This window comes from Pseudomonas japonica (genome assembly GCF_900188455.1).
Lineage (GTDB): Bacteria > Pseudomonadota > Gammaproteobacteria > Pseudomonadales > Pseudomonadaceae > Aquipseudomonas > Aquipseudomonas japonica.
In genome coordinates this window covers 1-114,948 of the sequence record NZ_FZOL01000004.1, presented here as the reverse complement: position 1 = coordinate 114,948, position 114,948 = coordinate 1, and the positions used below count along the sequence as shown (strand labels likewise).

Sequence of the window (114,948 nt, the reverse complement as noted above, 5' to 3'; positions counted from 1 at the left end):
CCGGCCAGCGGGTGGATGGTGTGCGCGGCGTCGCCGATCAGCGCCAGGCCCTCGGCCACGTAGCGTTTGGCGTGGCGCTGGCGCAGCGGCACGCAGAGCCGCGGATCGGCACCGAGCACTTCGCCCAGGCGGCCCTCGAAGGCACGTTCGAGCTCGGCGCAGAAAGCCTCGTCCGGCAATGCCATGAGCCGTTCGGCCTGCTCCGGGGTGGTCGACCAGACGATCGAGCACCAATCCTGCTGGCCATCGCGCAGCAGCGGCAGGAAGGCCAGCGGGCCGTCGTCGGTGAAGCGCTGCCAGGCCGTGGCCTGGTGCGGCCTGGCACAACGCACGCTGGTGACGATGGCGTGGTGCAGGTAATCCCATTCGCGGGTTTCGCAACCGGTCAGGCGGCGCACCGCCGAGTTGGCGCCGTCGGCGGCGACCACCAGCGGCGCGCGCAGGTTGCGGCCATCGGCGAGGGTCAGCAGCCATTCGTCACCGGAGCGGCGCATGCGCTCCAGACGGGCATTGGCCAGCAGGCCGATCTCGCTGTCGTGCAGACGCTCCAGCAGGCCGTCCTGGATCACACGGTTTTCGACGATATGGCCCAGCACCTCGGCATGCACGCTGGCCGCGGAGAAGTGGATCTGCCCGGTACCGCTGCCGTCCCAGACATGCATGTCCGAGTACGGGCTGGCCCGCCGCGCGCTGATGCCCTGCCAGGCACCGAGGCGGTCGAGAATGCGCTGACTGGCCGCCGACAGGGCACTGACCCGTGGCTCGAACGGCGCCTCGGCGTTGAAGCGCTGCACCGACAGCGGGCTGCCGTCGAGCAGGAGAATTTCCAGGCCGCTGTGCTGCAAGGCCAGGGCCAGGGCGCTGCCGACCATACCGGCACCGACAATCAACAGATCCGCGCGCATGTCCATGCTTCAAGCCTGTTCCACGTAGAAGAAAGAAGGGGTCATGCCTTGCCCTGGAGGTCGGGGCGAGTGCCCAGGCCCATGGCCTGGCGGGCGAACCAGCGCTTGGCCGGAGGCAGCAGGTCGAGGCCGAGCAGACCGAGATTGCGCCCGGTGGCGACGAACGGCTGGGCGGTGCCGAACAGGCGGGTGACCTTGTCGGAGAAGCCGACGGTGAGGTCCTGGTCCAGGCGCTGGCGCTCGCGATAGGCCCGCAGGGTGGCCAAGTCGCCTGGCGTGTCGGGACCTGCCAGCAGCCCGTCGGCCAGTGACTGCACATCGCGCAGCGACAGGTTGAAACCCTGCCCGGCGATCGGGTGCAGGCTGTGGGCGGCATTGCCCAGCACCGCCAGATGCGGGCGAATCTGCTCCTCGGCTTCCACCAGCGACAGCGGGTACAGGTGCCGCGCGCCGACCTGGCGCAACGCGCCGAGACGATAGCCGAACACGCCCTGCAACTCGTCGAGGAAGCTGCGCTCGTCCAGTTCGGCGAGGCGTCTGGCGTCCATCCCGGCGCGGGTCCAGACCAGCGCGCAGCGGTTTTCCGGCAGCGGCAGCAGGGCCATCGGGCCGTCGTCGGTGAAGCGCTCGAAGGCCTGGCCGCAATGGGCCTCGCCCGGGGTGATGTTGGCGATCAGCGCGCTCTGGTTGTAAGGGCGCTGGCGGACATGAATGCCCAGTTGCTCGCGCAGGCCGGAACGGCCGCCATCGGCGAGCACGGCCAGGTCGCAGTCGACCACGGTGTCATCGTTGAGCGACAGGCGGTAACCGTCCTCCAGCGGCTGCATCGCGGTGACTTCCGCCGGGCAGCGCCAGCTCACCACCTCGGCGTCGAGGCCTTGCCACAGGCACTGGCCGAGCCAGGCATTCTCCACCACGTACCCCAGCGCCGGCACACCTTCCTCCAGCGCGTCGAGACGGGTGGCGCCGAAGCGGCCACGGTCGGACACCTGGATCTGGCGGATCGGCTCGGCGCGGCGGCTGATGCTCTGCCACAGCCCCAGGCGCTCATAGATCTGCCGGGTGCCGAAGGACAGCGCGGAAGAACGCGCATCGTAGCTGGGCTGGAAGCTGTCGCCGGGCGCGAACGGCTCGATCAGCAGGATCTTCCAGCCGCGAGCGCGGGCACCGGCCTGCAGGGCCAGGGCGAGGCTGGCGCCGACCAGGCCGCCGCCGATGATTGCCAGATTGACCCGGTTCATGCGGCCTGGCTTCTCGCCGCCGCCATCAGCGCCTCGATCTCGGCGACCGTCTTCGGTACGCCGGAGGTGAGGATTTCACAGCCGTTTCGGGTTACCACTACGTCATCCTCGATTCGTACACCGATACCGCGCCATTTCCGCGCGACGCTCTGGTTGTCCGCGGCGATATAGATGCCCGGCTCGACCGTCAGGGCCATGCCCGGTTCGAGCACGCGCCACTGGCCGCCGACCTTGTACTCGCCGACATCATGTACATCCATGCCCAGCCAGTGTCCGGCGCGGTGCATGTAGAAGGCCCGATAGGCCTCGCTTTCGATCAGTTCGTCCACGGCCCCTTCGAGCAGGCCCAGCTCCACCAGGCCCGCGGTGATCACTCGCACCGTCGCCTCGTGGGCGTGATTCCAGTGCTTGCCCGGGGCAATCTCGGCGAACGCCGCTTCCTGGGCCTTGAGCACCAGCTCGTAGATCGCTTTCTGCTCGGCCGAGAACACGCCGCTGACCGGGAAGGTACGGGTGATGTCGCTGGCGTAGCAGTCGATCTCGCAACCGGCGTCGATCAACACCAGGTCGCCATCCTTCAGCACCGCGTCGTTCTGCTGGTAGTGGAGAATGCAGCTGTTGCGTCCGGCGGCGACGATCGAGCCATAGGCCGGCATCTTTGCCCCACCCTTGCGAAACTCGTAGTCCAGTTCGGCTTCCAGGCTGAACTCGTGCAGGCCGGCACGGCAGGCCTGCATGGCGCGGACATGAGCACGCGAGGAAATTGCCGCGGCCTCGCGCATCACCTTCACTTCCGCCGCCGATTTATACAGGCGCATGTCGTGCAGCAGATGATCCAGGGCAACGAATTCGTTCGGTGGCGAAGCGCCCATGCGCGCCTTGGAACGGATCACGTTGATCCAGTCCATCAGCCGCCGGTCGAACTCGGCATTGCTGCCCATCGCCGAGTAGACGCGGTCGCGCCCCTCGATCAGGCCGGGGAGGATGTCGTCGATATCGCCGATGGGGAACGCGTCGTCGGCGCCGAAGTCACGTATCGCGCCTTCCTGGCCGGCGCGCAGACCATCCCACTGTTCGCGTTCGGGATTGCGCTCGCGGCAGAACAGCACGTACTCGCCGTGCTCGCGCCCGGGGATCAGGGCGATCACCGCCTCGGGCTCGGCGAAGCCGCTGAGGTACTGGAAATCGCTGTCCTGGCGATAGACGTGCTCGACGTCGCGGTTGCGAATGACAACCGCGGCCGCCGGCAGGATGGCGATGCTGTTGGGTTCCATCTGCGCCATCAACGCCTTGCGGCGACGGGCGTATTCCGTTTTCGGGATATGGGTGACTGCCACGGGGAACCCCTGTTCGGCCTCAGTGCAAGGAAGGTTTGGCGGCGGGCGCGACCGGTTTGCCCAGCTCCGTGTAGAGCAGCAGCGGTGCGACACGCAGATACTCCATCACTTCCATATAGTCGCTTTCGCCGTCTTCGGATTCTTCCAGGGCATCCTGGACCTGGGAAATCGCGGTCAGGTCCTGCAGCACTTCGTTGACTTCGCTGCTCAGGTCCTTGCCGCCGGCGTTCAGGCCGAAACCGCTGAGGAAGCCCTGGCACCACTGGCCCAGCGCGGTGGCGCGCTCGCTCAGCGGCAGGTCGTCGCCCGGCAGGAGCAGGACGATGGTGATATCTTCGCCAGTCAGTTCGGCCTTGACCATTTCCTGCAGACCGATCAAAGCGCTGCGCACGTTGTCTACTGGTTCGGTCTCCAGCAACTGGGCGGCATCGGCCAGCCAGCCGTCGACATCGAAGCCGGCGCCCGCGCAGCTGCGACCGAGCAGCAGGCCATGCAGCTCGGCGGGGGAAACAGGATGGCCGTTGCTGTTGAGCAGGGTGGCGAAGGCGGTGTACGGAGAATTGGTAGTAGGCATGGGCAACTAGGCGCCAGACGGCGCAATGACTAGAATGAAGGCCTTGTATCCTAGCACCGGCAGGCGCGCCAAGACCATCGACGCGGGCAATTACGCGGGTGTCGGCCGCAGGATCCCGGGTCGGACCGAATCGAGTGGCGAGCAATGCAAGAAGACGAGCTGCAAATGCTGAAGAGCCGACTCGAACTGCTGATAGAGCGGGTCGAGCAACTAAAACGGCAAAACGCACTCCTATCCGTGCAGGAGAAGTCCTGGCGCGAGGAGCGCGCCCATCTCATCGAAAAAAACGAAATCGCGCGACAGAAAGTCGAATCGATGATTTCGCGGCTCAAGGCCCTGGAGCAAGACTCATGAGTTCACCGAACAACGTCACCGTGCAGATCCTCGACAAAGAGTATTCGATCATCTGCCCGCCGGAAGAGCGCAGCAACCTGATCAGCGCCGCCCGCTACCTGGACGGCAAGATGCGCGAGATCCGCAGCAGCGGCAAGGTGATCGGCGCCGACCGCATCGCGGTGATGGCGGCCCTCAACATCACCCACGACCTGCTGCACAACCAGGAGCGCCCGGACGCGCAAAGCGGCGGCGCCACCCGCGAACAGGTGCGCGATCTGCTGGACCGCGTGGACCAGGCCCTGGCCGACGACGCAGATACAAAAAGCAACTAAGTTTCTGTATACTCCGCCCCACTCCCTGGAGTGCTTGCCAGTCGGTCATGTCCCTGAGCCGATACGCACAACCACGGGGGTTGCACGTTGGGGCCGGTGTGCATGTCCGCTTGACGGAAAGCCTTAACGCCTCCTGCAATCTCCACCTTGAACTTTCGGGTTCAAGGGCTACACCGACAGCGGTTCGTCGGGGAGCCTGTTTCTCGTTGTTCGCGCCTTTTCCCTTCCCGCGCGAGCATCCGCGAGGTCATGCCATGACACTCGCCCCAAGGGACCGTCCGTGCCATGACCGACACCGCGTCGCTGACCCGCCCCCAACTCCGCCGCCTGCTTCGCGAGGCCCGCCGTGCCCTGACACCGGCCGAACAGCGCCGCGCCGCTCGCGGCCTGTACCGCCAGCTGGCGCAACATCCCCTGTTCCGCCGCGCCCGGCACATCGCCCTGTACCTGCCCAACGACAGCGAAATCGACCCGCGCCTGCTGCTGCGCGAGGCCCAGCGTCGCGGCAAGTTCACCTACCTGCCGGTGCTGCACGCCTGGCCGAGGACCAAGATGGCCTTCCAGCGCTTCGAGCACGGGGAAAAGCTGCGGCCCAACCGCTTCCGCATTCCCGAGCCGAGCGTCAGCCTGGCCCGGCAACGGCCGATCTGGGCGCTGGACCTGATCCTGCTGCCACTGGTGGGGTTCGATGAAATGGGTGGGCGCCTGGGAATGGGCGGTGGCTTCTACGATCGCAGCCTGGCCTATCAGGGCCGTCGCAAGGCGTGGAAAAAGCCGTTGTTGCTGGGGCTGGCACACGAATGCCAGAAGGTGGAGCGCCTGGCGCAAGCCAGTTGGGACGTGCCGCTACAGGGAACCGTATCCGATCGAAGCTGGTACCTGGCGCGCTGAAAGGCGCCGTCGGATCAACGCTGGGATTGCGCCTGAGCAGGGACTACCGGCAGTTGGTACGCCGTGTCGGCCTTGCGTTCCCACAGCGTCTGGGCATAACCGGTGGTGACCACGCCAAGACCGAACACAAAAACGAGTACCCAGAACAGATCCGGTTTGCGATTCATCGATTGCCCCCCTCAGGCAAACTCATCACGATGTCCGCAGCGGTTCTTGTTATAGGCCGTGCAGCAGCGTCAAGCTCAAAATTGGCGCATTTTCCGACAACACGCGCCCGCAAGCAAACGTTGACGTCAACCGGCTGTCGGTTTGATGCAACAGGTTGTTTCAAGCCTTCAAGGAACTGAATCCATGGCCTACTGGCTGATGAAATCCGAACCCGACGAGCTCTCCATCACCGACCTGGCAAGGCTTGGCGACGCCCGCTGGGACGGCGTGCGCAACTATCAGGCACGCAATTTCATGCGGGCCATGGCGGTCGGTGACGCGTTCTTCTTCTATCACTCCAGTTGCCCCGAGCCGGGCATCGCCGGCATTGCGCGGATCAGCCGCGCCGCCTACCCGGACCCGACCGCGCTGGATCCGCAAAGCCATTACCACGACCCCAAGGCCAACGCCGAGAAGAACCCATGGAGCGCCGTGGACGTCGCCCATGTGGAAACCTTCGGCAAAGTCCTCGGCCTCGGCTACCTGAAACAGCAGACCGCGCTCGCCGAACTGCCGCTGGTGCAGAAAGGCAGTCGTCTGTCTGTGATGCCGGTCACAGCCGAGCAGTGGGCGGCAATACTCAATCTTCGTTGAACGGCGTAGGATCGGGGCTCATTTGACGCGAATCAATCCGCCAGGAACGGCGGCACGTCACAATCAGACGTGTATGCAGCAGGACGCAGAATCATGTCGAAGAGCCAACGCACTCCCAAATTGTTCGCCGGCGCGCTGATCGCGCTGCTCCTGGCCGCCGGAGGCCTGGGCTACTGGAAATCCCTGCATGACCGCCTTCCCGAAGGTCTGGCCATGGGCAATGGGCGCCTCGAAGCGACCGAAGTGCAGATCGCCAGCAAGGTCCCCGGACGCCTCGCCGAGGTACTGGTCCAGGAAGGCGACAAGGTGAGCCGCGGGCAACTGCTTGCCCGTATCGATACCCGTACCCTCGAAGCCCAGCGCACCCAGGCCGAAGCCGAAGTGGCGCGGGCTCGCGAGAACTACGCGGCGGCCCAGGCCACCGTGCAACTGCGCCAGAGCGAGCAGTTGCTGGCCAGCCAGGAGCTGAAGCGGATCAAGGAACTGTTCCAGCGCAAATACGCCAGCCAGCAGTTGCTCGACCAACAGCAGGCGCGTTTCGACACCAGCAACTCGGCGGTGCTGGCGGCCCGCGCGCAACTGGCGGCGATCAAGGCGGCGATTGCCGCCGCCGAAGCCCAGGTTGCCCAGCTGACCAGCGAGATCGACGACAGCAGCCTGCGCGCGCCCCTCGACGGGGTGATCCAGCTGCGCCTGGCCGAACCGGGCGAAGTGCTCGGCGCCGGCGGCCGCGTCCTGCTGCTGATCGACCCCAGCGACCAGTACATGAACCTCTACCTGCCCGCCTCCACCACCGGCCGCTTGACCGTCGGCGACGAAGCACGGGTCGTCCTCGACGCCCTGCCCGGAAAGGCCCTGCCGGCGAAGATCGCCTTCGTCGCGGCCAAGGCGCAGTTCACCCCCAAGCAAGTGGAGACCCGTGACGAACGGCAGAAGCTGGTGTTCCGGGTCAAACTGCGCCTGACCGCACCCGACGCGGTACCCCAGGCCAAGCCCGGCATGCCCGGCGCCGGCTACGTGCGCAGCGCCCCCGTGGACTGGCCGGCCGACCTGCAATGAACGCCCCGGCCCTGCGCGCCAGCGCTATCGCGCATCGCTATGGCACGCTGCACGCCCTGCGGGACATTGCCTTCGAACTGCCCGCCGGCACCCGCTGCGGCCTGATCGGACCGGACGGCGCGGGCAAATCGACCCTGCTCGGCCTGATCGCCGGGGTGAAACAGCTGCAAACGGGTCAACTCGACGTGCTCGGCGGCCCGATCCAGCGCCGTTCGCATCGCGCCAGCCTGTATCCGCGCATCGCCTTCATGCCCCAGGGGCTGGGCGGCAACCTCTATCCGGATTTGTCGATCAGCGAGAACATCCGCTTTTTCGCCACCCTGTTCGGCCTGTCCCGCAGCGAGTGCGACGCGCGCATGCGCACCCTGCTGGAGGCCACCGACCTCGCCCGCTTCGCCGAGCGCCCGGCGGGCAAACTGTCCGGCGGCATGAAACAGAAACTCGGCCTGTGCTGCGCCCTGATCCACGAGCCGGACCTGCTGATCCTCGACGAGCCCACCACCGGTGTCGATCCGTTGTCGCGCCGGCGTTTCTGGGAGCTGGTGGACAGCGTGCGCCAGCAGCGCCCGCAACTGACCCTGTTGGTGGCCACGGCCTATATGGAGGAAGCCGAGCAGTTCGAGCACTGCCTGATGCTCGACCGTGGCCGACTGATCGCCGCCGGGCTCAGCGCGGAACTGGCCCGCGCCACCCCCGGTGGCAAGCTCGACGAAGCCTTCACCCATTTCCAGGGCGACCGCCACCACGCTGCCGAACCCCTGCATATCCCGGCACGGGACGCCGGCGACAGCAGCGTTGCCATCGAAGCCCACGAACTGACCCTGCGCTTCGGCGACTTCACCGCGGTGAACAAGGTCAGCTTCGCCATCGGTCGCGGCGAGATCTTCGGCTTCCTCGGTTCCAACGGCTGCGGCAAGACCACCACGATGAAAGTGCTCACCGGCCTGATGCCGGCCAGCGAAGGCAGCGCCACCCTGCTCGGGCGTTCGGTGGATGCCCGGGACCTGGCGACGCGCAAGCGGGTCGGTTTCATGTCGCAGAGTTTCTCGCTGTACGGCGAACTCAGCGTGCGCCAGAACCTGGAACTGCACGCGCGCCTGTTCGACCTGAGCAAGGCCGAGAGTGTCCCGCGCATCGCCGAACTGATCGAACGCTTCGACCTCGGCGACATTGCCGAACAGCAGTCCGGTGCCCTGCCCCTGGGCCTGCGCCAGCGCCTGTCACTGGCGGTCGCGGTGCTGCACCGCCCGGAGGTGCTGATCCTCGATGAACCCACCTCGGGCGTCGACCCGGCGGCGCGCGACGACTTCTGGCGACTGTTGATCGAGTTGTCGCGGGAACAGGGCGTGACCATCTTCCTGTCCACCCACTTCATGAACGAAGCCCAGCGCTGCGACCGCATCTCCCTGATGCACGCCGGCAGCGTGCTGGCCTGCGACACGCCCGCGGCACTGCAGACGCGGTACGCTGGCGAGACCCTGGAAGACGCCTTCGTCACCTGTCTGGAGCAGGCCCAGGGCGGTGCCCCGCAAACGCCGGAAGCCCGTCTCGATAGCCCCGATGCCCCCGCGAGCCCGCCGCCGCGCTGCGGCTTCAGCCTGACCCGCCTGCTCGCCGTGGCCAGCCGCGAAGGCAAGGAACTGCTGCGCGACAAGGTGCGCCTGGCCTTCGCCCTGGCCGGTGCGCTGTTCATGATGGTGATCTTCGGCTTCGGCATTTCCCTGGATGTGGAAAACCTCGCCTTCGCCGTCTACGACCAGGACCAGAGCCCGCAAAGCCGGGCCTATCTGGAAGCCTTCCGTGGCTCGCGCTACTTCGCCGAGCAGCCGCCGATCCGCAATCCGCAACAACTGCACCAGCGCCTGCAGCGTTCGGAGATCAAGCTGGCCCTGGAGATCCCGCCCGGCTTCGGCCGTGACCTGCTGGCCGGGCGCCAACCGGTGGTGGCCGCCTGGCTGGATGGCGGCATGCCGTTCCGCGCCGAAACCAGCCGCAACTACGTCGAGGCCGTGCACCAGGCCAACCTCGAACAGCTGGCCGCCCTGAGCAGCCCGGCACAGGCGCGCCAGGCACCGGCGAAGCTGGAAACCCGCTTCCGCTACAACCAGGACGTGATCAGCGTGAATGCGATCGGTCCCGGCGTGATGGCCCTGATCCTGGCCTTTATCCCGGCGATGCTCACTGCCCTGGGCATCGTCCGCGAGAAGGAGCTGGGCTCGATTACCAACTTCTACGCCACCCCGCTGACCCGCCTGGAATTCCTCCTCGGCAAACAGATGCCCTACCTGGCGGTGAGCCTGGTCAACCTGGCGCTGCTGGTGGCGATGAACCGCTGGCTGTTCGGGGTGCCGTTCAAGGGCAGCGCCCTGGCCCTGGCCTGCGGGGGCGTGCTGTACCTGCTGGCGACCACCAGCCTCGGCCTGCTGATTTCCGCCTTCACCCGCACACAGATCGCGGCGATCCTCGGCACCATGATCCTGACCAGCCTGCCGACCATCCAGTTTTCCGGACTGATCGTGCCGCGCTCGTCCCTCGACGGCTCGGCGGCACTGATGGGCCAGCTGTTCCCGGCGGGTCATTTCCTCGATATCGCCGTCGGCACCTTCACCAAGGCCCTGGACTTGCGCGAGCTGTGGCCGCAATGCCTGGCGCTGCTCGGGTTCTTCGTCACCTTCACCGGACTGAGCCTGGTCATGCTGAAGAAACAGGAGGCCTGATGCAGCGTCTTGCCCATATCCTGCGCCTTGGCCTGAAGGAACTGACCAGCCTGCGCCACGACAGCGTCCTCCTGCTGTTCCTGCTGTATGCCTTCAGCGTGGCCATCTACATGCCGGCGGCAGGCTCGGTGATCGGCGTGCACAACGCCAGCGTCGCGGTGGTCGACGAAGACCGCAGCCCGGTTTCGCGCAAACTCGCCGAAGCGCTGCAGCCACCGGAATTCCAGGCCGCCGTGCCGCTGGCCTACGAGCAGATGGACCGCAGCCTGGACAGCGGCCTGTTCACCTTCGTCATCGATATCCCGGTGAATTTCCACAGCGACCTGCTGGCCGGGCGCTCGCCGGAGATCCAGATCAATGTCGATGCCACGGCGATGAGCCAGGCCTTCATGGGCGCCGGCTATATCGGGCGGATCTTCGAACGCGAACTGCTCGACTACGCCAACCCCGGCAGCGTCAGCCGCACGCCGGTGCAACTGGAACCGCGGGCGCTGTTCAATCCCAACCTGGAGGGTGGCTGGTTCCTCGCGGTGATCCAGATCGTCAACAACATCACTATCCTCGCCATCATCCTCACCGGTACCGCGCTGCTGCGCGAGCGCGAGCACGGCACCCTCGACCACCTGCTGGTGCTGCCGCTGACCGCGCTGGAAATCATGCTGGCGAAGATCGCCAGCAACGCCCTGGTCGTGGTGCTGTGCACCTGGGTGTCGCTGGAAGTGATCGTGAAATGGGCGCTGGGGGTGCCGCTGGCGGGTTCGCTGGGGCTGTTCCTGGGGGTGACCGCGCTGTATCTGTTCGCCAGTACGGCGCTGGGCATCTTCCTCGCCACCCTGGCGCGTTCGACGCCGCAGTTCGGCCTGCTGGCGATCCCGGTGATCATCCCGATGCTGCTGCTCTCGGGTGGCAGCACGCCGCTGGACAGCATGCCGCAGTGGTTGCAGTGGGTGATGCAACTGTCGCCATCGACCCACTTCGTCAGCCTCGGCGCCGCGATCCTGTTCCGCGACGCCGGGCTCAACGTGGTCTGGCCGGACCTGCTGGCCCTGGCGGCGATCGGCCTGGCGTTCTTCGCGATCGCCCTGGCGCGCTTTCGCCGCAGCCTGGCTTCGTGATTACTGGACGATCAGGTTGTTGAACAGCAGGTCTTCGACGACCGGACGGCCTTCTTCGTTTTCCAGCACCTGCTGGACCTGCTTGAGGGCTTCCTGACGCAGCTTTTCCTTGGCCTCGACATTGCTCATGGCGTCCAGGGTCTGCTGGGTGAACAGCGCCACCAGTTGGTTGCGGATCAGCGGTTCGTGGTGCTTGACCGCGGCGGCATCGGCGTCGCCGGTGATCTTCAGCGCCACGTCGGCCTTGTACACGCGCAGGCGCGGGCTGCCGTCGAGGGCATAGTTGCCGACGAAGGGCGGGGTCAGGCTGATGTAGGACACCTTGGGCGCCGCACCTTCCTTCTCTTCTTCGGCCATCGCCGCTGCTGGCAGCATCAGTGCCAGTACCACCAGGATCCACGCTTTCACGAATTCACTCCTCGAAACAATTGGTCGCCAGCATACCCAGCGCATCCCGCAAACCCAAGCCCGGGCTTATACCGGCCTATTCAGGCCAGGCCTGCTCGTTGACCCGGAATCTCGCATACCTACACTTATCGGCCACCACTCGCAAAGGAATAGCCCTGATGAAAGCCGTGTTGTGCAAAGTCCATGGTCCGGCCCGCGACCTGGTGCTGGAAGACGTCGCCAGCCCGACGCCGAAGAAGAACGAGATCCTCCTGGACGTACATGCGGCCAGCGTCAACTTCCCTGACACCCTGATCATCGAAGGCAAGTACCAGTTCCAGCCGCCGTTGCCGTTTTCCCCTGGCTGCGAGGCGGCCGGGGTGGTGGCGGCGGTGGGCGAGAATGCCGGGGCCTTCAAGGCCGGCGACCGGGTCATGGCCCTGACCGGCTGGGGCAGCTTCGCCGAGCAGGTGGCAGTACCGGCCTACAACGTGTTGCCGATCCCCGACAGCATGGACTTCGTCACCGCCTCGGCGTTCGTCATGACCTATGGCACCTCGATGCACGCCCTGCGCCAGCGCGGCCAGTTGCAGGCGGGCGAAACCCTGCTGGTCCTCGGCGCCTCCGGCGGCGTGGGCCTGGCGGCGGTGGAAATCGGCAAGGCCATGGGTGCGCGGGTGATTGCCGCGGCCAGCAGCGCGGAGAAACTCGAAACGGCGAAAGCCGCGGGCGCCGACGAGGTGATCGACTACAGCCAGAACAGCCTCAAGGACGAAATCAAACGCCTGACCGGCGGCAAGGGCGTCGACGTGATCTACGACCCGGTGGGCGGCGACCTGTTCGAGCAGGCCGTGCGCGGCCTGGCCTGGAATGGCCGCTTGCTGGTGGTGGGTTTCGCCAGCGGACAGATTCCCCAGGTACCGGCAAACCTGGTGCTGCTCAAGGGGGCGGCGGTGATGGGCGTGTTCTGGGGCTCGTTCGCCCAGCGCCAGCCGGCGGACAATGCGGCGAATTTCCAGCAGTTGTTCGCCTGGTTCGCGGAGGGCAAGTTGAAGCCATTGGTGTCGCAGACCTATCCGCTGGCGGAGACGGGGAAAGCAATCGAGCACCTGGCTGCCAGGAAGGCGGTGGGCAAGTTGGTGGTGAAGGTCAGGTAAGACCGGGAGGGCCAATCGCTGGCAAGCGGAACGCCGCCAGCGATGAGGCCATCAAGCCTGGCCCTGAGAGTGGCAGCGCTTGTAGCGTTCCTCCAGACCCCGGTCCGGCATCGCATGGCTGCGCAACGCCGCCAGGGTCTGTTCCACATACTCCCGGGTCGTGCCATAGCGCCCCTTGGCGCTGGCGAAAATGTGGCTGAGCAGGCTGTCCGGCAGATTCCCCGCGTAGCACGGCAGATGCCGCTCCAGCACGAAGCCCAGGGCCTGCACCTTGCTGCCGTCGTCGAGCCGGCAGCTCAGCCAGTGCGGGCGATAGGCCGGGTAGGGCATCTCCCGCTGCCACAGGGCCAGCAGCGAATCCTGCAACGACTCTTCCGGCAGGCGATAGGCGAAGCCGCTGCACGAACCACCGCGGTCCAGGCCGAACACCAGACCGGGGCACTCCGGCGTGCCGCGATGCTCATGGGACCAGAGATACAACCCGCGGTGATAACCATGCACCCGCCCGCGACGGCGCTCGGCCGACTGGCACTCCGGGCGCCAGATCAGCGAACCGTAGGCGAACAGCCAGACCGGCCCGCCCTGATGCAAGGCCATGGTCTTGCGCACGGACTCAAGAAGTTGTTCCCGGGACAATTGCTGTCCGAAATCAAGTACCGGCGGATACGCCAGGGGAAAGGGTGCTGGTTCGAGTACCGACATGTTCGCCGCCAAAGATCCTCGTGAAATACCGAAGTACTTCACTATAAAGCCAAGCCGCTCGCTGAACACTTACCGTACGGCAGATAACACTGCTTTAACAAGCCCCGTCGCATCCAGAACCCCTGTCCGCCGGGCATTTCAGAAAGTTCGACTGTACTCTTGCAAGTGTAGCGACAGTTTTTCGCGGTGTGCGCAACAATTAAGGAGGGTGGCGTTCTTATAAGCTTTACTTGCGCGCTTGGTTATTTAAAACGGCGCGTCATTGCAACGCGCCTTATTACCAAAGTTAGCCACGCGGGGCATAAGCGAAAACATCGGCACGCATCTGATGCGCATCCATCCCCGCGTCGACCAGGGCGTCGAGCGTGGCATAGACCATGGCCGGCGAGCCGCTGGCATAGACATGGATGGACGACAGGTCGTCGATGTCTTCGCAGACCGCCTCGTGCAACAGACCGCAGCGCCCCTCCCAGCCACACAGGTCGCTGACGACCTTGTGCAGGAACAGGTTGGGCAGGCGCTGCCACTGCGCCCATTCCTCGATCTCGTAGAAATCCTCGGGCCGCCGCACGCCCCAGTACAGGTGTACCGGATGCTGGAAACCGCGGATCCGGCAATGCTCGATCAGACTGTGCATCTGCGCCATGCCGGTGCCGGCCGCGATCAGCACCAACGGGCCATCCGGCAACTCGGCCAGGTGGGTATCGCCGAACGGCAGTTCGATGCGCGCCATGCGATCACGCTGCAACTGGGCAATCAGACTCTGGGCACTCTGCTCCCGGGCCAGGACGTGCAGTTCCAGGTCGCGCCCGCGATGCGGGGCCGAGGCCAGGGAAAAAGCCGCCTTGTCACCGCCCTCACGCTCGATCATCAGGTACTGCCCAGCGTGATAGCGTGGCGCCTTGCCCGCCGGTGCGCGCAGGCGCACGCGCCAGACATCGCCACCGACCTCAGTGCAATCACTGACCTGGCAAGCCAGCGTGCGCACCGGCAGCTCACCCAGGGCGAGCACGCCGTCCCAAAGCAGGACGCAGTCTTCCAGCGGCTCGGCGATACAGGTGAACAGCTCACCGTGATCGCGCACTTCGCCGTTCTGGCGCACCCGGCCTTCCACCAGCAGCGCGGCGCAGATGTGGCAATTGCCGTTGCGGCAGCTCTGCGGGCAGTCATAGCCCAGGCGCTGCGCCGCTTCCAGAATCCTCTCGCCCGGGTTGAGGGTCATCACCGCCCCGGACGGCTGCAAGGTCACCTGCATCACTCTATTCCCAACTGGTTCCACAACTCATCGATCCGCTTGGTGACGGCTTCGTCCTTGACGATGACCCGGCCCCATTCGCGGGTAGTCTCGCCCGGCCACTTGTTGGTGGCGTCCAGGCCCATCTTCGAGCCGAGACCCGAGACCGGCGAGGCGAAGTCCAGGTAGTCGATCGGCGTGTTGTCGATCATCACCGTGTCGCGCTTGGGGTCCATGCGCGTGGTGATGGCCCAGATCACGTCGTTCCAGTCCCGCGCATTGACATCGTCGTCGGTGACGATAACGAACTTGGTGTACATGAACTGTCGCAGGAACGACCAGACGCCCAGCATTACGCGCTTGGCGTGGCCGGGGTACTGCTTCTTCATGGTCACCACCGCCATGCGGTACGAGCAACCTTCCGGCGGCAGGTAGAAATCGGTGATCTCGGGGAACTGCTTCTGCAGGATCGGCACGAACACTTCGTTCAGCGCCACGCCGAGAATCGCCGGCTCATCCGGCGGCCGGCCGGTGTAGGTGCTGTGGTAGATCGGCTTGGTGCGGTGGGTGATGCGCTCGATGGTGAACACCGGGAAGCTGTCGACTTCGTTGTAGTAGCCGGTGTGGTCGCCATACGGGCCTTCCGGCGCGGTCTCGCCCGGATGGATCACGCCTTCGAGGATGATTTCCGCGGTGGCCGGGACCTGCAGGTCACTGCCGCGGCACTTCACCAGTTCGGTGCGGTTGCCCCGCAGCAGACCGGCGAAGGCGTATTCGGACAGGGTGTCCGGTACCGGGGTGACCGCGCCGAGGATGGTCGCCGGGTCGGCGCCCAGGGCCACGGCCACCGGGAACGGCTTGCCGGGGTTCTTCTCGCACCATTCGCGATAATCGAGGGCACCGCCACGATGGCTCAGCCAGCGCATGATCACTTTGTTGCGGCCGATCACCTGCTGGCGGTAGATACCGAGGTTCTGCCGCTCCTTGTTAGGCCCGCGCGTGACGGTCAGGCCCCAGGTGATCAGCGGCGCGACGTCGCCCGGCCAGCAATGCTGGATCGGCAGCATGGCGAGGTCGACATCGTCGCCCTCGATGACCACCTCATGGCACGGCGCATCCTTGACCACCTTCGGCGCCATGGCCACGACCTTCTTGAAGATCGGCAGTTTCGACCAGGCGTCCTTCAGACCTTTCGGCGGCTCCGGCTCCTTGAGGAAGGCCAGCAGCTTGCCAATCTCGCGCAGTTCGCTGACCGACTCGGCACCCATCCCCATGGCCACCCGCTCCGGGGTGCCGAACAGGTTGCCGAGCACGGGAATGTCGTAACCGGTGGGACGCTCGAACAGCAGTGCCGGCCCCTTGGCCCGCAGTGTGCGGTCGCAGACTTCAGTCATTTCCAGGACCGGCGAAATGGGGACCTGGATGCGCTTGAGTTCTGAGCGCTGCTCCAGGCCACGGATAAAGTCGCGCAAATCGCGATACTGCATGCGTGAGCCTCGTGTTGGCCGTATCGGTCGGGGTGGGCAGTGTAGCGCCGAACCGGGCGAGTCAGAATAGTCTGAAGGACAGATAGCAAAAAGCCGGGTTTCCCCGGCTCTTGCACATGGCGAGTGCTTACTTGCGCTTCATCGACAGGAAGAACTCGTCGTTGGTCTTGGTCTGCTTGAGCTTGTCGACCAGGAACTCGATGGCGGCGATCTCGTCCATCGGGTGCAGCAGCTTGCGCAGGATCCACATGCGCTGCAGTTCGTCGTCGGCGGTCAGCAGCTCTTCGCGGCGGGTACCGGAACGGTTGATGTTGATGGCCGGGAACACACGCTTCTCGGCGATGCGACGGTCCAGAGGCAGTTCCATGTTGCCGGTGCCCTTGAACTCTTCGTAGATCACTTCGTCCATCTTCGAGCCGGTTTCGACCAGCGCGGTGGCGATGATGGTCAGCGAACCGCCTTCCTCGATGTTGCGCGCGGCGCCGAAGAAGCGCTTCGGTTTTTCCAGGGCGTGGGCGTCGACACCACCAGTGAGGACCTTGCCGGAGCTCGGGATCACGGTGTTGTAGGCACGGGCCAGACGGGTGATGGAGTCGAGCAGGATGACCACGTCCTTCTTGTGCTCGACCAGGCGCTTGGCCTTCTCGATGACCATTTCGGCCACTTGCACGTGACGGGTCGGCGGCTCGTCGAAGGTCGAGGCGACCACTTCACCGCGCACGGTGCGCTGCATCTCGGTCACTTCTTCCGGGCGCTCGTCGATCAGCAGGACGATCAGGTGGCACTCGGGGTTGTTGCGGGTGATGTTCGCCGCGATGTTCTGCAGCATGATGGTCTTGCCCGCTTTCGGCGGGGCGACGATCAGGCCACGCTGGCCCTTGCCGATCGGGGCGCAGAGGTCGATCACACGACCGGTGAGGTCTTCGGTGGAGCCGTTGCCGGCTTCCATCTTCAGCCGCTCGTTGGGGAACAGCGGCGTCAGGTTTTCGAACAGGATCTTGTTCTTCGCGTTTTCCGGACGGTCGAAGTTGATGGTATCGACCTTCAGTAGTGCGAAGTAACGCTCACCCTCTTTCGGTGGCCGGATCTTGCCGACGATGGTGTCGCCGGTGCGCAGGTTGAAACGACGGATCTGGCTTGGCGAGACGTAGATGTCGTCAGGGCCGGCCAGGTAGGAGGAGTCCGCCGAACGCAGGAAGCCGAAACCGTCCTGGAGAATCTCCAGCACGCCGTCACCGGAAATTTCCTCGCCGCTTTTAGCGTGCTTTTTCAGCAGGGAGAAAATCACATCCTGCTTGCGCGAACGGGCCATATTTTCTATGCCCATCTGTTCGGCCATTTCGAGCAGATCGGTAATCGGCTTTTGCTTGAGTTCAGTCAGGTTCATAAGGGGAATGGAGTAATCATGTATGAAGGGAGAGATTAAGCATCTGGCTTAATGAAGCCGCGCCGCGGGAGGCGAAAGATCGCGTACTGAATTCGAATTGGAATGCGGCGACGGGCGTGCAGGGGGCACTGGAGAAACAGTGCGAGGCCGAATGTAACACCTGCTTTTTCTGGCGTCTAGTCACCAGAAAGAGAAAAGCCCCGACAATTGCGGGGCTTTTCCGAGGCTCACAGATTAGCGTCGATGAAGGCTGCCAGCTGGGATTTGGACAGGGCGCCAACCTTGGTGGCCTGGATGTTGCCGTCCTTGAACAGCATCAGCGTCGGGATACCACGTACGCCATGTTTGCTAGGGGTTTCAGCGTTCTGGTCGATGTTCAGCTTGACGACGGTCAGGCGGCCTTCATAGCTGCTGGCAATCTCGTCCAGGACCGGAGCGATCATTTTGCACGGGCCGCACCACTCAGCCCAGTAGTCCACCAGTACAGGGCCTTCGGCCTTGAGAACGTCGGCTTCGAAGGAAGCGTCGGTGACGTGTTTGATAAGATCGCTGCTCATGGAAATCTCCAAGGTCGGAAGCAAAAAACGTCGCCCATCATAGCCGCCCTGCCTGTCGACAGGAAGTCGCAACCGATTGAGTCTAACTATGATAGTTGATGACCCAGCGTATCGACTGTCACACAGAAGTCATATTTCTTACGCAAAACTGCGCCATATCAAGCCCGGGATTACCGCGCGTTGGCGTAAGCCGACTATCGTGGCAGGATTGCCAGGTTAACGACCGAGAAGCCAACTACCATGCCCCATTCCACCGCCAAGAACCTCTCCCTGATCGCCGCCATCGACCTTGGCTCCAACAGTTTCCACATGGTTGTAGCCAAAGCCCATCACAGCGAGATCCGCATCCTCGAGCGCAATGGCGAAAAGGTTCAACTGGCGGCCGGTATCAATGAAGAGCGTCAGCTCAGCGAAGAATCCATGCAGCGCGGTCTCGACTGCCTGAAGCGCTTCTCCCAACTGATCAACGGCATGCCACCGGGCTCGGTGCGCATCGTCGGCACCAACGCCCTGCGCGAGGCGCGCAACCGCGGCGAATTCATCCGCCGCGCCGAAGAAATCCTCGGCCACCCGGTGGAAGTGATTTCCGGCCGCGAAGAAGCCCGCCTCATCTATCTGGGCGTGTCCCATACCCTCGCCGACACCCCGGGCAAGCGCCTGGTGGCCGACATCGGCGGCGGCAGTACCGAATTCATCATCGGCCAGCGCTTCGAACCGCTGCTGCGCGAGAGCCTGCAGATGGGCTGCGTCAGCTTCACCCAGCGCTATTTCCGCGACGGCAAGATCACCCCGGCGCGCTACGCCCAGGCCTACACCGCGGCGCGCCTGGAACTGATGAGCATCGAGACCGCCCTGCACCGCCTGGGCTGGGACGAAGCCATCGGCTCTTCCGGGACCATCCGCGCCATCGGCTCGGCGATCAAGGCGGGTGGCCTGGGCAGTGGCGAAGTCAACGCCGAGGGACTGGCCTGGCTCAAGCGCAAGCTGTTCAAGCTCGGCGAGATCGACAAGATCGACTTCGACGGGGTCAAGCCCGACCGCCGGGCGATCTTCCCGGCCGGCCTGGCCATCCTCGAAGCGATCTTCGATGCCCTCGAACTGCAGCGCATGGACCACTGCGACGGCGCCCTGCGCGAGGGGGTGCTGTACGACCTGCTCGGCCGCCATCACCACGAGGACGTGCGCGAGCGCACCCTGACCTCGCTGATGGAGCGCTACCACGTCGACCAGAGCCAGGCCGCGCGCGTCGAGCGCAAGGCATTGCATGCCTTCGACCAGGTGGCCGAGGCATGGGATCTGCAGGACGGTATCTGGCGTGAACTGCTGGGCTGGGCGGCCAAGGTGCATGAAGTGGGCCTGGACATCGCCCACTACCACTACCACAAGCACGGCGCCTACCTGATCGAACACTCCGACCTGGCCGGCTTCTCCCGCGAGGACCAGCAGATGCTGGCCCTGCTGGTACGCGGCCATCGCCGCAACATTCCCAAGGACAAGTTCGCCGAGTTCGGCGACGAAGGCGTGAAGCTGATTCGCCTGTGCGTGCTGCTGCGCTTCGCCATCCTGTTCCACCACATCCGCGGCACCCAGCAGATGCCGAAGGTGGAACTGCACGCCAGCGGCGACAGCCTGGCGGTCGCCTTCCCGGATGGCTGGCTGCTGGAAAACCAGCTGACCCAGGCCGACTTCGACCAGGAGGCCGAGTGGCTGACCCGGGTCGGCTTCATCCTCAGCGTACGATAAGCACCGGGTTGCTCAGGCGCTCCAGCAGGGTCGCCTGGGCACTGCGCGGGTTCTGGTTGCCGGTCGGCGAGCTGCGCACGTAGCGACCGTCCGCCTGCAGGATCCACGCATGGGTGTTGTCGGTCAGATAGCCTTCCAGCTCCTTCTTCACCCGCAACAGCAATTTCTTGCCTTCCACCGGGAAACAGGTCTCGACACGCTTGTCGAGGTTGCGCTCCATCCAGTCGGCACTGGACAGGAAGATCTGCTCATCGCCGCCATTGAGGAAGTAGAAGACCCGGGTGTGCTCGAGGAAGCGGCCGATGATCGAGCGCACATGAATGTTGTGCGACACGCCGGCAATACCCGGACGCAGGCAGCACATGCCACGCACCACCAGGTCGATGCGCACGCCGGACTGGCTGGCCTTGTACAGCGCGCGGATGATCTTCGGATCGGTCAGCGAGTTGAACTTGGCGATGATGTGCGCCGGTTTGCCTTCCAGGGCGAACTGGGTTTCCCGGGCGATCATGTCGAGCATGCCTTTCTTCAGGGTGAAAGGCGCGTGCAGCAGCTTCTTCATGCGCAGGGTCTTGCCCATGCCGATCAGCTGGCTGAACAACTTGCCGACGTCCTCGCACAGGGCGTCATCGGAGGTCAGCAGGCTGTAGTCGGTATACAGGCGGGCGTTGCCGGCGTGGTAGTTGCCGGTGCCCAGGTGCGCGTAGCGGACGATCTCGCCCGCTTCACGACGCAGGATCAGCATCATCTTGGCGTGGGTCTTGAAGCCGACCACGCCATAGATGACCACAGCACCGGCGGCCTGCAGACGGCTGGCCATCTGCAGGTTGGATTCTTCGTCGAAACGCGCGCGCAGCTCGATGACCGCGGTGACTTCCTTGCCGTTGCGCGCGGCATCCACCAGGGCATCGACGATTTCCGAGTTGGCGCCGCTGCGGTAGAGGGTCTGGCGCACCGCCAGGACGTGCGGGTCCTTGGCCGCCTGGCGCAGCATGTCCACCACCGGGGTGAAGGACTCGAACGGGTGCATCAGCAGGATGTCCTGCTTGCTCACCACGCTGAAAATGTTCTCGCTGTTCTGCAACAGCTTGGGGATCGCCGGAGTGAACGGCGTGTACTGCAGCTCCGGGTGACTCTCCAGGCCGGTGATGCTGAACAGGCGGGTCAGGTTGACCGGACCGTTGACCTGATAGAGCTCGTTCTCGCTCAGGCTGAATTGCTTGAGCAGGTAGTCGGACAGGTGTTTCGGGCAGGTATCGGCGACTTCCAGACGCACCGCGTCACCGTAGCGCCGCGAGAACAGCTCGCCGCGCAGGGCGCGCGCGAGGTCTTCGACGTCCTCCGAATCCAGCGCCAGGTCGGCGTTGCGGGTCAGGCGGAACTGGTAGCAGCCCTTGACCTTCATGCCCTGGAACAGGTCGTCGGCGTGGGCGTGGATCATCGACGAAAGGAACACGTAGTTGGCGCCGGGGCCACCGACGTCTTCCGGCACGCGGATGATCCGCGGCAGCAGGCGCGGGGCCGGGATGATCGCCAGGCCGGAGTCGCGACCGAAGGCGTCGATGCCTTCCAGTTCGACGATGAAGTTCAGGCTCTTGTTCACCAGCAACGGGAACGGGTGGGTCGGATCGAGGCCGATCGGGGTGATGATCGGCGCGATCTCGTCGCGGAAGAAGCGACGCACCCAGGTCTTGAGCTTGGTGGTCCAGTGACGGCGACGGATGAAGCGGATCTGGTGCTTTTCCAGCTCCGGCAACAGCACATCGTTGAGGATCGCGTACTGGCGATGCACTTCGCTGTGCACCAGGTCGCTGATGCGCGCCAGCGCCTGGTGCGGCTGCAGGCCGTCGGCACCGGCCTGCTCGCGGGCGAAGGTGATCTGCTTCTTCAAGCCCGCAACACGAATTTCGAAGAACTCGTCCAGGTTGCTGGAGAAGATCAGCAGAAACTTCAGCCGCTCCAGCAAGGGGTAGGACTCATCCAGCGCCTGTTCCAGCACGCGGATGTTGAACTGCAACTGCGACAGCTCGCGATGGATGTACAGGCTGCTGTCATCCAGGCCCGGCACGGCAACCGCCGGCACGGGCGCGACCGCCGGCGCTTCCGCCGCTGGCGCCGGCACCACTTCGGGCTCCGGCGGGGTTTCCAGCATCGGCTCGGGTGCGGCCGGTACTTCCTTGACGTCCTTCACAGCGGCTTCGATCAGTGCTTCGTTATTCATCTTGCGTTCCTGAAGGGCGTTACTGCCCTCTCATCAATTGTGCGGCGCGTACAGCGAAATACGTGAGGATGCCGTCGGCTCCCGCCCGCTTGAAGGCGGTGAGCGATTCGAGAATGACGCCCTCGGAGAGCCAGCCATTCTGGATCGCTGCCATGTGCATCGCGTATTCGCCGCTGACCTGGTAAACGAAGGTCGGCACCTTGAACTCGTCCTTGACCCGCTGAAGGATATCCAGATATGGCATGCCTGGCTTGACCATGACCATATCGGCGCCTTCGCTGAGGTCGGCGGCCACTTCATGCAGCGCCTCGTTGGTATTGGCCGGATCCATCTGGTAGGAGGCCTTGTTGGCCTTGCCCAGATTGAGCGCCGAACCGACCGCATCGCGGAACGGACCATAATAGGCGCTGGCGTACTTGGCCGAGTAGGCCATGATGCGGACATTCACATGGCCGGCCAGTTCCAGGGCTTCGCGGATGGCCTGGATGCGACCGTCCATCATGTCCGAGGGGGCCACCACCTGGGCACCCGCCTCGGCATGAGACAGAGCCTGGCGCACCAGGGCATCGACGGTGATGTCGTTCTGGACGTAGCCCTCTTCATCGAGGATGCCGTCCTGACCGTGGGTGGTGAACGGGTCGAGGGCGACGTCGGTGATCACCCCAAGCTCCGGGAAACGGGCGCGCAGGGCGCGGGTGGCACGCTGGGCAATGCCGTCCGGGTTCCAGGCTTCGGCACCGTCGAGGGATTTCTTTTCCGCCGGGGTTACCGGGAACAGGGCCAGCGCCGGAATGCCCAGGTCGACCCACTCGGCCGCCGCTTCCAGCAGCAGGTCGATGCTCAGACGCTCGACGCCCGGCATGGAGGCGACTTCCTCGCGGCGGTTTTCACCGTCCAGGACAAAGACTGGCAGGATCAGATCGTCGACGGTCAGAACATTCTCGCGAACCAGGCGACGGGAAAAGTCATCGCGGCGGTTGCGACGCAGGCGGGTAGCGGGGAACAGGCGATTGGCGGGGGTAAAGCTCACGGCAGACTCCTGAGCCCGCGCGAACAGGCGGGCGCGACAGTTATAAGCGGCCATTATGACGCTTGTGTGACAGGCAGAGGTAAGCCTGCGACCTACAGACGCAGTCATTGTCCCCTGTAGGAATTGTTCACGTCGAGACACATTTGGACACTTTCCCAAGAGCGCTCGAAGGGGTAGGCTTCGCGTTCATTTCGCCAGCATCCAGAAAATGCTTCAACAATTCCTGCAAGATTTTGGCTACTTTGCCCTTTTTCTAGGTACGTTCTTTGAAGGCGAGACCATCCTGGTGCTTGCCGGATTCCTGGCGTTCCGTGGCTACATGGATATCAACCTGGTGGTGCTGGTGGCGTTCTTCGGCAGCTACGCCGGCGACCAGCTCTGGTACTTCATGGGCCGCCGTCATGGGCGCAAATTGCTCGCGCGCAAGCCGCGCTGGCAGATGATGGGCGACCGCGCCCTGGAGCATGTGCGCCGCCACCCGGACATCTGGGTCCTGAGCTTCCGCTTCGTCTACGGCCTGCGCACCGTAATGCCGGTGGCCATCGGCCTGTCCGGTTACCCACCGCGCCGCTACCTGCTGCTCAACGGCATCGGCGCGGCGATCTGGGCGCTGGCCCTCGGTGCCGCGGCCTATCATTTCGGCGCGATTCTCGAAGGCCTGCTGGGCAACGTGAAGAAATACGAACTATGGGTGCTCGGCGGCCTGCTGCTGCTCGGTGGCTGCCTGTGGCTGCGCCGGCGCTTCAAGGCCGCGCGCATCGCCAGGCGCGAAGCGGCTGACGTACAGGCCGATCAGGCTGAGCAGGCTGTAAGCGAGCAACCCGACCCATCCGAGCGCGGTGACCGGCCCTAGGCCGCTCCACCCCGCCAGGGCGAACGCCGGCAGGTTCAGCGCCAGCCGCAGCAGTTCCAGACGCAGTGCCCAGGGACGGTTCTCCAGCGCCGTCCCCAGCACGAACAGACCGAAGCCCATCACCCCCGCGCCGAGCAGCAATGCCGCTACCGGCAGCCGCGCGCCCGCCTGCATCAGATAGCTGCCCAACGCCACATACACGGCGAACTGCAGTACCACGTAGAGCTGCCGCGGCCAGGCCAGCGGCACCTCGAACTTGCGGAAATCGAGCAGATTCTGCTTCGCCTGTGGATAACGTCGCGCCACATCGTCCGGGCGCCAACCGGTGGGCATGAACCAGATGCGCAGCTTGTCCCGCCAGCGTTCGGCATGCCGCGCGTCGCTCCACAGCTGGGCGTAGAACTGCAGGTTGGCCCATAGCGGATTCCAGCTCGCCAGGGGGGTGGTCACCCCGAAAATCACCGGCTCGGCGTCGTCCTCGGGCTGGAAGGTGCCGAACAGGCGGTCCCAGAGAATGAACACCCCACCGTAGTTGCGATCCAAGTACAAAGGATTCTGCGCATGGTGAACGCGATGATTGGACGGCGTGACGAACAGCCACTCGTACCAGCCCAGTTTCGGGATGTGCCGGGTATGTACCCAGAACTGGTACAGCAGGTTCAGCGCGCCGACGCTGACGAACACCAGCAGAGGCACACCGAGCACCGCCAGCGGCAGGTAGAAGATCCACGACAGGAGGAAGCCGGTGCTGGTCTGGCGCAACGCGGTGGAGAGGTTGTAGTCCTCGCTCTGGTGATGCACCGAGTGCGCGGCCCAGAGGATGTTGCGCTCATGGCCGAAGCGGTGCAGCCAGTAGTAGCAGAAGTCGTAGGCGATGAAGGCCAGCACCCATACCCACCAGGCCTCGGCCGGCAGCTGGAATACGGCCAGATGCTCCACCGCGACCGCGTAGGTCACCAACCCCACGCCCTTGGTCAGCAGGCCGAAGGTGGTGGACAGGACACCCGCGCTCAGGCTGTTGACCGTATCGGCCACCCGGTAATTGCGCATGCCCCGGAAGCGATCGGCCAACAGTTCCACCGCGATCAGAATGAAGAAGAACGGCACGGCGTACAGGATGAAGTCCATGACAGGTCCATTTTCAGGCGATGGATCAAGATTAGGCCGACAATGCTGTAATCCCTATGGCGACAACTGCCAAACTAGACGACATTTAGCGCCTCGAATCGGGAGTAGGAAGCATGACCAAAAAAGTTGCTGTGATTCTGTCAGGCTGCGGCGTCTACGACGGCGCGGAAATCCACGAGAGCGTGATCACCCTGCTGCGCCTCGATCAGCGTGGCGCCCAGGTGCAGTGCTTCGCGCCGAACATCGCGCAATTGCATGTGATCAACCACCTGACCGGCGAGCAGATGCCCGAATCGCGCAATGTCCTGGTGGAGTCGGCACGCATCGCCCGCGGCAACATCAAGGATCTGCGCGAAGCCGATGTCGACGATTTCGATGCGCTGATCGTGCCCGGCGGGTTCGGCGCGGCGAAGAACCTCTCCAGCTTCGCCGTCGACGGCCCCGGCTGCACGGTGCACCCGGATGTCCTGGTCGTGGCCGAAGCCTTCGCCGAGGCGGGCAAGCCGGTCGGCCTGATCTGCATCTCGCCGGCGCTGGCGGCGAAGATCTACGGCCCGGGCGTGGTCTGCACCATCGGCAACGATGCCGACACCAGCGCGGCCATCGTCAAGATGGGTGGCACCCACGAAGAGTGCGATGTGCATGACATCGTCGAGGACACCCAGCGCAAGCTGGTCACCACCCCTGCCTACATGCTGGCGCAGTCGATCAGCGATGCCGCGGGCGGCATCTACAAGCTGGTGGACCGGGTGCTGGAGCTGACCCACGAAGGCGAGTGACCCCGCGTAAACGCGCCCCTCTCGCAGGGGCGCGGCTTTACCGCGTCAGCCGCGTCAGAATCCGGTCCAGCGCATTGGCGAACGCCTGTTTGTCCTTGTCCCCATAGGCCGCCTGCCCTCCCCCCACCTGCCCCTGCTCGCGCAGATCGGTGAACAGATTCCGCACCGCCAGGCGCTCGCCCATGTTGCGCTCGTCGAACTCGCGGCCACGCGGGTCGAGTGCCGCCACGCCCTTCTTGATCAGCCGGTCGGCCAGCGGCACGTCGCTGCAGATCACCAGCTCGCCTGGCTGCGCATGCTCCACCAGATAATCGTCGGCGGCATCCATGCCACTGGGCACGACGATCAGCTTCACACAGGCGAACGGCGGCTTGGCCTGGGGCCCACCGGCCACCATCACCACGTCGAACTGACGCTTGAGAGCGAATTTGACGACTTGATCCCTGGCCAGCTTCGGACAGGCGTCGGCATCGATCCAGACACGCATGAGGGAGTTATCCACAACGACTTGAAACGGGCGGGCAGTATCGCTGCTTGCCCGCCCCGCTTCAAATCAGGACGCGGCCACGCGACGGGAGGCCAGCCAGCTGCGCCCGTAGAGCACGACGATGGCCAGCAGCGCGGCGGCCTGGGCGGCCAGGGAATAGGCATCGGCGTGGATGCCCAGCCAGTCGAAGTCGAAGAACGGCACCGGGTGGGTACCGAAGACCCCGGCCTCCTGCAACGCCTTGACGCCATGCCCGGCGAAGACCACCGACAGCGCGCAGAGCAGCGCCGCGTTGATGCTGAAGAACAGCGACAGCGGCAGCTTCGCCGAACCGCGCAGGATCACCCAGGCCAGGCCGATCAGCAGCACCAGCGCCGTGACGCCACCGGCCAGCACCGCCTGATGGCCCGCAGGGCCAGCCTGCAGCCACAGGGTTTCGTAGAACAGGATCACTTCGAACAGCTCGCGGTACACCGAGAAGAATGCCAGCACGGCGAAACCGAAACGGCCACCGCCGCCGACCAGACTGCTCTTGATGTAGTTCTGCCAGGCCGCGGCGTGACGGCGGTCGTGCATCCACACGCCGAGCCACAGCACCATGACGCAGGCGAACAGCGCCGTGCAGCCTTCCAGCAGCTCGCGCTGGGCGCCGCCGACATCGATCACGTAGGCCGCCAGCGCCCAGGTGGCGAAACCGGCGACCAGCGCCAGGCCCCAGCCGACGTTGACGCTGCGCACTGCGGCCTGCTGACCGGTGTTGCGCAGGAACGCAAGAATCGCCGCCAGCACCAGGATCGCTTCGAGACCTTCACGCAGCAGGATCAGCAGGCCGGAAATGTAGCTCAGCGACCAGCTCAGGCCGTCGCCACCCAGCAGCCCGGCACAGGCTTGCAGCTTGGCCTTGGCCACCTCCAGCCTGGCCTTGACCTGCTCCACTGGCAGACCGTCCTGCAGGGACTGGCGGTAGGCCATGAGCGCCTTCTCGGTGTCCTTGCGCACCGTGCTGTCGACGTTGTCCAGCGAGCTTTCCACCAGCTCGAAACCTTCCAGATAGGCCGCCACCGACAGGTCGTAGGCCTGCTCGTGGTCGCCGCCCTGATAGGCCGCCAGGCTCTTGTCGAGGGTGCTGGCGGTGTAGTCGAGCAACTGGCCCGGCCCCCGCTTGACCTGCGGCGGCTTGGCCCGCTGGGCGCGGAAGGTCAGCAGTGCGTCGGGGCCCTGGCTGGCTTCGACTTCGGCCGGGGTCTGCCGGGCCAGGTCGCCGAGACTGAACGATGAACCGCTGGCGGCCCTGGCCGGATCGGCGGTGAAACTGGCGATATAGGTGGCCAGGTCCCAGCGCTGGCGCTCGTCGAGCTGATCGGCGAAGGACGGCATGTCGGTGCCTTCGATACCCAGCCCGAGGGTGTTGTAGAGATCGTAGAGGCTCAGACGGTCGAGTCGCGCCGCATCGCGCAGATTGGCCGGGGCCGGCTCCAGACCGACACCCGCCGGGCCGTCGCCGGCACCGCTGTCACCATGGCAGACCGAGCAATGCTGGGCGTACAGCGGCGCGCCGCGCGTCGGATCGGGGGTGATCAGGGGCGCCAGGGCAACCTCGTAGGCCAGCGCCAGCTCGGCCCCCAACTGCCGGGCCTGACGGGCCACGCCGGCGCCGTCCTGGCGCTCGTCGATGGCCTGGCGCAACGCGACTGCGCCGTCTTCCAGCGCCTTGCGCTGGGGACGCTCGGGCAAGGCGGCGAGCAGGCCCTGAAGGGTGCCGATGAATTCCAGCTGTTCGTGGTATTCGGACGTATCGATGACCTTGCCGGACTCGACGGTGGCCGGGTAGTCGGCGCCGATGTAGTCCAGCAGGTGCAGGGCTTTTGCCGCTCCTTCGACAGGTTCGGCCAGTGCCATGGCACTACCAAGGGCCAGCACTGGCCACAGCAGCCAGGCGATCAAGCGGGAACGGGAATTCATGGAGCGGTCTCGGACGTCAGCGATGAGGCGAATATTGTCGACCGCTGTCCGGACAGGCTCAAGGCGAATCGTAAAAATTAGCAACAATTTCATCAATTGCCACTTTCATCACGTCGGAAGTTACCGTTCATCCAACACTTCGGGGATAATGGCACCCGTAATGGCACTCATCGACTGTAACAATCAGCGCGCCTGGGTCGACGGGAATTCGCGCTTAATATGCCGCGCTTTTCGTTATAGCCATTCGAAACTTCTGCCGATCTTATAAGAACTTTTCGGACTTCATGATCCGAAAAATACACTCCGCCAACACTCAGGGAAGAAGCAATGAAATCCCGCGTTCTCACGCTCGCCACGCTGTTCGTGGCCACCCAGTTGACTGGCTGCGCGGTGTTCCGCAGCTACGACAACGAGCTCAAGGAAACCAATCAGCACCTCAGCACCGGCAATGTCGACGCCGCGCTCGCCGTGCTGGAGAAGAACAACAAGGGCGAGGACAAGGACCTGCTCTACTGGTTCGAGAAAGGCGAACTGCTGCGCTCCAAGGGCGACCTGAGCGGCAGCCAGATCGCCTGGCGCGAGGCCGATGGCCTGGTCTTCAAATGGGAAGAGTCGGTCAAGCTCGACACCGAGAAGTACCTCAGCCAGTTCGGCAGCTATCTGGTCAACGACAAGGTCCGCCGCTACGAAGGCTACGACTACGAAAAAGTCATGCTGACCACACAGATGGCCCTCAACCTGCTGGCGCAGAACGATTTCGACGGCGCCCGCACCGAAATCAAGAAGACCCACGAACGCGAGGCCGTGATCGCCGAACTGCGCGACAAGGAATACCTCAAGCGCGAGGAAGAGGCCGAGAAGGAAGGGGTCAAGACCGAATACAAGGACCTCCAGGGCTACCCGGTCGCCGCCCTCGACGCCCCGGAAGTGATCAACCTGAAGAACAGCTACCAGAGCGCCTTCAGCCACTACCTCTCCGGCTACGTCTACGAGGCACTGGGCGAACAGGGCCTGGCCGCGCCGGGCTACCGCAAGGCCGCCGAGCTGCTGCCCAACACCCCGCTGCTGGAGCAGGCTCTGCTCGACCTCGACAAGAGCGCCGGCAAGAGCAAGGACAAGACCCGGGACAGCGACGTGCTGATCGTCGTCCAGAGCGGCCTGGCTCCAGCCCGCGACTCGATCCGCATCCCCCTGCCGCTGGTGATCAGCGGTAACCTGGTGATCACCCCGCTGTCGTTCCCGATCATTCGCGAAGACACCTCCACCGCGCACATCGGCCAGATCAACCTGGACGACAAGGCCCTGGGCCTGACCGCGCTCAACAGCACCTCCGCCATGTCGCGCCGGGCCCTGCGCGACGACATGCCGGGCATCATCCTGCGGACCACCGTACGCGCCGTCACCCGCGGCGTGGCGCAGAAGCAGATCAACGACGTGAACCCGATGGCGGGCCTGGTCATGGGCATCGCCTCCACGGTCACCGAAGGTGCCGACACCCGCACCTGGCGCACCCTGCCCAACGAAACCCTGGTCACCCGCGTGCGCCTGAGCCAGGGCGAGCACCAGCTGAGCCTGCCGTCGAACCTGGGCGGCAGCAAAATCTCGGTGAAGGTCGATCGTCCTTATCAGGTCGTCGCCCTGCGCGTGGTCGGCAACCAGGTCTTCGCCGCTGGCCAGGCCGCCCACGTCGTCACCCCACCCGCGCCGGCAACCGCCGTCGCCAGCCTCAAGTAAACGAAGGACTCGTCATGCGTTTCAAACTCACCCTCGTCCTCGCAGCCGCCCTCCTGGCCGGCTGCGCCACCCCGCCGCCACCGGCTCCCGGCAGCGCCGCCAGCAAGGTGGTGGTCATGGGCAAGCTGAAGAACATCGAGACCGGCCCGATGCGGGTGGCCCGCGAGAACGGCTTCCTCACCGTCAAGGTCGCGCTGAACAACACCAGCGGCAGCAACAAGACGCTGCTGTACCGCTTCGCCTGGCTGGGCAACGACGGGTTCCCGGTCGCCGATGAAGAGAGCTGGAAGGCCCTGAGCCTGTACGGCTCGCAATCCACCGTGCTGCCGGCGATTGCCCCGGTGCCGCAGGCCACCGATTTCCGTCTCGAAGTCCAGTCTCAGTAATTTTTTTCCAGGAGTTTTCCATGAAGTTCGTCCAGATTTCCCTGCTCGCCACCGTCGTTGCCCTGGCCAGCGGTTGCTCCAGCCCGTCCCCGGTACTCGGCGGCAAGAACATCGGCTACGGCGACAGCAAGGCCGTCGAGCTGGTGACCAACGAATTCGGCTCCACCGATCTGCAGATGATCGCCGAAAGCATGACCCGCTCCCTGGCCCAGTCCGGCGTGATGCAGGGCCGTCCGGTGGTGCAGGTCTACGACGTGAAGAACAAGACCAGCGAGTACATCGATACCCGCGAGATCACCACCTCGATCAAGACCCAGCTGATGAAGTCCGGCACCGCCCGCTTCGCCAGCGACAACAACCAGATGGACAGCCAGGTCGACCAGCTCAAGCTGCAGAACCAGAGCGGCCTGTACAAGAAGAACACCATCGCCAAGACCGGCAACATGATCGCCGCCAAGTACCGCCTGGAAGGTTCGATCAGCTCCATCGTCAAGCGCAGCAGCGACTACAAGGACGTGTTCTACAAGTTCAGCCTGCAGCTGATCGACGTCGAAAGTGGCCTGGCCGAGTGGATGGACGAGAAAGAAATCCGCAAGACCACGGAGCGTTAAGCGATGCGCGCATGGATGGGTATTCTCGGCCTGGCCTGCGCCTTCGGCGTGCAGGCGGCCCCCAAGGTGGCAGTCACCGACCTGGCCTACCAGGAGCGCGTGGAGCAGTACATCCACATCGTTTCGGCCCAGAACAGTTCGTCGGCGAGCATGTACCACGCCAACAGTTCGTCCAGCTACAACGAGTTCGAGAGCAGCGAGAGCTACATCGAGCAGACCGAACTGCGCAAGTTCAGCGGTGACATCAAGGGCGAGATCATCAAGTCCGGGATGTTCCAGCTGGTGCAGGGCACGCCGTACATCACCGGTGCCAAGACCGATGTCTACGACATCATCAAGCGCATCAAGGCCGGCGACTTCAAAGGCGCCGACTACGTGCTGTTCGGCACCCTGTCGGACATCGACTTCCAGCAGGACATCAACGCCATCGACAACACCGACGCCTATTCGGCGGTGCTGGGCCTGAGCCTGGTGGCGGACTTCAGCCTGATCAACACCCGCACCTACGAAATCACCTCGGCGTTCACCGCCATGGGTGAAGGGCAGGACACCAAGCTGGTGAAGAGCCGCGATCGCAAGATCAGCCTGAACCGGCCACGGGTGGTACGCGAAGTGTCGAAGGAGCTGGGCATGGATGTGGCCCGGCAGATGGCCGAGCAGTTGGGTGGTTCGGTGCCCGGGCAGGGTCAGGGGCAGTACGCGCCGCGCAACAACCTGCCGCCGGATGAGCCGGCGCAGATCCTGCGTTAAGTTCACTGGCCTCATCGCTGGCAAGCGATGAGGCCGGTACTACCTCAGACCGGCGCCCGCCGGATGGTGGCCAGCAAGGTCGCCGCGCCCAGGAACAATCCCGCGAAGGTGCGGTTCATCCGCCGCTGCTGCTTCGGCGTGCGCAGCAGGCGCAGCACACGCGACGCCAGCCCGGTATAGCCGGCCATCACCAGCAGGTCCACGCTGATCATGGTCACGGTGATCGCCAGGTACTGCGGCAGCAGCGCTTCATGCGGATTGATGAACTGCGGCAGCACCGCCAGCATGAACACCAGCGCCTTGGGGTTGCTGACGTTCACCAGGAAACCCCGGAACACCAGGCTCAGCGGTTTGCCGATCGGCCGCACCGCGGCATCGTCGGACAGATCCGCCGGCAGCGCCCGCCATTGCTTGACCGCGAGATACACCAGGTAGGCGACACCGAACCATTTGATGACCTGGAACGCAGTCGCCGAGGCGGCCAGTACCGCGCCCACACCGGCGGCGATGATCGCGATCTGCAGGATCAGGCCCAGTTGCAGGCCCAGGGCATTCCAGTAGCCGCGCCAGAAACCATACTGCAGACCGCAGGACATCGAGGCGATGGCCCCGGCGCCCGGCGACAGACTGATGACCCAACAGGCCGCGAAAAAGGCCAACCACGTTTCCAGCGACATCTCACACCTCGGCCAAAGAACTTGTTCAAGGGTTCAACGCTAATCCGCCTGTAAAAAAATCACCACGAAATTTTTCAGGAAACGATCAGTTGTCGCTGGACGTGCTCTCGCCCACCACCGGCAGCCCATCGCTACCACGCCAGCGGCGTACGGACTTCTGGAAGAACTGGCTGTTCGGCACCTGCACCAGCGCACCGCCGGTCTCGGGCATTTCCACCAGGGTGGTGAACAGCAGATTGATGGCGATGACCCGGCCCTTGATACCCGGCTTGTCGGTGGTGTCGACCAGCTCCACCACGTCGCCGATGCGAAACGGCCCGACGGTGAAGATCAGTACCGCGCAGAGCAGGTTGGACAGCACGCTCCAGATCGCGAAGAAGGCGACCGCGGCGACCGCGACGAACCCGGACAACGCCGTCCACAGCACGGTGGCGGACACCCCGAGGCGCTCCAGCACGAACAGCAGCGCGCTGCCCATGATCAGCCAGCGCAGGCCACCGCGCAGCGGCATCATCAGTTGCGGCGGCAGCGGGTAGCGCTCACTCAGGCTGTGCAGACTGCGCGCCACCACCCGTTGCAGGACAAAGGCCACGACCAGGATCAGCAGTATCTGCAAACCCATCCAGAACGGTCCGATCAGCTCCACCGGCAGGATCTGCCGCAACGACTCCATCAGGACAATGCCTCCAGCTCCGCCTGCATGTTCTCCAGCACTTCGAGCGCGGCCATCCAGGCTTCTTCCAGTTCGGACTCGCGGGTCTTCAGCTGGGCCTGGCGGGCCAGCAGGTCACGCAGCTCATCCTTGCGCGCCGCCTCGTAGACGCCACTGTCGCCGAGGCCGGCCTCGACCTTGGCGAGGTCTTCGTGGAGCTTGTTCAACTCGGTTTCGAGCTTGTCGGCCTGACGCTTGTGCGGCGCCAGTTGCTGGCGCAGGGCCGCGGCGGCCTGGCGCTGGGCCTTCTTGTCGGTCTTGTCCGGATTGACCGGCGCAGAACTGACCGGCGCATTGCGCTGGCGATACTCCACCAGCCAGCGGGCATAGTCGTCGAGGTCGCCGTCGAAAGCTTCCATCTTGCCGTCGGCCACCAGCAGGAACTCGTCGGTGGTGCTCTTGAGCAGATGGCGGTCGTGGGAAACCACCACCACGGCACCACTGAATTCCTGCAGGGCCATGGTCAGCGCCAGGCGCATTTCCAGGTCGAGGTGGTTGGTCGGTTCGTCGAGCAGCAGCAGGTTCGGCCGCTCCCAGGCGATCAGTGCCAAGGCCAGGCGGGCCTTCTCGCCACCGGAGAAATTCAGCACCGGCTCGTCGCAGCGATTGCCGCGGAAGTCGAAACCACCGAGGAAATCGCGCAGGGTCTGCTCACGCTCGGTCGGCGCCAGGCGCTGCAGGTGCAGCAGTGGGCTGGCCTTGCTGTCCAGGGAGTCCAGCTGGTGCTGGGCGAAGTAACCTACCGAGGTGTTCTCGCCACGCACCAGACGCCCGGCCAACGGCTGCAGCTCGCCGGCGAGGCTCTTGATCAGGGTCGATTTGCCGGCGCCGTTGGGGCCGAGCAGGCCGATCCGCGCACCGGGGACCAGTTGCAGCTTGATCTTTTCCAGCACGGTCTTGTCGCCATAGCCGAGGCGGGCTTCGGACAGGTCTAGCAACGGGCTGGAGATCTTCTGCGATTCGCGGAACACGAAGTCGAACGGTGAGTCGACATGCGCCGCGGTCAGCTCTTCCATGCGCTCCAGTGCCTTGATCCGGCTCTGCGCCTGACGGGCCTTGGTCGCCTGAGCCTTGAAGCGGGCAATGTACTTTTCCATGTGCGCGCGCTGGGCCTGCTGCTTCTCAAAGGCCTGTTGCTGCTGCGCCAGGCGCTCGGCCCGGGCCCGTTCGAAGGCGGTGTAGCCACCGCGGTAAAGGGTCAGCTTGCACTGCTCGACATGGGCGATGTGATCGACCACGGCATCGAGGAAATCACGATCGTGGGAGATCAGCAGCAGCGTGCCGGGATAGCCCTTGAGCCAGTCTTCCAGCCAGAGGATCGCGTCGAGGTCGAGGTGGTTGGTCGGTTCGTCGAGCAGCAGCAGGTCGGATGGGCACATCAATGCCTGCGCCAGGTTCAGGCGCATCCGCCAGCCACCGGAGAAATCGCCGACACGACGGTCCATCTGCTCGTTGCTGAAACCCAGTCCGGCCAGCAGCTTGCGCGCGCGCGCATCGGCGGTGTAGCCGTCGGCGCTGTCGAGCTCGATGTGCAGGCGCGCCAGGGCGGCGTTGTCATGCGCGGCTTCGGCGGCGGCAAGATCGGCCTGGACCTTGCGCAGGCGGATATCGCCATCGAGCACATAGTCCACGGCCAGACGGTCGAGGGTATCGACTTCCTGGCGCATATGGGCGATACGCCAGTCGCCAGGCAACTGGCAGTCACCCGCATCTGGAGTGAGCTCGCCGCGCAGCAAGGCAAACAGGCTGGACTTGCCGGCGCCATTGGCACCGATCAAACCGGCTTTCTGGCCGGCGTGCAGGGTCAACTCGGCGCCTTCTAGCAGGCGTTGCGGACCACGCTGTAAAGTGAGGTTCGAAAGTCTGATCATAATGGCCGCGGAGTCTACCAGCTTCGATGGCAACTGGCGCGAGTGGGACAATGCACACCGACCTGTGGGATTTCGCCATCGGGCTCTATGCCCGCCCCGGCGTGGAGGCAGCCTGCCTGGATTTGCAGGAGCAAGGCGCGGATGTCTGTCTTCTGCTATGCGCGGCCTGGCTCGAACGACGCCGGGCGGGAATCAGCGAAGAACGTCTCGACCAGCTCCGGCAACTGGCCGGCCCCTGGCAGGCCACGGTGGTACAACCGCTCCGGGCCCTGCGCCAGCAGTGGCGCGCGGACGCAACCAACGATCCGCAACTCGCGGCATTGCGCGAACGCTTGAAAGCTCTGGAACTGGATGCGGAACGCCTGCAATTGCAACGGTTGCAGGCGATCTGCGACGGCTGGCCGAGCGAAGGTGGCGCCCGGTCGGATAGCTGGCTGAGCCGGCTTGCACCGGCAGCCTCCCGCGATCACGACGCGCTGCGGGTGCTGCGCGTCGTGGCGGGTACGACTCAGGAAGCCGAAGACGGCGACTGAGTGCTGCTGGCGGGAGCAGCCGCTGGCGCCGCGGGTGCTGGCGAAGCAGCCGGCGCAGGCGCTGGAGTAGCGGCTGGGGAAGCTGCTGGTTTTACCGCGGCCGCTTTGCTCGCGGCGGGTTTTGCAGCAGGTTTGGCGGCTGCCGGTTTGGCAGGTGCTTTCACAGCGGCTGGCTTGGCCGGCGCTTTGGCGGCAGCAGGCTTGGCCGCTGCTGGCTTCGCCGCGGGTTTGGCTGCGGCCGGTTTGGCGGGCGCCTTGGCGGCAGCAGGTTTGGCGGCTGGCTTGGCGGCGGCTGCCGGTTTGGCGGCAGCGGTTTTTGCGGCTGGCTTGGCTGGTGCTTTGGCTGCGGCGGGTTTGGCGGCTGGTTTAGCTGCGGGCTTGGCGGCGGCGGTTTTCACAGCCGGCTTGGCAGCTGGCTTGGCTGCAGCGGTTTTCGCGGATGGCTTGGCTGGTGCTTTGGCTGCGGCGGGTTTGGCGGCTGGTTTAGCTGCGGGCTTGGCGGCGGCGGTTTTCGCAGCCGGCTTGGCGGCGGGTTTGGCCGCAGCGGCTTTCGCAGCAGGTTTGGCAGCGGCAGGTTTCGCCGCAGCCTTGACGGGAGCCTTCGCTGCAGCAGGCTTGGCTGGAGCAGCCTTCGCAGCAGGTTTGGCAGCAGCCGGTTTCACCGGGGCCTTGGCAGCAGGTTTAGCCGCAGCGGGTTTTGCCGGCGTACGGGAAGCGAGTGCCTTGCCGGCCGCTTCACGAACTTTGCCAACACCCTGAGCCAGTTTCAGACTTTCCTGGGCATCGCGCTTCAGTTGCGCGATATAAGAACGGGTCTGGGTCTGGCGGTCTTTCAACGAGACGAGAACTTCTTCCAGTTCAGCGACGGCGCCTTTCGCCTTTTCCTGCGCCTTGGCTTTACCGGCGGCAGCGACATCCTGAAGTTTCAGACGGGATTTGTGCAGTTTTTCCTGAGCCTTGCCGCGTTGTTTTTCCAACTTGGCGAGGAGTTTTTCCGCATCGGCCAGCGCTTGCGAGCAGGCATTTTCCAAGTGCTCAAGCAGGCTGCCCGAGAGTTGTTGCAGCAGGTGCAACGGCGTGTTGACTGGCTTCTTGTTGGCCGACATGGCTTTCCTCCTGACTGACGAAATTGCGGCTCATACTAGACCTGTGCTGCTATCGCCGCTAGGGCATGTTGACAGTAAAGAAGACGCCGCGTTGCATGCCTGGGCAACGTTATCGAAGCTGCAGCTCGAAACAAGTGTAGATGCTGTGTTACAGGCTGCAGGCAATTAACTAACTTGTTCCCACGAACAGGCATACTCTCAAACCTGCGCAACTCTTCTTTTTCATTTTCGGAGCCCGCCCGTGCCGCGCTATTTGTTGCTGTCGTTATTCTTCACGCTGCCGCCGGTTGTTGCGGAACAGGCCTCGACGCCTTCCGACCATGACCTTGCCTACAGCCTTGGCGCCAGCCTCGGCGAACGCCTGCGCGAAGAGGTTCCAGGCCTGCAGTTGCAGGCGCTGATCGAAGGGCTGCAACAGGCTTATCAAAACAAACCCCTGGCCCTGCCCCAAGCGCGGATCGACGCGATCCTCGCCCAGCACGACCAACAGGCCAATGAGGCCGCCGCGCAGTCCCACGTGGAACAGGCGCTTGCCGCGGAGCGCCGTTTCATTGCCAATGAACGAGGCCGCGCCGGTGTGCGCGAGCTGAGCGACGGTGTGCTGCTGACCCAACTGCAAGCAGGCAATGGTGGCAAGCCAAAGGCAGACGGCAAGGTGAAGGTACGCTACGTGGGGAAATTGCCGGATGGCACGGTATTCGACCAGAACGATCAGCCACAGTGGTTCAACCTGGACAGCGTGATCGCGGGTTGGCAGGCAGCACTGCCCGAGATGGCGGCGGGCTCGAAATACCGTTTGGTGATCCCCTCGGCGCAGGCCTACGGGGCAGATGGAGCAGGCGACCTGATCGCACCTTACACACCACTGGTATTCGAGATCGAACTGCTCGACGTTGCCGACTGAGCATCGGCAACGTTGCCGGAAGCGGCTTCAGACAGCAGCCGGAGCTTCTTCCTTGTGCGCGGTATGAAGCACTTCGATCAGGCAGTCTTCCAGTTCGAAGCGCTCGCGCAGCTGGCCACCGAGCGTCTTCAGCTCTTCGGCGAAACGCTCGCTGTCCGTGCACTTGCCCTTGCTGCAGTGGTCATTGAAAGCCAGCGCACGCTCGGTACTGACATCGATACGCGGATTGATCTGCTGCGCCAGTTCCAGCCCCCCATCGTCGCCGAAGGCCTTGGCTTCACTGATCAGTTGCTCGCAGATTTCGAAGTGCCAGGCCGACACATAGTCCACGAGAATCTCGCAGAAGCGGCCATTCAATGATTTATCGGCGAATGCCGGCTTGGCATCGCGCAACTCACGAAACGCAGTTACCAGCTCTTCACGCTCCTGCAGCCAGCGGTCAATGAGCTTGTGAACCCCACCCCAGCGTTCCTGAGCATTCTGACAACTCTCTAACATGGCGGTCTCATCCCTTTTGGGTCGTGCCCCTGCGCCCCGTATCGCAACTCGCGACACACAAGGAAATTACGGCAGAACGGCATTGAGCAGCAGTGTTTTCGGTAGTGCGTGCAGGGGAGATTATTCCCGCACGCCATCAGCTTCAAGGTACGCAGGCGACTAGTTTCATACAAGTGTTTGATCCTGCGACGCATCGCCGCCGGTCGTTTCAAACGCCCCCGGACGCCCTGTCATGACCCCAGTGAATCGCCCAGGCTCATCTGGCGCCGGGGGATCAGGCGGAACAGCATCATCAACGCAAGCCCCAGGAAGGCCAACAGGCTCCACTCCGGCACACTGAGACTGAGGAAGCTCCAGGTGATCGGCACGCATTCGGCCGATCCGAGGAGCATGCTTTGCAACCATTCGGCAGGCGTGCCGTGCGCCAGCAGATGCGTCATGGAGTGCAGGCCGGAGACTTCAGGCGACAGTGACAGATCCTGCAGCCACACATGCCGCGACGCGAGGAGCGCGCCGCACAGCGCAAGGACGAGGCAAAGCCACAGATGGCAGCGGACGCCGGCGCGGAACGATAGCTGAACCAGTGCCGCCAGGCAGGTCAACGAGAACGCACCCAATACCAGCCGCTGCCCTTGGCACAACGGGCAAGCGAGCAGACCCAGGCCGTGCTCCAGATAGAAGGAACCAGCCAGGATCAGAACAGACGCCAGGAACGCCGGGAAGAAAATTGAACGCAGACAGGCCAAGGGCATGGCAAAACCAGGGCAGGAAAGACATTTGGCAACGGTAGAGGAAAGCCCCCTGTTGTTTCAAGAAGCAACCAATAGGACAAATCTCTGATTTTTATTGGAAAATTCGCTGAACGTGGTAGGAAAATTCTGTAAAGCAGCGAAGGGAAATTTACCAGACCTGATCGCAGGCTGGCCGTTGCGGCCAGCCCGCGAGGAGACTCAAGCTCGCGCCTGGTCCGGCAGAGGCAAGGCCAGCAGGCGCTCATCGAGCAGACCGAGTCCTTCCTGGAACAGCGCGTTGCTACGCTCGTTCTCACCCAGACTGGCCAGCAAGCGCGCCAGTTCGGCACAGGTTTCCGGATTGCGCTGCAAGCGCAGGCTGCTTTCGAGGTAATCACGCGCCTTGCCCCACAGGCGATTCTGCAGGCTCAACCGCCCCAGGGTGAGCAGCAGGCTCGGGTCCTCCGGATGAGCCTTGAGCCAGCCTTCCGCGGTCTGCAGTTGTTTCGCCGGATCGCCGCCACGCACCAGGCCATAGAGGCGCGCCAGATGACTCTCGTAATCGCGCTTGAGTGCAGTGCGAAGGATTTCCTCCGCTTCGCTTTCCGCGCCGAGTTGACGCAGTTGCTCGGCGTAGGCCAGAACCAGAGGCGGCTCCTGGCGCTGGGCGTTGGTCAGTTGCTGCCAGGCGCGCTCAAGCGACTGTCGGGCAGCCTGCCCGCCCTCCTCGCGCTGCACCGCCAGGGACAGGTTCTGCCCCCAGGCGCGGCGCTCCAGCTCGGCCAGTTCCTTCGCCGACAGGACCTTGTCCTTGCGCAACTCCGGCATCAGGCGGATCAGCGCCGGCCAGTCGCCACGCTGCTGATACAGACGCTGCAACTGGCGCAACACCTGGGCATTGTGGGGATGGCGCTCGTGCATCGCCTGCAGGGTTTCCAGCGCCGCGTCGCTGTCGCCACGCTCGACCTGCAGTTGCGCATGGGTCAGGGCGATTGCCAGCTCGGCCTGCGGCTGGCGCTCCAGTGCGCGTTCGAGCAGGTTGTCGCTGTCTTCGCTGCGCCCCAGTTCATTGGCCGCACGAGCGGCGCCGAGGTAATAAAGCAGCGGCTGGCGCTCGGCTTCGGCGGCACGATGCAGGTGACGCTGGGCACTGGCCCAGCGACCTTCGGCCAGGTCGAGCTGGCCCTGCTCGATCGCCAGCCGGGTACGTCGCCCGCGATTGCGCCGCGACCAGGGATTGACCACGCCCGTGGAGGTCAGCACCAGGCTGATCAGCGCCTTGACCAGCCACAGCAACAGGACGATGGCCACCAGCAGGCCCAGGGTCGCCCACAGGCTGGACTCGTAGCGGAAGCTGTCATAGGCGATCAGCACGTAGCCACTGTGCCGAGCCACGGCGATCCCCAGCAGGGTCGCGACGACGATCGCCACGACCGCCAGGAGGTAGGCTCGCTTCATTGCGCGGCCTCCTGGGCTTTCTCAGCCGGCTGGCGCAGTGCCGCTTCCTCGGCGGGCAGGTGGCGTCGCTCCAGGTAGGCCTGCACGGCGCTCAGGCTCTCGGCAAGATCAGGGGTGACCACGGTCACCGGCTGCTTCACCAGGGCATTGAGCTGCTCCAGCATCACCCGGCCCTGCTCGTTGTCCTTGTTGAAGTTGCCCAGCAGTACGCTGCGCGCTTCATCGATGGCCTGGGTGTAGACCTTGGCCTCACCATTCAGCGCGGCCCACTGCGCCTGCTCCAGGGCCAGGCTGAGGGCCAGGCGCACCTGGCTCAGGGCCTGGCCGGCGAGCAATGGCTTGATGTTCTTGTCGGCATCGAAGTCGATGCGGAAGTAACGCGAGATCTGCTCCCACCACTGCGACCAGCGACTGGCGCCATCGCCATCGGTGGTCAGGCCGAACAGGGATTGGCCATCGTTGTTGAATTCCGGTGCCAGCACGTTGAGTTGCACTACCTGCTCGCGCAATGCAGCGAGCTTGAGGAACAGACCCGTGCGATCCGGCTGCTCCACGCTGTTGAGCGCTGCGAGGCTGCGGGCCAGTTGCTCACGAGCGGCGAAGGAAGCCGGATCGCTCTGCTCGCGCAGAATCTGATCGGCGCCTTCCACCAATGCACGGGCACTGGCGATGTCCTGCAAGGCGGACAGGCGCAGGCTGGCGAGACGCAGCAAATGCTCGGCCTCGGCCAGACGCCAGTCCTTGCGGCTGGCACCGAGCACGGTTTCCAGACGCTGGCTCAGGCGTTGCTGGTCGCCCTGCAACTGCGCCACCAGACGACGGCGATCTTCCAGCTCGCTGGCCGGCGGCAGGCTGCCCAACTGCGCCGAGAGCTGCTGCTCGCGGGCCTGCAGGGCTTCGGTCTGCTCGTTCAACTGACGGACCTGCTCGACCTGATCCTGGTTGCTCTGCTGCAGGTGCCGCACCTGCCACAGGCCCCAGCCACCGGCGGCGACACCCGCGGCGCCAAGCAGCAGGGCGAGGATCGCCAGGCCATTGCCGGAGCGCCCGGATGAGTCGGCCGCGGGGTTCGTCGAAGCCTCGGACGGCGTTGGCTGATCTTCGTTGGGCAAGGCTGTTTCGCTCACGTATCCATCCTTTGTTTTAAGGCGCGTCGTCTCAGCTTAGCGCCTCAGAAAGCGGGCACAGGGGTTTCCTGCAACGCCGCCAGCAAAGCCGTGGCACTGGCGCCACGGCAATCCACCACATTCTGCGCACCGGCCTGGCGAGCGCTTTCCGCCACCCGCGGACTCGGCACGAACAAGGGCAACCGCGCCAGACGCGGCCAATCCTGCGCGGCGAGTCGGCGCAGGTGTTCGAAGCCCTGCCCACTGCTGACCACCAGGCCGTTCAGGCGTTCCGCCTCGATCAGCCGCGACAGGGCACGGGCAGGGTAGTCCGGCAGGCGGCGACGGTACAACGGCAGATAGTCGACATGCACACCTTGCGTCGTCAATTGCTCAGCCAGCAGCTCGCGCCCGTCCTCACCGCGCATGATCAGCAGGCGGGGCGAAGCGCAGGCCAACGCCGCCTGCAGTTCGGGCAGGCGCAGCAGCGCTTCGCTGTCGTCACCCGTGGCGGGGAAATGCACATTCAGGCCTGCCGACTCGAGCACCTCGGCCGTCGCCGCCCCCACCGTGAACCAGGCCAGCGCCGGCAGCCGCGGCCATTGCTCGGCAAGCAGCGCCAGACCCAATCGGGCGGCCTGCTTGCTGACCACGATAACCGCGCAGTAGCGTTCGAGATTGCGCGCCAGCGCCCGATGCATCTCCGAAACCGCCAGTGACTCGATCTCCAGCAGCGGCATGCAACTGCCATGCACACCGGCTTCGCCGAGGGTGACGGCCAGGGCCGCGCAGTCCTCGGCCGGACGGGTCAGCAGCAGCCGCCAGCCGGTCACGGGTGACCGGCCTCGCCATAGACCGCCTTGAGAATGTCACCGGCCCCCTGGGCCAGCAGCGCTTCGGCCACCTGCACCCCGAGGGTTTCGGCTTCGCCGCGCGGAGCGCGGGCTTCGGCATTGAGCAACGCGCCACCCGCCGGCTCGCCGACCAGGCCGCGCAACCACAATTGATCGCCTTCGAGTACGGCGTAACAGGCGATCGGCACCTGGCAACCACCATTGAGGTGCTTGTTCAGGGCCCGTTCGGCGTAGACCCGGTCGGCGGTGTCGACGTGGTGCAACGGCGCCAGCAAGGCGTGGATCTCGCTGTCGGCGCTGCGGCACTCGATGCCCACGGCACCCTGGCCGCCCGCGGGCAGGCTGTCGTCGACGCTGATGGTAGAGGTGATGCGGTCTTCGAAGCCGAGACGGATCAGGCCGGCGGCGGCGAGAATGATGGCGTCGTATTCACCAGCGTCCAGCTTGGCCAGACGGGTATTGACGTTGCCGCGCAGGAAACGGATCTGCAGGTCCGGACGGCGCGCCAGCAACTGCGCCTGACGACGCAGGCTGGAGGTCCCGACGATGCTGCCGGCGGGCAGCGCATCGAGGCTGGCGAAGGTATTGGAGACGAAGGCGTCGCGTGGGTCTTCACGTTCGCAGATGCAGAACAGGCCCAGGCCTTCGGGGAAGTCCATCGGTACATCCTTCATCGAATGCACGGCGATATCGGCTTCCTGTTCGAGCAGCGCGGTTTCCAGTTCCTTGACGAACAGCCCCTTGCCACCGATTTTCGACAGGGGCGAGTCGAGCAGTTTGTCGCCACGGCTGACCATCGGCACCAGGGTCACGATCAGACCTGGATGCGCCTGCTCCAGACGGGCTTTGACATATTCGGCCTGCCACAGGGCAAGGGCGCTTTTGCGGGTGGCAATGCGGATTTCGCGAGTGGACATGGAAGGATCCGTACCAGGTAGATTCGGCGGATCATAACAGTTCCGTCAAAATCTCTTGCAGATCCATATCAGCAAAGAAGCCGGCAAAAAAAAGACCATCCCTGGTCGCTATCCCGTCCATCCCCGCCCTAAAGCTGCTGCATCATTTTCCTGACGCCGGCGACATGCCGACGACTGACGATCAGGGCATCGCCATTGAGGCCCTTGAGAAACAGTTGAAAATGTCCGAGGGGGGTACGCTGCAGGCGCTCGATACGGTCGCGGGCCACCAGCGCATTGCGGTGGATACGCACGAAGCGCTCGCCGAACTCGTCTTCCAGGGCCTTGAGCGGTTCGTCCAGAAGCACCTCTCCACCTTCGTGGCGCAGGGTGACGTACTTGTGGTCGGCGATGAAGTAGATCACCCGGTCCACCGGCACCAGTTCGATGCCCTTGCGGGTTCGCGCGCTGATATGGCTGCGCGGGCCGCTGCCGCTGTCCCCGGCCGGGCGAGTCAGGGCGGCCAGTTGCGCGCGATTGGGGCGTTCGGCCTTGCGCAGGGCATTGTGCAGGTCCTCGCCCTGGACCGGTTTGAGCACATAACTCAGGGCACTTTCTTCGAAGGCCTGCCGGGTGAACTCGTCGTCGCTGCTGCAGAACACCACCGCGGGCGGCGCTTCACGCTCGCAGAGGCGCGCCGCGACCTGCAGGCCGTCCATGCCGGGCATGCGGGTGTCGAGCAGGACGACGTCGGGTTTGTGGGAGTCGATCAACGCCAGAGCCTCTTCGCCGTTGGTGGCGCTGGGCTCCAGCACGGTATAGCCCTCCAGGTCGCCGAGCAGACGGCTCAGGCGTTCACGGGCTTGGGGTTCGTCATCAACGATCAGGACATTCATATTGCGCTGGATTCCTGCGTGAGTCTCGCACAAAGACTGATGTGGACAATCACGGTGACGGCCGTCACGGCGATCCACGCTCTGACTCGCACGATGGCTAAAGATTCACTGGTCGACAGCAAACAATGCCGATCCTCTGTCCAACTGTAGACGGTTGCCGCAACACTGCCGTTCAATCGTTGAATATCGCCCCGAGGGCTGCGCGAACCCACATTTGTGCCGACCGCCGAGCCCCGACGGGCGCGGCAACCCTGTTATCATCCGCACACTTTTCCCCGTTCACGCCTTCAACGAGCGAATCCATGAGCACTGACAAGACCAACCAGTCCTGGGGCGGCCGCTTCAGTGAGCCCGTCGACGCCTTCGTCGCCCGCTTCACCGCCTCCGTCACCTTCGACCAGCGCCTGTACCGCCACGACATCATGGGTTCGATCGCCCACGCCACCATGCTGGCGAAGGTCGGCGTGCTCACCGACGCCGAGCGCGACAGCATCATCGACGGCCTGAAGACCATCCAGGGCGAGATCGAGGCCGGCAACTTCGACTGGCGCGTCGACCTCGAAGACGTGCACATGAACATCGAGGCACGCCTGACCGACCGCATCGGCATCACCGGCAAGAAGCTGCACACCGGACGCAGCCGCAACGACCAGGTGGCCACCGATATCCGCCTGTGGCTGCGCGACGAGATCGACCTGATCCTCGCCGAGATCACCCGCCTGCAGCAGGGCCTGCTGGAACAGGCCGAGCGCGAGGCGGAAACCGTCATGCCCGGCTTCACCCACCTGCAGACCGCCCAGCCGGTGACCTTCGGTCACCACCTGCTGGCCTGGTTCGAAATGCTCAGCCGCGACTACGAGCGCCTGGTCGACTGCCGCAAGCGCACCAACCGCATGCCCCTGGGCAGCGCCGCCCTGGCCGGCACCACCTACCCGATCGATCGCGAACTGACCTGCCAGCTGCTGGGCTTCGAAGCCGTGGCCGGCAACTCGCTGGATGGCGTTTCCGACCGCGACTTCGCCATCGAATTCTGCGCCGCCGCCAGCGTGGCGATGATGCACCTGTCGCGCTTCTCCGAGGAGCTGGTGCTCTGGACCAGCGCGCAGTTCCAGTTCATCGATCTGCCTGACCGTTTCTGCACCGGCAGTTCGATCATGCCGCAGAAGAAGAACCCGGACGTGCCGGAGCTGGTACGCGGCAAGACCGGCCGCGTGTTCGGCGCCCTGACCGGCCTGCTGACCCTGATGAAAGGCCAGCCGCTGGCCTACAACAAGGACAACCAGGAAGACAAGGAACCGCTGTTCGACGCCGCCGACACCCTGCGCGACTCGCTGCGTGCCTTCGCCGACATGATCCCGGCGATCAAGCCACGCCATGCGGTGATGCGCGAAGCGGCCCTGCGCGGTTTCTCCACTGCCACCGACCTCGCCGACTACCTGGTGCGCCGTGGTCTGCCGTTCCGTGACTGCCACGAGATCGTCGGTCATGCGGTGAAATATGGTGTGGAAAGCGGCAAGGACCTGGCCGAGATGAGCCTCGACGAGCTGCGTCAGTTCAGCGACCAGATCGAGCAGGACGTGTTCGCCGTGCTGACGCTGGAAGGCTCGGTCAACGCCCGCAACCATATCGGCGGTACCGCCCCGGCGCAGGTTCGCGCCGCCGTGGCCCGCGGCAAGGCCCTGCTGGCCAGCCGCTAATGGCCAGGCCATGACCTTGTAGGAGCTGGCTTGCCTGCGAAGGACCGCAAAGCGGTCCCGGTTCCTGATCTGCCGCCGGGGGAAGACAATTGGCCTGGCTGGTGAGCGGGAGCCGGGACCGCTGCGCGGTCCTTCGCAGGCAAGCCAGCTCCTACACGCCGCGTGCCTTCACGACCTGCTCCAGGAAGGTCGGGAACTGCGCCGCCTTGGCTTCGTTGATGCCGGCCATGTGCGGGTTCTGCGCCAGCAGCCCGAGCAGCTCGCGCGCCTGCGGGAAGTCTTCCAGCACGTCCACACCAAAGACCTTCTTGCCCACCAGACAGGCCAGGTCGACGCTGAAGACGAAATAGATGTCCGCCACGGTGAAGCTGTCGCCCGCCACATAAGGCGCGAAGGTGCCGGCGCGCTTGAGCGCGGCCAGGCCGGCAAGCAACTCGGGCCAGGCCTTGGCCTTGATGTTTTCAGGCACTTCGGCGCCGAAGAACGCCTGCGGGTACAGGGCACGGACCGTCAGCTCGATGTACAGCTCGATCTCCTTGGCCAGCTCCCAGACCTTGGCCCGGGCGAACGGATCGGCCGGCAGCAGCGGCTTGCCGCCCTGGGTCTGCTCGATGTAGTCGAGGATCACCGCGGTTTCGCTGAGGAAACCCTGCTCGGTCTCCAGCACCGGCACCTTGCCGCGCGGGCTGATCTTCAGCGCGTCCGCAGCCTGCCCGCCGAAGAACAGCACTTCCTCGAACGGCAGGCCCTTCTCCAGCAGCGCCAGTTTGACCATGTTGTAGTAGTTGCTGACCGCGAATCCATGAAGCTTGAGCATGTGGAACAGCCTCCAGGCCGTAGGGGGTTGGCCGGGTTGTTATAGCCGCAATCGCACGGGACTGACCAGCATCATGCATCCACCAGATAGCCCGGCATTGTCACGCGGGCCGTGGCACACTGGCCGCCTCACCCAGAGGAGCGCGCCCATGAGCGACCACGATATCGACCACGACGAAGAAGAAGCCTTCGCCGAATCGACCCTGACCCAGGCCATCGAGAACCAGATCGAAAGCGGCGAACCGCCAGCGGCCAAGGCCGCGTTCAACAAGCTGACCCTGGTCGGCTACGAGCGCGAAGACATCCTCAACCTGATGGCCCACGTGCTGGCGATCGAGATCGACGCCATGCTCGACGAAGACCGTCCGTTCGATACCGAGTGGTACGAAACCGCGCTGCGCGCCCTGCCCGAACTGCCGCCGGAAAAAGACTGACGCACGAACGGGCGAGGCTGACTACACTGCAAGTCTAGGCACTCGCAGAGGTGCCACCCTCCTTTTCTTGAAGTCCGGAGTACCTATGTCGTTTACCCCCGAGCTGGTTGCCGAACTGGAAATTCTCGCGCTGTTCAACCTCGACAGCACCCAGGAAGGACTGAAGGTCCACACCACTGCCGCGCCCCAGGCCATTGCCGCGGCCAAGCGCCTGCATGAAAAGCAGCTGATCACCCAGCCCGATGGTGGCTACCTGACCAGCCTGGGCATCGATGCCGCCCAGGCCACACAGCAGTTGCTGACGATCCTCAACGTTTCCGAAACCGCCTGACTCCCGACGTAGCCGGCAAGCCCGCGGCCTCGGGCAACGGGCTTGCCACAGCAAATTCGGCGGTGCCGACCAGCGGCGCTGGAAAAATGGCGTCAAAAATCAAATAGCGCTTATCCCTTCGCTCCCACTGCGGCTAAACTCGCCCGTGCCTTCATGACGGCCGGTTTAAGCTTGCGATGAATCTTCCTCACGAAATCCGCCCTGACCTCGACCAGGGCATCGACCGCAAGGTCCTCAACCAGTTGCGCAAACGCTTCCTGGATCTCAACCAGGGCCGTCTGGCCCGGGCCATGGAAGGGTTGTCCAGCCGCCAGCAGCAGGTGCTGACCCTGTTGCCGCTGTTTTTCCATGTCAATCATCCGCTGCTGCCCGGTTACGTCTCCGGCACCACCCCGGCCGGTGTGTCCGCCTATGAGCCCAGCCCGCTGGTCCTGGCCGAGGCCCAGCGCCTGACCCGCTCTTTTTCCTATAAAGCGAAACGCGGCGACAACCTGCTGCCCATCCACGGTCTGTTCCTGATGGGCAGCCTGGGCACCCTGGCCCAGGCGGAACAGAGCGACATGGACATCTGGGTCTGCCACGCCTCCGACCTTGGCGAGGCCGCGGTCGCCGAGCTGCGCAAGAAATGCCGGTTGCTGGAAGCCTGGGCCGCCAGCCAGGGCGCCGAGGCGCATCTGTTCCTGATCGAGCCGCGGCAGTTCGTCACCGGCGAGCGCGACAGCCGCCTCAGCTCCGACGACTGCGGCACCACCCAGCATTACCTGCTGCTGGACGAGTTCTACCGCACCGCGATCTGGCTGGCCGGGCGTACGCCGCTGTGGTGGCTGGTGCCGGTCTATGAAGAAGGCAACTACGCGCATTACACCCAGACCCTGCTGTCCAAGCGTTTCGTGCGCTGCGACGAAGTCCTCGACCTCGGCCACCTGGCGCATATCCCGCCCGGCGAGTTCGTCGGTGCCGGGCTGTGGCAGCTGTTCAAGGGCATCGAGTCGCCCTACAAGTCGGTGCTCAAGCTGCTGCTGACCGAGGTCTACGCCAGCGAGCACCCGGACGTGCGCTGCCTGAGTCTGCATTTCAAGCAGGCGGTGTTCGCCAACGTGCTCGATATCGACGAGCTGGACCCGTACATGATGGTCTACCGGCGCATCGAGCAGTACCTGCAACGGCGCAACGAAACCCAGCGCCTGGAGCTGGTGCGCCGCAGCCTGTACCTCAAGGTCAATCGCAAGATCAGCCAACTGGCCCGGCAGAAACCGAACTGGCAGAGCGAGCTGCTGGAGCGCCTGACCCATGAGTGGGGTTGGGACGAGCGACAACTGGCGCTGCTCGACAGCCGCAGTCAGTGGAAGGTGCGCCAGGTCGCCGCCGAGCGTCGGGTGCTGGTAGCGGAACTGAACCACAGCTACCGCTTTCTCGACCAGTTCGCGCGCAACCTCGGCGCCACCGCGCGCATCGACCAGCGCGACCTGAACATCCTCGGCCGGCGCCTCTACGCTGCCTTCGAGCGCCGCGCCGGCAAAGTCGAGTTCGTCAATCCCGGGGTCGCCCCGGACCTGGCGGAAGATACCCTGACCCTGGTCCAGTCGCCCGACCGCAAGGAGCCGGGCCAGAACCACTGGGGCCTGTACAACGGCAACCTGAATGCCCTGGAATGGGAGCATTTCACCCCCATCAAGCGCACCCGCGACCTCCTCGACCTGCTGGCCTGGGCGCACCGCAACGGCGTGATCGACAGCGCCACGCGCCTGGCCCTGCACCCGGGCAACAGCGACCTGAGCGAGTACGAACTGTTCAACCTGCTCGGCAGCCTGCAGCAGAGCGTGATGCTGCCGCTGGCCACGGTCAGCGATGCGCGCCTGCTGCGTCCGAGCGTGGCCGACGAAGTGCTGTTGCTGGTCAACGTCGGCGTCGACCCGTTGCGGCACCACCGCGACCTGAACATTCTCATGACCACCGAGCGCACCGACTCGCTGAGCTACGCCGGGGTGCGGGAAAACCTGGTACTGACCCTCGACCAGATCATCCTCAACAGCTGGAACGAAGTGCAGGTGCTGCGCTACGACGGCGAACACGCGCTGATGCGCTGCATTCGCGACTACCTCAACAGCCTCGACAACGGCACCGCGGACCACCCGCATCGCCCCAGACTGCGGGTGCGCAGTTTCTGTCACAACCGCGCCCTGGCCATCGCCCAGCGCGTCGAGGAGGTCTTCACCAATGCCCAGGCCCTGTACGACCAGCGCCTGGAGCATCGCTACCTGATCCAGGTACAGCAGCACACCCATGTACTCGAACTGTTCGGCAGCGGTGTCAACCTGGTCTCGCTGGACAGCCACGCCGCCCTGCTCGCCTATCTTGGCGAGGAGCGCAGCACCTACAGCCCGCTGGCACTGGACGCCAACGTGCTGGAAGACCACGACCTGGCGCTGATCCTGCCCCAGGGCCAGCCGCAATGCGTGCAGGTGTTCTACCGGGTGCAGGACACCTGGGCGGACGTCTATGTACTGGATGAATACAACGCGCTGTGGCAGCAGCGTCTGCCGTTTCACGACGAAAGCAGCCTGCTGCTGCCACTGCAGCGCTTCCTGCAGTCGGTGGTGTTCCGGCGCAATGCACGACTGCCGATGGATGAACAACAGGCTCATCCGCTCGACACCCTGTACTACCGGGTGCTGCCGTCGGGCGCGGGGCGCGCCCGTCACGTCGAGCCCTGGCAGGCACCGCAACTCGCGCTGGACCTGCCCTACTACGAAGTCCAGGCGATCATCCAGGCGACCGCCGACAACGCCTTGCACGTCACCCTGTACTGCAACCAGAAAGAGTTTTCCGAGCTCGACCACGGCGACCAGCTGTATACCGTGGTCGCCCGCGAGATCATCGAACAGCGCCGCGATGCGCAGCGCTACCGCTGCTATATCACCGACCTGGACCTCTCCGACCTGCTCGCCGACGGCCAGGGTTCGAGCATGCTCTACCTGCGCTACAAGCAGGATCTGGAGCGGGTGTTGAACCAGGCGCTGGCGGCGGTCTGATCAGCGGTCGAAGTCGCCCGCTGCTTCCGGCTGGTATTCGACTTCCAGCAGCTTGAGCTTGAGGGTCTTGCCGCCCGGGGCCGGCCAGTCGATCTGCTCGCCCACCGACAGGCCGAGCAGCGCGCAGCCGATCGGCGCGAGGATCGACACGTTGCCTTCCTTGCCGGCGTCCTGCGGGTAGACCAGGGTCAGGTGATAGTCCTTGCCGCTGGCTTCCTCGCGGCAGTGCACGCGGGAATTCATGGTCACCACCCCGGCGGGGACTTCCTCGTGGCCGACCACCTGCCCGGCACGGTCCAGCTCGCCCTGCAGGGCGAGTACACCCGGGGTGTCTTCATCGAGGCTGTCGATCAGGCGCTCGAGACGCTGCACGTCCAATCGGGTGAGAGTGAGGGAAGGCGTGGTGCTCATGATCCGGACAGACTCCTTTTGGCAGATCGAATAAAGCAAAACCCCGCCCAAGGGCGGGGTTTTTGAAAGTTCGGCATTGGCCGGGATGGGCTGACACTACCACAGCAGGGTAAATACTCAAGGGCCCACCGGGACCGCGCTGCGGTCCTTCGCGAGCAAGCTCGCTCCCACAGCAGCAGGATCGGCACCTCATCTTGTGGGAGCGAGCTTGCTCGCGAAGGCCTGCAGAGCAGGCCCGAACCTCCGATCAGGAGGCGCAGGCTGCCAATCGCCTCACATCCGCCTGCGCAACAATCTCCCGCCGCCGCTGGTCATCCGCCGCACGCCACTGGCGAATATCCTCGACATGCCGGAAACAGCCGATGCACACCCGCGCCTCATCCAGGCGGCAGGTGCCGATGCACGGCGACGGCACCGCGGGGCTGACGTTGCTGTACAGCGGCTTGGGCGGGCGGACTTCGCTGCTCATCTCAGATCTCTTCGAAATCGAGCTTCTCGCCGGCACGCTCCCAGACGATGCGTTCGAGCATCTCGCCCAGCAGTTCCTCGGTCTTCTCGCAGATCCACTTGCCGTTTTCTTCGTCGTAGTCGAAGTGGAAGCCGCCGGAACGGTCGGCCAGCCACAACTGGCGCAGCGGTTCCTGACGGCTGAAGATCAGCTGGGCGCCATCATCGAACTTGACGGTCAGCACGCCGGCCGAATTTTCCATGTCCAGGTCCAGGTCGCTTTCATCGAACAGGTCTTCCAGTGCCTGTTGGGTCGCGTCTACCAGATCGTGAAAACGCGCTTCGCTCAAACTCATTGCAGGAACCTCGAAAAATGTCTGCTCAACACGCAAGCCGGGCAAGATACGAGCGCTTCGCCGTGAATGCAAAGACAAACGTCGTGCCACCCGGACGCACCGCCCGACGGCTGACCGGCTACATAGGCAAGGCGCCGGACGCTCGGTATACTCCGGCGCAATACTGCTTAAATCAAAGGATTTCGCCATGAAGCGCCTGATTTCCTCCCTCGCGGCGCTCGTCGCGGTTGCCTGCCTTGTTTCCGCCTGCGGTCAAAAAGGCCCCCTGTACCTTCCTGACGACAGCAAGGACGGCAAGAAGTCGCAATCGCACCAGCACCGGTAAGGAATCCCGATGGACGCTTTCAACTACCGCGACGGCGAGCTGTTCGCGGAGGGTGTAGGCCTGTCGGCGATCGCCGAACGCTTCGGCACACCGACCTACGTGTACTCCCGGGCCCATATCGAGGCCCAGTACCGCAGTTACGCCGATGCCCTGCAGGGCACTTCGCACCTGGTCTGCTTCGCGGTCAAGGCCAACTCCAACCTGGGCGTGCTGAACGTCCTGGCACGCCTCGGCGCGGGCTTCGACATCGTCTCCGGCGGTGAGCTGGAACGCGTCCTGGCCGCGGGCGGACGGGCCGATCGGGTGGTCTTCTCCGGCGTCGGCAAGACCCGCGCGGACATGCGCCGCGCCCTCGAGGTCGGCGTGCACTGCTTCAACGTCGAATCCACCGAGGAACTGGAGCGCCTGCAACAGGTCGCCGCGGAGATGGGCGTGCGCGCTCCGGTGTCGCTGCGGGTCAACCCGGACGTCGATGCCGGCACCCACCCGTACATCTCCACCGGTCTCAAGGAGAACAAGTTCGGCATCGCCATCGCCGATGCCGAAGAGGTGTACATCCGCGCCGCACAGTTGCCGAACCTGGAAGTGGTCGGCGTCGACTGCCACATCGGTTCGCAACTGACCTCGCTGGAACCCTTCCTCGACGCCCTCGACCGCATCCTGATGCTGGTCGACCGCCTCGGCGACTGCGGCATCCTGCTCAACCACCTCGACCTGGGGGGCGGTCTCGGCGTGCGCTACCGCGATGAGCAGCCGCCACTGGCCGGCGACTACATCAAGGCCGTGCGCGAACGCCTGGGCGAGCGCGACCTGGCCCTGGTCTTCGAACCGGGCCGGCATATCGTGGCCAACGCCGGCGTGCTGCTGACCCGCGTGGAATACCTCAAGCACACCGAGCACAAGGACTTCGCCATCGTCGACGCGGCGATGAACGACCTGATCCGCCCGGCCCTGTACCAGGCCTGGATGGACGTCAGCGCCGTACAACCGCGAGACGGCGAGCCGCGCACCTACGACGTGGTCGGCCCGATCTGCGAGACCGGCGACTTCCTCGCCAAGGACCGCACCCTGAACCTGGCCGAAGGCGACCTGCTGGCCGTTCGCTCCGCGGGCGCCTATGGTTTCGTCATGAGCTCCAACTACAACACCCGTGGCCGCAGCGCCGAAGTGCTGGTCGATGGCGACCAGGCTTTCGAAGTGCGCCGCCGCGAGACCGTAGCCGAGCTGTTCGCCGGCGAAAGCCTGCTGCCGGAGTGACACGATGCTTTTGCGTTTTACCAAGATGCACGGCCTGGGCAACGACTTCATGGTCCTCGACCTGGTCAGCCAGCACGCGCATATCCAGCCCAAACACGCCAAACAGTGGGGCGACCGCCATACCGGGATCGGCTTCGACCAGTTGCTGATCGTCGAGGCGCCAAGCAATCCGGAAGTGGACTTCCGCTACCGCATCTTCAATTCCGACGGCTCCGAAGTGGAACAGTGCGGCAACGGCGCGCGCTGCTTCGCCCGCTTCGTGCTGGACAAGCGCCTGACCGCGAAGAAGCGCATCCGCGTCGAGACCAAGGGCGGCATCATCGAACTGGACGTGCGCAACGACGGGCAGATCTGCGTCGACATGGGTCCGCCACGCCTGGTCCCGGCGGAAATCCCGTTCCAGGCACCGGCCCAGGCCCTGAGCTACCCGCTGGAAGTCGATGGACAGACCGTCGAGCTGGCCGCGGTGTCCATGGGCAACCCCCACGCCGTGCTGCGCGTCGATGACATCAACGCCGCACCGGTCCACGACCTCGGCCCGCGGATCGAACACCACCCGCGCTTCCCGCAGCGGGTCAACGTCGGCTTTCTCCAGGTCATCGACCGGCATCGCGCGCAACTGCGCGTCTGGGAGCGCGGCGCTGGGGAAACCCAGGCCTGCGGTACCGGCGCCTGCGCCGCCGCGGTGGCCGCCATCAGCCAGGGCTGGATGGATTCGCCGCTGCTCCTCGACCTGCCCGGCGGACGCCTGTCCATCGAATGGGGTGGTCCGGGCACGCCGGTGATGATGACCGGCCCTGCCGTGCGAGTGTATGAAGGACAGGTTCGTCTATGAGTGAGTGCCAGCCATGACCGATCAGCCCCAGGCGCCAGCCGCGGAACCCGACGAGAACCTCGTGGAGGGCTCCACGCCCGACGTCGGGGCCGAGGCCGTGGCCGCCTACTTGCGTGCCCACCCCACCTTCTTCGCCGAACATGACGACCTGTTGCTCGACATGCTCATTCCCCACCAGCGCGGCGACAGCGTGTCGCTGGTGGAGCGCCAGCTGACGCTGCTGCGCGATCGCAACATCGAGATGCGCCACCGCCTCTCGCACCTGATGGATGTCGCCCGCGACAACGACCGGCTGTTCGACAAGACCCGCCGCCTGATCCTCGACCTGCTCGACGCCGACAACCTCGAAGCCGTGGTCATGGCCGTGGAAGATCGTCTGCGCCAGGATTTCCAGGTGCCCTTCGTCAGCCTCATCCTGTTCGGCGAGAACGCAGCGCCGGTAGGCCGCTGGGTCAGCAACGGCGAGGCCCAGCAGGCCATCGGCGGACTGCTCGGCGGCGGCAAGACCGTCAGCGGCAACCTGCGCGACCATGAGCTGGATTTCCTGTTCGGCGAGGCACAGCGCAAGGAAGTCGCCTCCAGCGCGGTGGCGGCCCTTGAGCATCAGGGGCTGCACGGTGTGCTGGCGCTCGGCAGCCGCGACCCGCATCACTACAAGAGCAGTGTCGGCACCCTGTTCCTCGGCTATATCGCCGAAGTCCTCGGCCGCGTGGTGCCGCGCCTGACCCAGACCCTGCGCCCGGTGCGCTGATGGAACGCCAGCTGGAGGCGTTCTGCGCGCACCTGCGCAGCGAACGCCAGATGTCCGAGCACACCCAGCTGGCCTACCGCCGCGACCTCGACAGCGTCCTCGCGTATTGCGCCACCGCGGGCATCAGTGACTGGAAAACCCTGCAGATCCAGCACCTGCGTCAGTTCATCGCCCGTCGTCATCATCAGGGCCAGTCGTCGCGCAGCCTGGCACGCCTGCTCTCGGCGGTGCGCGGCTTCTACCGCTACCTGAACCGCGAAGGCATCTGCGATCACGATCCGGCCAATGGCCTGTCCGCCCCCAAGGGCGAACGGCGTCTGCCGCGGGCACTGGACACCGACCGTGCCCTGCAGCTTCTGGAGGGCGGTGTGGAGGACGACTTCCTCGCCCGTCGCGATCAGGCGATTCTCGAACTGTTCTATTCCTCCGGGCTGCGCCTTTCCGAACTGACCAGCCTCGACCTCGAACAGCTCGACCTGCCCGCCGGGCTGGTCCAGGTCCACGGCAAGGGCAGCAAGACCCGCGTCCTGCCCGTCGGCCGCAAGGCCCGCGAAGCGCTGGAACAATGGCTGGCACTACGTACCCTGAGCAACCCCGCGGACGGTGCCGTGTTCGTCAGCCAGCAAGGGCAGCGACTTGGCCCACGGGCCATCCAGAAGCGGGTCAAGGCCGCCGGCGAGCGCGAACTGGGCCAGAACCTCCATCCGCACATGCTCCGGCACTCCTTCGCCAGTCACCTGCTGGAGTCGTCCCAGGACCTGCGCGCGGTCCAGGAAATGCTTGGCCACGCCGACATCAAGACCACCCAGATCTACACCCACCTCGATTTCCAGCACCTTGCGGCGGTCTACGACAGCGCGCATCCTCGTGCCAAACGCAGTAAAGGCGGCGACTCATGAGTATTCAGCTGATTACCTTCGACCTCGACGACACCCTGTGGGACACCGCGCCGGTGATCGTCAGTGCCGAGGCCGTTCTGCGCGACTGGCTGGCGGCCAACGCTCCCAGCCTCGGCGCGGTGCCGGTGGAGCACCTGTACACCATTCGCGAGCGCGTGGTGCAGGCTGAACCCGGTCTCAAGCACCGCATCAGCGCCCTGCGCCGGCGCGTGCTGTTCCATGCCCTGGAAGAAGTCGGCTACAGCGAGGCCCACGCCCGCGAACTGGCCAACGAAGGCTTCGAGGTGTTCCTCCACGCCCGTCACCAGTTGGAGATCTTCCCCGAGGTGCAGCCGGTGCTGGAACTGCTGCGCCGCCACTACACCCTCGGCGTGGTCACCAACGGCAATGCCGATGTGCGCCGCCTGGGCCTGGCCGACTACTTCAAATTCGCCCTGTGCGCCGAAGACCTGGGCATCGGCAAGCCGGACCCGGCGCCGTTCCTCGAAGCGTTGCGCCAGGGAGAGGTCGAGGCCGCTGCCGCCGTGCACATCGGCGACCACCCCGGTGACGACATCGCCGGCGCCCAGCGCGCCGGCCTGCGCGCGGTGTGGTTCAACCCGCAGGGCAAGACGTGGGAAGCCGAAGGCCGGCCGGATGCGGAAATACAGCGGCTGTCGCAACTGCCCGACGTTCTCGCGGGCTGGCGCTGAGCCGCAGCAGCTCCCACACGCTGCAGGCGCCCGCGAACGTTGTGGGAGCGGGCGTTGCCCGCGATGACGCGAGCGAAACCAAGACGCAAAAAAGCCCGCTGCAATGGCGGGCTTTTTCGTCACAGCGGCCTCAGATAGGACGGCTGCCGTACTTGTTGTCGGGCTTCTTGGGCGGGTCGGCAACCACATTGGCTTCGACTTCCTGCACCTTGCCACCACGGGCCAGGAAATCTTCCATGGCCTTGGCGAGCGCGTCGCGCTCCTTCTGCTTGGCTTCCATGCTCGGCATCTCGTCGACCGAGACCGCCGCCTTGGACTTGCCCTTGGCCGCGGGAGCCGGGCTGTCATCGCCGCTGTCGTCGGCTACGTCGTCCGCCGCCGCTTCAAGGCCTTCATCACCCTCTTCGTCGTCGCCCACTTCGAGGTCATCGTTTTCCAGATCGTCGTCGCTCATGTTCTACCTCATGACTTGCGAAAAGCAGATTAGTTATAGACCAGTTGCCGTAGAGGTTTACGACCGCTGGAGAAAGATCACGGGGTCACGAGTCACCCATGATCGGAGCGCCCGCCGCTTCACCTGACGAACGCTGTGCAGGCTCCTCAGAGCCTGACCGAATAAAGAGCCGCCGGTTCAAAAGCACCGGCCAGTCCCTGCCAACCGGCTCGCTCATCAGCAAGCCTAGCAAAGGGCCATGAAGTGTGTGAACAGGCCATCATCACCCCACGGCGCGCATTCTAGCGTGCCCGATGAAAAAGCAAAGTGCCTAAAACGCCCTGAAGACTGTAAGTTTTCCGCCGACAATCGCAGACCCATTCCATCAGGGATGAACCTGCGGCGAAAAACCGTTTGCGTGCTGCCAGAGAGGCAAAATCGGGACGAAAAAATGCCCGGCGAACCGGGCAAGTTTTTTCTCGGCGGGTTACAGGTTGTAGCCGCGCTCGTTGTGTTGTGCCAGGTCGAGACCGACCGATTCTTCTTCTTCGTTCACACGCAGCCCCATCACTACGTCCAGGACTTTCAGGATCACGTAGGTGACGATGGCGGTGTAGATCACGGTGAAGCCGACGCCCTTGGCCTGGATCCAGACTTGCGCGGCGATGTCGGTGACGGTGCCGAAGCCGCCCAGGACCGGAGCCGCGAACACGCCGGTGAGGATCGCGCCGACGATACCGCCGACACCGTGCACGCCAAAGGCATCCAGCGAGTCGTCATAGCCCAGCTTGCGCTTCAGGCTGGTGGCGCAGAAGAAGCAGATCACACCGGAAACCAGACCGATCACCAGCGCGCCCATCGGGCCGACGGTACCGGCAGCCGGGGTGATGGCGACCAGGCCGGCGACCACACCCGAGGCGATGCCCAGTGCGCTCGGTTTGCCGTGGGTGATCCACTCGGCGAACATCCAGCCCAGCGCGGCGGCGGCGGTGGCGATCTGGGTCACCAGCATGGCCATGCCGGCGGTGCCGTTGGCGGCAGCGGCGGAACCGGCGTTGAAGCCGAACCAGCCGATCCACAGCATGGCCGCGCCGACCAGGGTGTAGCCGAGGTTGTGCGGGGCCATCGGGGTGGTCGGGAAGCCTTTGCGCTTGCCCAGCACCAGGCAGCAGACCAGACCGGCGATACCGGCGTTGATGTGCACCACGGTGCCGCCCGCGAAGTCCAGCACGCCCCAGTCCCACATCAGGCCGCCGTTACCGGACCAGACCATGTGCGCGATCGGTGCGTAGACCAGGGTGAACCAGATGGCCATGAACACCAGCATCGCGGAGAACTTCATGCGCTCGGCGAAGGCACCGACGATCAGCGCCGGGGTGATGATGGCGAAGGTCATCTGGAAGACGATGAATACCGCTTCCGGGAAGGCCGCGGTCAGGCTGGACGGTGTGACGCCGGCAAGGAATGCCTTGGACAGACCGCCGACGAAGGAATTGAAGTTGGTGACGCCCTGTTCCATACCGGTGGTATCGAACGCCAGGCTGTAGCCGTAGATCACCCAGAGGACACTGATCAGGCCGGTGATGGCGAAGCACTGCATCATCACCGAGAGGACGTTCTTGGAACGCACCATGCCGCCGTAGAACAGGGCCAGGCCGGGGATGGTCATGAACAGCACCAGGGCCGTCGACGTGAGCATCCAGGCAGTGTCGCCGGAGTTCAGGGTAGGGGCCGCGGCCGCCGTGGTTTCCTCGGCCAGCGCCAGGGCAGGCATTACGAGGGACAAAAGGGCTCCTAGCCCTGCGAATTTACGCAGAGTCATGTTGTTTTCTCCTGGGGCGTTGGGTTTGGGGCGGCTTTTTTTAGATCGCGTCGGTATCGGTTTCGCCGGTACGGATGCGGATAGCCTGTTCCAGATTCACCACGAAAATCTTGCCGTCACCGATCTTGCCGGTGTTGGCCGCCTTGGTGATGGCTTCGATGACCCGGTCCAGATCCTTGTCGTCGATGGCGACGTCGATCTTGACCTTGGGCAGGAAGTCGACCACGTACTCCGCGCCGCGATACAGCTCGGTGTGACCCTTCTGGCGACCGAAGCCTTTGACTTCAGTGACAGTGATGCCCTGCACGCCGATTTCGGACAGCGACTCGCGCACATCGTCCAATTTGAACGGCTTGATGATGGCAGTGACTAGCTTCATGAAACTCTCTCCCGAATAGGTGGACTTGCCCCAGGAAAACAAACCCGACTCAAGTCTAAGCGCAGTGCCTGGGCTTTGTAACGTTTCGTCGGCACAACTCCCCGCGCCGACTCGCGAAACCGCACCAGACCAAACCTCGTGTCTTCGCTCCGCCTGAGCACTGCTTCGTCCTGGGACTGCATCAGTGCATGGGTCACGATGGTCTTAGCAGAAACAATGCCATGTCCGGGAAAACGCCAATTTACAAAGACTTGGGTGCAAAACCCGATCTTGGCCAGTCGCCAGCAGGCAAAGCGACGCACAACAACGGTGCGCACCCGGCGCAACAGATGCGCAAAAAGTGTGCAGCGAAAGCCGCGAATTGCCCCGTGCTACACTGCCCGCCCTCTTTTCGAAACAGGAGCGCCGACCATGCTCGCGCCGAAAGCCTTTCTCGATGCCCTGAGCGACCAGGCCTCGCGCCTGTTCAGCAATGACAGCGCACAGCCGCGTGGCGAACTGGAGAACCAGTTCCGGGCCCTGCTGCAAAGCGGCTTCAGCAAACTGGACCTGGTCAGCCGCGAGGAATTCGACAGCCAGATGGTCGTCCTCGCCCGCACCCGCGCCCGCCTCGAAGCCCTGGAAGCCAAGGTGGAAGAACTGGAAGCACGCCTGAACCCCATCGCCAGCGAATAAGCGCTGCGCTGCGGCCAGTGCCGCCGGCGCTGGCCACCGTCGACACCCCGCGCACTTCCGCCCCGAGGAAACACGCCGAAGCACTCTGCGCGGTCCGCCCCACGGACCCGCCACTATCCTTGCAAAGCCGCACGACGCAGCCCTGCAACGATCATGGAGTGTTCATGTCCCTCGCCCTCGTCCACAGCCGCGCCCAGGTGGGCGTGCTGGCCCCGCCCGTCCTCATCGAAGCGCATCTGGCCAACGGTTTGCCGACCCTCACGCTGGTCGGCCTGCCGGAGGCCACGGTCAAGGAAAGCAAGGACCGGGTGCGCAGTGCGATCGTCAATTCGAAACTGGAGTTTCCCCAGCGGCGCATCACCCTCAACCTGGCCCCGGCGGACCTGCCCAAGGATGGTGGACGTTTCGACCTGGCCATCGCCCTGGGGCTGCTGGCGGCCAACGGCGAGTTTCCGCTGGCGGCGCTGGACAAGGTGGAGTGCCTGGGCGAACTGGCGCTGTCCGGCGCGGTACGACCGGTGCAGGGTGTACTGCCCGCCGCCCTCGCCGCCCGCGATGCCGGACGGGCGCTGGTGGTGCCGAAGGAGAACGCCGAGGAGGCCTGCATGGCGTCCGGACTGGTGGTGTATGCGGCGGGACATTTGCTGGAGCTGGTGGGGCACTTCAGCGGACAGCAGCCACTGGAGCCTTATCGGGCCAACGGGTTGCTGCTCAATCCCCGGCCCTATCCGGATTTGAGCGAGGTGCAAGGTCAGATTGCCGCCAAGCGTGCGCTGCTGGTGGCCGCGGCCGGCGCGCACAACCTGCTGTTCAGCGGCCCACCCGGGACCGGCAAGACCTTGCTCGCCAGTCGCCTGCCCGGCCTGCTGCCGCCGCTGGACGAGCGCGAGGCGCTGGAGGTGGCGGCGATCCAGTCGGTGGCGGATTCCAAGCCGCTGGATTGCTGGCCGCAGCGGCCGTTCAGGCATCCGCATCACTCTGCTTCAGGGCCTGCATTGGTCGGCGGTGGTTGTGACATTGCGCAATAAATGCAACTAATGCGAAATAGATGCAACTGATCAAGCAACATCGAAGTCGACTGATTTCTCTTACAAACTTGCCACAGCCGCCCGTGAGCAGCCTCGATGAACGCTCCCTAGTCGGCACCTGGACGAGCCCTCAGCCCTATGAACACCGGGGCATCGGAGTGAAACGAGGTGCTCTCCACAAGACACTTTTGATGAGCACTGGCGCGGCCTATCAAACTTGCCACTGACTCGACAACGTAAACACACATCATCGAGCAGAACTGACTGATCGACCTATAGCCGTCGTAGAAATCTCTACGCAGCCAAGCGCCCCTCCGACCTCGCTTCACATGCTCGATCCATCGGCATGAGCTGTCTCTCTTAGGCCGGCAGCATCTCCGTAGCCCAGCGATCTTCACCCCTCATCCAGACTTGTAGGCTCCCGACTAAAAAGTCGTAACCGAAGCGCCACAAAAGCCCTTGCGAGAGTTATCACTTTTTGTAAGAATTGACGTTGCCGCCACATCCGGCGGCACCTTTTTTTCGGGCCAGGTAGAAGCTTGCTTGACCCATACTTTTCCTAAACGAGGATGTGACTATGTGCGTCTCAACGCCCTACCAGCTTGAAACCGAGGAAGCGATCAATGATCGAGAAAGCCACCTGTATCGACAGCAATAAAAAGCGTGAAATTGAGTATTATCCGGCAAAAGCCGTTCGCAAGGAAATGGATAGCTTGCCGGAGCGACGCCGAGATAAATTTTTAGTCGATCTTAATTTGATAGCGCACAACCAGGCACCAACATGCCAGGTTACCCATCTCAATGATATCGGCAACGGCGTCACAGAGCTGAAGATAAATGGACGACCAGCTTTCAGGTGTATTTTCTACACCAAGGAAGACGGAAAGGTTTATGTTCTTCATGCTACAGAGAAGACTACCAACGGCTCAGATCGCCAATTGAAGAACGTGGTAGCGCAACGCTACAAGCAGTTGAGGTCAGATCTTAAAGAGGTGGCGTAGGTGTGAGCCCCTAGAGGCTCGGCATGGATCGCGGTGATGTAGGCTTGAAGGCGAAGGCGGAGCAGTGACAGCAGGTAACGGCGTGGAAATAGAAAGGGCGATGCCTCAAAGCATCGCCTTTTTTACGTTCATGACCAATGGCAACTCAAGGTTGTCTGGATTGTAATCCGCATCAAACTTATAGCCGATACGAACCAGCATCGTCATAAGCATGTCGATGGAAAACTTCTCCAAGTAGCCGTTGCAAAGGTTACTCATTCTCGGAGCTGACACCTGTAACTCCCTCGCTGCAGCAGACTGACTCCAACCCTTCTGCCGGATCATCTGCAGCAAGACCATGAATAACTGGGTTTTCAAGTGCTTCATGTTGAACTCAACGTGATCACTCGTGAAATCCGCGAATAGATTCTGACTCATAGCTCCATCCTCCTACCGGAGGTAGTTTTGACCCAAGGCACACCAACCCCGCCCGCAACAAATCAATGTGGAAAGGAGATCGAGGGTGAGCGCGAATAGGGTACTTAATTGGCTTTCATAGGACTGTTCTTGGGCAGAACACTCCGCAAGATATGAGATTTGATATTATCAGTTTTTGTAAGGTTGACAACCCCCTACACGACCACTTGTCACCATAGATCGCAGCGCCAAACGACGAGACAGGAAATCTACAAGGCCCGACGCCACAAAGCGGTCTCTGTCGCATGAAAAGGGTGAAACGGCGGTTTACCGAGGGGGCTGTCGCACGCATGGGCGATTGGGCGCCCAACAAATGACAGGAACCACGCACCCAAGAGCCGATCCTCAGCAATTGAGCAAAGTTAGCGCGCGCCACCACCCGAAGCTCGGATCAGCGGTCCCATAGCCTCAATCATCAAAGCCAACGTCTGAACCCCTTCCTCCGTGCCATCCCAGGCGTGACCCAGCGCTTTACGAATCGCAGGGTGCTGAGCAAGCTCAGTTACATCGTGAACTATGCCAATATTGGCATAACTTAATGCCTTTTCGATGGCCGGAGTTAAGCTCTTGATGTGGCCACTCAGAAATTTCGACAAGGTATATTGGGGAACACCACATCGCCTGGAGTACTCATTATCGGAGATACCCAGGTCTGTGATATAACGCCGCAGCTGCCCGCGAGCGGCCAGTACTTCGACTGATGGTGATATTGCGATTCTTGGCATAGGTCGGTACGATATCAAGTGCGAGCTAGGGCAACAAGCTCTCAATCACTAGGAGGTGGAAGAGAGGTGCGACCAACCGAATCTGTGAAGCGCTACCGGGCAGCGTTGGATGCACGCACCCGCTTGGGTCAAATCCTGACACCGCAACCTATGGCTGATGCTGTAGTCCGACTGCTTGGTGCGCACGGCGGTGATTGGCTGGAGCTTGGATCGGGATCAGGCCGCTTGGCTCAGGCCGTGCATAGCGCAGTAGAACCGGCAAGCTATGTTGGGGTAGAGATCGAACAAGCCATGATTGATGCCAGCCCACAACTACGTGGCGTGCACTACCTAAAGCGCGACGTACTTTCCGTCTCGGGCCTGGGAAAAGCGCTTGGGGACGCCCAGTTCGATCATGTAATCGGCAACCCACCATACGGCATTCACGATCTGCCTGATCGAGCACGAAAGCGCTTAATGGCCTTCTGCCCCGACCTCGACATCCAGCATGCCTGGGCCCCCATCGACCTTTATTTCGTGATGGAGTCATTGGCAAGACTTAAACCTGCAGGCTCTGCGGCCTTCATCGTAGGCGCGGATATCCCCTGTGCCATCCAAAGCCAGCCCTTCCGTAAGCAACTCATGGAATCGGCAAGCACAGTAGAATGCTACGAGCTCCCCCGATTCGCTTTCGGCTGGCAAGTCGAGGTGCAAGCCTATGTTTTGGTGATTCGGTTCGGGCACAAACGACTTCGCCATGTCACCTTGGGGCAACTCGACAATGAATTTGCGGTGATCTCACAGCGCAGAATCGGCGCGGCGCAAGCTGTCGAAAGCATGGACTCCCGCCATCATGCATTTGAGGACATGGACTCAACTCTGAGGCGCGCTAAAGGCTCTGTCACCATGCGAGACCTCGAAGTTTCCATTGTTAGGGGAAGCCGCACCCGCACCCAATTCGCACAGCTCGGAGTCCAGCACTTTCACACGTCGGACTTCCCCAAGTCCGGTCTGGAAATCGCTTTCGAAGGCTCACCATTGTCCGGCTACCAGCACGCCATGGCCGGAGATATTCTGTTGCCGCGGGTAGGAACTCGCTGCATCGACCGCAAAGCCGTAGTAGTCAGGGGCGAGAGCCCATACTCAGACTCAGTCTTCAGAGTACGAGCACCGGCCGAGCATCAAGAACGCGTCGTGCGCTGGATTACCAGCACGGAATGTTCGGACTGGCGCCGCGGAGCTGCACGGGGGGCCTGTGCTAAACATCTGACCGTAGCGAAACTTCTCGACATGCCCGTACCTGCGTAGCACAAAGGACAAGCCCCCATTGAGGGCCGAGCGCTGCAGCACCACGAAGAGCGAAAGATCATGCACAGCTTGTTGCTAGGGAACGGCGTCAACCGGGCTGCGTTGCAGAAAGACTGGACACAGATCCTCCGCGAACTGGCCACGCAGTTCGGCGCAGATGAATTGATCGATCACCTGGGCAATAAGCCTTTGTCCATGTTTGTCGAGGAGCTGTGCGCTCGTTCACCCGGCCCGTTCCAAAAAACTGAAACCGCTGTGAAAGTGGCATTCGCAAAACTGCTGGAGCAGATCAACCCGACTGAGGCACACCGGCGAGTATGTGCACCATTCAAGGTCATCCTCACTACCAACTACGACTTCACCATCGAGGAAGCGTTTACAGGCCCACTCCATACTCCAGACTTTCTGTCTCCTGAATCTCGATACAGCCTTTTCCGCCGCTACAGAGCAGGCGAAAGGGAGGTCTGGCATATTCACGGCGACTCAGCCAGACCCAACTCGATGGTGCTGGGGTACGACCAATATGCCGGCAGCCTTCAGAAGATTCGTAATTACGTCACCGAAGGTGTCGAGATCAAGAAACTCGGGTACCGCGTATCCTCTCCAGTCAGAAATGGAAATCTCGAATTCACGTCGAATAGAACCGTCTATTCCTGGGTCGATCATTTCCTCAGAGATCACCTCCACATCGTCGGACTGGGGATGGACTTCACCGAAATCGATCTTTGGTGGCTGCTCCTCCATAAGCGCCGACGCCTCAGTCAGACAGGCAGAGTTTTTTACTACCAGGCTGGACTCACTCCAAGCAGCGAGACGGCTGTTACGTCACTGATGAGGTCCCTCAACGTGGAAGTCGTTCACGTCGTGGCAGACAGTTGGAACGCGTGCTATCTACAAATCGCCGACGAGATTGAGCGCAGAGTAGATGCGTACCCTAATCTGCTGCCGCGACATGACCGTTCAGTTGAACGATGCAGCTCCCCGCCCCTCCAGAGCCAAGGGCAAAAAGTAAAACAGGGCAGCTTCAGGTTTCCTGTCACTCCTGAAGCCCTGAAGCGTTGTAAAAGCCTCCGCTCTTAAGCCATTTCTACCTCGTACCAATGCATGCAATGCACACCCGTGGTACGACCAGGCTTTCGCTTGGGGTGATCGAATAGAACTCGAGCCCTACGTTGGGCTGCGCAATACAGAGCCGCCCCGATCGCCATCGGCTTGGTACCGAAAGGGCAGATAGCCAAGCGGTTGCACGCGCTCCTTGAGGTGAGTGCCGAAGCCTCCTTCATGAGCAGATCATAGGCAGCTTTGGGATTATTCGCTCCGCAATACTTAACGTTCGCATCGGACGTTTCCAGCAATCGACTATTGGCCATGAACGCCTCAAGGTCCCACGTCGCCTGAAATGGAGGAATGCCAAAAACTATGGTCACCTTCCGAATGTGCTGACCATCATCTTCATTGAGCTTCTGGGTAAGCCGCCCCCCTTCAAAGCCCAGGAACGCGACAAGATGCACCGCATCATTCTGGGTCAGCAAGGGAATGAATGGCGGAATCGGCTGCCTTGAAAAACCACTGCTGAGATCAAACGCTGCCCCGTGGACTGCAGGCTCATCAAGGTTGCGGCGTACATATTCCTTTGGCTCGACATACAGGAACCCAACTCTCGGCTTCCTATTGCAAAAGGTGTAGGCGTAAAGCAGCAGCGCAATTTCCGAAAAGTCTAAGGAGGTAGCGTCAACGACGATTGAGGATGCTCTGAAATCCCGACAAAAGTCCTCAAATCCGGCATCGGTAACACGGTACGGATTGCCGCCAACATTCAGAACTAAGGTCTCAGGATCGTATTGCACCTGGACACTGCGTCGCGCCAACAACCTAGAGCGGGTGACGGAATAGTCGGTTCTGTCATCCAGACCCTCCACGCCCGTGAAGGCAATTTCCATCTTGGCCAGAGCGTTGAGGCCTGGCTCATCAATCAGGTCTTGTCTGATAAAGCGCACGGTAACCTCAGAACAGGGAGCCAGTAATCTGAGCAGTGATGTCGTCGTCTTGAGAGTCGACAAGCTGCTTCACCAGCGTTTCAAAGCTGGAGTCCGACTGAGCCAGAATGATGTCGAGCTCCGCCGCGGTGAGTGTGATCTTGCGTCGCTTCCGATAGCTGATCCTGAAGTGCGGGGCATAGATAGCATTCAGAACCAACTCAAATTGCGCCGTGTCCACGTCAGCTTTATTTTTGGTGTCCTTGGTCTCCCGAAGCACGGACCAAATTTTGGCCTCTCGCAAAATCATCTGAGCATCTGCGGAAAGGCCTGCTGTATCTGCTTCGTTGATCGAGAAGTGGTTGATCTCTGGCTCGCTCTGGCTACGACGCCTGTTATATGCCTCGAAAAGACCACCGAGACGCCGAGCGAACTCCAACAGCCGATACCCTTGGGGGCCCAGTTGCATGATGTCGCCGAACATAGCATCCGAGACTTGTTTAACCGCAGTCGCCTGCGTGTCATAGTCCACCCGCAGCACTGAACCGATGTCATTGGCCGATTTGCGCTGATACCCAAGAAGCAGAGTGTTGTGGCAGAGCTCTTGGAAAAACCGCAGGTTAGGCGCCGCTATCTTGCAGAACCGAGAGAAGCCGGAGTAGAGGATGTTGGGCCTCCGAGGCAAGCCCGCGTAGAGATGAAAAAGGCAGCCATAAAGATTGTTATCAACCCAGCCCCCCTGCTTGTGAAATGGGTCGGTCTTGGAGCGACCACTCACTAGCACTTTCTGGAACAAGCCTAGGGCCTCTTTCCCAGATTGCGTCTTACGATTGAGAATCGCACCGAGAACGACAGTGGCTTCCGGGACACTCTCATTGATCAGATCATCGACCTCTACGGTCCTTTCCAATCCTTGGAACTCCAATCCTTTTTTGATCATCTTCCCAACCCGTTGACGGAGCGATTGGTCTTGAAGCGCCATACGGGCGATTTCAGGCGCACTCAGCTCGGGGAGGATTTGCTTCACACAGTTGACCACGTCCTGCCGGTACTCCTCAGTAAGCCGGTAGGCCAGATGCTTCGGATCGTGAAGCAACTCCGGCCGAAAAGCGGGGCAAGAGATCACTCCATCGGCCTGGTAGATCCGAAATAGAAATAGCTCCGCAGCCAAGACATCGAAATCGCTATCACGGGCCAGGTACGATTCGAGATCGATCGTTCGGATGTCATGAATCTCAGCGATCCGTTCTACGCCGCTAGTTTTCAAATCGGTAACCGCGTCCCGCTTATGCGCTATGTGCACCGCAATACGCTGGCTCGGGTGCTTGATGGCATCGCAGACAATCTCACGGTGCCGAGGCAGCAGGTTCTCGAACTCATCCACAAAGACGCGAAATGCTATCGCCTCCAGACGTGGCGAATGCTTCGCCAGATCGTTCGCCAAGGCGGTGAGGATGACTGAAAAGTGGACGAACTGCGGTGGCTTGCAGTGATCAGGGTTACGCACCCAAAGATCAAACTCAGCCATGCCCTGCTCAATCTTTTGTTGCAATGCATCAATGCTGGGCTCGGGCAATCCAAGTTGATTGACCAGCGTCGCTCCCAGACGTGCACTTTCAATGCTGAGTGGACCATTGGCCAAGTTCGTCGCCGCATCGATCGTTTTGATGGCTTCGCAGATTTCGGCAACTAGGCTCAGCGTAAGGTAATGTGAGAACGCATGACCGTCTCTTTGACCCTGCAGCCAGTCAGACGTCATCAAGGAACAGAAGCCAGTGTCGGGACGAAAATACAGTCCAAGGTTCGAAAACGCCTCGTCACCGATATCCTCCCTGTCCCCACTGAAGGTGGACCCGTGGCAGAGGAACTTCAAAAACATCGTCTTGCCACAACCCCGACCGCCCAAGATCCGCACTGACTTCTTGTCTTGGAAAATGCTGATGTGCTGGAAGAACGGCGGAACGATAAATTCCCGGAAGACATCAGGCGGCAGGTTGTCAGCTCGGTTCTTCAGAAACGCATCTGCTAGTGCTGGCATGGAAGTCATCTCTTGAACAAAGGGGTCCAGTTGTCCGATCCCGCCCACAGCAGGGACAGCGAATTGTTGGGTGTGGAATGCTCGAATCCGAGCACAAGTTCCAGCCCGTGCCTCGTGGTTGGCGGAATGCCTTTGTCTCTGGTCAACTGGTCGTAGAAAGCACGCGCGTCCGCAGCGGTATTGGCATCATCGATTGCCCACAGGCCCGGTGTCTTTAGCGACTCACTGAAGAACCTATGACGCCCCTCCAGCACCTCTATGGGAAGTACCGTCAGTTGAGGGAATTTCTCGAGAGCTTTGATGCCGTCCTGGAAAGCTACGAATGGGCAGTACACCATGTGCACGTCTTTAAGATCTTCCAGCTTGTTATCTCGTAAAAAGTCATTGAACTGCTTACCCGTCCCCAACATGTCATCGACAAACACAAGGCACTTAACCTGCTCAGGCAACGGATGTAGCCTGTCCGGCCGGCAAGTGAGGACCTTGTTGATGCCGGCGTGTCGCTTGTAGTGGCGGATTATGACAGCACCACTTTTCCCGGTGTCCGAAGCCTTTTGGCCGTCGACTCCGACAAAACGCAAGGGATAGGACGAGTCGGGCTTACTCAATGCCTCCAAGAACGCCTCGATACTCGAGTGCGAATAGAGTTTTCGTTGACGGAGGTAGGCAGGAAGCACGCAATGCAGCAACTGGTCGATCGAGCTTTCAATCATGCTTTGCGAGCGGAAAATCAGCCGCTCCAGGACGCGGGCAGCGAAATAAAGTTCTTCATCACTTTGGAAGTTATCGAGCCAACGGTCGAGGGTGGACTCCTCGGTGCTGGTGATCACCCCTCGCTGCAGCATGCCTTTGAAACGACGCTCGACTTCGCTGTAAAGGGAGTAATGCCTTTCGGGGACGTGGAAGGGCATGGAGCATCCTTTGCCAATATGGGTCTGACTCGCAGAGAGACCAATCCCTCCGGAGCACCTGCGGCAGCGTCAATGCTAGCCTTTTGCCAAGATTGCTCACTCTCGGGATCCGAAGCAAGCGTCTTTCATCCATTGCTGCCCTGCTTAGTCGCGCCGTGTGCCTAGGTTGAGCACGGATATTCCGCTGACGTACGCGGTTGCGGCTGATTGACGACACGCGCCCATCGAGCTCATGCATCGAATGGTCTCAACGCCCAGCGGTCAACTTGGATGCATCGATGTAGCTCACATCTAGCCACCGTCTCCTTGATCGGCTCGATTTCGGTAAGCCGATTGCCGAACATACGGCTGCGACCCTTGTTGCGAAATTGCACCTGACTTGATCAAGCGTTTGCATCCCACTTAGCCACCTGTTTTCATTCGACTTGACTAGCCATTCGCATTGGATGTGACCAGAGCACCGGTACGCCTCAATCGGCAGGAATCGACCCAAAGCTGTCCTTTGCAAAGGGCAGCAGTCGGCCAATAGCAGACACCCCACTCAGGGTCTAAGCGAAGCGGACTCCGTTGCATTTTGGACAAACGACGCCAAATCCAACTAACGATACCTAACTTCCTCCCATTGGCCATGACCATACCAGGAAATTTATAAAGCTGACTCAGTAATCTGGCCATTCGGAATAACGATTATAGATAAAAATTATAAGAAGATCGGCAAGCCCCGCATATTTAGCTACTAATATTTCCCATTTGAAAGCCAACATCGAAAGGCGAGCAATAGTCTGTACAAATCAAGATGCGGGAACATATATGACCAAGCCATTGCACACATTAATAGCATTAGTCTTTTACTCTACTCCATCCATCTGTCTATCGTCAGTCGACCTAGGAATTGCAGACGATGAGACATATAAGAGACCTAATGCTTGGTCGTCTCATGAGGTCAGTCCCCATCCTGGAGCTAAGCTACTAACTTCCGATGGTGTTAGTGCTGGCAGCAGACCGGGGGTATCTATTGCGTGGAGAAATGCCAACCAAGTAGAGGAAGTTGAGGTCAGAGTAATCAATAAGGGAAGCGAAGCAGGTGAGGGAAAAGTAACTGTAAACATTCTTAGCGAGTCCGGAAAAAACTTACTTCATTTAGAACCACCTGAAGATCAGAAGAGAATAAGAATCCCTGCGTATGATCGAGGGGGCAAAGAAGGGAAGGTTTTAAGAATGAAGGCCGAATGGGGGCTAAACGCCTTAATAGACAGATTTGATATAGCCCGGACTAGATATCATGTTGAAGCAACCGTTGAAACGGTTAATGCAGAAGACGCAAACCTACTAGACAACAGAAAAACGAAGTCCTGGAACATCCCGTTTCGTGTTAACCCCAAAAAACTTAACGCATACAATTACACATTTACAAACCATGGTGATACTGAGAAGAATCTTCGGTTCATGTTCGAGCACTCTTCCTACCCGGAAAATTGGGAAATAGCAGGAATACCGCCGCTTGATACTACTTTCACATTAAAGCCTGGCGAAACCGTTAGCGGAGCTTTGACTCTTAACGCCCCAGAAAAAATATTAGATGGCGCATTCCTCGAGTCAAGAATCAGCTTGGTGGACACAAAAGATAACTCCATCTTCTTACAGAATGAATGGTTTCAGGTGTTCGACACCATCCCGCCTGTGGTAACAGACTATCGCTTAGTGTCACTTGATGATGGAAGGCTGGCTATTCAAGCTCTAGTTTCAGACCAAGGATCTGGAATATTAGAGGCAACAGGGGTCTCCTCAGAGTTCTCTGTTGATGGAGGAAAAACCTGGGCAAGGAAGGCTCACAACTATAAGGTAGGAAATTTTGTCAGGCCAACTCTTTTTGAAACAGTAATAGGCCCTTTCAGGAAAGACACTACCATTCAGTTAAGATTTACTGCATTTGATACAGCAGGAAATGCTGCAACGATAATACCCACTGACGCGTCTTCATTCGTCGCTCCCCCGGGGGCAGACGAGCTATTACAAAATGCATATGTTTTCCCCAGAACGCAAAAAAATCCAATATTTGAGATTGATCAGCTCCAAAAAATCCAACAAAACCTAAAAAAACTAGAAGCCAAAGGAGTCGAGTTGAAGTCTATTGACTTCTCAAAACCCAATGCAGTAGGTGTCGACCCTGCTCGTCTGAAAGAGTTGGGCATTGGCCCAGACAGAAAGCAAGAAGTTCTTGCCGACCTAGAAAGGATTAGAGACATAGATTTAGATTTCAATAAAGTATCCACCTCAAAAATCAAAAGACTAGATACTGATATCGATAAAATGCTCAATATGACAACCATTGAGGTCAAGTCGAGATGAGCATTTCGTTAAAAAAAACCTTTCCCGTCATAACGGCACTAAGCTCTCTTGTTATGACTTCTGTAGATGCATATACGGCGCAGGGTCAAGATCAATTTATCCTCAAAATCCCGTCTGGATTGATAGAGCCAGATATTCCAAATAATAACCCTCTGACTGAACGTAAAATCTCGCTTGGAAAAAAGCTATTCTTTGACCGTCGACTCTCTCATGACTCTGTATTAAGTTGCTCAACTTGCCATGATCCAACTCTCGGCTTCGCAGAAAATAGGACAGTAAGCTTCAGTGCTCATGGCAAAAATCTTGAGCGAAATGCCCCCTCCGTTTTCAATACAGGCTACTTACCAAGTCTTGGCTGGGACGGAAGGTTCAGCTCACTAGAGATCCAAGTCTCACAGCCTTTCTCACAAGATAACGATATGGGAATAACAATTGATGAGGCGATATCAAAAATCGAAAGCCTCCCGGATTATCAAGGACTTTTTGAAGATGCGTTTGGCAGATCGATTGACAGCAAAGCAATCGCTGAAGCCCTAGCTTCTTATCAACGCTCGCTTGTTTCAGGAGACTCAAGATTCGATGACTACTTATTTAAAGGAAACCGCGAAGCCATTACCAAACAAGAGCAACGTGGCTATGAAATTTTTATCGGCAAAGCCAGCTGCATTAACTGCCATGATATCTTCCACCCTTCAGTGAACTCCCTTGGCGGCGGGTTTGCAGTATTCTCAGACTTTAGATTCCACAATCTAGGTGTGGGTTATGAAAATGGAAAAATGAAAGACACTGGTCGTTATTGGGTAACACGGAAAATGGAAGATTGGGGCGCATTTAAAACTCCCATGCTTAGAAATATCGAACTTACACCACCATATATGCATGATGGAAGCTTGTCGACCCTACAGGATGTTGTTGAGTTTTATAACAAAGGAGGAATTAAAAATCCCAACCTTGCCCCAGGCATCAGGCCACTATATTTGAGCGACGATGAAGTCCAAGCTATTGTAATGTTTTTGAAAAGCCTGACAGACAAAAATCTATTAAATGACGAGCTAGCGAATAAATGAAATATCATTTAGGGGCAAGCGATGACCTATGTAACTTCCCAGAATAAAATCAGGCAATTTGTCTTCCGCGAAAAGGTGGTGATGGAGTCCGCAAGAACCAAACTGCCTTCCGTGGTCGATTTTATAACAGGAGGAAATTTCAAAGGTGGCTGGTGGGCACTGCCAAATTCATCCGCGATTTATAACACCCTAACTAAGCTGCGCGACTCGCCCCAAATACTTGTTTGTAAATTGGTTAGAGGGAAGGTGACCTATGTGAGCCATGATATTCTGCCATATTTAATCTGCCTATCAGCAGAGCTTCCTGCTGATGCATTAGCTCGCATTACGGAAGTACATAGTGGAAATGGCAGACACACCTTAAACACCGAGAGTCTTAGTAGCTGGGCATCACAGGTAACAATGGAGCATGCACGTTCAATAAGTCGCGAGAGTGCAATAGATGAAATTGCCAAATTAGCCCCACATCATCGTGAGCTCATGTCCGAACTCAAAATTGCAGATCACAAGTGAATCACTCCACCTGGCCCACTCTGAATCGCCCCTAGTTTCGTAGGTACACGCAGCTTCAAAGGAAGCCTGCTAAACCAGAGCGGTACAATCCGCTATTGGCCAGTCCCAGCCTGCTACGACAGGCAGCTTTTGGCCGAAAGCGGTCATGCGCGATTAGCCGCTGTCGACCCAAAGCGGTTATTCGATCCGGGGTAACCGAGCAGATGACGGAGCACCTCTCCGACAATTGCATCGCTGGCTCGTACACACGAATCAATCTTTGGCCAAGCTAGGTCTGCAAAGACTTGAACTACCCAATTCCGGCCCATTCACCTCTGCATTTCTCTTTCAGCCTCGCACTGATCTGCATGCCAGTTTTGCCATGCAGATAGCTCATTCTTGAACGTTTCTGCGCACACAAACCTTCGTCGTACCTTATGCACGTCACTCGGGACGCGGGCGAGAACGTAGCGATCAGCGTGCTCGATGATGATCTTCTGAATTAAGCAGGCCGTCTTGATATCCAGGGTGGTACCACATGGCCTAACCTTGGTATCGATGCATGTGTAGAGCAGATGCTTAGGGCTTAGTGGGATGAGTATGTCTCCATTTTTGACACCCCACCCGCCGCCAAAGTCATACTTCTGAGCACTTTGAAAATTGAGACGTATGAGGGGATTGTCGGATGTAGGCCACGACATGCCATTGGGGGCATGCAGGATGGTCCACTTGTGGCGGGGCAGCTTACCGAGCGTTTCGGTAAGCTGCCTCCTCATCTGCCAGAGCCACAGCCGTCGCCCCACAATGGTTTCAGCCCTCACCAGGCCGCCTCTTTCTCGTTAGGATTCTCATGCGCCAACGAAGCTCTTACCCCAAATCTTTCAAGGCCCAAGTCGTGCAGAAATGCCTGCAACCTGGCGCCACGGTTTCCAGCGCCACTATCAGCCACGGCATCAATGTCAACGTGATTAGCAAGTACCTAGTAACTTACCGCAATAGGGTGGTAGCGCCATTTTCTGCGTTCGTCCGCTGCAAATCGCGCTCAAGCGGCTTGCTGCTGGCTTGGCTTGAGTCGAAAATACAGACACTTGGCAGCGAGTGTAAGATAAAATCAAAATATACAGATTTTTAGTAATAACCGATGATTGGGGGTTGCGGTGACTGTAGTAAGTGCATGGGTCCGAAGAACTCAGCTAGGGGCTGAGGAGCTGGTTATCGCCTCTGACAGTAGGTTATCAGGCTATGGCTCACTGGACTGTAGCCCAAAGATCATTCAATTGCCTCGGTCTGATTCGCTGATTGCTTATTCGGGTGATACGTTCTTTGCCTACCCTGTTATACATCAGATTACCGAGGCCATCAGGGGGAATCGTTCGATTCATGAACGTATAAAAGATTATGGGGCTTTCAGAAACTACGTTTTGAAGATTATGAACGAAATGTACTCGTTTTTTCACGGGGCGCCGAAGGAGCTTAAAAACCCAGATACTGGTTTCATCTTGGCAGGGTATTCTTGGTTCAAGAAGGAGTTTATGATCGATGTCATAAGCTTTAGGAAGGGATCAAAACGGTTTGAGCATCGGCCTGTCGGGGATTTTTTTGGCCGGGGCAAGGTTTGTTTTACTGGAGATATGGGGAAGGAAGGATTCAGGAGGCTTCGACAGGCTTTACTCGAGAAATACGGTTCTCCCCGTGCAGATGAGAGCGGAGATGTGATGGGCTATTTGAATATGGAGCCTTTCGAAGTTATTCGGGACATGCTGCGCGAGGCCAATGAGAATACAGCGAGTATTGGCGGCGCACCTCAGGTTGTGACGGTGGCACAACACATGAATTCGCGGCAAACGGCTATCTATTGGCCAAGCAGAGAGTCTGGGAAGATCTTCCTCGGTGGCGCTCCCGTGGTGGATTTAAATTACTTGGACAATTGGATCATGGATCCGGACACGCTTGAAAAGTCGCACCTGCACTACAGGTCGCATGGTCAGCGAGAGTAGGCCGGGCGGTGTTTCAGGCTGAATATGATCTTGCTTAGTGAAGGCGTCGCCCTGCGAGCTACAGTTGGCCCGCCGCCCCCTGGCCCGTGCCTGGTTCTCCACCTTACATAGGTAAGATTGACCCGCCACAGCGATGGTCGCAACTCGGCCCAGAGCGAGCGTTCACTTGCTCCGGTTTTCTCAGAAAAATGTGGCAGAGTTTTTAGCTAGGCACCATCGCCCTTATAGCTGAGATCGAGCAGTTTACTTCGCCAGACGCTTACCTGCCATTTGTCCGTGTTCACTGTGAACGGCCGCTTTGGCTTGAAAGCAGCCATCCACAACCGGCAGCTACGACCCAAAGCTGTCCTTCGCAGAGGATACAGCCCGGCTAAAAGCGGGTTTCCAGGCTGCATCCGTCAGCACTATTAGTACGAAAGTCGCGGCATTGAAGTTGTTACCAGTTCAATCGGCACCGACACCTCACCAAAGTTGGTTAGACACAGCAGCGGATGGCCTCACCGGTGTATTCACTGAACATGGAATATCAATTAGGCCCTAATATAGCGAGCACGCTAGCATTGATTCAACGCCGTGTGCCAGATCTGCTTTCGGAGTTATCACATGCAAAGACTGGTCACGTCGAATGCAAAAGATTGGTCAGCATCGATGCAAGTTACTGGTCAAGTGCTGGGCAGTTTCCCATCCAGAGCAGTAAGGCGACTGTACGAATTCGGAATAGTTGAGTCTTTTCTACGTTTTGTGTTATCTAACTTTCTCTCCGACGCTCAGCGCTACGGGTTCGACGAGCATGGGATTGCTCAGACGCCAGAATACGTGGAGCAGGAGAAACAAAACTCATTGCCTTGAGCTGGCCCTTTCGGTTTAGGAAAAAAATGCGCAACCTCACACTGCTGTCTGCATTCTTGATAGTCGGATTAGGCGTAGTCGAATCTGTCTCCGCTTCTGTGTACCCCAGGCAGCCGATAAGCATCAGTCAGACAGTGATCAATGAAATTTCTGAAAGTCTGTCGGAACCCATCCGATCAGACTTTCAGGTGTTGGCGCTGATGGCGTTCGGCAAATCCACTTCGCCCCCCTCGCGATCAGCACCGATTTATCGCGTTGCTTACAGACCTGGACGGGCGACCTATGTCTCAGTCATTAAATCCTATGCATCAAAAAATGGGCTTAATGTTCTTTACTGGGAGACGTCTGTTACTAAGCTTGTTGAAAGAGAAACGGGGGGAAAGTTCATCGTTACTTTGTCTATGGCCAAGTGCAAAAACAAATCAATAGCCCCCCTATACGACGTCAACTTCGCCCATGATGGGCATGTTCTTGACACGTACGTATTCTCCGAGATTGGGACGGTTCCTATCACCAAGGGTGGCATTGACGATGACATGCTCTCCGTTGTCTGCGGGACTACTAACGAAGCAGAGGCTGTGAGCGACCCGTTGAAGGATGCGGCCGGGCTCTTCGGTGAGTATCACAGCGGTACTTGACGGACATTCGGGCACCGCCCCAGCAACGTGTCCTGAATCACTAGGAGGTGGAAGAGAGATGCGAACGAGTGAATATGTGAACACTATCGGGTCGCACTGAGTGCGCGGTCCGTATGGCTGATGAGATACTTGGGCTTTACTTTTGAAGGCGAATATTGGAGCTGCCGCGGAGCCCAGTCGTCATCATTCAAAGATCCGGTTCATCTCCTTGTACTCATCCCACTCGATGCCAAGTGCGTCGGCCATCCTGCGATGGGTCCTCAAGCGCCACTCTTGAGCTTGCTGAGGAGAATCAGCAACAAGCCTGATCACAAACTCATCCAGATCGAGGCCACGCGTCTTGGCCGCTTTGGAAAAGACCTCATACCGCTTCTGCTGGCGGTAGTCCTCAATTGATAACCCGATCGCCTCAATTTCACGGACGTCTGCTGACTCAACCTCAGCTTGAGCCTCGGGGTGTTCCGCGAAGAACTTTTCGTGTGCGGCAGCGTACCGATCTTCGTAGCTCGGCATAGTAATTCTCTCCCTGGTTACTGATGGTAGTGCCTTAAAATCGGCTCGGATCTCGCACGAAAGCTCACATCACACCACGAACCACTCAAACCTGCCTAACCGAGACCAGCTCGACAAAACGATACTTCTTCCGAGCAGCTTTCGTAGCCTCCTGTTCGGCCAGCAGCGTGCTCAACGTATCGGCGTCATGCACAAAGTCGAACATCTTGCCTTCGTACTCATTGCCCACGCGCAGGGTTACCCTCAGTCGCGACCGACTCACCCTACGATTGGCCTTCATCTCAGGGGGAGGGTTCACCGACGTGCTCGCGCCTGATCCGCCAAACAACGCCTGGCGCATCTCTTCCTCTAAATCTGTCGTCATAGCCTTCTACATAATGAGATGCAAGATGGCAGCTGAGCGTCAGCTCAGGCCTCCGCAGATGCAAGTATCCCGCGCACTCGGTCGTTCGGATAGGCACAGGGAATTCTCAACGGTCTGTGGAGAAAGGGCAATTGCTGTGCCCTAAGCACGCCCTCAAGAATAAAGCATCGCATCAGAAACGAAAGTGCAGTATGGGGCTGCATCCTGCCCGTTCTTCAAAGCACAATAAGCGCCTACCCAGGATCGGTATCCTTGACATTGGAGTCATGAATTGCCTCAACGCATCCTAAGAACTCAACGTCGCGAAAACCTGACTGAGGCCGGTGACAGAGGGGCTGTTGCTCATATGCGCGGCACCTTCGTGGTGTGGAGCTACGAGCGGGTGACGGCCAACATGAACGCCCCAAGCATCCCTCTCGTTGATGTCATTTGCAGACACTTGGATCGCAATGACAAGCCTTGGAGATACGAGCCTGTGCGGATGGGAATAAGCCGCCTGGCAAGCTTTCGCATCGGCACGATCTGGCAAAACGGTGAGTGTATTGCCGAGACCGACTTGGGAGACGACAAGGAGTTTTCTTTAGACTTCACGGAGGGCTCCTGGTCGCATCTCGGGCTACCCGGAAATCAGCAGCATCCATTTTTCAAGCAGGACTACCCCCTGCGCCCCTTGATCACGGGCGATGAGCTGACTCACTTCCTGAACTTCCCGTTGTCGTCTAAAGAGAATCTGCTCATACCTTGTCTCGAATTTCTAGTTCGCGGCTACGCCAGCACTCCAGATATTGCCAGGCTACTCGCTACTTATCCTTTATCGACCGTTCAACAGCGACTGTATGCAAGCCTTGAGCAGGATCGGCGGACCTGGCTTGTGCACCCCGCACGGCATGTTCATGACGACGATGCCCTGCTCCTCGCCTCGATGCTGTACGACCCGTACACACGAGATGCTGCATCAGAGATCTATGCACAGTTGGATGTCGCTCGCGGCAGAAAGAATCAACATGTGAGCCTCGAGGTTCGGCCATGGTTTCAGGGTTCGGCAGAGATCCGGGCCAGAGGTCGCTGGGTCAATGGTGGAACAACGTTCCTATGCTACGAACTCACCGGCATGAGTGAGCCGCAGAGTCACCCTTACGAGATTAGGCGGCCGAGCTATACGAAGGAGGATCCGTTGGCGGAGGTTGTAACGGTCGTCAACAGGGAGCGTGATGAAATACCGAAGCCAGACGACCCCTTCGAAATCACTGACATAGATGAGCCTCATAAAGACGCAGCAGAATGGCGTAAACCCGATCCTGGCTTCGCGCGGCTTGGCCCTAGATGCCCTGTGACCCGCTCCATTCAACAGCGACCGTATTCAGAGAAAAAGATCCTCAACACCCCCCCTGCCAAGACAACCGATCTGTCCACCGGAGACAGAGTCGGTAATAGCGATGTGGGCAGACGAAAGAATTACGCAAAACGTGTCGCAGGCGACGGCGGTGTTCTGAAGGGAATATGGGATGAGCTGGTTCGCCTAAAAAAACTTCAGCCTGGCTTTAGTCACCTGGAGTACTTTTCAAACTTCAGCTTCCAATCCGGGCCAGTTTTCAAATTGCAAACACTCCGCCCGTTCAACGACCTAGATGAGCCAACACCGGAAGCCGTTAGATGGCTAAAGCACAACGGCAACGCTTCAAGAACCCGGGGCATCATGATTGTTCGTATGGTTATTGGTGGCCGCAGCTTCTACCTATTCGAGCCTCAACGAAAGCAAAAACTCCGAAAAGACACCTACTATGAGGAGTCATCATTCGGTCTGTTGATGGAGATTCCGGACCCGAGATCTGCGGAAGAACAGATATCCCATATCTGTGACAAGATCAGATTCCATAGCGGGAAATTCGGAGCATTGGAGGGCCTTAAAGACCATCACAACCTGGTCCTGCACATCACCCGACAGGCACGGTTCTACGCTAACTCGACGCTTCGGAACGCGTTCTTGAAAAGAGGGGTTGAGCTTGTGCGATGACCCGCTGTGCGCCATGCCGTGCATGCTTCGGAGTTGGGAGCTAAGTCATCACTCGACAAGGGGCTTCCAGGGCCCCGGCACCCAATAGGTTTTACCGTTGAGAGCAACGCTGTAGCCGCATTGCCCTTCCACGGTGAACGGAGTGTAAGAGATCATTTTTTTACTCACCCGCGGCAGCTTATGAAACAGCATCAGCGCCGTTTTTATCCAGTTCCGCTCGAACGCTTCGCCCTGCTCTCGGCTGTCATACATCGCGTGGATATCGGCCTCCAGCCGCTGGCTTCGCGCCCTCGACTGAGCACGCTTGCTGACATCCGCGTTCAAATCGAGCTCATAAGTGCGATTCAAATAGGCGATGAAACCTCGGCTTGAAGCTCGCTGCCCCGGCTTGTGAATTAGATAATCCGTCACCGCTTGTTGTACTGGCAGTGCCTCCAGTAACTCAGAGCCTGCGGCGAGTAAATCTCTTGCCGCCCTCATGGAGAGACGGACCGAGCGGATCGTCGTCTTTCCTTGGCCCTGCCGTGACATGAGGTAGGCTCGATACCCGGATAGCGCCGTCTGGGCGGCTCCCGAAGGCATCGAGTTGATCATCTCCTGAATTCTTCGCTTATCAGAATGTTCTTCACGCATTGTCGCATCCGGCTGAATACCGTACCGCTCGCTCAACCACAGCATCGGCGTTCGCATCCTACGCAGGCCGTCAGCCTCGAAGTGGTTGAGTAACGAAACGTACGAAGGCAACTCAGCAGAATGCGTGTCCAGAAAGCTGAAGAACACCAAATAGTGTTTCAACTTGAGCGCAGCCTTACGCGCTCCCATCTGGGTACATAGCCATTCGCAGAACTCGGCAAAATGCTTACGAACAGAGGCTCGGTCGTAGCCCTCGATTTGAATGCGAACACGTCGTTCGAATGTTTTCTTCCAGGTGCAGTCGTCGCACTCCTTCCCCCTGCCGGCGGGCATCGGCCGGCTGCAGGTTAAGCACTGGCTTTCTCCGTTTTCTGTGCACAGCTTGCATCGCAATCGTCCATCAGCCCCAAGAACAAGGAAACGGTGCCGCCTGCAATCTGGACAGGTGCCGGCGTCTTCACGTGCGCACCGCGGACAGTATCGAACGTTGTCGTTCTTTTTCGACACCCGGGTGAGGCGGGTGGACAGTGTTCCACACCGCTCGCAGGGCTCAGGGGCTTTGAAGTAATGCGCGCAGCTGTTACAGGCGGGGCCGTATTCGGTCATCAGCCCGACTGGCTTACCAACACCAGAACAACGCACACAAGGAGCCTTCGCCTCGCAAGAAAGGCACAATCCATGTGTGTCCAAGGTGTATATCCGCGCGAAGTTTCCGCACCCCCGACACAGTGAGCGCTTGAACAGCCGTGAGTAACAGGTGCTGCAGAACCTACGACCCCGATGCACGCGATGGATTTTTTTGCCGGCGCGATGGCAATTATCACAGCAAGGCGCGGGCAAGCCGGTGGAGGTCATCGCTGAAACTTCCTGAGCAATCTGTGCCACTGGAGTAACACGCTCTTGGGCAAACGAGGCTTATCAGAATGTGTTTCTGGAGCGTGGCGCTGCCAGCGGCTGTGCATCACCGATGTCAACTCAGCGAGGGTCTCGGGTAATTTGCCTCCCCGGGACAAAAGAAGTGAGGGGCTCGCACCTTCGTCTCGGGCAGCGCGTATCAATCGGTCCGGGCCTGCCTGGATCATGATCCACACATTGGACAACAAATCCGCTCGTTCACCCGGCGCCAGGTACTCGAAAGGCAACCCTGTACCTAGAGGAGGGGCATCCTCGAAACTGACGCCTAGCTTCTTGAAGAAGGAATCAGTACAGGACCCTCGCCCTCTGGCACCGTTGCGTAGAAGCCCAAGCATCCACTTCGCCAACGAAAGCCATTCAACGAGTGGTAGGTGAGCCTGGCCATAGAACAACGGTGGCCCTGAAAACAAACTGTCTGTTGCATTTTGGAATCGCAAAGCATTTTCCAAGACAGGCCCTGGTCTCGCACATTTCAGCTCAAAACCGCACCTGTGACAGTGGCCGAGGTCTAGTTCGGGCGGCAGAAGGAGATGAGGACAAAGCGGAGCGTTGCAATGTTCGCAGTGATCCAACAGGCCCGCGTGATGAATGGGGCACACGGTATGCCAAGCCAACCGCCCCTGGAGCAGATAGTGCGGCTGATGAGTGTCAAAACACAGAGGACAATACTGTAGCCCCCCGCACCTACGCCGATTACGAACACCAAGGCAGAGTATCCATGGAGCGATACCGTGGGGGAAATGCTCAGCCCCGGTCATTTGCGCCCAAAAGCGCACAAGCGTTGAAGCCTCCAGGGCCCCTACAGTCAGCCCTGATCGAGCGTGTAAAGCTGCAAGCTGACCGCGGCTCAACTCTCGATCAATGTCTACGCACCATGCCCTGACACCAAGCCAAACATCGCCGGTGAGCGTGGTTGGCTCGCAATCATGAGCTAACGCACACCGCACCAGCCATGAAGAGATTACTTCGTCTTCAAGGAGTGCGGGTGCCAGCGGCCAGAGGGCGTTTACAGGACCTGCTCCTGCAGTCCATTGGTACTCGTAGGGCGCATGCATCGGTTCTTCTCAAGCAGCTTTCTATCAATCACTTCACTGCCGTTACGTATCGCCTCCTTCGCGCACTCGCGAAGAAGGTATTCGACGTTGCCAGTGTTCCCATCGGATATCGCATGGATGAGAGTTGCCAGCTCCGGTGAATAGATTTTAGAAGGATTCTTCAGAGGTAATACCGATTCGAAGCTCTTCAGAAACCCTTGAAACTCAGCGTTCGCAGACCAGGCCGGGAGCGACACCACCTTGAAGCGGCTAGCATACTGAGCATCAAGCACCAGAAGCTGCAAAGCCGTACGCGTTCCCACCAGCACGAGAGAAATACTCATCACGTTTCCCAGCATTTTCAGCTCGTTCATCGTGTCCATACGCTTGGCAGGCGATCCATTGTTTATCGTATGAGCCTCGTCAACAATCAACATACGAACCCGCGCCTCGCGCATCATGTGCATTGCCTGATGGCGCAGCTTGGACAGGGGAGCAGTCGGGTTGTGTGGAGCCCAGAACTCGCTGAGAATCGCGTTATAAAGCTCTCTCTCATCTGGCTTGTGGATCTCAACGCAGATCACTGGGCGTACGCTCGTTGCGTCATCGCTGATGTAGCTCTGTCCAGATGAGTCCATGAATCGGTGGAGGATGGTGGTCTTCCCTGAGTTGGACGCTCCGACTGCGAAGAGGTTGGGCATTCGTGGCCGTGTAGGCTTGCGTAAGAGCCCGTCCAGAATGTCCAAGAGTGCTGCACCTGCGCGATAGTGAATCCAACGCGGTGAGTCCAGGAATAGGATGCGCTCATCGTCACTCTTGAACATTACGTCTCTGAACTTCGGGGCGATGTGCAGATAGTCAGTCACCACACGTCTCCAAAGGTGTCTACCTCGTCGATCGAGAGCATTTCGGAGGACGCCGGCAGTTCGACCGTAGGCTCAGGAATCGGACTAGGCCTTGCCGGGGTCGACTGTTTCATATTGTTCGCTCGGCTCTGAGCACTTTTCCGAGCTTGTTTGGTCTTCTCCGCAGCTTCGATTTCCTGCCGTTTGTTCTCGTCGGAAAACCTATCCACAAGCTCCTCGTTAACCGCCCCCAAGCCCGCAGCCCTAGATTTCTTTTTCGCGTTCACATACTCCGCCACGGTGCCCCCTTGATATCGAGCCCGAAGGATGGGTACCTCGAAATACTCGTTCAACGCAGGATCCTTGAACCAAATCCTGTTGATATCCCGCGGGTCCCTCCGGAAGAGAAACTTTCGCTGCTTGCCTGTTGCGGGATCTGTGGCTCCGACCCAAGGACGTAGAGCTTCAGCGAAGTACATCGCGTCCATTTCCACCCCATAAGGATGGATCACTCGCTCTGCGGATGGGAGGAAGTCGAGCTGAAATGACCAAGGGTCTGCGACCCGCGGAGGTAGCGGTGAAATCGGGGTATGTTCCTTATCCCCAAAGAAGGCCAGATTCCATTTGCGAATCGGCGCCATCCCCAATCCGTTATGAAACTGCTCATGGTATTTGAGGATGTTTCGAATCAGCCGGGCTTCAAATTCAGCAAACGTGTAAATCGCTTCTCCATCAGAGTCGTATTCACGCCGCTCAAGCGGGTTGCTGAATGTCGCGCCTTTGTCTCTCTTGCTGTGTCTCGAATTGCTATTGATGTATCGCTCGATGTGGCCGCCCCAATGCTTCTCGCCTTTGGGCCGAAATTCTTTATGAATCGCATGGTTGTTAAGCGACCGAATGAGGTTCTCGGTTTTGAAATCGCGACCATTGTCACTATGCAAGGTGGTCATTTTCCCCCAGACAGGCCACTCGCCACTAATCCCGTGCTGCGCCAGCCACTGTTCTTTTGGAAGAATGGAATGGACCACGCACATCGCCACCGAGAGCGCTGATGGTGCCTGCATCGATAGGTAGTAGCCGGTGACCATTCGCGTATGGACACAGATCGCTATGGTCAGCCATGGACGTCCAATGGGCTTGCGGTGAACATCATCAACGATAATCAGATCGATCGGGCTGTGATCTATCTGCACGATCTGGAGAGGGTATTCAGTTTCAAGACTGCCTACCCTCGCGGCATGCTTGTTGTTGGCAAGCTCGATGTCTCCACGCCTTAGAAGCCGTACCCGCTCGGGAATGTTATTGATACGGGCTTGAACGGTTCTGACCGCGGGTTGAGGAAGCTTGAGAGCCCGACAGGCTTTCCGGGCTTGGTAAACGGTAGAGGCAACGTCTGGCCGCTGAGGAGTCAGGTAGTACTCGTCCAAGACAGTTTTGATGACCTCCTCCACTTCTGGAGAAATTCTTGAACGACCTGGGCTCCACCCACGTTTGGAAGGAATGAGTCCCGTCAATTCTCCCCGTTCCTTGTAACGACGCAGCCATCGGTAGATGGTGACAGGATCAACGCCAGATTCCTTAGCCCTCTCTTCTACGATCTTTTTGGGCTGACCTTCATAACGGAGAAGAGGTTGGATAACCGTGTATCGCTTCTGCGCAATAGCCCACTCTTCAGTACCGATATCCTCCAAGTCGTAGTCGGCATAAGGTCCAACGATTTTGCTCCCGATAAACGGCTTGAGCTCTTGTATCCGAAGCACCTTCGGGCGCCCCATTTCGATATCCAGGCCCAGAACGGAATTGAAGTCGAGCACTTGAGTAATGCGATATGTCGACTTCCGGTGGCAGACCAACTCGCCCAGCTCGATTTTGACGAATGAGCGGTCGATTTTGAGGCCTTGAGGTTCCGGACTTTTAGAATCGCTCATTGGGCCAGCTCCACTTGAAGGGAGCCACTCAAGGTCCCCGATATGTCGCAGTCAAGCTGACGAGTCGCTATCAAATGGAGCACATGAGATTGGCCCAATGCCTCATCACCTTGGAAGTGGAGCGCGGTCAGATAATCAACCGAAGCGAATCCTTTCAAGGCCACAGTCCTCACGATGGCGTCCAGATCCACCTGGGCGTAATCCGCGTATCTGTATCGCTCGAGGGTCTGGATGTTTTTCAAGGACTGGCCGCGGATACGAGACTCATCGTAAATGTGGAAATCCCACCCCTGCTGCCTGGCGTAGCGCCACGCCGCCTTCCACTTCGGCAACCACTCCCGCCAATATTTGCGCCACTTTTCCTCGGGTTTCACCTCGACCAGCATGGGTCGCCGCCCGGTGTGGGAGTGGAAGCGCACTAGGTAGTCGGGGGTATAGGTGTAGGCCTTGCCATTGCGGGCAACGAAGTCCAGTGTCACCGGCTGAGATATGGCGTGAAGAACGTCCAGGCGGAAGTCCATCCTGCGCAAGAAGTCGCGCTCTAGGGCTGATTCGAAAGCCACGCTTACTCCGCGAAAAGCGAAGACTCCAGACAAGCTTTTCGTCGTAGATTTTATAGCCCTCGCCTGGGAGAACGGAGGCTGGTTGCAGCTATTTCTATCCATAGTAGGCCAGTTGCACCTATTTTGAGTTTTTGGTTGCAGCTAATAATGGAAGGATAGGGCAAAAAATGGCCCTCTCCGGCAAAACGCGTTGCACCAAATTCGCAATGTCACACTGGTTCTCGTCCGACACCAGGCGAAATTACCCTGGCTCATCACGGGGTGCTTTTTCTCGACGAGCTTCCCGAGTTCGAGCGCCGGGTCCTGGAAGTGCTGCGCGAACCGCTGGAATCCGGCGAGATCGTGGTGGCGCGGGCACGGGACCGGGTGCGTTTTCCGGCGCGCTTTCAGTTGGTGGCGGCGATGAATCCCTGCCCCTGTGGATATCTCGGCGATCCCACCGGGCGCTGCCGGTGCAGCAGCGAAATGGTCCAGCGTTACCGCAACAAGCTGTCCGGCCCGCTGCTGGATCGCATCGACCTGCACCTCACCGTTGCCCGCGAAGCCACCGCGCTCTCGCCCACCCACAACGACGGCCCCGACAGCGCCACCCTGGCCCGGCAGGTCGCGCTGACCCGCGAGCGGCAACAACAGCGCCAGGGCTGCGCCAATGCCTTTCTCGACCTGCCCGGCCTGCGCCGGCATTGCGGGTTATCCACAGCCGATGAGCAGTGGCTGGAAACGGCCTGCGAACGATTGACCCTGTCGCTGCGGGCAGCACACCGGCTGCTCAAGGTGGCGCGGACGCTGGCGGATCTGGAGGAGGTGGAGAACATTCGGCGAGAGCATCTGGCCGAGGCATTGCAGTATCGGCCGGCGGGGCAGGAGTGACACTTTGGGTTTGATAATGGAAAAGGAGCAATGTGATGAAATCACTGACTATTGATGAAGCACTAAACCGATTCGGTCAGACCTTGAGCGACGTCTGTCGGGAGCAGAAACCCATAATGATTACTCGCGAAGATGGAGAACCCGTGGTCATGCTCTCGCTGAGAGAGCACAACTCACTGGTCGAAACGCTTTATTTGCTCGGCAACGAAAAGAATGCCGCGTGGCTGAGAGAGTCCGTGGCGCAACATCGAAACCGGAAAGAGAAACCTTAGTTTCGTTTCGACGTTCATCACTTTTGGCACATTCGAATCAGGGCACTGATTACTCTTGCCTGCTGCTGCCGTTCCGAATGAACCCCGCCAGCACCGAGTCCACCAGCGCCTTGGCCATCTCGGCCTGCTGGGCGAGGCCTATCACCAGGGCGTGATCGTTGGCGGTCAGGTGTTGCGCGGCATCGCAGGCGGAGGCCCGCAGGCAGCTGAGCAGCAGGCAGGCATGGACCAGCGCGTCTTCAGTGCAAATGCCCTCACGCACCATGAACATGCAGTTGCCATGGAAATCATGCGGACCGAATGACGTACCAGAGGTGCTGAACCGGGAGAAATCGAAGGGCGGCGGATCGGGGACGGGCTTTTTCATTGCGCAACTCCTATTGCGGTTGAGCTGCCACCGAAGCGCTGCGAAACGAAAGGTGGCAGCTGTACGTGGGTTCGCAGACCGGGCAATAGGAACCGGCGCACCCGAAGGTGCCCCACGCACAGCCGCCATGGACAGATCTCGCCCTTCAGAGAGAACGAAACTGCAAGGCAAACCGTGACTATTGCTCCAGGCTGCGACACCCGGTCATTGAAACCAATGAGGGTCGGAGCCTAGGCAGCCGGCCAGGCCGGCGCAACAGAGCAACAGGCCGCGAAGTATGATTCAGAAACGACTGACAGAAAACGGCTACAGGGCATTGTGAAATCTGTTGTTTCGAATGACAGTTGAGGCAGTCGGGGACTGCTTCGCAGTCCTTCGCGGGCAAGCCACGCTCCTACGGGGTCATCGCGTAAAACGGGGTCTTGCCGCCCCCCCCGTAGGAGCGTGGCTTGCCCGCGAAGGACCGCACAGCGGTCCCAAAAAGCACCCCGCACTGTGAGATCCCCATGCCCGCCTTCATCCAGGACCACGCCCTGCTGATCAGCATCACCCTGCTCCTGCTCGACCTGCTGCTCTGGCGCGCCATTCCCCTGGAACAGCGCAACTGGCGCACGGCGTCCCGAGTGCTGGCGTTCCTGCTGTTTTCGGCGGTGCTGATCAGCGCCGGCATCAGCCCCCTGCAACCCCCGCCCTGGCCCGACGACGTGGCGCGCAACCTGGTGGCGACGGTGCTGGAGATCGTCTGGTGGCTGTTCGCCGCGCGCACGCTCACCGTGGTCCTCGGCCTGGTCCTGATTTCCCGCAGCGGCCACACCGGCCGCCTGCTCCAGGACGTGCTCGGCGCGGTGATCTTCCTGGTGGCGATCGTCGCCGCCGCGGCCTATGTCATGCAGCTGCCGGTCAAGGGCCTGCTGGCGACCTCCGGGGTGATGGCGATCGTCATCGGCCTGGCCTTGCAGAGCACCCTCAGCGATGTGTTCTCCGGCATCGTCCTCAACACCACCCGCCCCTATCAGCTCGATGACTGGATCAGCATCGACGGCACCGAGGGCAAGGTGATCGATATCGACTGGCGCGCCACCCGCCTGCTGACCGGCAACGGCAGCATGGCGGTGATCCCCAACTCGGTGGCGGCCAAGGCGAAGCTGCTCAATTTCAGCCGGCCCGACGATGTTCACGGGGTGTCGATCAGCGTGGTGGTACCGGCCAGCGTGCGCCCGCGCAAGGTGCTGGATGCCCTGGAGAAAACCCTGCAAGGCAGCAGCGCGCTGCTGACCAACCCCGCGCCGAAGGCGACGATCAAGACCGCCAGCCTGGAGTCGGTGGAATACGAAGCCAGCGGCTTCGTCGCCTCGATGGGCCAGAAAACCAGTGTGCGCAACCAGATGTTCGACCTGGCCCACCGCCACCTGGTCGCCGCCGGCGTGATCTGGAACCCGGACAGCGATCTGCGCCCCTGGAGTCGCCAGCGCAGTCTGCTGGAGGACGTGCGCATCTTCCGCGCCCTGAGCAGCGAGGAAAAGGACAGCCTCAGCCAGCGCATGATCGCCGTGGAGTACCCGGCGGACCAGGTGATCCTCGGCGTCGACGAGGCGTCCGCGCACGTCCTGGTGATCGGTACCGGCGTGATCTCGGCCTCGGTCCGCGACGGCGAGCGCCTGCTGGAAGCCGGACGCATGGGGCCGGGCGAGGTGCTGGGGGTCGAGGGCCTGCTCGACGGTGACGCGTCCAGCGCCGAATTCCGCAGCCTGACCAGTTGCCTGCTCTATCGCATCGACAAGGCCGAGGTCCGCAGTTGCCTGGAGCAGCGCGACGAGGTGAAGGCGGCGCTGAGCAAGCTGCAGCGCTTTCGCCAGGAAAACAGCCAGTCGTTGCTGTTGCAGAAGCCCGCCACGATCAAGAAAGGCGGGTTCCTCAACTGGCTGCAGCGCAAGGCCTAGAGCACCACGCGCAGACACTGCCCGGCGTGATACAGCGAGAACCCGGTCTCGTAGAAGCCGGTGCGCAGCGCCGGCACCGCCACCGGTTTCATCGGCGAGAACGGGATCGGCAATGCGGCAGGATCATCCTCCAGCAGGAACTGGGCGAAGGCCTTGCCGATCACCGTGCCGGTGGTGTTGCCACGGCCGTTGTAGCCGGTGACCGCGACGATCCCTGGCGCCGGTTCGAACAGGCGCATCAGGTGATCCGGCGTGAAATCGATGCAGCCGGTCCAGTGCATTTCCCACTCGACCTTGCCCAGTTGCGGGAAGTAGTGGCTCTGGATGCGGTCGGCCCAACTGCGGATGAACCAGGCGGGCTTGTTGTCGACCCGACCGAGGCTGCCCAGCAGCAGGCGGCCCTGCTCGTCGCGGCGAATACTGCTGAGCACGGTGCGGGTGTCCCAGGAGCCCTGGCCGTGCTTGAGCACGTTGTCGGCGGCGGCACCGTGCAGCGGCACCGAGGCGACCTGGTAGTAGTAGCCGCGGAAGAAATGGCGTTGCAGGTCGGTCCAGTCGCCTTCGGTGTAGGCGCCGGTGGAGATCACCACTTTCTCCGCCTGCACCGAGCCTTTCGCGGTGTTCACCCGCCAGCCCTGGTTGCCGGCGCGCTCCAGGCCCTGCACCGGGGACTGCGCATGTATCCGCCCGCCCAGGCGCTCGACGGCCGCGGCCAGGCCACGGGTGTAGGCCATGGGGTTGATGGTGCCGGCGCGGCGGTCGAGCAGCGCGGCGGAGATCTGCGTGGTGCCGCAGTATTCCTCGCAGCGGGCGCCGCTGAGCAGTTCGACATCGGCGCCGCGGCGGGTCCATTGTTCGTGGCGGGCCTGCAGGTCGGCGACACCGGTGGCGTTGTGCGCCATGTGCAGGGTGCCTTCGTTGCGCGCCTGGCAGTCGATGCCGAGGCGCTTGATCAGGGCGAAGACTTCCGCGGGCGCCTCGCCCAGGACCTTGTTCAGGCGGCTGCCCTGTTGCTGGCCGAGGGTGGCTTCGACGTCGTCGGGGCGGATCCAGGTGCCGGCGTTGACCAGGCCGACGTTGCGCCCGGAACCGCCGTTGCCGATGTCACGGGCTTCCAGCAGGACCACGGACTTGCCCTGTTCGAGCAGGTGCAGCGCGGCGCTGAGCCCGGTGATGCCGCCGCCGATGACACAGACGTCGGCCACGGCCGCGGAGGCCAATGGCGAAGCGGAAGCCTCGGGTGGGGTGATGTATTCCCACAGGCATTGTTGACGCAGGTCGGGCATGGGTGGGTCCCCGGAGCAGATATTGGTTTTGTTATCTGGGGCCGCTGTGCGGCCCTTCGCGAGCACGCTCGCTCCTACAGTCAACCTCACCCATTCCTGTAGGAGCGAGCTCGCTCGCGAAGGACCGCGAGGCGGTCCCAGTCCGATCAGTCGAACACAATGCCCTGGGCCAACGGCAACTCACGGGAGTAGTTCACCGTGTTGGTCTGCCGGCGCATGTAGGCCTTCCAGCTGTCCGACCCCGACTCACGCCCGCCGCCGGTTTCCTTCTCGCCACCGAAGGCGCCACCGATCTCCGCGCCGCTGGTGCCGATATTGACGTTGGCGATGCCGCAGTCGCTGCCTGCCGCGCTCTGGAAACGCTCGGCCTCGCGCAGGTCGGTGGTGAAGATGCACGAGGACAGGCCCTGCGGCACCTCGTTGTTCAGGCGCAGCGCCTCCTCGAAATCATCGTAGGTCAGCACATAGAGAATTGGTGCGAAGGTCTCGTGACGGACCACCTCGGTCTGCCCCGGCATGTCGACGAGGGCTGGCGCGACGTAGTAGGCATTCGGGTACTGCTGCGCCAGCTGACGCTCGCCACCGAACACCTGGCCACCCTCGTCGCGCGCACGCGCCAGGGCGTCCTGCATGGCCTGGAACGAGGCCTTGTCGATCAGCGGCCCGACCAGGTTGCCGTCGCGGGGATCACCGATACGCACCTTGCCGTAGGCGGATTGAACCCGGGCCAGCACTTCGTCCTTGACCGAACGGTGCACGATCACCCGGCGCAGGGTGGTGCAACGCTGCCCGGCGGTACCGACGGCGCTGAACAGCACGGCGCGCACGGCCAGGTCGAGGTCGGCGCTGGGGGCGAGGATCATGGCGTTGTTGCCGCCCAGTTCGAGGATGCTGCGCCCGAAGCGCGCGGCGACCCGCGGACCGACTTCACGCCCCATGCGGGTGCTGCCGGTGGCGCTGACCAGCGGCACGCGCGGATCGTCCACCAGCGCCTGGCCCGCGTCGCGATCACCGATGATGACCTGGCTCAGGTTCTGCGGCGCATCGCCGAACCTGGCCAGGGCCTTCTCGAACAGGGCCTGGCAGGCCAGCGCGGTGAGCGGCGTCTTCTCCGACGGTTTCCACACCACGGCGTTGCCGCAGACCAGCGCCAGGGTGGTGTTCCACGCCCACACCGCGACCGGGAAGTTGAACGCGCTGATCACCCCGACCACGCCCAGCGGATGCCAGCTTTCGCGCATGTGGTGGCCAGGACGCTCGGAGGCGATGGTCAGGCCGTAGAGCTGGCGCGACAGGCCAACGGCGAAGTCGCAGATATCGATCATTTCCTGCACTTCGCCCAGGCCTTCCTGGGTGATCTTGCCGGCTTCCACCGAGACCAGTTCACCAAGGTCGGCCTTGTGCTCGCGCAGCACCTCGCCGAACAGGCGGATCAACTCACCGCGACGCGGCGCCGGCACGTTGCGCCAGGCTTCGAACGCCTGTTGGGCGTGCGCGATCCTGGCCCCGACCGAAGCCGCCGGCTCCAGTTGCACCGAAGCGATCACGCTGCCATCGATCGGGGTATGAACGGGATGGTTGCCCGTGGTGTAGGCGCTGGCCGGAACACCCAGGCGGTCAAGCAGTCCATCAACCATTTTGTTCTCCTGCAAGGCGGTGAGAGGTTGTAATCATTGTCGTGGATCAGTATTAATCCGATCACTACACGGCAACAAACGACGTTTATTCCGCACATCATTCCGTCAGGTAATGATCCTTCGGCCTGGAGATGCCGCTATGTCCAAACGCCTGGTGCCCTCGATGGCCGCCCTGCAGTGCTTCGAAGCCGCCGCCCGGCACCTGAGCTTCACCCGTGCCGCCGAGGAACTGCACCTGACCCAGAGCGCGGTGAGCAAACAGGTGGCGCAGCTGGAGGAGATGCTGCGCCATCACCTGTTCCTGCGCATCCGCCGCCGCCTGCAGCTGACCCCGGCCGGCGCCCTGTACCTGGCCGAGGTGAACAAGATCCTGACCCAGGTCGACATGTCCAGCCGCTACATCATGTCCTACGGCGAACAGACCGAAGTGCTCAAGGTCGCCACCCAGCCGAGCTTCGGCGTGCGCTGGCTGATCCCGCACCTGAAAGGCTTCGGCAAGCGTCACCCGAACATCCACCTGGATATCCGCAACGAGATGGAGCCGTTCTCCCTGCTCCAGGCCAAGGCCGACGTGGTGTTCTTCTACGGCCAGGGCACCTGGCCGGGGGCGACCTGCATCGAGCTGTTCGGCGAAGAGGTACTGCCGGTGTGCGCGCCTGAGCTGCTGCAGGGGCGCACACTGACCGACGCCAGCGAACTCTCCGACCAGGTCCTGCTGCAGAGCACCACACGCCCTGAAGCCTGGCACGAGTGGTTTCTCGAACAGGGCCTGCATTCGCCCAACAGCTACCACGGCCCGCGCTTCGACACTTTCCATATGTGCTTGAGCGCGGCCCAGGCGGGTTGCGGCGTGGCCCTGGTGCCGAGCTACCTGGCCACTGCCGACCTGGCCGAAGGCAAGCTGGTGGTGCCCTGGCCGCATCGCATGCGCAGCAATGGCGCGCACTTCCTCGCCTTCTCCGAGCACGCCGCCGAGGTGCCCAAGGTGCGTAGCCTGGTGGACTGGATCGCGGAACAGGTAGCGGCCGAGAAAACCTGAATTTTTGGAATGACTGCTCGACTTTTTTTCGCTTGAAGTCGATCAGCATTCCTCGCTTTCATGTATGAGTGCCCGACCACTCACCAGGAAGCCAGCGATGCCCGCTCAAGATTTCGTCAGCCCGGACAACATCCGCGCGCGGTTCTCCGCCGCCATGTCGCTCATGTACAAGCAGGAGGTTCCGCTCTACGGCACGCTGCTGGCGCTGGTGAGCGAGGTCAATCGCCAGGTGATGGCGGCGCGTCCCGAGGTCGCCGAGGCGCTGCGCTGGACTGGGGAGATCGAGCGCCTCGACCAGGAACGCCACGGCGCCATCCGCGTCGGCACGGCGACCGAACTGGCGACCATCGGCCGGCTGTTCGCGGTGATGGGCATGCACCCGGTGGGTTACTACGACCTCAGCTCCGCCGGGGTGCCGGTGCATTCCACGGCGTTCCGCCCGGTGCACGAGCAGTCCCTGCATGTCAGTCCGTTCCGGGTCTTCACCTCGCTGCTGCGCCTGGAACTGATCGACGACCCGGCCCTGCGCGAACTGGCCGCTTCGATTCTGCAAGAGCGCCAGATCTTCACACCCCGCCTGCTGGAGCTGATTGCGCAGAGCGAGCGCGATGGCGGCCTGAGCGACGCGGATGCCGAGGCCTTCGTCAGCGAAGCCCTGCACACCTTCCGCTGGCACCCTGAAGCCACGGTGACCGCGGGGCAGTACCAGCAGTTGCACGACCAACACCGCCTGATCGCCGACGTGGTGGCCTTCAAGGGCCCGCATATCAACCACCTGACCCCGCGTACCCTGGATATCGACCTGATCCAGCTGGGCATGCCGACCAAGGGCATTGCGCCGAAGGCCGTGATCGAAGGTCCACCAACCCGCCGTCACCCGATCCTGCTGCGCCAGACCAGCTTCAAGGCACTGCAGGAATCCATCGCGTTCCGTGATGCCGACGGCAGCCACACCGCGCGTTTCGGCGAGATCGAGCAACGTGGCGCGGCGCTGACGCCAAAGGGTCGGCAGCTCTATGACCAGTTGCTCGATGCCACCCGCGAGGCGCTCGGTGGCGCGCCGGTGGAGCACAATGCGCAGCGCTACATGAGCCTGCTGGCCGAACAGTTCAGCGCCTTCCCCGATGATCTGCGGCAGATGCGCGAGCAAGGGCTGGCGTACTTCCGCTACTTCGTCACCGACAAGGGCCTGGCCGCCCGTGACACGGCGCAACGACCGACCACGCTGCAAGGGTTGATCGACGCTGGGCATGTGCATTACGAAGCGCTGGTCTACGAGGATTTCCTGCCAGTCAGTGCCGCCGGGATCTTCCAGTCCAATCTTGGCGATGACGGCCAGGCGGAATATGGCAGCAACGCCAACCGCGAGGCATTCGAGGAAGCGCTGGGGCAGCGGGTACAGGATGAACTGGCGCTGTATGCCGAGACTGAGCGGCGCTCACTCAGCGCGTGCGCCGCAGCCCTGGGGTTGTCGGCGCTGGCCTGACCTGACCCGATCACTCGCCGCTGCTGACGTCATTTGCCTGCAGCATCTCCACCTCCGGCAGGCGCATCGCACGCGCCTCGCCCTGCAGGAAATCGCTGAGCCGACGCAGGCGCTCGCCGCCGGGGCGGGTGCGCGGCCAGACCAGGTAATAATCCAGCCCGCTGGCCACCGCTGCTGGCCACGGCAGGCTGAGACGCCCCTGGGCCACGTCCTCGGCGACCATCAGCAGATCGCCCATGGACACGCCATAACCCCGTGCCGCGGCGATCATGCCCAGTTCCAGGGTGTCGAACACCTGACCGCCCTTGAGCGAGACCTGCTCGCTCAAGCCCATGCGCGCCAGCCAGGTGCGCCAGTCGCGCTTGTCCGGGGTCGGGTGCAGCAGTTCGCAGGCGACCAGACGCTCGACGGTCCATGGACCTTCCTCAAGCAGTTCCGGGGCCCCCACCGGCACCAGCAGCTCCGGGAACAGCCGACTCACCGCCCAGTCCGGCGGAAAATGCCCGTCGCCCAGCAGCACCGCGCAGTCGAAGGGCTCCTGGTTGAAGTCGACATGATCGACATCCATCCAGGCGCTGGTCAGTTGCACCTCGTTGCCCGGCTGCAGATGGCGGAAGCGGCTGAGCCGCGCCAGCAGCCAGCGCATGGTCAGGGTCGACGGTGCCTTCATGCGCAGCACGCCCTCCTCGCTGCGCAAGGTGCCGCAGGCCCGCTCCAGCGCGGCGAAACCTTCGCGCACGCCAGGCAGCAGCAGCCGCGCCGCCTCGCTGAGCTGCAGGCTACGGCCGTTGCGCACGAACAGGCGACAGGCGAAATGCTCTTCAAGGGTGCGAATGTGCCGGCTCACCGCGCTCTGGGTGATGTTCAACTCATCCGCCGCACGGGTGAACGAGCTGTGCCGCGCGGCGGCCTCGAACGCGCGCAGGGCGTACAGCGGGGGAAGACGATTGGACATGGCGGACCTCCTTGGTAGCATCTTCGCATGAGTTTTACTCATGCCAATGATCGTTTTTATCCTTTTGTGGATCTTGACGCAAAGGTCGAGAATTGGCGGCTTGTCAGTCACTTTCACAAGGACAGCGATCATGCAGGCGGCGCCCACCCATGAACTCAAGGCACTGCTGCGGCTGGCGGGGCCGCTGATTGCCTCGCAGTTGGCGCACATGCTGATGCTGCTCACCGACACCCTGATGATGGCCAGGATCAGCCCCGAGGCCCTGGCCGGTGGTGGCCTGGGTGCGGCGAGCTATTCGTTCGTGTCGATCTTCTGCCTCGGTGTGATCGCCGCGGTGGGCACGCTGGTCGCCATCCGCCACGGTGCCGGCGACGCCGCGGGTGCCACCCGCCTGACCCAGGCCGGGCTGTGGCTGGCCTGGGTGATGGCGGTGGTGGCGGCGCTGGTGTTGTGGAACCTGGGACCGGTGCTGTTGCTGCTCGGCCAGACCCCGGGCAACGTCGAGCACGCCAGCCACTTCCTGCTCCTGCTGCCCTTCGCCCTGCCCGGCTACCTGACCTTCATGGCCCTGCGCGGCTTTACCAGCGCACTGGGGCGCTCGTCGCCGGTGATGGTCATCAGCCTGGTCGGGACCGTGGTCAACTTCCTGCTCAACTATGCGCTGATCGAGGGCATGTTCGGTCTGCCTAAACTGGGGCTGGTGGGGATCGGCCTGGTCACGGCGCTGGTCGCCAACGCCATGGCCATCGCCCTGGCCCTGCATGTCCGCCGGCACCCGGCCTATGCGTCCTATCCGATCCGCCGCAACCTCAGCCGCCCGTCACTGCCGGCGCTGCGCGAGCTGTGGCGCCTGGGCCTGCCGATTGGCGGCACCTACACCGTGGAGGTCGGCCTGTTCGCCTTCGCCGCGCTGTGCATGGGCACCATGGGCAGCACCGAGCTGGGCGCGCACCAGATCGCCCTGCAGATCGTCTCGACGGCGTTCATGATTCCGGCGGGGTTGTCCTATGCCGTGACCATGCGCGTCGGCCTGCACTATGGCGCGGATCGCCTGCTGGCGGCACGGCAGGCCGGACGGGTCGGGATCGGCTTCGGTGCGGCGGTGATGCTCGGCTTCTCGGTGCTGTTCTGGGTCATGCCGGAGGCGCTGGTGGGCCTGTTCCTCGACCTGGAGGATCCGGCGTTCGCCGGGGTGGTCCATTTGGCGGTGAGCCTGTTGATGGTCGCGGCGTGGTTCGAACTGTTCGACGGGATCCAGACCGTCGCCATGGGTTCGATTCGCGGCCTCAAGGATGCCAAGACGACGTTCCTGGTGGGCCTGTTCTGCTACTGGGTGATCGGCGCGCCGGCGGCGTGGATCATGGCATTCCCGCTGGGGATGGGCGCGGTCGGGGTCTGGTGGGGGCTGGCGCTGGGGCTGGCGTTCGCGGCGATCAGTCTGACCCTGGCGTTCGAGTGGCGGATGAAGCGGATGATCGGTGGGGTGGGCCGTTCGCTGGAATTGCGGCCAACCCCGTAGGAGCGCGGCTTGCCCGCGAAAGGACCGCGTAGCGGTCCAAAAATGGTGTCGCCAGAGCGAGTCTGGGACCGCTACGCGGTCCTTTCGCGGGCAAGCCACGCTCCTACGAGGACCAGCGCGATCTGGTTGTTACAAGGCCACCGGCTTCTGCGCCGCATTGAGCAGCAGATACTCCACCAGCGGTTCGATCGCCAGCGGCTTGCTGATCAGGTAACCCTGCACCTGGTCACAGCCGAAACTGCGCAGCAGGTCCAGTTGCTCCTCGGTTTCCACACCCTCGGCGACCACCTCCAGATGGAGGTTGTGCGCCAGGTTGATCATGGCGTGGACCAGCTTGCGGTTCTCCTCGCGCAGCTCCATCCCGCCGACGAAGCTGCGGTCCACCTTGAGCAAGGCAATCGGCAGGCTGTTGAGGTGGACGAACGACGAGAACCCGGTACCGAAGTCATCCAGCGAGAAGCGCACACCCAGCCGCCCGAGGGCGTCCATGGTCTGCTTGACCAGGTCATTGCGGCGCATCACCGCGGTTTCGGTCAGTTCGAACTCCAGCCAGCGCGCATCGACGCCATGCTGCACGATCAGCCGGCTCAGGGTCGCCAGCAACTGACTGTCCTGGAACTGGCGGAACGACAGGTTCACCGCCATGTGCAACGGCATCAGGCCGCGCTCGCGCAGAATCTGCATGTCACGCAGGGCCCGGGAAATCACCCAGTAGCCCAGTGGCACGATCAGCCCGCTCTGCTCGGCCAGCGGCACGAATTCGCTGGGCGGCAGCAGGCCGCGTTCGCCATGGCGCCAGCGCACCAGGGCTTCGAGGCCGACGATGCGGCCTTCGGCCAGGTCGAGGCGCGGCTGGTAGTGCAGTTCCAGTTCGTCGCGGCGCAAGGCGCGGCGCAGCTCGCTCTCCAGATCGGCGAGGCTGCGCGCGTTGCGGTTTATGCGTTCGTCGAAGACGTGATAGGTGCAGCCTTGAACGCCTTTGGCCTGCTGCATGGCGATGTGCGCGTGCCACATCAGCGGGTCGGCGCCGGCCTGGGCGCGGGCATGGGCAACGCCAAGGCTGCAGCCGATCAGCAGGCTCTCGCCATCGATCCAGTAGGGCTCGGCCAGGGCTTCGACGATCCGTTCGGCCATGCGCTCGGCCCGTTGCGGCTCGCGGCGGGTGTCGATGAGCAGGGCGAATTCGTCGCTGCCCAGGCGCGCCACGCGGTCGCCGGCCTCCAGTTGGCTCTTCAGGCGGCCCACCACCTGCAGGATCAGGCGGTCGCCGCCCTGATGACCGAGGGCGTCGTTGGCATGCCGGAAGTTGTCGAGGTCGAGGTGCCCGAGGGCCACGCCGCGCCCTTCGTTCTCGGCCAGGCGCGCCGCCAGCAGGGTCTGGAAGCCCTGGCGGTTGGCGATGCCGGTGAGCGGGTCTTCCTCGGCCAGACGCTGCAGGGTCGACTCCAGCACCCCGCGCTCGCGCACATGGCGCAGGCAGCGGCGCACGATGTCGCTGCCCAGCTGACCGCGCACCAGCCAGTCGCTCACACCTGGCGGCGCCTTGGCCGGCTCGGCATCGAGCAGCAGCACCATGGGCAGGTCGCAGCGCCCTGGCGCCGGCTGGCGTGCGGGGGTGGTCAGTACCACGGCGTTGCGGTCGCGAGCGAACAGGCTGTCCACCGACTCCCAGCTCGGCGCCGTCAGCAATACCGCGGCGCCCGCCAGCGGCAGCAGCGACTCGCCGAGAGCAGTCGCCCACTCGGGTTCCTCAGCCAGCAGAAGCAAACGCAACGGTTCGGCAGGCGTAGACAAGCTCTCTCCTTAGTTGGCAACACGCGAACGCAGACGGGGCGCGGGACGAATCATTTGTTACAACCGCACTAATGTAAATGATTTTCACTTGGAACAAGCGCTCATGCCCAAGGAAAATCTATCCATTTGGAGGCGCATCCTGATGGAAAGTAGCAGAGCCGGCAAATTTAGATATTGTGCTGCGTCACACTGTCAGACGGTCGCGCCATGAAGACCAAGCCCTGTTAAACTGCGCGGCTATTTTTCAGCCACCCCCGGTTCACCTCATGTCCCGACTCAATCCCCGGCAGCAAGAAGCCGTGAACTATGTCGGCGGCCCGCTCCTGGTACTCGCCGGCGCAGGCTCCGGCAAGACCAGCGTGATCACCCGCAAGATCGCCCACCTGATCCAGAACTGCGGGATCCGGGCCCAGTACATCGTGGCCATGACCTTTACCAACAAGGCCGCGCGGGAGATGAAGGAGCGGGTCGGCACCCTGCTGCGCAAGGGCGAGGGCCGCGGCCTGACGGTCTCGACCTTCCACAACCTCGGTCTGAACATCATCCGCAAGGAACACGTGCGCCTGGGCTACAAGCCCGGTTTCTCGATCTTCGACGAAACCGACGTGAAAGCCCTGATGACCGACATCATGCAGAAGGAGTACTCCGGGGACGACGGCGTCGACGAGATCAAGAACATGATCGGCGCCTGGAAGAACGACCTGATCCTGCCCCCCGAGGCCCTGGAAAAGGCGCGCAACCCCAAGGAGCAGACCGCCGCCATCGTCTACATGCACTACCAGCGCACGCTCAAGGCGTTCAACGCGGTGGACTTCGACGACCTGATCCTGCTGCCGGTGAAGCTGTTCGAAGAACACCGCGACATCCTGGAGAAGTGGCAGAACCGCGTGCGCTACCTGCTGGTGGACGAATACCAGGACACCAACGCCAGCCAGTACCTGCTGGTGAAGATGCTGATCGGCACGCGCAACCAGTTCACCGTGGTCGGCGACGACGACCAGTCGATCTACGCCTGGCGTGGCGCGCGTCCGGAAAACCTGATGCTGCTCAAGGATGACTATCCGTCGCTGAAGGTGGTCATGCTGGAGCAGAACTACCGCTCCACCAGCCGTATCCTGCGCTGCGCCAACGTGCTGATCGCGAACAACCCGCATGCCTTCGAGAAGCAGCTGTGGAGCGAGATGGGCCACGGCGACGAGATCCGCGTGATCCGCTGCAAGAACGAGGAAGCCGAAGCCGAGCGGGTGGCCATGGAAATCCTCAGCCTGCACCTGCGCACCGACCGCCCGTACAGCGATTTCGCCATCCTCTACCGCGGCAACTACCAGGCCAAGCTGATCGAGCTGAAACTGCAGCACCACCAGGTGCCGTATCGCCTGTCCGGCGGCAACAGCTTCTTCGGCCGCCAGGAAGTGAAGGACCTGATGGCCTACTTCCGCCTGCTGGTGAACCCGGACGACGACAACGCCTACCTGCGGGTGATCAACGTGCCGCGCCGGGAAATCGGCTCGACCACCCTGGAAAAGCTCGGCAACTACGCCACCGAACGCAAGATATCGATGTACGCCGCCAGCGAGGAGCTGGGCCTGCGCGAGCACCTGGACACCCGCTTCACCGAGCGCCTGGAGCGCTTCAAGCGCTGGATGGACAAGGTCCGCGAGCAGGTGGCGCTGGAAGACCCGATCGCCGCGCTGCGCAGCATGGTGATGGACATCGACTACGAAAACTGGATTCGCAGCAACAGCTCCAGCGACAAGGCCGCGGACTTCCGCATGGGCAACGTCTGGTTCCTCATCGACGCGCTGAAAAGCACGCTGGAGAAGGACGAGGACGGCGACATGACCATCGAGGACGCCATCGGCAAGCTGGTACTGCGCGACATGCTGGAGCGCCAGCAGGAAGAGGAAGAAGGCGCCGAGGGCGTGCAGATGATGACCCTGCATGCGTCCAAGGGCCTGGAATTCCCCTACGTGTTCATCATGGGCATGGAGGAGGAAATCCTCCCGCACCGCTCCAGCATCGAAGCCGACACCATCGAGGAAGAGCGCCGCCTGGCGTATGTCGGCATTACCCGGGCACGCCAGACCCTGGCCTTCACCTTCGCCGCCAAGCGCAAGCAGTACGGCGAGATCATCGATTGTTCACCGAGCCGCTTCCTGGATGAACTGCCGGCGGACGACCTGGCCTGGGAAGGGCTGGACGACGCCCCCGTCGAGGTCAAGGCCGCACGCGGCAATACGGCGCTTGCCGATATCCGTGCCATGCTCAAACGTTAGATAATCCACCCTTTCAATCGCCCTGGCCCATGCCGGGGCCTTTTGCTTACATCCGAGGAAACACCCGTGGAAGCACTGCACCAGAAGATTCGCGAAGAAGGCATCGTGCTTTCCGATCAGGTCCTGAAAGTCGATGCGTTTCTCAACCACCAGATCGATCCCGCGCTGATGCAACTGATCGGCGACGAGTTCGCCCGCCTGTTCGCCGACTCCGGCGTGACCAAGATCGTCACCATCGAAGCCTCGGGCATCGCCCCGGCGGTGATGACCGGCCTGAAGCTGGGCGTTCCGGTGATTTTCGCGCGCAAGCACCAGTCCCTGACTCTGACGGAAAACCTGCTGACCGCGTCGGTGTACTCCTTCACCAAGCAGACCGAGAACACCGTGGCCATCTCGCCGCGTCACCTCAACAGCAGCGACCGCGTGCTGGTGATCGATGATTTCCTGGCCAACGGCAAGGCCTCGCAGGCGCTGATCTCGATCATCAAGCAGGCCGGCGCCACCGTGGCCGGCCTGGGCATCGTCATCGAGAAGTCGTTCCAGGGCGGCCGCGCCGAACTGGACGCGCAGGGCTACCGCGTCGAGTCGCTGGCCCGGGTGAAATCGCTGGAAGGTGGCCAGGTCACCTTCCTCTGACCCCATCCGCACCGAGACTGGGCATTTCTCTCTCGTAGGAGCGTGGCTTGCCCGCGAAAGGACCGCGAAGCGGTCCCAACTTGCACCGGTATCCGGGACCGCTTCGCGGTCCTTTCGCGGCGGTTCGGCGCCCCGACAAGCCGCGCTCCTACGAAGTACCGCGCGCCGGCAGTGGATCAACGCTCGCGCAGTGCCTCCGCCCGCGCGCGGATGATCGGCTTGAGCAGGTAGCTCAGCACGCTCTTCTTGCCGGTGATGATATCCACCGACGCCACCATCCCCGGAATGATCAGCAGCGGCTTCTCGTCGGTGCCCAGGTGGCTGCGCTCGGTGCGCAGTTTGATCAGGTAGAAGGTGTTGCCTTCCTCGTCGGTGATGGTATCGGCACCGATCTGCTCCAGCTTGGCCTTGAGTCCGCCATAGACGGTGAAGTCATAGGCGGTGAACTTGACCATGGCCTGCTGCCCCGGATGCAGGAAGGCGATGTCCTGCGGACGGATGCGCGCTTCCACCAGCAGGGTGTCGTCCAGCGGCACGATCTCCACCAGGTCGCTGCCCGGCTGGATCACCCCGCCGATGGTGTTGACCAGCACCTGCTTGACGATCCCGCGTACCGGCGAGGTGACCAGGGTCCGGCTGACACGGTCCTCCAGGGCCTTGCCGGTCGCCTGGGTCTTGTTCAGGTCGGTGCGCGCCTCGTTGAGCTGGGTCAGCGCGTCACTGCGGAACTTGCCGCGGGTCTCGTCGACCTTGCGCTCGACCTCCTTGATCGCCGACTCGGCACGGGGAATCGCCAGGGAGGTGGCGTCCAGCTGACCGCGGTTTTCCACTTCGGCCCGCTTGAGGCGCAGCACCTCGACCTGGGAAATCGCGCCCTGAGCCACCAGCGGCTCGGACATGGCGATTTCCTGACGCAGCAATTGCAGGCTGTTGCGGTACTGGGCCTGCTTGGAGGAAAACTCGCGCAGCTCCTGCTGGCGCTGTACCAACTGCTCCTGCAGGCCGCCGATCTCATCCTGCAGTTGCTGGCGACGGCTCTGGTACAGGGACTCCTCGCTGGCCGCCTGGCTCGGTGCGGCCTTGCGCAGTTCGGCGTCGATATTCAGCGGCCGGTCCTCGACCTCGGCACTCAGGCGCTCGACCCGCAGGGCCAGGCCGACGCGGTCGGCTTCGGTCTCGCCGACGTTGGAGACGAAACGGGTGTCATCCAGGCGCAGCAACGGCGCGCCGGCTTCGACGATCTCGCCTTCGTTGGCATAGATCTGGGCAACGATACCGCCCTCCAGGTTCTGGATCTTCTGCAGCTTCGACGACGGAATGGCCTTGCCGTCGCCGCGGGTGACTTCATCGAGCACGGCGAAGTTGGCCCACAGCAGGAGAAACACGAAGAAGGCGATGATGCCCCAGATGGTCAGGCGGATGATGCGTGGCGCATCCTCGACCAGCGCCTTGTTGACCTCGGGCAGCGGCTCCTGACCGAACGACGGCGAACCCTTGAAATAACCACGCAGGACATCCCTGAAACGCCCAACTCCTGACTTAAGCAACACTGATCTGCCCCTTCTTCAGCGCATCCATGACGGCGGCTTTCGGGCCATCCGCAACGATCTGTCCACGATCGACGACGATCAACCGGTCCACCAGCGACAGCAGCGAGGCGCGGTGGGTCACCAGGACGATGGTCTTGTGCTCGATCACCGCCTGCAGGCGCTGCTTGAGGCGCTCTTCACCGGTGTTGTCCATCGCCGCGGTGGGCTCGTCGAGCAACAGGATCTGCGGGTTGAGCAGCAGCGCCCGGGCCAGGGCGACGTTCTGCCGCTGACCGCCGGACAGGTTCTGCCCGCGCTCGCCAACCTGCAGTTCATAGCCTTTCGGGTGAAGCCGGGCGAATTCATGCACCCCGGCCAGTTCCGCGGCCTGCAGGACCATTTCGTCCTCGACGTAGCGCGCGCCGCTGACCAGGTTGTCGCGCAGGGTACCGGCGAGCAACTGGATATCCTGGGCAACGTAGCCGATGTTGTGACGCAACTCGCTGACATCGATCTGGCGAATGTCCACGCCATCCACCAGCAGCGAACCGGCATCGGCTTCGTAGAGGCCGACCACCAGTTTGGCCAGCGAGCTCTTGCCTGAGCCGCTGCGGCCGATGATGCCGACCTTCTCGCCCGGGCGAATGCTCAGGTTGATGCCCTTGAGCGCCTGGTTCTGCTGGTTGGGATAGGTGAAGTCGACACCGCGAAACTCGATGGCGCCCTGCAGCACCTGGCGGCTCAGCGGGCGCTCCTCGAAGTTGCGCTCCTGCGGCAGTTCCATCATCTGGTCGGTGGAGACCATGGTCACCTTGGCCTGCTGGTAACGGGTCAGCAGCCCGGCGAGCTGGCCCAGCGGGCTGAGGGCGCGGCCGCTGAGCATGTAGCAGGCGATCAGGCCGCCCATGCTGAGGTTGCCGTCCATGATCTGGTAGACACCGAAGCAGATCAGGGCGACGCCGGCCATCTGCTGGATCAGCAGGGTGATGTTCATCGCCAGGCCCGACAGCACCTTCACCCGCAGCTCCAGGCGACTGAGGGTGCCGATGGTCTGCTCCCACATGTACTGGCGTTCGCTTTCGGCGTTGTTGACCTTGACCGCGTCGAGGCCGGCGAGGGTTTCGATCAGGCTCGACTGGCGCTCGGAGGCCAAGGCCATGGTCCGCTCCAGGGTCGCCGTCAGCGGTTTCTGCAGGGCGTAGCCGATGCCCAGGGCGAGCGGGAAGGCCACCACCGGAATCCACACCAGGTGCCCGCCGATGATGCCGATCACCAGCAGGATCAGCAGGGTGAACGGCAGGTCGATCAGGCTGGTCAGGGTCAGCGAGGCGAGGAAGTCGCGCAGGCCCTGGAACTCGTGGATGTTCTGGGCGAAGCTGCCGACCCGCGCGGGACGGTACTTCATCGACATGCCGACGATGCGCTCGAACAGCGTGGCGGAGATGATCAGGTCGGTCTTTTTCCCCGCGAGGTCGAGGCAGAGACTGCGCAGGCCCTTGAGGATCAGGTCGAAGACATAGGCACCGGTGATCCCGATGGCCAGCACCCACAGGGTCGAGGTGGCCTGGTTCGGCACCACGCGGTCGTAGACGTTCATCACGAACAGCGGCGCGCCCATGGCGATCAGGTTGATGATCAGGCTGGCGGCGACCGCGTCGGCGTACAGCCACTTCGAGCGCTTGAGGGTATCGCGGAACCAGGAGCGCGCCCGCGGAATCAGGTTGCCGTGGTTGACGTCGAACTTGTGCTGCGGCTGGGCGAAGAACACCCGCCCGGCGTAGTCGCTCTGCAGCGCCTCGCGACTGACATGCACCTCACCCCCGTCGCTCTCGCTGAGCAGCAGGCGCGCCGTGTTCTCGTTCTCCCAGCCGAGCAGGATGGTACTGCGCCCGTCCTTGAGCAGGAGCATGGCCGGCATGGCGATGCCCGGAATCTGCTCCAGCTTGCGCTGCAACAGACGCCCCTGCAGCCCGGCCCGGGCTGCCGAACGCGACAGCAGCTCGGGGCTGAGGCGCTGCGCCGGCAGCGGCAGGCCAGTGGTGAGCATGGCCCGGCTGGCCGGTTTCTGGTGCAACACGCAAAGCGACAGCAAGCTGTCCAGCAGCGGATCGTCGTGCTGGCTTCGCGGATCATGGGTGAGCTGGGTTCGACTGACTTCAGATTCCACGCGAACTCTCTTGCTGGCAGGTGAGGGACAGGATCTCAGTTGAGCCCGGGCAGGTTCACCTTGGGCTTGAGATCGTTCTGCACGACCGTTGCCATTGGCGCCACGACTCCCTGGCTTTTGAGCAGCTGACCAATGGTCGCCTTGATCCGGTATTGGGTAAACAGTTGAACGCTTTTGACTTCGGCCAGACGCCGCTGCGCGGTAAACAGTTCGTTCTCGCTGTCGAGCAGGTCGAGCAGCGTCCGCTCACCCAGGCTGAACTGGCTCTGGTAGGCGGTGCGGACCTTGCTGCTGTGATCGACATATTGCTGGGCGATCGGAACCTGCGCGTCGGCGTTCTGCATAGCATTCCAGGCCAAGCCTAACTCTTCATTGAGCTGACGCAAGGCATTGTTGCGAATATCCAGCGCCTGGCTGGCCATGTAGGCCTTGGACTCCAGGTCGGCCTTGTCGCTGCCGCCGTCGTACAGGTTGAAGCTCATGCGCAACATGGCCTGCCACTCGTTGTTGTGTCCGTTCACACCGTCGACGTCGTTGTTCGCGGCGCGCTCGAGCTCGGCGTCGAAGCGCGGGTAGAACCGCGACTTGGCCGCGTCGTACTGCTTGTCGGCGGCGGCGATGTCCGACTCCGCCGAACGCAGGGCCGGGTTGCTCTCGACCATCTGCAGACGGGCTTCCTGCAGCGTGGCCGGCAACAGATCGATGAAAGGCGCCGGCGGGCTCAGTTCATCGGGCAATTGCCCCACGACGCTCAGGTAATTGGTTTGTGCGTCGGCGAGGTTGGTTTGTTCCGTCAGCAGGTTGTTTTTCGCGCCGGCCAGCCGCGCCTCGGCCTGGTCCATGTCGGCCAGGCGACCGACGCCGCGGGAGGTACGCAACTGGATCTGGTCGTAGATGCGCTCGTGACTGCGCAGGTTGTCTTCCGCCAGGCGCACCATCTCACGGCGGGTCAGCACGTCGATGTAGACCCTCGCCGTCTGCAACGCTGTGCGCTCGCTGGTGTCCAACAGCGCATACGCCCGGGCATTGGCGGTGGCCTGTTGACGCCCGACTTCACTGGAGGTGGCGAAGCCGTCGAACACCATCTGACGCAGGCGCAGGCTGGACTCGCTGCGATTCAGGGTCTCCCGGTGATCGCCGGCGGTGGCACGGGTGCTCGGGCTGTCGGTGCTTTCCCGGCCATAGCCGGCCAGGACATCGACCTTGGGCAGGTAGCCGCCTTCGGCGGCCCGAACCTGCCTGTCCGCGGCCAGACGCCCGTTCACCCCGGCCTGGACTTCCGGGTGCGCTTCGAGGGCTTGTTGCATGGCTTGCGGCAGGGTTTGTGCGGTACTGAAGGTGGCAAACAGAACGAGGGGCAAGGCGGTGAAGGCGAACAGACGCATTTCGTTTTTCTTCCCTAGGGACAGCTTGTCCCACATCAGCGCAAAACATGGCATCCCGCCAAAAAATGTCTATAACAGGAAACCGCGTGTCGGAAATTTCCGAATGAGAACACCATCACAGTTCGTAGGGTCTTCACCTATTGCAATATCAATGTGACATTAGTGGGACGATTGTTTAGGATGCCAATCGTCGGGTCAATAGTTTGACTAAAAAGAAAAATAAATATTCAAACGCCACAAAATTGACATACATCAATACTTCAGTCGCCTTGCGAAACATTCCAGGCAGATAGCGGCACAGCCCAATCGCGTATGGAAGCCACATGAAACGGATAGTTCGGAGAGTGTCATGAGCAGTGTTGTCGCCATCGTCAAACGTGTTGTTGGCCAGGTTGTCGCCGTTTCCCCGGAAGGCATTCAACGAGTACTCATCGAAGGTGATCGCCTGTTCACCGGCGACCAGGTTCTGACGGGGCTGGCGGGTGCCGTCACCCTGGAGCTCGCCGATGGCCGCACCATCGACCTGGGTCGTGAAAGCCAGTGGAGTGCCGACACACCGACCTCCACCACCGACCTGGAGGAGGCCACTGCCCAGGCCGCGCCTTCCGTCGAGGAACTGCAGCAGGCCATCGCCGCCGGTGCCGACCCGACCAAAGACCTCGAAGCGACCGCCGCGGGCCCGCAATCCGAAGGCAGCGGCGCGCCAGGTGGCGGGCACAGTGTGGTGATGCTGGATGCGACGGCTGCGGTTGTCGCACCCACGATCGGGTATGAAACCGAAGGGCTGAATTTCGGTGCCTCGCTCAATAGCCAATTCACCGGTACGACCGCCTCCGACATTTTCGGTCCACCGATCACCGAGAACCTCCTGTCGCTTTCAGGCTCGGCTTTTCCCTCCGAAGCCGAGGACGGCTATGTCTTCGCAACACTGAGCACCCGTACGCAGAGTGAGGCAGTGACGGTAACTCTGTCCAACGGCTATACCATCGTCATTCCCCCGTTCTCCTTCTTCGGCCAGGTGCAGGTGCCCTTCTCGGCGCTGAATGACGTTTACGCGGGCAGGCAATCGGTCACCTTCACCATCGCTGGCTTCAGCCCCGCTACGGCCGGCGGCTTGCCCATCGTTGCGTCGCAAACGCCGTGGGTGGCCGACCTCAATGACAGCATCGATACCACCTTTGCCAAGCTGACTGCCGACAGCAGCGCGACCGAGGGCGGCCTCATCACCTACACCGCCACCCTGAGCAATCCGCCGCTGACGCCGATATCCCTGACGTTGTCCAATGGCGCCGAAATCACCATCGCCGCGGGTGAAACCAGCGGCAGCGTGCAGGTGCGGGCTTCGAACGACGTGTACAACGGCGCCACGGCCACCAGCGTCACCCTGAATTTCGTGAACGGTACTGGGGAATTCGAGCGTCTGGAACTGGACAAGACGCCAGCCGTGACCACCATCACGGATTCCATCGACAACACCACCGTTACGCTCGCTACCGATCTCTACGCCTGGGAAGCCGGCACGATTGGCTATCGCGCCAGCCTCTCGCACGCCGTTACCGGCAGCCCGCTGGTCATCACCCTGTCCAATGGGCTGTCCATCACCATTCCCCTGGGCAACTTCTATGGCTCCGTGAGTGCGCCAGTACCCAATGATGTCTATAAGGACGCCCCGGTCAGTGCGTCGATTACCGGCCTGTCCGGGGGCAACTTCGAGAACCTGGTGGTCAGTAATACCACCCCGGTGTTCACCACCATTCTCGAACGCACCGACACCACTGTCGTCAACCTCGACGCCACCGCCAACGTCGCCGAAGGCGGTGTGGTCACCTACGTCGCCACCGTTGCGAGTCCAGTGACCGGCTCGCCGGTGATCGTGACCCTGTCCACCGGGCAGACCATCACCATTCCCGTCGGCAGTACCAGTGGCATCCTGCAGTTCACTGCACCGAACGACGTCTACAACGGCGCCAATCCGATCAGCGCCACCATCACCAACGTCAGCGGCGGCAACTTCGAGAACCTGGAGGCCAATCCGGCCCCGGCGGTCACCAACGTCATCGATTCGAGCGACATCACCACCGTCAACCTCGGAGCCAATCCCGGCGTCGCCGAGAACGGCGTGATCACCTATACCGCCAGCGTCGTCTCGCCAGTCACCGGCACACCGGTGGTCGTGACCCTGTCCAACGGACAGACCATCACCATTCCCGTTGGCAGCACCATCGGCAGCGTGCAGTTCACCGCGCCAAACGACGTCTACAACGGCGCCAACGCGGTCAGCACCACCATCACCAACGTCACCGGCGGCAACTTCGAGACCCTGGTGGCCAATCCGACCCCGGTCGTGACCAGCGTCACCGACAGCGTCGACACCACCACCGTCAACCTCGACGCCAGCACCAGCGTCGCCGAAAACGGCGTGGTCACCTACACCGCCAGCGTCACCTCGCCGGTGACCGGCACAGCGGTGATCGTGACCCTGTCCAACGGCCAGACCATCACCATTCCTGTCGGCGCCACCAATGGCAGCGTGCAGTTCACCGCGCCGAACGACATCTACAACGGCGCCGCGCCGATCACCGCCAGCATCACCGGCCTCAGCGGCGGCAACTTCGAAAACCTGGTGGCCAACCCGGCCCCGGCCGTCACCAGCGTGACCGACTCGATCGACACCACCACCGTCAGCCTCGGCGCCAGCCCGAGCGTCAGCGAAAACGGCGTGGTGACCTACACCGCCAGCGTCACCTCCGCCATGACCGGCGCACCGGTGATCGTGACCCTGTCCAACGGCCAGACCATCACCATTGCGGTGGGCAGCACCAGCGGCTCGGTGCAGTTCACCGCGCCGAACGACGTCTATACCGGCGCGCCAGCGATCAGCACCACCATCACCGGCATCGCGGGGGGCAATTTCGAGAGCCTGGTGGCGAATCCGGCCCCGGCGATCACCACCGTCAGCGACTCGGCCGATACCACCAGCGTTGCTCTCAGCGCCCCCGCCAGTTCGATCGAGAATGGCGAGATCACCTACACCGCCAGCGTCACTTCGCCAGTGACCGGTGCGCCGGTCATCGTGACCCTGTCCAACGGACAGACCATCACCATCCCGGTAGGCGCAACCAGCGCTACCGTGCAGTTCACCGTGCCGAACGACTTCATCAACGGCGCCCAGCCGCTCAGCACCAGCATCACCGGTGTCAGCGGCGGCAATTTCGAGAACCTGGTCGCCAACCCGGCGCCGGCGGTCACCACCGTGGCCGATGCCCTCGACGTCACCGGCATCAACCTGGACAGCCTCAATGCTGCCTTCGAAGGCAGCAGCATCCGCTACACCGCTACCGCCGGCACGCCGGCCGGTACCCCGGTCACCGTCACCCTGTCCAACGGCGCGGTCATCATCATTCCCGCTGGACAGCAAAGCGGCACGGTCTTCGTACCGGCGCCCGCGGACACCGTCTACAAGGATTCAGGAAGCGTCAGCGTCACCATCGTGAGCGTCGAAGGCGGCAACTTCGAACAACTCTACGTCAGCGATGCCGCCGTCGTGACGCGGATCATCGACACCCCCGACACGTCCACCGTCGTCCTCAGCGCCACGCCCAGCGTGACCGAAGGTGGCGTGGTGACCTACACCGCGTCCGTGTCGGCCCCCGTGACCGGCACCCCGGTGACCGTGACCCTGAACAACGGCCAGAGCATCGTCATTCCGGTTGGCCAGAGCTCTGCGTCGGTGGATTTCACCGCGCCTGACAACGTGCTGAGTACCAATGCCGCGCTGACCAACAGCATCACCGGGGTGAGCGGCGGCAACTATGAAAACCTGGTTGCCGACCAGAGCAGCGTGACCACCGCGGTCACCGACGATCCGGCACATCAGGACACCACCAGCCTGACCCTGAGCGCCAACGGCACCGTCGCCGAGGGCGGCAGCATCGTCTACACCGCCACCCTGAGCAATCCGGCCGGCACCGAGATGAAGATCACCCTGAGCAATGGCGAGACCATCACCATTGGCAAGGGCCAGACTGAAGGCAGCGTGACGTTCGCCGCGCCGGGAGACAGCGTCTACGTGGATGCAGGCACTGTCAGCGTGACGGTGACCGGTACGACCGGAGGGGATTTCGAGAAGCTGGATGTCAGCGCGACGCCGGCGGTCACTGCCGTGACCGATACGGTGGATACTTCGACCGTCACCCTGACTGCGACGCCGAGTGCGGTTGAAGGTGGCGTGGTGACCTACACTGCGTCGGTTTCGGCGCCTGTGACGGGTTCGGCACTGGTCGTGACACTGGCCAATGGTCAGTCGATCACCATTCCGGTGAACCAGAGTTCGGCTTCGGTGGACTTCATTGCGCCGAACAATGTGTTGAACACCAATACACCGCTGACCAACAGCATCACCGGTGTGACCGGTGGCAACTACGAACACCTGGAAACCGCCGGTGCTCCGACCACCGTCGTGACCGACGATCCAGCGCGCCTGGACAGCACTGGCCTGACTCTTTCCGCCACCGGCAACGTGCAGGAAGGCGGCGAGATCATCTACACCGCTCGGGTCACCAACCCTACCGGCACCGAGATGAAAGTCACCCTGAGCAATGGTGAAACCATCACCATCGGCAAGGGACAAACTGAAGGCTCGATCACCGTTCCTGCTCCGCAGAACACTGTGTATGTGGACGGTGACAACGTCAGCGTGAGCATCACCGGCACCACTGGTGGTGACTTCGAGAAGCTGGAAACCAGCACCACTCCGGCCGTTACGGCCGTCTCTGATTCGGTCGACACCAGCACCGTAACCCTGACCGCTACGCCAAGCGCAGTAGAAGGCGGCGTGGTTACTTACACCGCCAGCGTCACCGCTCCGGTCACCGGCACCGCACTGGTCATTTCGTTGGCCAACGGTCAGTCGATCACCATTCCGGTGAACTCCACCAGCGCCTCGGTCGATTTCATCGCGCCGAACAACGTGCTCAATACCAACACCGCGCTGACCAACAGCATCACCGGCGTGACCGGTGGCAACTACGAGCACCTGGAAACCGCTGGCACCCCGACCACCGTCGTCACCGATGACCCAGCCCGTCTGGACGCCACTGGCCTGACCCTTTCCGCCACTGGCAACGTCCAGGAAGGCGGCGAAATCATCTACACCGCTCGGGTCACCAACCCGACCGGCACTGAGATGAAAGTCACCCTCAGCAATGGTGAAACCATCACCATCGGCAAGGGCCAGACCGAAGGCTCGATCACCGTCCCTGCTCCGCAGAACACTGTGTATGTCGATGGCGACAACGTCAGTGTGACCATTACCGGCACTACTGGTGGTGACTTCGAGAAGCTGGAAACCAACTCGACGCCAGCAGTGACTGCTGTTTCTGATTCGGTCGATACCAGCACCGTAACCCTGACCGCTACGCCAAGCGCTGCCGAAGGCGGCGTGGTCACGTACACCGCCAGCGTTACTGCTCCGGTTACCGGCACTGCACTGGTCATCAACCTGGCTAACGGCCAGTCGATCACCATTCCAGTCAACGCCACCAGCGCTTCGGTCGACTTCATTGCACCGAACAACGTGCTGAACACCAACACCGCGTTGACCAACAGCATCACCGGCGTGACCGGCGGCAACTACGAACACCTGGACACCGCCGGTACTCCGACCACCGTCGTGACCGACGATCCAGCACGCCTGGACACCACTGGCCTGACCCTGAGCGCCACCGGCAACGTCCAGGAAGGTGGAGAAATCATCTACACCGCTCGGGTTACCAACCCAACCGGCACCGAGATGAAAGTCACCCTCAGCAATGGTGAAACCATCACCATCGGCAAGGGCCAGACCGAAGGCTCGATTACCGTTCCTGCTCCACAGAACACCGTTTACGTTGATGGCGACAATGTCAGCGTCACCATCACCGGCACCACCGGCGGCGACTTCGAGAAGCTCGAAACCAGCTCGACGCCAGCAGTGACTGCCGTTTCTGATTCGGTCGACACCAGCACCGTGACTCTCACCGCCACACCAAGTGCGGCTGAGGGTGGTGTAGTCACCTACACCGCCAGCGTCACCGCGCCGGTCACCGGCACCGCACTGGTTATTTCGTTGGCTAACGGCCAGTCGATTACTATCCCGGTGAGCGCCACCAGCGCTTCGGTGGACTTCATCGCACCGAACAACGTACTCAACACCAACACACCGCTGACCAACAGCATCACCGGTGTGACCGGTGGCAACTACGAACACCTGGACACCGCCGGTACTCCGACCACCGTCGTCACCGACGATCCAGCACGCCTGGACACCACTGGCCTGACCCTTTCCGCCACCGGCAACGTCCAGGAAGGCGGCGAAATCATCTACACCGCCCGGGTCACCAACCCGACCGGTACCGAGATGAAGGTCACCCTGAGTAATGGTGAGACCATCACCATCGGCAAAGGCCAGACTGAAGGTTCGATTACCGTTCCTGCTCCGCAGAACACTGTTTACATTGATGGCGACAATGTCAGCGTGAGCATCACCGGCACCACTGGTGGTGACTTCGAGAAGCTGGAAACCAGTTCGACTCCAGCCGTTACGGCCGTTTCTGATTCGGTCGATACCAGCACCGTAACCCTGACCGCTACGCCAAGCGCAGTAGAAGGCGGCGTGGTTACTTATACCGCCAGCGTCACCGCTCCAGTGACTGGCACTGCGCTGGTCATCAGCCTCGCCAATGGCCAGTCGATCACCATTCCGGTGAACGCCACCAGCGCTTCGGTGGACTTCATTGCCCCGAACAATGTGTTGAACACCAACACCGCGTTGACCAACAGCATCACCGGTGTGACTGGCGGCAACTACGAGCACCTGGAAACCGCCGGTACTCCGACCACCGTCGTGACCGACGATCCAGCACGCCTGGACGCCACCGGCCTGACCCTGACTGCCACTGGCAACGTGCAGGAAGGCGGCGAGATCATCTACACCGCTCGGGTTACCAACCCGACCGGCACCGAGATGAAAGTCACCCTGAGCAATGGTGAGACCATCACTATCGGCAAGGGCCAGACCGAAGGTTCGATCACCGTCCCTGCCCCACAGAACACTGTGTATGTGGACGGCGACAACGTCAGCGTCACCATCACCGGCACCACTGGCGGTGACTTCGAGAAGCTGGAAACCAGCTCGACGCCAGCCGTTACAGCCGTTTCTGATTCGGTCGATACCAGCACCGTAACCCTGACCGCTACACCAAGCGCAGCCGAAGGTGGCGTGGTCACCTACACCGCCAGCGTTACTGCTCCGGTTACCGGCACTGCACTGGTCATCAGCCTGGCCAACGGCCAGTCGATCACCATTCCGGTGAACGCCACCAGCGCCTCGGTGGACTTCATTGCCCCGAACAACGTGCTGAACACCAACACCGCGTTGACCAACAGCATCACCGGTGTGACCGGTGGCAACTACGAACACCTGGAAACCGCAGGTGCTCCGACCACCGTCGTGACCGATGATCCAGCACGCCTGGACACCACTGGCCTGACCCTGACAGCCACTGGCAACGTGCAGGAAGGCGGCGAAATCATCTACACCGCTCGGGTCACCAACCCGACCGGTACCGAGATGAAGGTCACACTGAGCAATGGTGAGACCATCACCATCGGCAAGGGCCAGACCGAAGGCTCAATCACCGTCCCTGCTCCGCAGAACACCGTTTACGTTGATGGCGACAACGTCAGCGTGACCATCACCGGCACCACTGGTGGTGATTTTGAGAAGCTGGAAACCAGCTCGACGCCAGCCGTTACGGCCGTTTCTGATTCGGTTGACACCAGCACCGTGACTCTCACCGCCACACCAAGTGCGGTTGAGGGCGGCGTAGTGACCTACACCGCGTCGGTGACTGCTCCGGTAACCGGCACGGCTTTGGTGATTTCGTTGGCCAACGGTCAGTCGATCACCATTCCGGTGAACGCCACCAGCGCCTCGGTGGACTTCATCGCGCCGAACAACGTGCTGAATACCAACACCCCGCTGACCAACAGCATCACCGGCGTGACCGGTGGCAACTACGAGCACCTGGAAACCGCCGGCACCCCAACCACCGTTGTCACCGATGATCCAGCACGCCTGGACACCACCGGCCTGACCCTCTCCGCCACTGGCAACGTCCAGGAAGGCGGCGAAATCATCTACACCGCCCGGGTCACCAACCCGACCGGCACCGAGATGAAAGTCACTTTGAGCAATGGTGAAACCATCACCATTGGCAAAGGCCAGACTGAAGGTTCGATTACCGTCCCGGCGCCGCAAAACACCGTTTACGTCGATGGCGACAATGTCAGCGTGACCATCACCGGCACCACCGGCGGCGACTTCGAGAAGCTGGAAACCAGCTCCACTCCAGCCGTTACTGCGGTTAGCGACAGCGTCGATACCTCGAC

The 114,948-nt window shown here is 61.8% G+C and carries 101 protein-coding genes, 1 other RNA gene and 3 pseudogenes (1 of these 105 only partly in view); 50 read left to right on the top strand and 55 right to left on the bottom strand.

Annotated elements, in window-relative coordinates; translation table 11 throughout:
• The 4 genes in view from CHB99_RS06865 to CHB99_RS06850 are tightly spaced (at most 41 nt apart) and all read right to left on the bottom strand, a layout consistent with a single transcriptional unit that may run on beyond the window.
• Positions 1–905: the 5' portion of a 2-octaprenyl-3-methyl-6-methoxy-1,4-benzoquinol hydroxylase gene (locus CHB99_RS06865; protein ID WP_167335836.1), read on the bottom strand. 313 nt of this gene lie to the left of the window's left edge; only the first 905 of its 1,218 coding nucleotides appear in the window; the start codon lies at positions 903–905; its stop codon lies beyond the left edge, outside the window.
• A gap of 41 nt (positions 906–946) precedes the next feature.
• A complete protein-coding gene (gene ubiH, locus CHB99_RS06860) occupies positions 947–2,146 on the bottom strand; it encodes a 2-octaprenyl-6-methoxyphenyl hydroxylase (protein ID WP_042121092.1) in 1,200 nt (399 codons plus the stop codon).
• The gene (gene pepP / locus CHB99_RS06855; RefSeq protein WP_084702487.1) at positions 2,143–3,483 is read right to left on the bottom strand and encodes a Xaa-Pro aminopeptidase; all 1,341 of its coding nucleotides are present in this window, start codon (positions 3,481–3,483) and stop codon (positions 2,143–2,145) included. The genes ubiH and pepP overlap by 4 nt, the downstream gene beginning before the upstream one ends.
• 19 nt (positions 3,484–3,502) lie before the next feature.
• A complete protein-coding gene (locus CHB99_RS06850) occupies positions 3,503–4,057 on the bottom strand; it encodes a YecA/YgfB family protein (protein ID WP_042121089.1) in 555 nt (184 codons plus the stop codon).
• A gap of 144 nt (positions 4,058–4,201) precedes the next feature.
• Between CHB99_RS06850 and CHB99_RS06845 the strand changes: the two genes are divergently transcribed.
• The 4 genes from CHB99_RS06845 to CHB99_RS06830 all read left to right on the top strand — a co-directional run bounded on the left by CHB99_RS06845 (position 4,202) and on the right by CHB99_RS06830 (position 5,616).
• Positions 4,202–4,411, top strand: a complete 210-nt coding sequence (locus tag CHB99_RS06845) for a TIGR02449 family protein (protein ID WP_042121088.1) — start codon at positions 4,202–4,204, stop codon at positions 4,409–4,411.
• Positions 4,408–4,725, top strand: coding sequence for a cell division protein ZapA (locus CHB99_RS06840; protein ID WP_042121087.1), 318 nt, complete (start codon positions 4,408–4,410; stop codon positions 4,723–4,725). The genes CHB99_RS06845 and CHB99_RS06840 overlap by 4 nt, the downstream gene beginning before the upstream one ends.
• A gap of 19 nt (positions 4,726–4,744) precedes the next feature.
• A non-coding RNA gene (ssrS, locus tag CHB99_RS06835) (6S RNA) lies at positions 4,745–4,923 on the top strand.
• Between the two features lie 87 nt (positions 4,924–5,010).
• Positions 5,011–5,616 (top strand): 5-formyltetrahydrofolate cyclo-ligase, encoded by a 606-nt coding sequence (locus tag CHB99_RS06830; RefSeq protein WP_042121085.1) that lies wholly within the window; start codon positions 5,011–5,013, stop codon positions 5,614–5,616.
• 14 nt (positions 5,617–5,630) lie between these two features.
• Here CHB99_RS06830 and CHB99_RS29755 read toward each other — a convergent pair whose 3' ends face one another.
• Positions 5,631–5,783 (bottom strand): hypothetical protein, encoded by a 153-nt coding sequence (locus CHB99_RS29755; protein ID WP_167335834.1) that lies wholly within the window; start codon positions 5,781–5,783, stop codon positions 5,631–5,633.
• 184 nt (positions 5,784–5,967) lie between these two features.
• On the opposite strand from CHB99_RS29755, the gene CHB99_RS06825 reads away from it, so the two are divergent.
• The 4 genes from CHB99_RS06825 to CHB99_RS06810 all read left to right on the top strand — a co-directional run bounded on the left by CHB99_RS06825 (position 5,968) and on the right by CHB99_RS06810 (position 11,308).
• Positions 5,968–6,417 carry an EVE domain-containing protein gene (locus CHB99_RS06825; protein WP_042121084.1) on the top strand — a complete coding sequence of 150 codons (450 nt, stop codon included), beginning with the start codon at positions 5,968–5,970 and terminating at the stop codon, positions 6,415–6,417.
• 93 nt (positions 6,418–6,510) lie between these two features.
• The gene (locus CHB99_RS06820; RefSeq protein WP_042121082.1) at positions 6,511–7,476 is read left to right on the top strand and encodes an HlyD family secretion protein; all 966 of its coding nucleotides are present in this window, start codon (positions 6,511–6,513) and stop codon (positions 7,474–7,476) included.
• Positions 7,473–10,193 (top strand): ribosome-associated ATPase/putative transporter RbbA, encoded by a 2,721-nt coding sequence (gene rbbA, locus CHB99_RS06815; protein WP_042121081.1) that lies wholly within the window; start codon positions 7,473–7,475, stop codon positions 10,191–10,193. Before CHB99_RS06820 ends, rbbA begins: the two co-directional genes overlap by 4 nt.
• Positions 10,193–11,308, top strand: coding sequence for an ABC transporter permease (locus CHB99_RS06810; RefSeq protein WP_042121079.1), 1,116 nt, complete (start codon positions 10,193–10,195; stop codon positions 11,306–11,308). Before rbbA ends, CHB99_RS06810 begins: the two co-directional genes overlap by 1 nt.
• Here CHB99_RS06810 and CHB99_RS06805 read toward each other — a convergent pair whose 3' ends face one another.
• Positions 11,309–11,716 (bottom strand): flagellar basal body-associated protein FliL, encoded by a 408-nt coding sequence (locus CHB99_RS06805; protein ID WP_042121077.1) that lies wholly within the window; start codon positions 11,714–11,716, stop codon positions 11,309–11,311.
• A gap of 158 nt (positions 11,717–11,874) precedes the next feature.
• On the opposite strand from CHB99_RS06805, the gene CHB99_RS06800 reads away from it, so the two are divergent.
• Positions 11,875–12,852, top strand: a complete 978-nt coding sequence (locus CHB99_RS06800) for an NADPH:quinone oxidoreductase family protein (protein ID WP_042121076.1) — start codon at positions 11,875–11,877, stop codon at positions 12,850–12,852.
• Positions 12,853–12,903: 51 nt separating this feature from the next.
• Here CHB99_RS06800 and CHB99_RS06795 read toward each other — a convergent pair whose 3' ends face one another.
• From CHB99_RS06795 to trxA, 5 genes are all read right to left on the bottom strand, one after another.
• A complete protein-coding gene (locus tag CHB99_RS06795) occupies positions 12,904–13,554 on the bottom strand; it encodes a gamma-glutamylcyclotransferase (protein ID WP_042121290.1) in 651 nt (216 codons plus the stop codon).
• Between the two features lie 286 nt (positions 13,555–13,840).
• On the bottom strand, positions 13,841–14,809 hold the full coding sequence (locus CHB99_RS06790; protein WP_042121075.1) for a CDP-6-deoxy-delta-3,4-glucoseen reductase: 969 nt from the start codon (positions 14,807–14,809) through the stop codon (positions 13,841–13,843).
• Positions 14,809–16,275, bottom strand: a complete 1,467-nt coding sequence (gene ubiD, locus CHB99_RS06785) for a 4-hydroxy-3-polyprenylbenzoate decarboxylase (protein ID WP_042121074.1) — start codon at positions 16,273–16,275, stop codon at positions 14,809–14,811. The genes CHB99_RS06790 and ubiD overlap by 1 nt, the downstream gene beginning before the upstream one ends.
• Positions 16,276–16,402: 127 nt before the next feature.
• Positions 16,403–17,662 (bottom strand): transcription termination factor Rho, encoded by a 1,260-nt coding sequence (gene rho, locus CHB99_RS06780; RefSeq protein WP_009395654.1) that lies wholly within the window; start codon positions 17,660–17,662, stop codon positions 16,403–16,405.
• Between the two features lie 227 nt (positions 17,663–17,889).
• Positions 17,890–18,219, bottom strand: coding sequence for a thioredoxin TrxA (gene trxA, locus CHB99_RS06775; RefSeq protein ID WP_042121073.1), 330 nt, complete (start codon positions 18,217–18,219; stop codon positions 17,890–17,892).
• A gap of 240 nt (positions 18,220–18,459) precedes the next feature.
• Between trxA and ppx the strand changes: the two genes are divergently transcribed.
• Positions 18,460–19,962 (top strand): exopolyphosphatase, encoded by a 1,503-nt coding sequence (gene ppx / locus CHB99_RS06770; RefSeq protein ID WP_042121071.1) that lies wholly within the window; start codon positions 18,460–18,462, stop codon positions 19,960–19,962.
• On the opposite strand, the gene ppk1 is transcribed toward ppx, so the two are convergent.
• Together ppk1 and hemB are read right to left on the bottom strand one after the other, a co-directional pair.
• On the bottom strand, positions 19,949–22,183 hold the full coding sequence (gene ppk1 / locus CHB99_RS06765; RefSeq protein ID WP_042121070.1) for a polyphosphate kinase 1: 2,235 nt from the start codon (positions 22,181–22,183) through the stop codon (positions 19,949–19,951). The genes ppx and ppk1 overlap by 14 nt on opposite strands.
• A gap of 19 nt (positions 22,184–22,202) precedes the next feature.
• Positions 22,203–23,213 (bottom strand): porphobilinogen synthase, encoded by a 1,011-nt coding sequence (hemB, locus tag CHB99_RS06760; protein WP_042121069.1) that lies wholly within the window; start codon positions 23,211–23,213, stop codon positions 22,203–22,205.
• Between the two features lie 208 nt (positions 23,214–23,421).
• On the opposite strand from hemB, the gene CHB99_RS06755 reads away from it, so the two are divergent.
• Positions 23,422–24,066, top strand: a complete 645-nt coding sequence (locus CHB99_RS06755) for a DedA family protein (protein ID WP_084702485.1) — start codon at positions 23,422–23,424, stop codon at positions 24,064–24,066.
• A gap of 501 nt (positions 24,067–24,567) precedes the next feature.
• Here CHB99_RS06755 and CHB99_RS30060 read toward each other — a convergent pair.
• Positions 24,568–25,116: pseudogene (locus CHB99_RS30060) on the bottom strand (sterol desaturase family protein); the annotation flags it as partial.
• A 191-nt stretch (positions 25,117–25,307) separates the two neighbouring features.
• Between CHB99_RS30060 and elbB the strand changes: the two are divergent.
• Entirely contained in the window at positions 25,308–25,973 is a 666-nt protein-coding gene (elbB, locus tag CHB99_RS06745; protein WP_042121066.1) for an isoprenoid biosynthesis glyoxalase ElbB, read from the top strand.
• 37 nt (positions 25,974–26,010) lie between these two features.
• On the opposite strand, the gene CHB99_RS06740 is transcribed toward elbB, so the two are convergent.
• A complete protein-coding gene (locus tag CHB99_RS06740) occupies positions 26,011–26,460 on the bottom strand; it encodes a YaiI/YqxD family protein (RefSeq protein ID WP_042121065.1) in 450 nt (149 codons plus the stop codon).
• Positions 26,461–26,526: 66 nt separating this feature from the next.
• Positions 26,527–28,422, bottom strand: coding sequence for a cytochrome c/FTR1 family iron permease (locus CHB99_RS06735; RefSeq protein ID WP_042121064.1), 1,896 nt, complete (start codon positions 28,420–28,422; stop codon positions 26,527–26,529).
• Between the two features lie 327 nt (positions 28,423–28,749).
• Here CHB99_RS06735 and CHB99_RS06730 point away from each other — a divergent pair, with 327 nt between their 5' ends.
• From CHB99_RS06730 to CHB99_RS06715, 4 genes are read left to right on the top strand one after another with little or no spacing between them, the layout of a single operon-like run.
• Positions 28,750–30,156, top strand: coding sequence for a COG3014 family protein (locus tag CHB99_RS06730; RefSeq protein WP_042121063.1), 1,407 nt, complete (start codon positions 28,750–28,752; stop codon positions 30,154–30,156).
• Between the two features lie 14 nt (positions 30,157–30,170).
• Positions 30,171–30,542, top strand: coding sequence for a YcfL family putative periplasmic lipoprotein (locus CHB99_RS06725; protein ID WP_042121062.1), 372 nt, complete (start codon positions 30,171–30,173; stop codon positions 30,540–30,542).
• A gap of 20 nt (positions 30,543–30,562) precedes the next feature.
• Positions 30,563–31,153, top strand: a complete 591-nt coding sequence (gene lpoB, locus CHB99_RS06720) for a penicillin-binding protein activator LpoB (RefSeq protein ID WP_042121061.1) — start codon at positions 30,563–30,565, stop codon at positions 31,151–31,153.
• Between the two features lie 3 nt (positions 31,154–31,156).
• On the top strand, positions 31,157–31,903 hold the full coding sequence (locus CHB99_RS06715; protein ID WP_042121059.1) for a hypothetical protein: 747 nt from the start codon (positions 31,157–31,159) through the stop codon (positions 31,901–31,903).
• A 44-nt stretch (positions 31,904–31,947) separates the two neighbouring features.
• Here CHB99_RS06715 and CHB99_RS06710 read toward each other — a convergent pair whose 3' ends face one another.
• The 3 genes from CHB99_RS06710 to CHB99_RS06700 form a co-directional block, all read right to left on the bottom strand.
• Positions 31,948–32,580, bottom strand: coding sequence for a LysE family transporter (locus tag CHB99_RS06710; protein WP_042121058.1), 633 nt, complete (start codon positions 32,578–32,580; stop codon positions 31,948–31,950).
• A gap of 85 nt (positions 32,581–32,665) precedes the next feature.
• The gene (locus CHB99_RS06705) at positions 32,666–33,253 is read right to left on the bottom strand and encodes a mechanosensitive ion channel family protein (RefSeq protein ID WP_042121056.1); all 588 of its coding nucleotides are present in this window, start codon (positions 33,251–33,253) and stop codon (positions 32,666–32,668) included.
• Entirely contained in the window at positions 33,253–35,163 is a 1,911-nt protein-coding gene (locus CHB99_RS06700; protein WP_042121055.1) for an ATP-binding cassette domain-containing protein, read from the bottom strand. Before CHB99_RS06700 ends, CHB99_RS06705 begins: the two co-directional genes overlap by 1 nt.
• A 50-nt stretch (positions 35,164–35,213) precedes the next feature.
• On the opposite strand from CHB99_RS06700, the gene CHB99_RS06695 reads away from it, so the two are divergent.
• On the top strand, positions 35,214–35,696 hold the full coding sequence (locus CHB99_RS06695) for a TIGR02444 family protein (protein ID WP_042121054.1): 483 nt from the start codon (positions 35,214–35,216) through the stop codon (positions 35,694–35,696).
• Here CHB99_RS06695 and CHB99_RS06690 read toward each other — a convergent pair.
• Positions 35,672–36,802: an AlgP family protein gene (locus CHB99_RS06690; RefSeq protein ID WP_042121053.1), complete on the bottom strand. Its 1,131-nt coding sequence runs from the start codon at positions 36,800–36,802 to the stop codon at positions 35,672–35,674. The genes CHB99_RS06695 and CHB99_RS06690 overlap by 25 nt on opposite strands.
• 241 nt (positions 36,803–37,043) lie before the next feature.
• On the opposite strand from CHB99_RS06690, the gene CHB99_RS06685 reads away from it, so the two are divergent.
• The gene (locus CHB99_RS06685; protein WP_042121052.1) at positions 37,044–37,706 is read left to right on the top strand and encodes an FKBP-type peptidyl-prolyl cis-trans isomerase; all 663 of its coding nucleotides are present in this window, start codon (positions 37,044–37,046) and stop codon (positions 37,704–37,706) included.
• Between the two features lie 27 nt (positions 37,707–37,733).
• On the opposite strand, the gene CHB99_RS06680 is transcribed toward CHB99_RS06685, so the two are convergent.
• The 7 genes from CHB99_RS06680 to CHB99_RS06650 all read right to left on the bottom strand — a co-directional run bounded on the left by CHB99_RS06680 (position 37,734) and on the right by CHB99_RS06650 (position 44,145).
• Entirely contained in the window at positions 37,734–38,204 is a 471-nt protein-coding gene (locus CHB99_RS06680) for an Rsd/AlgQ family anti-sigma factor (RefSeq protein WP_042121051.1), read from the bottom strand.
• Positions 38,205–38,434: 230 nt separating this feature from the next.
• Positions 38,435–38,956 (bottom strand): disulfide bond formation protein B, encoded by a 522-nt coding sequence (locus tag CHB99_RS06675; RefSeq protein WP_042121050.1) that lies wholly within the window; start codon positions 38,954–38,956, stop codon positions 38,435–38,437.
• A 198-nt stretch (positions 38,957–39,154) separates the two neighbouring features.
• On the bottom strand, positions 39,155–40,393 hold the full coding sequence (locus tag CHB99_RS06670) for a heme biosynthesis protein HemY (RefSeq protein ID WP_042121049.1): 1,239 nt from the start codon (positions 40,391–40,393) through the stop codon (positions 39,155–39,157).
• Positions 40,390–41,520 carry a uroporphyrinogen-III C-methyltransferase gene (locus CHB99_RS06665; RefSeq protein ID WP_042121048.1) on the bottom strand — a complete coding sequence of 377 codons (1,131 nt, stop codon included), beginning with the start codon at positions 41,518–41,520 and terminating at the stop codon, positions 40,390–40,392. The genes CHB99_RS06670 and CHB99_RS06665 overlap by 4 nt, the downstream gene beginning before the upstream one ends.
• 44 nt (positions 41,521–41,564) lie before the next feature.
• Positions 41,565–42,332 carry a uroporphyrinogen-III synthase gene (locus tag CHB99_RS06660; protein WP_042121046.1) on the bottom strand — a complete coding sequence of 256 codons (768 nt, stop codon included), beginning with the start codon at positions 42,330–42,332 and terminating at the stop codon, positions 41,565–41,567.
• Complete coding sequence (gene hemC, locus CHB99_RS06655) at positions 42,329–43,270, bottom strand: hydroxymethylbilane synthase (protein ID WP_042121045.1); 942 nt, start codon at positions 43,268–43,270, stop codon at positions 42,329–42,331. The genes CHB99_RS06660 and hemC overlap by 4 nt, the downstream gene beginning before the upstream one ends.
• Positions 43,271–43,398: 128 nt before the next feature.
• Positions 43,399–44,145 carry a LytR/AlgR family response regulator transcription factor gene (locus CHB99_RS06650; protein ID WP_042121044.1) on the bottom strand — a complete coding sequence of 249 codons (747 nt, stop codon included), beginning with the start codon at positions 44,143–44,145 and terminating at the stop codon, positions 43,399–43,401.
• Positions 44,146–44,447: 302 nt separating this feature from the next.
• Here CHB99_RS06650 and argH point away from each other — a divergent pair, with 302 nt between their 5' ends.
• On the top strand, positions 44,448–45,842 hold the full coding sequence (gene argH, locus CHB99_RS06645; protein ID WP_042121043.1) for an argininosuccinate lyase: 1,395 nt from the start codon (positions 44,448–44,450) through the stop codon (positions 45,840–45,842).
• A 151-nt stretch (positions 45,843–45,993) separates the two neighbouring features.
• Here the strand turns inward: argH and CHB99_RS06640 are convergent, their stop codons facing one another.
• Complete coding sequence (locus CHB99_RS06640) at positions 45,994–46,659, bottom strand: glutathione S-transferase family protein (RefSeq protein WP_042121041.1); 666 nt, start codon at positions 46,657–46,659, stop codon at positions 45,994–45,996.
• Between the two features lie 148 nt (positions 46,660–46,807).
• On the opposite strand from CHB99_RS06640, the gene CHB99_RS06635 reads away from it, so the two are divergent.
• From CHB99_RS06635 to CHB99_RS06625, 3 genes are all read left to right on the top strand, one after another.
• Positions 46,808–47,092, top strand: coding sequence for a hypothetical protein (locus CHB99_RS06635; RefSeq protein ID WP_042121040.1), 285 nt, complete (start codon positions 46,808–46,810; stop codon positions 47,090–47,092).
• Between the two features lie 85 nt (positions 47,093–47,177).
• Positions 47,178–47,423 carry a TIGR02647 family protein gene (locus CHB99_RS06630; RefSeq protein ID WP_042121039.1) on the top strand — a complete coding sequence of 82 codons (246 nt, stop codon included), beginning with the start codon at positions 47,178–47,180 and terminating at the stop codon, positions 47,421–47,423.
• Positions 47,424–47,599: 176 nt separating this feature from the next.
• On the top strand, positions 47,600–50,455 hold the full coding sequence (locus CHB99_RS06625; protein WP_042121038.1) for a class I adenylate cyclase: 2,856 nt from the start codon (positions 47,600–47,602) through the stop codon (positions 50,453–50,455).
• Here the strand turns inward: CHB99_RS06625 and rnk are convergent, their stop codons facing one another.
• The 3 genes from rnk to cyaY form a co-directional block, all read right to left on the bottom strand.
• Entirely contained in the window at positions 50,456–50,866 is a 411-nt protein-coding gene (gene rnk / locus CHB99_RS06620; protein ID WP_042121037.1) for a nucleoside diphosphate kinase regulator, read from the bottom strand.
• Between the two features lie 247 nt (positions 50,867–51,113).
• Entirely contained in the window at positions 51,114–51,335 is a 222-nt protein-coding gene (locus tag CHB99_RS06615; protein WP_042121036.1) for a DUF1289 domain-containing protein, read from the bottom strand.
• Position 51,336: 1 nt separating this feature from the next.
• Positions 51,337–51,669: an iron donor protein CyaY gene (gene cyaY / locus CHB99_RS06610; protein WP_042121034.1), complete on the bottom strand. Its 333-nt coding sequence runs from the start codon at positions 51,667–51,669 to the stop codon at positions 51,337–51,339.
• Between the two features lie 187 nt (positions 51,670–51,856).
• Here cyaY and lptM point away from each other — a divergent pair, with 187 nt between their 5' ends.
• The 6 genes from lptM to CHB99_RS06580 are packed head-to-tail and all read left to right on the top strand — an operon-like array spanning position 51,857 to position 56,428.
• Positions 51,857–51,994 (top strand): LPS translocon maturation chaperone LptM, encoded by a 138-nt coding sequence (lptM, locus tag CHB99_RS06605; RefSeq protein ID WP_042121033.1) that lies wholly within the window; start codon positions 51,857–51,859, stop codon positions 51,992–51,994.
• Between the two features lie 9 nt (positions 51,995–52,003).
• Positions 52,004–53,251, top strand: coding sequence for a diaminopimelate decarboxylase (lysA, locus tag CHB99_RS06600; RefSeq protein WP_042121032.1), 1,248 nt, complete (start codon positions 52,004–52,006; stop codon positions 53,249–53,251).
• A 4-nt stretch (positions 53,252–53,255) separates the two neighbouring features.
• The gene (gene dapF / locus CHB99_RS06595) at positions 53,256–54,086 is read left to right on the top strand and encodes a diaminopimelate epimerase (RefSeq protein WP_042121031.1); all 831 of its coding nucleotides are present in this window, start codon (positions 53,256–53,258) and stop codon (positions 54,084–54,086) included.
• Positions 54,087–54,099: 13 nt separating this feature from the next.
• A complete protein-coding gene (locus CHB99_RS06590) occupies positions 54,100–54,837 on the top strand; it encodes a DUF484 family protein (protein WP_042121030.1) in 738 nt (245 codons plus the stop codon).
• Positions 54,837–55,736, top strand: coding sequence for a tyrosine recombinase XerC (gene xerC / locus CHB99_RS06585; protein ID WP_042121029.1), 900 nt, complete (start codon positions 54,837–54,839; stop codon positions 55,734–55,736). The genes CHB99_RS06590 and xerC overlap by 1 nt, the downstream gene beginning before the upstream one ends.
• Complete coding sequence (locus CHB99_RS06580) at positions 55,733–56,428, top strand: HAD family hydrolase (RefSeq protein ID WP_042121028.1); 696 nt, start codon at positions 55,733–55,735, stop codon at positions 56,426–56,428. Before xerC ends, CHB99_RS06580 begins: the two co-directional genes overlap by 4 nt.
• A 130-nt stretch (positions 56,429–56,558) precedes the next feature.
• Here the strand turns inward: CHB99_RS06580 and sutA are convergent, their stop codons facing one another.
• The 3 genes from sutA to glnK form a co-directional block, all read right to left on the bottom strand.
• On the bottom strand, positions 56,559–56,882 hold the full coding sequence (gene sutA, locus CHB99_RS06575; RefSeq protein WP_042121027.1) for a transcriptional regulator SutA: 324 nt from the start codon (positions 56,880–56,882) through the stop codon (positions 56,559–56,561).
• Positions 56,883–57,348: 466 nt separating this feature from the next.
• Complete coding sequence (locus tag CHB99_RS06570) at positions 57,349–58,683, bottom strand: ammonium transporter (RefSeq protein WP_042121026.1); 1,335 nt, start codon at positions 58,681–58,683, stop codon at positions 57,349–57,351.
• A 40-nt stretch (positions 58,684–58,723) separates the two neighbouring features.
• Positions 58,724–59,062, bottom strand: a complete 339-nt coding sequence (gene glnK / locus CHB99_RS06565; RefSeq protein ID WP_002555808.1) for a P-II family nitrogen regulator — start codon at positions 59,060–59,062, stop codon at positions 58,724–58,726.
• Between the two features lie 411 nt (positions 59,063–59,473).
• On the opposite strand from glnK, the gene CHB99_RS06560 reads away from it, so the two are divergent.
• From CHB99_RS06560 to CHB99_RS06550, 3 genes and pseudogenes are all read left to right on the top strand, one after another.
• Positions 59,474–59,737, top strand: coding sequence for an accessory factor UbiK family protein (locus CHB99_RS06560; RefSeq protein ID WP_042121025.1), 264 nt, complete (start codon positions 59,474–59,476; stop codon positions 59,735–59,737).
• 164 nt (positions 59,738–59,901) lie between these two features.
• Positions 59,902–60,747 (top strand): annotated as a pseudogene (locus tag CHB99_RS06555) (YifB family Mg chelatase-like AAA ATPase); the annotation flags it as partial.
• A 641-nt stretch (positions 60,748–61,388) separates the two neighbouring features.
• Positions 61,389–61,766 carry a type II toxin-antitoxin system RelE/ParE family toxin gene (locus tag CHB99_RS06550; protein ID WP_042121024.1) on the top strand — a complete coding sequence of 126 codons (378 nt, stop codon included), beginning with the start codon at positions 61,389–61,391 and terminating at the stop codon, positions 61,764–61,766.
• A gap of 105 nt (positions 61,767–61,871) precedes the next feature.
• Here the strand turns inward: CHB99_RS06550 and CHB99_RS06545 are convergent, their stop codons facing one another.
• On the bottom strand, positions 61,872–62,183 hold the full coding sequence (locus CHB99_RS06545) for a helix-turn-helix domain-containing protein (protein ID WP_042121023.1): 312 nt from the start codon (positions 62,181–62,183) through the stop codon (positions 61,872–61,874).
• Positions 62,184–62,584: 401 nt separating this feature from the next.
• A complete protein-coding gene (locus CHB99_RS29470; RefSeq protein WP_141137267.1) occupies positions 62,585–62,947 on the bottom strand; it encodes a hypothetical protein in 363 nt (120 codons plus the stop codon).
• Between the two features lie 18 nt (positions 62,948–62,965).
• Between CHB99_RS29470 and CHB99_RS06540 the strand changes: the two genes are divergently transcribed.
• Both CHB99_RS06540 and CHB99_RS06535 read left to right on the top strand, forming a co-directional pair.
• Positions 62,966–64,234 carry an N-6 DNA methylase gene (locus CHB99_RS06540; protein ID WP_346426407.1) on the top strand — a complete coding sequence of 423 codons (1,269 nt, stop codon included), beginning with the start codon at positions 62,966–62,968 and terminating at the stop codon, positions 64,232–64,234.
• 60 nt (positions 64,235–64,294) lie between these two features.
• On the top strand, positions 64,295–65,314 hold the full coding sequence (locus CHB99_RS06535) for an SIR2 family protein (RefSeq protein WP_042121021.1): 1,020 nt from the start codon (positions 64,295–64,297) through the stop codon (positions 65,312–65,314).
• Here CHB99_RS06535 and CHB99_RS06530 read toward each other — a convergent pair.
• From CHB99_RS06530 to CHB99_RS06520, 3 genes are read right to left on the bottom strand one after another with little or no spacing between them, the layout of a single operon-like run.
• Complete coding sequence (locus CHB99_RS06530) at positions 65,311–66,294, bottom strand: hypothetical protein (RefSeq protein ID WP_141137265.1); 984 nt, start codon at positions 66,292–66,294, stop codon at positions 65,311–65,313. The genes CHB99_RS06535 and CHB99_RS06530 overlap by 4 nt on opposite strands.
• Positions 66,239–68,248, bottom strand: coding sequence for an ORC-CDC6 family AAA ATPase (locus CHB99_RS06525; RefSeq protein WP_042121019.1), 2,010 nt, complete (start codon positions 68,246–68,248; stop codon positions 66,239–66,241). Before CHB99_RS06525 ends, CHB99_RS06530 begins: the two co-directional genes overlap by 56 nt.
• A gap of 5 nt (positions 68,249–68,253) precedes the next feature.
• Complete coding sequence (locus CHB99_RS06520) at positions 68,254–69,159, bottom strand: phosphoribosyltransferase-like protein (RefSeq protein WP_042121018.1); 906 nt, start codon at positions 69,157–69,159, stop codon at positions 68,254–68,256.
• Between the two features lie 810 nt (positions 69,160–69,969).
• Between CHB99_RS06520 and CHB99_RS29465 the strand changes: the two genes are divergently transcribed.
• From CHB99_RS29465 to CHB99_RS29460, 3 genes are read left to right on the top strand one after another with little or no spacing between them, the layout of a single operon-like run.
• Entirely contained in the window at positions 69,970–71,508 is a 1,539-nt protein-coding gene (locus CHB99_RS29465; protein ID WP_141137264.1) for a COG1470 family protein, read from the top strand.
• Positions 71,505–72,575, top strand: coding sequence for a cytochrome-c peroxidase (locus tag CHB99_RS06515; protein WP_084702481.1), 1,071 nt, complete (start codon positions 71,505–71,507; stop codon positions 72,573–72,575). Before CHB99_RS29465 ends, CHB99_RS06515 begins: the two co-directional genes overlap by 4 nt.
• Positions 72,576–72,596: 21 nt before the next feature.
• The gene (locus CHB99_RS29460) at positions 72,597–73,088 is read left to right on the top strand and encodes a hypothetical protein (protein WP_141137263.1); all 492 of its coding nucleotides are present in this window, start codon (positions 72,597–72,599) and stop codon (positions 73,086–73,088) included.
• 308 nt (positions 73,089–73,396) lie between these two features.
• On the opposite strand, the gene CHB99_RS30525 is transcribed toward CHB99_RS29460, so the two are convergent.
• On the bottom strand, positions 73,397–73,843 hold the full coding sequence (locus tag CHB99_RS30525; RefSeq protein WP_369403345.1) for a DUF4238 domain-containing protein: 447 nt from the start codon (positions 73,841–73,843) through the stop codon (positions 73,397–73,399).
• Positions 73,844–73,917: 74 nt separating this feature from the next.
• On the opposite strand from CHB99_RS30525, the gene CHB99_RS30520 reads away from it, so the two are divergent.
• The 4 genes from CHB99_RS30520 (at position 73,918) to CHB99_RS29450 (ending at position 76,551) form a co-directional block, all read left to right on the top strand.
• Entirely contained in the window at positions 73,918–74,199 is a 282-nt protein-coding gene (locus tag CHB99_RS30520) for a transposase (RefSeq protein ID WP_084702479.1), read from the top strand.
• A 25-nt stretch (positions 74,200–74,224) separates the two neighbouring features.
• Positions 74,225–75,064: a hypothetical protein gene (locus CHB99_RS06500; RefSeq protein WP_141137262.1), complete on the top strand. Its 840-nt coding sequence runs from the start codon at positions 74,225–74,227 to the stop codon at positions 75,062–75,064.
• Between the two features lie 603 nt (positions 75,065–75,667).
• The gene (locus tag CHB99_RS29455) at positions 75,668–75,913 is read left to right on the top strand and encodes a hypothetical protein (protein ID WP_141137261.1); all 246 of its coding nucleotides are present in this window, start codon (positions 75,668–75,670) and stop codon (positions 75,911–75,913) included.
• A gap of 26 nt (positions 75,914–75,939) precedes the next feature.
• Entirely contained in the window at positions 75,940–76,551 is a 612-nt protein-coding gene (locus tag CHB99_RS29450; RefSeq protein WP_141137260.1) for a hypothetical protein, read from the top strand.
• Positions 76,552–76,734: 183 nt separating this feature from the next.
• On the opposite strand, the gene CHB99_RS06490 is transcribed toward CHB99_RS29450, so the two are convergent.
• Both CHB99_RS06490 and CHB99_RS06485 read right to left on the bottom strand, forming a co-directional pair.
• The gene (locus CHB99_RS06490; RefSeq protein ID WP_042121015.1) at positions 76,735–77,064 is read right to left on the bottom strand and encodes a DUF6388 family protein; all 330 of its coding nucleotides are present in this window, start codon (positions 77,062–77,064) and stop codon (positions 76,735–76,737) included.
• Positions 77,065–77,149: 85 nt separating this feature from the next.
• The gene (locus CHB99_RS06485; RefSeq protein WP_042121014.1) at positions 77,150–77,428 is read right to left on the bottom strand and encodes a hypothetical protein; all 279 of its coding nucleotides are present in this window, start codon (positions 77,426–77,428) and stop codon (positions 77,150–77,152) included.
• A 271-nt stretch (positions 77,429–77,699) separates the two neighbouring features.
• Here CHB99_RS06485 and CHB99_RS06480 point away from each other — a divergent pair, with 271 nt between their 5' ends.
• Positions 77,700–79,442 (top strand): DUF3365 domain-containing protein, encoded by a 1,743-nt coding sequence (locus tag CHB99_RS06480; protein ID WP_141137259.1) that lies wholly within the window; start codon positions 77,700–77,702, stop codon positions 79,440–79,442.
• A 48-nt stretch (positions 79,443–79,490) separates the two neighbouring features.
• Here the strand turns inward: CHB99_RS06480 and CHB99_RS06475 are convergent, their stop codons facing one another.
• From CHB99_RS06475 to CHB99_RS06455, 5 genes are all read right to left on the bottom strand, one after another.
• Positions 79,491–80,408: a hypothetical protein gene (locus CHB99_RS06475; RefSeq protein WP_052419354.1), complete on the bottom strand. Its 918-nt coding sequence runs from the start codon at positions 80,406–80,408 to the stop codon at positions 79,491–79,493.
• A 518-nt stretch (positions 80,409–80,926) separates the two neighbouring features.
• Positions 80,927–82,045 carry a TniQ family protein gene (locus CHB99_RS30515; RefSeq protein WP_084702477.1) on the bottom strand — a complete coding sequence of 373 codons (1,119 nt, stop codon included), beginning with the start codon at positions 82,043–82,045 and terminating at the stop codon, positions 80,927–80,929.
• Positions 81,997–82,890, bottom strand: coding sequence for a TniB family NTP-binding protein (locus CHB99_RS06465; RefSeq protein WP_042121013.1), 894 nt, complete (start codon positions 82,888–82,890; stop codon positions 81,997–81,999). The genes CHB99_RS30515 and CHB99_RS06465 overlap by 49 nt, the downstream gene beginning before the upstream one ends.
• A complete protein-coding gene (locus tag CHB99_RS06460) occupies positions 82,887–84,797 on the bottom strand; it encodes a helix-turn-helix domain-containing protein (RefSeq protein ID WP_042121012.1) in 1,911 nt (636 codons plus the stop codon). The genes CHB99_RS06465 and CHB99_RS06460 overlap by 4 nt, the downstream gene beginning before the upstream one ends.
• Complete coding sequence (locus CHB99_RS06455; RefSeq protein ID WP_346426406.1) at positions 84,794–85,360, bottom strand: TnsA endonuclease N-terminal domain-containing protein; 567 nt, start codon at positions 85,358–85,360, stop codon at positions 84,794–84,796. Before CHB99_RS06455 ends, CHB99_RS06460 begins: the two co-directional genes overlap by 4 nt.
• 195 nt (positions 85,361–85,555) lie before the next feature.
• Here CHB99_RS06455 and CHB99_RS06450 point away from each other — a divergent pair.
• Positions 85,556–86,230: pseudogene (locus CHB99_RS06450) on the top strand (ATP-binding protein); the annotation flags it as partial.
• A gap of 35 nt (positions 86,231–86,265) precedes the next feature.
• Positions 86,266–86,502 carry a type II toxin-antitoxin system Phd/YefM family antitoxin gene (locus CHB99_RS06445; RefSeq protein ID WP_042121010.1) on the top strand — a complete coding sequence of 79 codons (237 nt, stop codon included), beginning with the start codon at positions 86,266–86,268 and terminating at the stop codon, positions 86,500–86,502.
• A gap of 49 nt (positions 86,503–86,551) precedes the next feature.
• Here the strand turns inward: CHB99_RS06445 and CHB99_RS06440 are convergent, their stop codons facing one another.
• Positions 86,552–86,869, bottom strand: coding sequence for a DUF6124 family protein (locus CHB99_RS06440; protein WP_042121009.1), 318 nt, complete (start codon positions 86,867–86,869; stop codon positions 86,552–86,554).
• Between the two features lie 506 nt (positions 86,870–87,375).
• On the opposite strand from CHB99_RS06440, the gene CHB99_RS06435 reads away from it, so the two are divergent.
• Complete coding sequence (locus CHB99_RS06435; protein WP_042121008.1) at positions 87,376–88,809, top strand: mechanosensitive ion channel family protein; 1,434 nt, start codon at positions 87,376–87,378, stop codon at positions 88,807–88,809.
• On the opposite strand, the gene amaA is transcribed toward CHB99_RS06435, so the two are convergent.
• Together amaA and amaB are read right to left on the bottom strand one after the other, a co-directional pair.
• Entirely contained in the window at positions 88,806–90,095 is a 1,290-nt protein-coding gene (amaA, locus tag CHB99_RS06430) for an L-pipecolate oxidase (protein WP_042121007.1), read from the bottom strand. The genes CHB99_RS06435 and amaA overlap by 4 nt on opposite strands.
• Positions 90,096–90,241: 146 nt before the next feature.
• A complete protein-coding gene (amaB, locus tag CHB99_RS06425) occupies positions 90,242–91,732 on the bottom strand; it encodes an L-piperidine-6-carboxylate dehydrogenase (RefSeq protein WP_042121006.1) in 1,491 nt (496 codons plus the stop codon).
• Positions 91,733–91,871: 139 nt separating this feature from the next.
• Between amaB and CHB99_RS06420 the strand changes: the two genes are divergently transcribed.
• Both CHB99_RS06420 and hglS read left to right on the top strand, forming a co-directional pair.
• Entirely contained in the window at positions 91,872–92,771 is a 900-nt protein-coding gene (locus tag CHB99_RS06420; RefSeq protein ID WP_042121005.1) for a LysR family transcriptional regulator, read from the top strand.
• A 97-nt stretch (positions 92,772–92,868) separates the two neighbouring features.
• Positions 92,869–94,257 carry a 2-oxoadipate dioxygenase/decarboxylase HglS gene (gene hglS, locus CHB99_RS06415; protein WP_042121004.1) on the top strand — a complete coding sequence of 463 codons (1,389 nt, stop codon included), beginning with the start codon at positions 92,869–92,871 and terminating at the stop codon, positions 94,255–94,257.
• Between the two features lie 10 nt (positions 94,258–94,267).
• Here hglS and CHB99_RS06410 read toward each other — a convergent pair whose 3' ends face one another.
• The gene (locus CHB99_RS06410) at positions 94,268–95,212 is read right to left on the bottom strand and encodes a LysR substrate-binding domain-containing protein (protein ID WP_042121003.1); all 945 of its coding nucleotides are present in this window, start codon (positions 95,210–95,212) and stop codon (positions 94,268–94,270) included.
• A 130-nt stretch (positions 95,213–95,342) separates the two neighbouring features.
• Between CHB99_RS06410 and CHB99_RS06405 the strand changes: the two genes are divergently transcribed.
• A complete protein-coding gene (locus tag CHB99_RS06405; protein ID WP_042121002.1) occupies positions 95,343–96,731 on the top strand; it encodes a NorM family multidrug efflux MATE transporter in 1,389 nt (462 codons plus the stop codon).
• Between the two features lie 129 nt (positions 96,732–96,860).
• On the opposite strand, the gene CHB99_RS06400 is transcribed toward CHB99_RS06405, so the two are convergent.
• Positions 96,861–98,525, bottom strand: a complete 1,665-nt coding sequence (locus CHB99_RS06400) for a putative bifunctional diguanylate cyclase/phosphodiesterase (RefSeq protein ID WP_042121000.1) — start codon at positions 98,523–98,525, stop codon at positions 96,861–96,863.
• 266 nt (positions 98,526–98,791) lie between these two features.
• Here CHB99_RS06400 and rep point away from each other — a divergent pair, with 266 nt between their 5' ends.
• Positions 98,792–100,801 carry a DNA helicase Rep gene (gene rep, locus CHB99_RS06395; protein WP_042120999.1) on the top strand — a complete coding sequence of 670 codons (2,010 nt, stop codon included), beginning with the start codon at positions 98,792–98,794 and terminating at the stop codon, positions 100,799–100,801.
• Positions 100,802–100,867: 66 nt separating this feature from the next.
• Positions 100,868–101,437 (top strand): xanthine phosphoribosyltransferase, encoded by a 570-nt coding sequence (locus CHB99_RS06390; RefSeq protein ID WP_042120998.1) that lies wholly within the window; start codon positions 100,868–100,870, stop codon positions 101,435–101,437.
• A gap of 176 nt (positions 101,438–101,613) precedes the next feature.
• Here CHB99_RS06390 and CHB99_RS06385 read toward each other — a convergent pair whose 3' ends face one another.
• From CHB99_RS06385 to CHB99_RS06375, 3 genes are read right to left on the bottom strand one after another with little or no spacing between them, the layout of a single operon-like run.
• Positions 101,614–102,987, bottom strand: coding sequence for an HlyD family type I secretion periplasmic adaptor subunit (locus CHB99_RS06385; RefSeq protein WP_042120997.1), 1,374 nt, complete (start codon positions 102,985–102,987; stop codon positions 101,614–101,616).
• Positions 102,977–105,133 carry a type I secretion system permease/ATPase gene (locus CHB99_RS06380; RefSeq protein WP_042120996.1) on the bottom strand — a complete coding sequence of 719 codons (2,157 nt, stop codon included), beginning with the start codon at positions 105,131–105,133 and terminating at the stop codon, positions 102,977–102,979. The genes CHB99_RS06385 and CHB99_RS06380 overlap by 11 nt, the downstream gene beginning before the upstream one ends.
• A gap of 35 nt (positions 105,134–105,168) precedes the next feature.
• On the bottom strand, positions 105,169–106,518 hold the full coding sequence (locus tag CHB99_RS06375; RefSeq protein ID WP_042120995.1) for a TolC family outer membrane protein: 1,350 nt from the start codon (positions 106,516–106,518) through the stop codon (positions 105,169–105,171).
• Between the two features lie 349 nt (positions 106,519–106,867).
• On the opposite strand from CHB99_RS06375, the gene CHB99_RS06370 reads away from it, so the two are divergent.
• Positions 106,868–114,948: retention module-containing protein (locus tag CHB99_RS06370; protein ID WP_141137258.1), on the top strand; the 8,081-nt coding region annotated here is incomplete at its 3' end.

Excerpts from the sequence above, each read along its gene's own strand:
- ubiH (WP_042121092.1), bottom strand. The coding sequence starts at position 2,146 with ATGAACCGGGTCAATCTGGCAATCATCGGCGGCGGCCTGGTCGGCGCC.
- CHB99_RS06850 (WP_042121089.1), bottom strand. The coding sequence starts at position 4,057 with ATGCCTACTACCAATTCTCCGTACACCGCCTTCGCCACCCTGCTCAAC.
- CHB99_RS06845 (WP_042121088.1), top strand. The coding sequence starts at position 4,202 with ATGCAAGAAGACGAGCTGCAAATGCTGAAGAGCCGACTCGAACTGCTG.
- CHB99_RS06840 (WP_042121087.1), top strand. The coding sequence starts at position 4,408 with ATGAGTTCACCGAACAACGTCACCGTGCAGATCCTCGACAAAGAGTAT.
- CHB99_RS06830 (WP_042121085.1), top strand. The coding sequence starts at position 5,011 with ATGACCGACACCGCGTCGCTGACCCGCCCCCAACTCCGCCGCCTGCTT.
- CHB99_RS29755 (WP_167335834.1), bottom strand. The coding sequence starts at position 5,783 with ATGAATCGCAAACCGGATCTGTTCTGGGTACTCGTTTTTGTGTTCGGT.
- CHB99_RS06825 (WP_042121084.1), top strand. The coding sequence starts at position 5,968 with ATGGCCTACTGGCTGATGAAATCCGAACCCGACGAGCTCTCCATCACC.
- CHB99_RS06820 (WP_042121082.1), top strand. The coding sequence starts at position 6,511 with ATGTCGAAGAGCCAACGCACTCCCAAATTGTTCGCCGGCGCGCTGATC.
- rbbA (WP_042121081.1), top strand. The coding sequence starts at position 7,473 with ATGAACGCCCCGGCCCTGCGCGCCAGCGCTATCGCGCATCGCTATGGC.
- CHB99_RS06810 (WP_042121079.1), top strand. The coding sequence starts at position 10,193 with ATGCAGCGTCTTGCCCATATCCTGCGCCTTGGCCTGAAGGAACTGACC.
- CHB99_RS06800 (WP_042121076.1), top strand. The coding sequence starts at position 11,875 with ATGAAAGCCGTGTTGTGCAAAGTCCATGGTCCGGCCCGCGACCTGGTG.
- CHB99_RS06795 (WP_042121290.1), bottom strand. The coding sequence starts at position 13,554 with ATGTCGGTACTCGAACCAGCACCCTTTCCCCTGGCGTATCCGCCGGTA.
- CHB99_RS06790 (WP_042121075.1), bottom strand. The coding sequence starts at position 14,809 with ATGCAGGTGACCTTGCAGCCGTCCGGGGCGGTGATGACCCTCAACCCG.
- ubiD (WP_042121074.1), bottom strand. The coding sequence starts at position 16,275 with ATGCAGTATCGCGATTTGCGCGACTTTATCCGTGGCCTGGAGCAGCGC.
- rho (WP_009395654.1), bottom strand. The coding sequence starts at position 17,662 with ATGAACCTGACTGAACTCAAGCAAAAGCCGATTACCGATCTGCTCGAA.
- trxA (WP_042121073.1), bottom strand. The coding sequence starts at position 18,219 with ATGAGCAGCGATCTTATCAAACACGTCACCGACGCTTCCTTCGAAGCC.
- ppx (WP_042121071.1), top strand. The coding sequence starts at position 18,460 with ATGCCCCATTCCACCGCCAAGAACCTCTCCCTGATCGCCGCCATCGAC.
- ppk1 (WP_042121070.1), bottom strand. The coding sequence starts at position 22,183 with ATGAATAACGAAGCACTGATCGAAGCCGCTGTGAAGGACGTCAAGGAA.
- CHB99_RS06755 (WP_084702485.1), top strand. The coding sequence starts at position 23,422 with ATGCTTCAACAATTCCTGCAAGATTTTGGCTACTTTGCCCTTTTTCTA.
- elbB (WP_042121066.1), top strand. The coding sequence starts at position 25,308 with ATGACCAAAAAAGTTGCTGTGATTCTGTCAGGCTGCGGCGTCTACGAC.
- CHB99_RS06740 (WP_042121065.1), bottom strand. The coding sequence starts at position 26,460 with ATGCGTGTCTGGATCGATGCCGACGCCTGTCCGAAGCTGGCCAGGGAT.
- CHB99_RS06735 (WP_042121064.1), bottom strand. The coding sequence starts at position 28,422 with ATGAATTCCCGTTCCCGCTTGATCGCCTGGCTGCTGTGGCCAGTGCTG.
- CHB99_RS06730 (WP_042121063.1), top strand. The coding sequence starts at position 28,750 with ATGAAATCCCGCGTTCTCACGCTCGCCACGCTGTTCGTGGCCACCCAG.
- CHB99_RS06725 (WP_042121062.1), top strand. The coding sequence starts at position 30,171 with ATGCGTTTCAAACTCACCCTCGTCCTCGCAGCCGCCCTCCTGGCCGGC.
- lpoB (WP_042121061.1), top strand. The coding sequence starts at position 30,563 with ATGAAGTTCGTCCAGATTTCCCTGCTCGCCACCGTCGTTGCCCTGGCC.
- CHB99_RS06715 (WP_042121059.1), top strand. The coding sequence starts at position 31,157 with ATGCGCGCATGGATGGGTATTCTCGGCCTGGCCTGCGCCTTCGGCGTG.
- CHB99_RS06710 (WP_042121058.1), bottom strand. The coding sequence starts at position 32,580 with ATGTCGCTGGAAACGTGGTTGGCCTTTTTCGCGGCCTGTTGGGTCATC.
- CHB99_RS06705 (WP_042121056.1), bottom strand. The coding sequence starts at position 33,253 with ATGGAGTCGTTGCGGCAGATCCTGCCGGTGGAGCTGATCGGACCGTTC.
- CHB99_RS06700 (WP_042121055.1), bottom strand. The coding sequence starts at position 35,163 with ATGATCAGACTTTCGAACCTCACTTTACAGCGTGGTCCGCAACGCCTG.
- CHB99_RS06695 (WP_042121054.1), top strand. The coding sequence starts at position 35,214 with ATGCACACCGACCTGTGGGATTTCGCCATCGGGCTCTATGCCCGCCCC.
- CHB99_RS06690 (WP_042121053.1), bottom strand. The coding sequence starts at position 36,802 with ATGTCGGCCAACAAGAAGCCAGTCAACACGCCGTTGCACCTGCTGCAA.
- CHB99_RS06680 (WP_042121051.1), bottom strand. The coding sequence starts at position 38,204 with ATGTTAGAGAGTTGTCAGAATGCTCAGGAACGCTGGGGTGGGGTTCAC.
- CHB99_RS06675 (WP_042121050.1), bottom strand. The coding sequence starts at position 38,956 with ATGCCCTTGGCCTGTCTGCGTTCAATTTTCTTCCCGGCGTTCCTGGCG.
- CHB99_RS06670 (WP_042121049.1), bottom strand. The coding sequence starts at position 40,393 with ATGAAGCGAGCCTACCTCCTGGCGGTCGTGGCGATCGTCGTCGCGACC.
- hemC (WP_042121045.1), bottom strand. The coding sequence starts at position 43,270 with ATGTCCACTCGCGAAATCCGCATTGCCACCCGCAAAAGCGCCCTTGCC.
- CHB99_RS06650 (WP_042121044.1), bottom strand. The coding sequence starts at position 44,145 with ATGAATGTCCTGATCGTTGATGACGAACCCCAAGCCCGTGAACGCCTG.
- argH (WP_042121043.1), top strand. The coding sequence starts at position 44,448 with ATGAGCACTGACAAGACCAACCAGTCCTGGGGCGGCCGCTTCAGTGAG.
- CHB99_RS06640 (WP_042121041.1), bottom strand. The coding sequence starts at position 46,659 with ATGCTCAAGCTTCATGGATTCGCGGTCAGCAACTACTACAACATGGTC.
- CHB99_RS06635 (WP_042121040.1), top strand. The coding sequence starts at position 46,808 with ATGAGCGACCACGATATCGACCACGACGAAGAAGAAGCCTTCGCCGAA.
- CHB99_RS06630 (WP_042121039.1), top strand. The coding sequence starts at position 47,178 with ATGTCGTTTACCCCCGAGCTGGTTGCCGAACTGGAAATTCTCGCGCTG.
- CHB99_RS06625 (WP_042121038.1), top strand. The coding sequence starts at position 47,600 with ATGAATCTTCCTCACGAAATCCGCCCTGACCTCGACCAGGGCATCGAC.
- rnk (WP_042121037.1), bottom strand. The coding sequence starts at position 50,866 with ATGAGCACCACGCCTTCCCTCACTCTCACCCGATTGGACGTGCAGCGT.
- CHB99_RS06615 (WP_042121036.1), bottom strand. The coding sequence starts at position 51,335 with ATGAGCAGCGAAGTCCGCCCGCCCAAGCCGCTGTACAGCAACGTCAGC.
- cyaY (WP_042121034.1), bottom strand. The coding sequence starts at position 51,669 with ATGAGTTTGAGCGAAGCGCGTTTTCACGATCTGGTAGACGCGACCCAA.
- lptM (WP_042121033.1), top strand. The coding sequence starts at position 51,857 with ATGAAGCGCCTGATTTCCTCCCTCGCGGCGCTCGTCGCGGTTGCCTGC.
- lysA (WP_042121032.1), top strand. The coding sequence starts at position 52,004 with ATGGACGCTTTCAACTACCGCGACGGCGAGCTGTTCGCGGAGGGTGTA.
- dapF (WP_042121031.1), top strand. The coding sequence starts at position 53,256 with ATGCTTTTGCGTTTTACCAAGATGCACGGCCTGGGCAACGACTTCATG.
- CHB99_RS06590 (WP_042121030.1), top strand. The coding sequence starts at position 54,100 with ATGACCGATCAGCCCCAGGCGCCAGCCGCGGAACCCGACGAGAACCTC.
- xerC (WP_042121029.1), top strand. The coding sequence starts at position 54,837 with ATGGAACGCCAGCTGGAGGCGTTCTGCGCGCACCTGCGCAGCGAACGC.
- CHB99_RS06580 (WP_042121028.1), top strand. The coding sequence starts at position 55,733 with ATGAGTATTCAGCTGATTACCTTCGACCTCGACGACACCCTGTGGGAC.
- sutA (WP_042121027.1), bottom strand. The coding sequence starts at position 56,882 with ATGAGCGACGACGATCTGGAAAACGATGACCTCGAAGTGGGCGACGAC.
- CHB99_RS06570 (WP_042121026.1), bottom strand. The coding sequence starts at position 58,683 with ATGACTCTGCGTAAATTCGCAGGGCTAGGAGCCCTTTTGTCCCTCGTA.
- glnK (WP_002555808.1), bottom strand. The coding sequence starts at position 59,062 with ATGAAGCTAGTCACTGCCATCATCAAGCCGTTCAAATTGGACGATGTG.
- CHB99_RS06560 (WP_042121025.1), top strand. The coding sequence starts at position 59,474 with ATGCTCGCGCCGAAAGCCTTTCTCGATGCCCTGAGCGACCAGGCCTCG.
- CHB99_RS06550 (WP_042121024.1), top strand. The coding sequence starts at position 61,389 with ATGATCGAGAAAGCCACCTGTATCGACAGCAATAAAAAGCGTGAAATT.
- CHB99_RS06545 (WP_042121023.1), bottom strand. The coding sequence starts at position 62,183 with ATGAGTCAGAATCTATTCGCGGATTTCACGAGTGATCACGTTGAGTTC.
- CHB99_RS29470 (WP_141137267.1), bottom strand. The coding sequence starts at position 62,947 with ATGCCAAGAATCGCAATATCACCATCAGTCGAAGTACTGGCCGCTCGC.
- CHB99_RS06535 (WP_042121021.1), top strand. The coding sequence starts at position 64,295 with ATGCACAGCTTGTTGCTAGGGAACGGCGTCAACCGGGCTGCGTTGCAG.
- CHB99_RS06525 (WP_042121019.1), bottom strand. The coding sequence starts at position 68,248 with ATGCCAGCACTAGCAGATGCGTTTCTGAAGAACCGAGCTGACAACCTG.
- CHB99_RS06520 (WP_042121018.1), bottom strand. The coding sequence starts at position 69,159 with ATGCCCTTCCACGTCCCCGAAAGGCATTACTCCCTTTACAGCGAAGTC.
- CHB99_RS29465 (WP_141137264.1), top strand. The coding sequence starts at position 69,970 with ATGACCAAGCCATTGCACACATTAATAGCATTAGTCTTTTACTCTACT.
- CHB99_RS06515 (WP_084702481.1), top strand. The coding sequence starts at position 71,505 with ATGAGCATTTCGTTAAAAAAAACCTTTCCCGTCATAACGGCACTAAGC.
- CHB99_RS29460 (WP_141137263.1), top strand. The coding sequence starts at position 72,597 with ATGACCTATGTAACTTCCCAGAATAAAATCAGGCAATTTGTCTTCCGC.
- CHB99_RS30525 (WP_369403345.1), bottom strand. The coding sequence starts at position 73,843 with ATGAGGAGGCAGCTTACCGAAACGCTCGGTAAGCTGCCCCGCCACAAG.
- CHB99_RS30520 (WP_084702479.1), top strand. The coding sequence starts at position 73,918 with ATGCGCCAACGAAGCTCTTACCCCAAATCTTTCAAGGCCCAAGTCGTG.
- CHB99_RS29455 (WP_141137261.1), top strand. The coding sequence starts at position 75,668 with ATGCAAAGACTGGTCACGTCGAATGCAAAAGATTGGTCAGCATCGATG.
- CHB99_RS29450 (WP_141137260.1), top strand. The coding sequence starts at position 75,940 with ATGCGCAACCTCACACTGCTGTCTGCATTCTTGATAGTCGGATTAGGC.
- CHB99_RS06490 (WP_042121015.1), bottom strand. The coding sequence starts at position 77,064 with ATGCCGAGCTACGAAGATCGGTACGCTGCCGCACACGAAAAGTTCTTC.
- CHB99_RS06485 (WP_042121014.1), bottom strand. The coding sequence starts at position 77,428 with ATGACGACAGATTTAGAGGAAGAGATGCGCCAGGCGTTGTTTGGCGGA.
- CHB99_RS06475 (WP_052419354.1), bottom strand. The coding sequence starts at position 80,408 with ATGCCCGCCGGCAGGGGGAAGGAGTGCGACGACTGCACCTGGAAGAAA.
- CHB99_RS30515 (WP_084702477.1), bottom strand. The coding sequence starts at position 82,045 with ATGCATGCGCCCTACGAGTACCAATGGACTGCAGGAGCAGGTCCTGTA.
- CHB99_RS06460 (WP_042121012.1), bottom strand. The coding sequence starts at position 84,797 with ATGAGCGATTCTAAAAGTCCGGAACCTCAAGGCCTCAAAATCGACCGC.
- CHB99_RS06445 (WP_042121010.1), top strand. The coding sequence starts at position 86,266 with ATGAAATCACTGACTATTGATGAAGCACTAAACCGATTCGGTCAGACC.
- CHB99_RS06440 (WP_042121009.1), bottom strand. The coding sequence starts at position 86,869 with ATGAAAAAGCCCGTCCCCGATCCGCCGCCCTTCGATTTCTCCCGGTTC.
- CHB99_RS06435 (WP_042121008.1), top strand. The coding sequence starts at position 87,376 with ATGCCCGCCTTCATCCAGGACCACGCCCTGCTGATCAGCATCACCCTG.
- amaA (WP_042121007.1), bottom strand. The coding sequence starts at position 90,095 with ATGCCCGACCTGCGTCAACAATGCCTGTGGGAATACATCACCCCACCC.
- amaB (WP_042121006.1), bottom strand. The coding sequence starts at position 91,732 with ATGGTTGATGGACTGCTTGACCGCCTGGGTGTTCCGGCCAGCGCCTAC.
- CHB99_RS06420 (WP_042121005.1), top strand. The coding sequence starts at position 91,872 with ATGTCCAAACGCCTGGTGCCCTCGATGGCCGCCCTGCAGTGCTTCGAA.
- hglS (WP_042121004.1), top strand. The coding sequence starts at position 92,869 with ATGCCCGCTCAAGATTTCGTCAGCCCGGACAACATCCGCGCGCGGTTC.
- CHB99_RS06410 (WP_042121003.1), bottom strand. The coding sequence starts at position 95,212 with ATGTCCAATCGTCTTCCCCCGCTGTACGCCCTGCGCGCGTTCGAGGCC.
- CHB99_RS06405 (WP_042121002.1), top strand. The coding sequence starts at position 95,343 with ATGCAGGCGGCGCCCACCCATGAACTCAAGGCACTGCTGCGGCTGGCG.
- rep (WP_042120999.1), top strand. The coding sequence starts at position 98,792 with ATGTCCCGACTCAATCCCCGGCAGCAAGAAGCCGTGAACTATGTCGGC.
- CHB99_RS06375 (WP_042120995.1), bottom strand. The coding sequence starts at position 106,518 with ATGCGTCTGTTCGCCTTCACCGCCTTGCCCCTCGTTCTGTTTGCCACC.